This is a genomic window from Streptomyces sp. NPDC031111 (assembly GCF_055570675.1).
Map to the genome: position 1 here is coordinate 1 of NZ_JBVIGS010000015.1, position 111,782 is coordinate 111,782.

At 72.7% G+C, this 111,782-nt stretch carries 108 protein-coding genes (1 of these 108 running past the window's edge); 65 read left to right on the plus strand and 43 right to left on the minus strand.

Annotation, left to right across the window (positions count from 1 at the left end; translation table 11 throughout):
* Positions 1-171 precede the first annotated feature (171 nt).
* The 3 genes from ACZ470_RS27535 to ACZ470_RS27545 all read right to left on the minus strand — a co-directional run bounded on the left by ACZ470_RS27535 (position 172) and on the right by ACZ470_RS27545 (position 1,755).
* Positions 172-735 carry a hemerythrin domain-containing protein gene (locus tag ACZ470_RS27535; protein WP_468431457.1) on the minus strand — a complete coding sequence of 188 codons (564 nt, stop codon included), beginning with the start codon at positions 733-735 and terminating at the stop codon, positions 172-174.
* Positions 736-824: 89 nt separating this feature from the next.
* Positions 825-1,358, minus strand: a complete 534-nt coding sequence (locus ACZ470_RS27540; RefSeq protein WP_468431459.1) for a DoxX family protein — start codon at positions 1,356-1,358, stop codon at positions 825-827.
* 73 nt (positions 1,359-1,431) lie between these two features.
* On the minus strand, positions 1,432-1,755 hold the full coding sequence (locus ACZ470_RS27545; RefSeq protein ID WP_468431460.1) for a hypothetical protein: 324 nt from the start codon (positions 1,753-1,755) through the stop codon (positions 1,432-1,434).
* 165 nt (positions 1,756-1,920) lie between these two features.
* Here ACZ470_RS27545 and ACZ470_RS27550 point away from each other — a divergent pair, with 165 nt between their 5' ends.
* On the plus strand, positions 1,921-2,805 hold the full coding sequence (locus ACZ470_RS27550) for a fructosamine kinase family protein (protein ID WP_468431461.1): 885 nt from the start codon (positions 1,921-1,923) through the stop codon (positions 2,803-2,805).
* A 1-nt stretch (position 2,806) separates the two neighbouring features.
* On the opposite strand, the gene ACZ470_RS27555 is transcribed toward ACZ470_RS27550, so the two are convergent.
* The 3 genes from ACZ470_RS27555 to ACZ470_RS27565 all read right to left on the minus strand — a co-directional run bounded on the left by ACZ470_RS27555 (position 2,807) and on the right by ACZ470_RS27565 (position 6,681).
* The gene (locus ACZ470_RS27555; protein ID WP_468431462.1) at positions 2,807-4,465 is read right to left on the minus strand and encodes a catalase; all 1,659 of its coding nucleotides are present in this window, start codon (positions 4,463-4,465) and stop codon (positions 2,807-2,809) included.
* A gap of 219 nt (positions 4,466-4,684) precedes the next feature.
* Positions 4,685-4,921 (minus strand): hypothetical protein, encoded by a 237-nt coding sequence (locus ACZ470_RS27560; protein WP_468431463.1) that lies wholly within the window; start codon positions 4,919-4,921, stop codon positions 4,685-4,687.
* Positions 4,922-5,190: 269 nt separating this feature from the next.
* Entirely contained in the window at positions 5,191-6,681 is a 1,491-nt protein-coding gene (locus tag ACZ470_RS27565) for a helix-turn-helix domain-containing protein (RefSeq protein WP_468431465.1), read from the minus strand.
* Positions 6,682-6,778: 97 nt separating this feature from the next.
* On the opposite strand from ACZ470_RS27565, the gene ACZ470_RS27570 reads away from it, so the two are divergent.
* The 4 genes from ACZ470_RS27570 (at position 6,779) to ACZ470_RS27585 (ending at position 10,594) form a co-directional block, all read left to right on the plus strand.
* Positions 6,779-7,399, plus strand: a complete 621-nt coding sequence (locus tag ACZ470_RS27570) for an L-threonylcarbamoyladenylate synthase (protein WP_468431466.1) — start codon at positions 6,779-6,781, stop codon at positions 7,397-7,399.
* A 119-nt stretch (positions 7,400-7,518) separates the two neighbouring features.
* Complete coding sequence (locus ACZ470_RS27575) at positions 7,519-9,024, plus strand: metallophosphoesterase family protein (protein ID WP_468431468.1); 1,506 nt, start codon at positions 7,519-7,521, stop codon at positions 9,022-9,024.
* A gap of 80 nt (positions 9,025-9,104) precedes the next feature.
* On the plus strand, positions 9,105-9,935 hold the full coding sequence (locus tag ACZ470_RS27580; RefSeq protein WP_468431470.1) for an aldo/keto reductase: 831 nt from the start codon (positions 9,105-9,107) through the stop codon (positions 9,933-9,935).
* 53 nt (positions 9,936-9,988) lie between these two features.
* On the plus strand, positions 9,989-10,594 hold the full coding sequence (locus tag ACZ470_RS27585; protein WP_468431472.1) for a DNA polymerase ligase N-terminal domain-containing protein: 606 nt from the start codon (positions 9,989-9,991) through the stop codon (positions 10,592-10,594).
* Positions 10,595-10,609: 15 nt separating this feature from the next.
* Here ACZ470_RS27585 and ACZ470_RS27590 read toward each other — a convergent pair whose 3' ends face one another.
* The 3 genes from ACZ470_RS27590 to ACZ470_RS27600 are packed head-to-tail and all read right to left on the minus strand — an operon-like array spanning position 10,610 to position 13,832.
* The gene (locus tag ACZ470_RS27590; protein WP_468431474.1) at positions 10,610-12,928 is read right to left on the minus strand and encodes a SpoIIE family protein phosphatase; all 2,319 of its coding nucleotides are present in this window, start codon (positions 12,926-12,928) and stop codon (positions 10,610-10,612) included.
* Positions 12,929-12,987: 59 nt separating this feature from the next.
* Positions 12,988-13,455, minus strand: coding sequence for a peroxiredoxin (locus ACZ470_RS27595; RefSeq protein ID WP_468431476.1), 468 nt, complete (start codon positions 13,453-13,455; stop codon positions 12,988-12,990).
* Positions 13,452-13,832, minus strand: coding sequence for a DoxX family protein (locus ACZ470_RS27600; RefSeq protein ID WP_468431477.1), 381 nt, complete (start codon positions 13,830-13,832; stop codon positions 13,452-13,454). The genes ACZ470_RS27595 and ACZ470_RS27600 overlap by 4 nt, the downstream gene beginning before the upstream one ends.
* Before the next feature lie 286 nt (positions 13,833-14,118).
* On the opposite strand from ACZ470_RS27600, the gene ligD reads away from it, so the two are divergent.
* The 3 genes from ligD (at position 14,119) to hemC (ending at position 17,036) form a co-directional block, all read left to right on the plus strand.
* A complete protein-coding gene (gene ligD / locus ACZ470_RS27605) occupies positions 14,119-15,099 on the plus strand; it encodes a non-homologous end-joining DNA ligase (protein WP_468431784.1) in 981 nt (326 codons plus the stop codon).
* A gap of 144 nt (positions 15,100-15,243) precedes the next feature.
* Positions 15,244-16,020 carry an NPP1 family protein gene (locus ACZ470_RS27610; RefSeq protein ID WP_468431479.1) on the plus strand — a complete coding sequence of 259 codons (777 nt, stop codon included), beginning with the start codon at positions 15,244-15,246 and terminating at the stop codon, positions 16,018-16,020.
* Between the two features lie 80 nt (positions 16,021-16,100).
* Entirely contained in the window at positions 16,101-17,036 is a 936-nt protein-coding gene (gene hemC / locus ACZ470_RS27615; protein WP_468431480.1) for a hydroxymethylbilane synthase, read from the plus strand.
* 8 nt (positions 17,037-17,044) lie between these two features.
* Here hemC and ACZ470_RS27620 read toward each other — a convergent pair whose 3' ends face one another.
* Complete coding sequence (locus ACZ470_RS27620; protein ID WP_468431482.1) at positions 17,045-17,566, minus strand: hypothetical protein; 522 nt, start codon at positions 17,564-17,566, stop codon at positions 17,045-17,047.
* A gap of 500 nt (positions 17,567-18,066) precedes the next feature.
* Between ACZ470_RS27620 and ACZ470_RS27625 the strand changes: the two genes are divergently transcribed.
* Complete coding sequence (locus tag ACZ470_RS27625; RefSeq protein WP_468431484.1) at positions 18,067-18,858, plus strand: RNA polymerase sigma factor SigF; 792 nt, start codon at positions 18,067-18,069, stop codon at positions 18,856-18,858.
* Positions 18,859-19,041: 183 nt separating this feature from the next.
* On the opposite strand, the gene ACZ470_RS27630 is transcribed toward ACZ470_RS27625, so the two are convergent.
* A complete protein-coding gene (locus ACZ470_RS27630; protein ID WP_468431785.1) occupies positions 19,042-19,362 on the minus strand; it encodes an ANTAR domain-containing protein in 321 nt (106 codons plus the stop codon).
* Positions 19,363-19,611: 249 nt separating this feature from the next.
* On the opposite strand from ACZ470_RS27630, the gene ACZ470_RS27635 reads away from it, so the two are divergent.
* Positions 19,612-20,415, plus strand: coding sequence for a VOC family protein (locus tag ACZ470_RS27635; protein ID WP_468431486.1), 804 nt, complete (start codon positions 19,612-19,614; stop codon positions 20,413-20,415).
* A 23-nt stretch (positions 20,416-20,438) separates the two neighbouring features.
* Here the strand turns inward: ACZ470_RS27635 and glgX are convergent, their stop codons facing one another.
* Both glgX and ACZ470_RS27645 read right to left on the minus strand, forming a co-directional pair.
* A complete protein-coding gene (gene glgX / locus ACZ470_RS27640) occupies positions 20,439-22,583 on the minus strand; it encodes a glycogen debranching protein GlgX (RefSeq protein WP_468431488.1) in 2,145 nt (714 codons plus the stop codon).
* Positions 22,580-23,092: a pep a2 gene (locus ACZ470_RS27645; RefSeq protein ID WP_468431489.1), complete on the minus strand. Its 513-nt coding sequence runs from the start codon at positions 23,090-23,092 to the stop codon at positions 22,580-22,582. Before ACZ470_RS27645 ends, glgX begins: the two co-directional genes overlap by 4 nt.
* Before the next feature lie 352 nt (positions 23,093-23,444).
* Between ACZ470_RS27645 and ACZ470_RS27650 the strand changes: the two genes are divergently transcribed.
* From ACZ470_RS27650 to ACZ470_RS27675, 6 genes are all read left to right on the plus strand, one after another.
* The gene (locus tag ACZ470_RS27650; protein ID WP_468431491.1) at positions 23,445-23,747 is read left to right on the plus strand and encodes a DUF5133 domain-containing protein; all 303 of its coding nucleotides are present in this window, start codon (positions 23,445-23,447) and stop codon (positions 23,745-23,747) included.
* A gap of 73 nt (positions 23,748-23,820) precedes the next feature.
* Positions 23,821-25,821 (plus strand): alpha-1,4-glucan--maltose-1-phosphate maltosyltransferase, encoded by a 2,001-nt coding sequence (locus ACZ470_RS27655; RefSeq protein WP_468431492.1) that lies wholly within the window; start codon positions 23,821-23,823, stop codon positions 25,819-25,821.
* Positions 25,818-27,536, plus strand: coding sequence for a maltose alpha-D-glucosyltransferase (gene treS / locus ACZ470_RS27660; protein WP_468431494.1), 1,719 nt, complete (start codon positions 25,818-25,820; stop codon positions 27,534-27,536). The genes ACZ470_RS27655 and treS overlap by 4 nt, the downstream gene beginning before the upstream one ends.
* Positions 27,537-27,564: 28 nt before the next feature.
* Positions 27,565-28,923, plus strand: coding sequence for a maltokinase N-terminal cap-like domain-containing protein (locus tag ACZ470_RS27665; protein WP_468431496.1), 1,359 nt, complete (start codon positions 27,565-27,567; stop codon positions 28,921-28,923).
* A gap of 2 nt (positions 28,924-28,925) precedes the next feature.
* Positions 28,926-31,151: a 1,4-alpha-glucan branching enzyme gene (gene glgB, locus ACZ470_RS27670; protein WP_468431498.1), complete on the plus strand. Its 2,226-nt coding sequence runs from the start codon at positions 28,926-28,928 to the stop codon at positions 31,149-31,151.
* A gap of 105 nt (positions 31,152-31,256) precedes the next feature.
* The gene (locus tag ACZ470_RS27675; protein WP_468431500.1) at positions 31,257-32,345 is read left to right on the plus strand and encodes a glutamate--cysteine ligase 2; all 1,089 of its coding nucleotides are present in this window, start codon (positions 31,257-31,259) and stop codon (positions 32,343-32,345) included.
* Positions 32,346-32,376: 31 nt separating this feature from the next.
* On the opposite strand, the gene ACZ470_RS27680 is transcribed toward ACZ470_RS27675, so the two are convergent.
* Positions 32,377-32,610, minus strand: a complete 234-nt coding sequence (locus tag ACZ470_RS27680) for a DUF6480 family protein (protein WP_468431502.1) — start codon at positions 32,608-32,610, stop codon at positions 32,377-32,379.
* A 153-nt stretch (positions 32,611-32,763) separates the two neighbouring features.
* Between ACZ470_RS27680 and ACZ470_RS27685 the strand changes: the two genes are divergently transcribed.
* Both ACZ470_RS27685 and ACZ470_RS27690 read left to right on the plus strand, forming a co-directional pair.
* Positions 32,764-34,677 carry an AMP-dependent synthetase/ligase gene (locus ACZ470_RS27685; protein WP_468431503.1) on the plus strand — a complete coding sequence of 638 codons (1,914 nt, stop codon included), beginning with the start codon at positions 32,764-32,766 and terminating at the stop codon, positions 34,675-34,677.
* A gap of 154 nt (positions 34,678-34,831) precedes the next feature.
* Positions 34,832-35,266, plus strand: coding sequence for an ATP-binding protein (locus tag ACZ470_RS27690; protein WP_468431504.1), 435 nt, complete (start codon positions 34,832-34,834; stop codon positions 35,264-35,266).
* 355 nt (positions 35,267-35,621) lie between these two features.
* Here the strand turns inward: ACZ470_RS27690 and ACZ470_RS27695 are convergent, their stop codons facing one another.
* Entirely contained in the window at positions 35,622-35,993 is a 372-nt protein-coding gene (locus ACZ470_RS27695; protein WP_468431506.1) for a PRC-barrel domain containing protein, read from the minus strand.
* Positions 35,994-36,343: 350 nt separating this feature from the next.
* Here ACZ470_RS27695 and ACZ470_RS27700 point away from each other — a divergent pair, with 350 nt between their 5' ends.
* From ACZ470_RS27700 to ACZ470_RS27745, 10 genes are all read left to right on the plus strand, one after another.
* Positions 36,344-40,342, plus strand: coding sequence for a HAMP domain-containing protein (locus ACZ470_RS27700; protein WP_468431507.1), 3,999 nt, complete (start codon positions 36,344-36,346; stop codon positions 40,340-40,342).
* Positions 40,339-42,735, plus strand: a complete 2,397-nt coding sequence (locus ACZ470_RS27705) for a SpoIIE family protein phosphatase (protein WP_468431509.1) — start codon at positions 40,339-40,341, stop codon at positions 42,733-42,735. The genes ACZ470_RS27700 and ACZ470_RS27705 overlap by 4 nt, the downstream gene beginning before the upstream one ends.
* A gap of 102 nt (positions 42,736-42,837) precedes the next feature.
* Positions 42,838-43,230 carry an STAS domain-containing protein gene (locus ACZ470_RS27710; protein ID WP_468431510.1) on the plus strand — a complete coding sequence of 131 codons (393 nt, stop codon included), beginning with the start codon at positions 42,838-42,840 and terminating at the stop codon, positions 43,228-43,230.
* Positions 43,231-43,266: 36 nt separating this feature from the next.
* Positions 43,267-44,166 carry an STAS domain-containing protein gene (locus tag ACZ470_RS27715; RefSeq protein WP_468431512.1) on the plus strand — a complete coding sequence of 300 codons (900 nt, stop codon included), beginning with the start codon at positions 43,267-43,269 and terminating at the stop codon, positions 44,164-44,166.
* A complete protein-coding gene (locus ACZ470_RS27720; RefSeq protein WP_468431514.1) occupies positions 44,163-44,582 on the plus strand; it encodes an STAS domain-containing protein in 420 nt (139 codons plus the stop codon). The genes ACZ470_RS27715 and ACZ470_RS27720 overlap by 4 nt, the downstream gene beginning before the upstream one ends.
* Entirely contained in the window at positions 44,582-45,022 is a 441-nt protein-coding gene (locus tag ACZ470_RS27725; RefSeq protein ID WP_468431516.1) for an anti-sigma regulatory factor, read from the plus strand. Before ACZ470_RS27720 ends, ACZ470_RS27725 begins: the two co-directional genes overlap by 1 nt.
* A complete protein-coding gene (locus tag ACZ470_RS27730) occupies positions 45,022-46,086 on the plus strand; it encodes an anti-sigma regulatory factor (protein WP_468431518.1) in 1,065 nt (354 codons plus the stop codon). Before ACZ470_RS27725 ends, ACZ470_RS27730 begins: the two co-directional genes overlap by 1 nt.
* Positions 46,083-47,801, plus strand: coding sequence for a PP2C family protein-serine/threonine phosphatase (locus ACZ470_RS27735; protein ID WP_468431520.1), 1,719 nt, complete (start codon positions 46,083-46,085; stop codon positions 47,799-47,801). Before ACZ470_RS27730 ends, ACZ470_RS27735 begins: the two co-directional genes overlap by 4 nt.
* A gap of 104 nt (positions 47,802-47,905) precedes the next feature.
* On the plus strand, positions 47,906-49,279 hold the full coding sequence (locus tag ACZ470_RS27740) for an NAD(P)/FAD-dependent oxidoreductase (RefSeq protein ID WP_468431522.1): 1,374 nt from the start codon (positions 47,906-47,908) through the stop codon (positions 49,277-49,279).
* A gap of 71 nt (positions 49,280-49,350) precedes the next feature.
* Complete coding sequence (locus ACZ470_RS27745; protein WP_468431523.1) at positions 49,351-51,585, plus strand: FUSC family protein; 2,235 nt, start codon at positions 49,351-49,353, stop codon at positions 51,583-51,585.
* 78 nt (positions 51,586-51,663) lie between these two features.
* Here the strand turns inward: ACZ470_RS27745 and ACZ470_RS27750 are convergent, their stop codons facing one another.
* The 4 genes from ACZ470_RS27750 to ACZ470_RS27765 all read right to left on the minus strand — a co-directional run bounded on the left by ACZ470_RS27750 (position 51,664) and on the right by ACZ470_RS27765 (position 53,873).
* Positions 51,664-52,092 carry a hypothetical protein gene (locus ACZ470_RS27750; protein WP_468431525.1) on the minus strand — a complete coding sequence of 143 codons (429 nt, stop codon included), beginning with the start codon at positions 52,090-52,092 and terminating at the stop codon, positions 51,664-51,666.
* Positions 52,093-52,120: 28 nt separating this feature from the next.
* A complete protein-coding gene (locus tag ACZ470_RS27755) occupies positions 52,121-52,351 on the minus strand; it encodes a DUF5133 domain-containing protein (RefSeq protein WP_468431526.1) in 231 nt (76 codons plus the stop codon).
* 34 nt (positions 52,352-52,385) lie between these two features.
* Positions 52,386-53,249: a SigB/SigF/SigG family RNA polymerase sigma factor gene (locus ACZ470_RS27760; protein WP_468431528.1), complete on the minus strand. Its 864-nt coding sequence runs from the start codon at positions 53,247-53,249 to the stop codon at positions 52,386-52,388.
* Positions 53,250-53,432: 183 nt separating this feature from the next.
* Complete coding sequence (locus ACZ470_RS27765; protein ID WP_468431529.1) at positions 53,433-53,873, minus strand: ATP-binding protein; 441 nt, start codon at positions 53,871-53,873, stop codon at positions 53,433-53,435.
* A 145-nt stretch (positions 53,874-54,018) separates the two neighbouring features.
* Here ACZ470_RS27765 and ACZ470_RS27770 point away from each other — a divergent pair, with 145 nt between their 5' ends.
* The 3 genes from ACZ470_RS27770 to ACZ470_RS27780 all read left to right on the plus strand — a co-directional run bounded on the left by ACZ470_RS27770 (position 54,019) and on the right by ACZ470_RS27780 (position 56,532).
* Entirely contained in the window at positions 54,019-54,249 is a 231-nt protein-coding gene (locus tag ACZ470_RS27770) for a hypothetical protein (protein ID WP_468431530.1), read from the plus strand.
* A gap of 55 nt (positions 54,250-54,304) precedes the next feature.
* Entirely contained in the window at positions 54,305-55,783 is a 1,479-nt protein-coding gene (locus ACZ470_RS27775; RefSeq protein WP_468431531.1) for an aminotransferase class I/II-fold pyridoxal phosphate-dependent enzyme, read from the plus strand.
* Between the two features lie 293 nt (positions 55,784-56,076).
* Positions 56,077-56,532, plus strand: coding sequence for a cyclic nucleotide-binding domain-containing protein (locus tag ACZ470_RS27780; protein WP_468431533.1), 456 nt, complete (start codon positions 56,077-56,079; stop codon positions 56,530-56,532).
* Between the two features lie 18 nt (positions 56,533-56,550).
* On the opposite strand, the gene ACZ470_RS27785 is transcribed toward ACZ470_RS27780, so the two are convergent.
* A complete protein-coding gene (locus ACZ470_RS27785; RefSeq protein WP_468431534.1) occupies positions 56,551-57,168 on the minus strand; it encodes a LysE/ArgO family amino acid transporter in 618 nt (205 codons plus the stop codon).
* Positions 57,169-57,235: 67 nt separating this feature from the next.
* Here ACZ470_RS27785 and ACZ470_RS27790 point away from each other — a divergent pair, with 67 nt between their 5' ends.
* Positions 57,236-58,135, plus strand: a complete 900-nt coding sequence (locus ACZ470_RS27790; protein WP_468431536.1) for a LysR family transcriptional regulator ArgP — start codon at positions 57,236-57,238, stop codon at positions 58,133-58,135.
* 111 nt (positions 58,136-58,246) lie between these two features.
* Here the strand turns inward: ACZ470_RS27790 and ACZ470_RS27795 are convergent, their stop codons facing one another.
* Positions 58,247-58,957, minus strand: coding sequence for a TetR/AcrR family transcriptional regulator (locus tag ACZ470_RS27795; protein ID WP_468431538.1), 711 nt, complete (start codon positions 58,955-58,957; stop codon positions 58,247-58,249).
* A gap of 134 nt (positions 58,958-59,091) precedes the next feature.
* On the opposite strand from ACZ470_RS27795, the gene ACZ470_RS27800 reads away from it, so the two are divergent.
* The 3 genes from ACZ470_RS27800 (at position 59,092) to ACZ470_RS27810 (ending at position 61,098) form a co-directional block, all read left to right on the plus strand.
* A complete protein-coding gene (locus ACZ470_RS27800) occupies positions 59,092-60,312 on the plus strand; it encodes a saccharopine dehydrogenase family protein (RefSeq protein WP_468431539.1) in 1,221 nt (406 codons plus the stop codon).
* 96 nt (positions 60,313-60,408) lie between these two features.
* Positions 60,409-60,660 carry a WhiB family transcriptional regulator gene (locus ACZ470_RS27805; protein ID WP_468431541.1) on the plus strand — a complete coding sequence of 84 codons (252 nt, stop codon included), beginning with the start codon at positions 60,409-60,411 and terminating at the stop codon, positions 60,658-60,660.
* An 87-nt stretch (positions 60,661-60,747) separates the two neighbouring features.
* Positions 60,748-61,098, plus strand: a complete 351-nt coding sequence (locus tag ACZ470_RS27810; protein ID WP_468431542.1) for a DUF488 domain-containing protein — start codon at positions 60,748-60,750, stop codon at positions 61,096-61,098.
* A gap of 11 nt (positions 61,099-61,109) precedes the next feature.
* On the opposite strand, the gene ACZ470_RS27815 is transcribed toward ACZ470_RS27810, so the two are convergent.
* Both ACZ470_RS27815 and ACZ470_RS27820 read right to left on the minus strand, forming a co-directional pair.
* Positions 61,110-62,783 (minus strand): FAD-binding dehydrogenase, encoded by a 1,674-nt coding sequence (locus ACZ470_RS27815; RefSeq protein ID WP_468431544.1) that lies wholly within the window; start codon positions 62,781-62,783, stop codon positions 61,110-61,112.
* Positions 62,784-62,801: 18 nt separating this feature from the next.
* Entirely contained in the window at positions 62,802-63,410 is a 609-nt protein-coding gene (locus ACZ470_RS27820) for a TetR/AcrR family transcriptional regulator (RefSeq protein WP_468431545.1), read from the minus strand.
* A gap of 123 nt (positions 63,411-63,533) precedes the next feature.
* On the opposite strand from ACZ470_RS27820, the gene ACZ470_RS27825 reads away from it, so the two are divergent.
* From ACZ470_RS27825 to ACZ470_RS27840, 4 genes are all read left to right on the plus strand, one after another.
* A complete protein-coding gene (locus ACZ470_RS27825; RefSeq protein WP_468431546.1) occupies positions 63,534-64,172 on the plus strand; it encodes an alpha-ketoglutarate-dependent dioxygenase AlkB in 639 nt (212 codons plus the stop codon).
* A gap of 68 nt (positions 64,173-64,240) precedes the next feature.
* Positions 64,241-65,449 carry an acyltransferase family protein gene (locus ACZ470_RS27830; RefSeq protein ID WP_468431547.1) on the plus strand — a complete coding sequence of 403 codons (1,209 nt, stop codon included), beginning with the start codon at positions 64,241-64,243 and terminating at the stop codon, positions 65,447-65,449.
* A 49-nt stretch (positions 65,450-65,498) separates the two neighbouring features.
* Positions 65,499-66,251 (plus strand): MBL fold metallo-hydrolase, encoded by a 753-nt coding sequence (locus tag ACZ470_RS27835; RefSeq protein ID WP_468431549.1) that lies wholly within the window; start codon positions 65,499-65,501, stop codon positions 66,249-66,251.
* Positions 66,252-66,292: 41 nt separating this feature from the next.
* Entirely contained in the window at positions 66,293-67,525 is a 1,233-nt protein-coding gene (locus tag ACZ470_RS27840) for a DUF4032 domain-containing protein (RefSeq protein WP_468431551.1), read from the plus strand.
* 15 nt (positions 67,526-67,540) lie between these two features.
* Here ACZ470_RS27840 and ACZ470_RS27845 read toward each other — a convergent pair whose 3' ends face one another.
* Entirely contained in the window at positions 67,541-68,413 is an 873-nt protein-coding gene (locus ACZ470_RS27845) for a universal stress protein (RefSeq protein WP_468431553.1), read from the minus strand.
* 211 nt (positions 68,414-68,624) lie between these two features.
* Between ACZ470_RS27845 and ACZ470_RS27850 the strand changes: the two genes are divergently transcribed.
* The 7 genes from ACZ470_RS27850 (at position 68,625) to ACZ470_RS27880 (ending at position 77,187) form a co-directional block, all read left to right on the plus strand.
* Positions 68,625-70,301 (plus strand): NAD(P)/FAD-dependent oxidoreductase, encoded by a 1,677-nt coding sequence (locus tag ACZ470_RS27850; protein ID WP_468431554.1) that lies wholly within the window; start codon positions 68,625-68,627, stop codon positions 70,299-70,301.
* Positions 70,298-71,758, plus strand: a complete 1,461-nt coding sequence (locus tag ACZ470_RS27855; protein WP_468431555.1) for an ATP-binding protein — start codon at positions 70,298-70,300, stop codon at positions 71,756-71,758. Before ACZ470_RS27850 ends, ACZ470_RS27855 begins: the two co-directional genes overlap by 4 nt.
* A complete protein-coding gene (locus ACZ470_RS27860; RefSeq protein WP_468431557.1) occupies positions 71,755-72,108 on the plus strand; it encodes a UBP-type zinc finger domain-containing protein in 354 nt (117 codons plus the stop codon). Before ACZ470_RS27855 ends, ACZ470_RS27860 begins: the two co-directional genes overlap by 4 nt.
* Positions 72,109-72,373: 265 nt before the next feature.
* Positions 72,374-73,693 (plus strand): CAP domain-containing protein, encoded by a 1,320-nt coding sequence (locus ACZ470_RS27865; protein WP_468431559.1) that lies wholly within the window; start codon positions 72,374-72,376, stop codon positions 73,691-73,693.
* Positions 73,694-73,761: 68 nt separating this feature from the next.
* On the plus strand, positions 73,762-74,439 hold the full coding sequence (locus tag ACZ470_RS27870) for an AIM24 family protein (RefSeq protein ID WP_468431561.1): 678 nt from the start codon (positions 73,762-73,764) through the stop codon (positions 74,437-74,439).
* 81 nt (positions 74,440-74,520) lie between these two features.
* A complete protein-coding gene (locus tag ACZ470_RS27875; protein ID WP_468431563.1) occupies positions 74,521-75,480 on the plus strand; it encodes a threonine/serine dehydratase in 960 nt (319 codons plus the stop codon).
* A gap of 114 nt (positions 75,481-75,594) precedes the next feature.
* Positions 75,595-77,187: a serine/threonine-protein kinase gene (locus ACZ470_RS27880; protein ID WP_468431786.1), complete on the plus strand. Its 1,593-nt coding sequence runs from the start codon at positions 75,595-75,597 to the stop codon at positions 77,185-77,187.
* Here ACZ470_RS27880 and ACZ470_RS27885 read toward each other — a convergent pair.
* Positions 77,179-78,627 (minus strand): serine hydrolase domain-containing protein, encoded by a 1,449-nt coding sequence (locus tag ACZ470_RS27885; protein WP_468431564.1) that lies wholly within the window; start codon positions 78,625-78,627, stop codon positions 77,179-77,181. The two genes, ACZ470_RS27880 and ACZ470_RS27885, sit on opposite strands and share 9 nt — an antisense overlap.
* Before the next feature lie 74 nt (positions 78,628-78,701).
* Between ACZ470_RS27885 and ACZ470_RS27890 the strand changes: the two genes are divergently transcribed.
* Entirely contained in the window at positions 78,702-79,673 is a 972-nt protein-coding gene (locus ACZ470_RS27890) for an LLM class F420-dependent oxidoreductase (RefSeq protein WP_468431565.1), read from the plus strand.
* Between the two features lie 105 nt (positions 79,674-79,778).
* Positions 79,779-80,204, plus strand: coding sequence for an SsgA family sporulation/cell division regulator (locus ACZ470_RS27895; protein WP_468431566.1), 426 nt, complete (start codon positions 79,779-79,781; stop codon positions 80,202-80,204).
* An 11-nt stretch (positions 80,205-80,215) separates the two neighbouring features.
* Here ACZ470_RS27895 and ACZ470_RS27900 read toward each other — a convergent pair whose 3' ends face one another.
* Positions 80,216-80,737 carry a DUF6328 family protein gene (locus ACZ470_RS27900; RefSeq protein WP_468431568.1) on the minus strand — a complete coding sequence of 174 codons (522 nt, stop codon included), beginning with the start codon at positions 80,735-80,737 and terminating at the stop codon, positions 80,216-80,218.
* A 125-nt stretch (positions 80,738-80,862) separates the two neighbouring features.
* Between ACZ470_RS27900 and ACZ470_RS27905 the strand changes: the two genes are divergently transcribed.
* Positions 80,863-81,201, plus strand: coding sequence for a hypothetical protein (locus ACZ470_RS27905; RefSeq protein ID WP_468431570.1), 339 nt, complete (start codon positions 80,863-80,865; stop codon positions 81,199-81,201).
* Between the two features lie 12 nt (positions 81,202-81,213).
* Here ACZ470_RS27905 and ACZ470_RS27910 read toward each other — a convergent pair whose 3' ends face one another.
* The 4 genes from ACZ470_RS27910 to ACZ470_RS27925 form a co-directional block, all read right to left on the minus strand.
* On the minus strand, positions 81,214-82,197 hold the full coding sequence (locus ACZ470_RS27910; RefSeq protein WP_468431571.1) for an aldo/keto reductase: 984 nt from the start codon (positions 82,195-82,197) through the stop codon (positions 81,214-81,216).
* A 54-nt stretch (positions 82,198-82,251) separates the two neighbouring features.
* On the minus strand, positions 82,252-82,947 hold the full coding sequence (locus tag ACZ470_RS27915; protein WP_468431573.1) for a ribonuclease H family protein: 696 nt from the start codon (positions 82,945-82,947) through the stop codon (positions 82,252-82,254).
* A gap of 43 nt (positions 82,948-82,990) precedes the next feature.
* Positions 82,991-83,785: a VOC family protein gene (locus tag ACZ470_RS27920; RefSeq protein ID WP_468431575.1), complete on the minus strand. Its 795-nt coding sequence runs from the start codon at positions 83,783-83,785 to the stop codon at positions 82,991-82,993.
* A 101-nt stretch (positions 83,786-83,886) separates the two neighbouring features.
* Positions 83,887-84,369 (minus strand): VOC family protein, encoded by a 483-nt coding sequence (locus ACZ470_RS27925; RefSeq protein WP_468431577.1) that lies wholly within the window; start codon positions 84,367-84,369, stop codon positions 83,887-83,889.
* Positions 84,370-84,568: 199 nt separating this feature from the next.
* On the opposite strand from ACZ470_RS27925, the gene ACZ470_RS27930 reads away from it, so the two are divergent.
* Both ACZ470_RS27930 and ACZ470_RS27935 read left to right on the plus strand, forming a co-directional pair.
* Positions 84,569-85,225, plus strand: coding sequence for an ATP-dependent Clp protease proteolytic subunit (locus ACZ470_RS27930; RefSeq protein WP_468431579.1), 657 nt, complete (start codon positions 84,569-84,571; stop codon positions 85,223-85,225).
* Positions 85,225-85,827, plus strand: a complete 603-nt coding sequence (locus tag ACZ470_RS27935) for a ClpP family protease (protein ID WP_468431581.1) — start codon at positions 85,225-85,227, stop codon at positions 85,825-85,827. The genes ACZ470_RS27930 and ACZ470_RS27935 overlap by 1 nt, the downstream gene beginning before the upstream one ends.
* A gap of 23 nt (positions 85,828-85,850) precedes the next feature.
* Here the strand turns inward: ACZ470_RS27935 and ACZ470_RS27940 are convergent, their stop codons facing one another.
* Positions 85,851-86,237 (minus strand): helix-turn-helix domain-containing protein, encoded by a 387-nt coding sequence (locus ACZ470_RS27940; protein WP_468431582.1) that lies wholly within the window; start codon positions 86,235-86,237, stop codon positions 85,851-85,853.
* A gap of 245 nt (positions 86,238-86,482) precedes the next feature.
* Here ACZ470_RS27940 and ACZ470_RS27945 point away from each other — a divergent pair, with 245 nt between their 5' ends.
* Entirely contained in the window at positions 86,483-87,370 is an 888-nt protein-coding gene (locus tag ACZ470_RS27945) for an RNA polymerase sigma factor SigF (RefSeq protein ID WP_468431584.1), read from the plus strand.
* Between the two features lie 4 nt (positions 87,371-87,374).
* On the opposite strand, the gene ACZ470_RS27950 is transcribed toward ACZ470_RS27945, so the two are convergent.
* Positions 87,375-87,830 carry an ATP-binding protein gene (locus ACZ470_RS27950; RefSeq protein ID WP_468431586.1) on the minus strand — a complete coding sequence of 152 codons (456 nt, stop codon included), beginning with the start codon at positions 87,828-87,830 and terminating at the stop codon, positions 87,375-87,377.
* 150 nt (positions 87,831-87,980) lie between these two features.
* Between ACZ470_RS27950 and ACZ470_RS27955 the strand changes: the two genes are divergently transcribed.
* The 3 genes from ACZ470_RS27955 (at position 87,981) to ACZ470_RS27965 (ending at position 90,392) form a co-directional block, all read left to right on the plus strand.
* Complete coding sequence (locus ACZ470_RS27955; protein WP_468431588.1) at positions 87,981-88,556, plus strand: PRC-barrel domain-containing protein; 576 nt, start codon at positions 87,981-87,983, stop codon at positions 88,554-88,556.
* A complete protein-coding gene (locus ACZ470_RS27960; protein WP_468431788.1) occupies positions 88,556-89,023 on the plus strand; it encodes a PRC-barrel domain-containing protein in 468 nt (155 codons plus the stop codon). Before ACZ470_RS27955 ends, ACZ470_RS27960 begins: the two co-directional genes overlap by 1 nt.
* Before the next feature lie 94 nt (positions 89,024-89,117).
* A complete protein-coding gene (locus tag ACZ470_RS27965; protein ID WP_468431589.1) occupies positions 89,118-90,392 on the plus strand; it encodes a streptophobe family protein in 1,275 nt (424 codons plus the stop codon).
* A 13-nt stretch (positions 90,393-90,405) separates the two neighbouring features.
* Here ACZ470_RS27965 and ACZ470_RS27970 read toward each other — a convergent pair whose 3' ends face one another.
* Entirely contained in the window at positions 90,406-90,816 is a 411-nt protein-coding gene (locus ACZ470_RS27970) for a hypothetical protein (protein ID WP_468431590.1), read from the minus strand.
* Between the two features lie 276 nt (positions 90,817-91,092).
* The gene (mgrA, locus tag ACZ470_RS27975; protein WP_468431790.1) at positions 91,093-92,085 is read right to left on the minus strand and encodes an L-glyceraldehyde 3-phosphate reductase; all 993 of its coding nucleotides are present in this window, start codon (positions 92,083-92,085) and stop codon (positions 91,093-91,095) included.
* 127 nt (positions 92,086-92,212) lie between these two features.
* On the opposite strand from mgrA, the gene ACZ470_RS27980 reads away from it, so the two are divergent.
* Both ACZ470_RS27980 and ACZ470_RS27985 read left to right on the plus strand, forming a co-directional pair.
* Positions 92,213-93,097 carry a LysR family transcriptional regulator gene (locus ACZ470_RS27980; protein ID WP_468431591.1) on the plus strand — a complete coding sequence of 295 codons (885 nt, stop codon included), beginning with the start codon at positions 92,213-92,215 and terminating at the stop codon, positions 93,095-93,097.
* Positions 93,098-93,124: 27 nt separating this feature from the next.
* Positions 93,125-93,640: a mycothiol transferase gene (locus ACZ470_RS27985; protein WP_468431593.1), complete on the plus strand. Its 516-nt coding sequence runs from the start codon at positions 93,125-93,127 to the stop codon at positions 93,638-93,640.
* Here ACZ470_RS27985 and ACZ470_RS27990 read toward each other — a convergent pair.
* From ACZ470_RS27990 to ACZ470_RS28015, 6 genes are all read right to left on the minus strand, one after another.
* A complete protein-coding gene (locus ACZ470_RS27990) occupies positions 93,622-94,701 on the minus strand; it encodes an adenosine deaminase (protein ID WP_468431595.1) in 1,080 nt (359 codons plus the stop codon). The genes ACZ470_RS27985 and ACZ470_RS27990 overlap by 19 nt on opposite strands.
* A gap of 52 nt (positions 94,702-94,753) precedes the next feature.
* The gene (locus ACZ470_RS27995) at positions 94,754-95,146 is read right to left on the minus strand and encodes a VOC family protein (protein ID WP_468431596.1); all 393 of its coding nucleotides are present in this window, start codon (positions 95,144-95,146) and stop codon (positions 94,754-94,756) included.
* A 429-nt stretch (positions 95,147-95,575) separates the two neighbouring features.
* On the minus strand, positions 95,576-96,955 hold the full coding sequence (locus tag ACZ470_RS28000; protein WP_468431598.1) for a phospholipase: 1,380 nt from the start codon (positions 96,953-96,955) through the stop codon (positions 95,576-95,578).
* Between the two features lie 97 nt (positions 96,956-97,052).
* Entirely contained in the window at positions 97,053-97,943 is an 891-nt protein-coding gene (locus ACZ470_RS28005) for a glycoside hydrolase family 19 protein (protein ID WP_468431600.1), read from the minus strand.
* A gap of 190 nt (positions 97,944-98,133) precedes the next feature.
* A complete protein-coding gene (gene ssuE, locus ACZ470_RS28010) occupies positions 98,134-98,688 on the minus strand; it encodes an NADPH-dependent FMN reductase (protein ID WP_468431601.1) in 555 nt (184 codons plus the stop codon).
* 188 nt (positions 98,689-98,876) lie between these two features.
* The gene (locus tag ACZ470_RS28015) at positions 98,877-98,960 is read right to left on the minus strand and encodes a putative leader peptide (RefSeq protein ID WP_468431791.1); all 84 of its coding nucleotides are present in this window, start codon (positions 98,958-98,960) and stop codon (positions 98,877-98,879) included.
* Between the two features lie 189 nt (positions 98,961-99,149).
* On the opposite strand from ACZ470_RS28015, the gene ACZ470_RS28020 reads away from it, so the two are divergent.
* Positions 99,150-99,590, plus strand: a complete 441-nt coding sequence (locus tag ACZ470_RS28020) for an SPW repeat protein (protein ID WP_468431603.1) — start codon at positions 99,150-99,152, stop codon at positions 99,588-99,590.
* A 140-nt stretch (positions 99,591-99,730) separates the two neighbouring features.
* Positions 99,731-99,994: a GlsB/YeaQ/YmgE family stress response membrane protein gene (locus ACZ470_RS28025; RefSeq protein ID WP_468431604.1), complete on the plus strand. Its 264-nt coding sequence runs from the start codon at positions 99,731-99,733 to the stop codon at positions 99,992-99,994.
* Positions 99,995-100,013: 19 nt separating this feature from the next.
* On the opposite strand, the gene ACZ470_RS28030 is transcribed toward ACZ470_RS28025, so the two are convergent.
* Positions 100,014-100,958 (minus strand): SDR family oxidoreductase, encoded by a 945-nt coding sequence (locus ACZ470_RS28030; protein WP_468431606.1) that lies wholly within the window; start codon positions 100,956-100,958, stop codon positions 100,014-100,016.
* Positions 100,959-101,349: 391 nt separating this feature from the next.
* On the opposite strand from ACZ470_RS28030, the gene ACZ470_RS28035 reads away from it, so the two are divergent.
* Positions 101,350-101,835, plus strand: coding sequence for a nucleoside deaminase (locus ACZ470_RS28035; RefSeq protein WP_468431607.1), 486 nt, complete (start codon positions 101,350-101,352; stop codon positions 101,833-101,835).
* Here ACZ470_RS28035 and ACZ470_RS28040 read toward each other — a convergent pair.
* Positions 101,832-102,449, minus strand: coding sequence for a chaplin (locus tag ACZ470_RS28040; RefSeq protein WP_468431608.1), 618 nt, complete (start codon positions 102,447-102,449; stop codon positions 101,832-101,834). The genes ACZ470_RS28035 and ACZ470_RS28040 overlap by 4 nt on opposite strands.
* Positions 102,450-102,759: 310 nt before the next feature.
* Between ACZ470_RS28040 and ACZ470_RS28045 the strand changes: the two genes are divergently transcribed.
* From ACZ470_RS28045 to ACZ470_RS28055, 3 genes are all read left to right on the plus strand, one after another.
* A complete protein-coding gene (locus ACZ470_RS28045) occupies positions 102,760-104,361 on the plus strand; it encodes an alpha/beta fold hydrolase (protein WP_468431793.1) in 1,602 nt (533 codons plus the stop codon).
* Positions 104,362-104,440: 79 nt separating this feature from the next.
* The gene (locus ACZ470_RS28050) at positions 104,441-105,535 is read left to right on the plus strand and encodes a baeRF3 domain-containing protein (protein ID WP_468431610.1); all 1,095 of its coding nucleotides are present in this window, start codon (positions 104,441-104,443) and stop codon (positions 105,533-105,535) included.
* A gap of 293 nt (positions 105,536-105,828) precedes the next feature.
* Positions 105,829-107,244, plus strand: coding sequence for a PP2C family protein-serine/threonine phosphatase (locus tag ACZ470_RS28055; protein WP_468431612.1), 1,416 nt, complete (start codon positions 105,829-105,831; stop codon positions 107,242-107,244).
* Between the two features lie 27 nt (positions 107,245-107,271).
* Here the strand turns inward: ACZ470_RS28055 and ACZ470_RS28060 are convergent, their stop codons facing one another.
* Entirely contained in the window at positions 107,272-108,765 is a 1,494-nt protein-coding gene (locus ACZ470_RS28060) for a DNA-binding protein NsdB (protein WP_468431614.1), read from the minus strand.
* Between the two features lie 235 nt (positions 108,766-109,000).
* Here ACZ470_RS28060 and ACZ470_RS28065 point away from each other — a divergent pair, with 235 nt between their 5' ends.
* Both ACZ470_RS28065 and ACZ470_RS28070 read left to right on the plus strand, forming a co-directional pair.
* On the plus strand, positions 109,001-110,113 hold the full coding sequence (locus ACZ470_RS28065) for an aminoglycoside phosphotransferase family protein (RefSeq protein ID WP_468431615.1): 1,113 nt from the start codon (positions 109,001-109,003) through the stop codon (positions 110,111-110,113).
* A gap of 324 nt (positions 110,114-110,437) precedes the next feature.
* Positions 110,438-111,782 carry the 5' portion of an N-acetylmuramoyl-L-alanine amidase gene (locus ACZ470_RS28070; RefSeq protein ID WP_468431616.1) on the plus strand. The gene runs 581 nt beyond the window's last position, so only the first 1,345 of its 1,926 coding nucleotides appear in the window; its start codon is at positions 110,438-110,440; its stop codon lies off the right edge, out of view.

A 111,782-nucleotide genomic window follows, 5' to 3' on the forward strand; every position in this document is an offset into this window, starting at 1 on the left:
GGGGGGGGGGGGGGGGGGGGGGGGGGGGGGGGGGGGGGGGGGGGGGGGGGGGGGAAACCCCCCCCCCCCCCCCCCCCCCCCCCCCCCCACCCCCCCCCCCCCCCCACCACCCCCCCCCCCCCCCCCCCCCCCCCCCCCTCCCCGGACGCCTGCCCCTCGCGTGTCCCGGGGTCAGCCCAGCTTGCCGCGTCCGCTCAGCGCGTCGCGGACCCGGTCGACCATTCCGGCGCCGGGTGCCAGCAGCTTGTTCGCCGGGGGCTTGTCCGGGGCGGCGGGGTGCGGCCGGGTCGGGGCCGTCTTCTTCGCCTGCCGGACCTTGTCGCCGAGCTGGTCGAGCTTCTCCGGGGAGCAGGAGGCGCGCAGCAGCGGGAAGAGGTTCTGCTCCTCGTCGGCGATGTGCTCGCGGATCTCGCTCATCAGATTGCCGATGAGCCGGTCGAACTCGGCGTCGCCCGCGTCGCACCCCTCCAGGTCCTTCATGGTCCGCTCGGCCGTGGCGTGGTCCTCGAGCTCACGGTCGGCGAGGGCGTCCCCGTTCTCCACGTGCTCCCGTACGGCCGGGTAGAGGTACGCCTCCTCGGCCACCGAGTGCCGGACCAGCTCGATGGTGGCCTGGTCGGCGTACACCTTGCGGTCCTTGTGGCCGGGCGGCAGTTCCTCGATCTTGCCGAAGAGCTCCTCGACCTCCCGGTGATCGGTCACCAGTTCGTCGATGACATTGCCTCCGTGTCCCATGTCCTCCACCTCCGGTTCGCGGCGGCACCCGGCCGGGGCCGCCCGCCCTCGGGTCCCCCCGCCTCCGGTGGGCTAACGCGGTGGGTGCGTCAGCAGGAGAGCCTGGCCCGGATCCGCCCGGCCGCCGCGCCGGGGGCGGCTCCGGCCCGGACGGAGCGGCGGACGAGGTGGGCGTCGCGTCGCAGATCGTGGGCGGCGTGCCGGCTCCGCCACAGCAGCGAGGGCGCGGCGCCGGTGTCGTCGGCGGCGATCAGCAGGCCGCCGAGCATGGACAGGTTCTTGAGGAAGTGGATGCGCTGCTGGGCGCGCTGACCGGGGTCCTCCTCCTCCCAGAAGCGGTGCGCGGCCAGCGTCGTGGGCACCAGGGTGACGGCGATCGCGAGCGCGGCCGGGCGCGACATCCGCCCGGTGGCCAGCAGCAGCCCGCCCACGACCTGGACGGCGCCGCTGAGCCGTACGCAGTCCTCGGTGCTGTCCGGCAGCACCGGCACCCGGTCCGTGACGGCACGGACGACGGACTCGGCGATCGGGGCCACGTTCTCGGGGTGGCGGACGGAATCCAGCCCGCCCGTGACGAACATCGACGCCAGCATCGGACGGCCGAGGACGCGCAAGAGACTCATGTCCTACTCCTGGGGGTGTGGGTGGTGGGGATTCGGCGGGTTCCCCCGCGGGCGGGGGCCATTCGACGCGCCGTCACCAGAAACGGGTGGTGAGCGCGGGCTGGTGGACGGCCTGGACGGCGTCCCGCAGGCACAGGGCGACCGCGATGGTGGCGCGCAGCGCAGAGGGCCGTACGGTCTGGGCGGTCTCCGTGGCCAGCACCAGCAGGCAGCCCGCGGCCTGTTCCACCACGGACACCGGGAGGGTGTAGTCGCTGTCGGCGGCCGCGCGGAACGCCTTCAGCGGGATTCCGGCTCCGTCGACCGTCCGCCTCGCGGCCTGCTCCAGATGCTCCGCGGCCTGTTCGCACAGGGAGGCGGGGAGGGTGAGGGTGCGCTGGAACGATGAACTCGTCATGCTCCCAGTGGTCCCCCGGCACGGTTTCCTTCGATCGGCGGGCGCGGGTATTTCACCGTCCCGCGTGACCGGCCGACGGCGAACGCGGGCGCGGGCGGGGCTCGTACCCTGGGCACGACTTCGTACCCGCCCCCGACCCGCCCGCCTCCCCGAGGAGTCCCGCCGATGACCGAGGGTTCCGCCCCGACCGCACGGCCCGGTGACGGGGACGCCGCCGCCGTGGCGGCCCGGTTCACCGGGCGGGCGGTCACCGGCGTCCGCACCCTGTCCGGCTCGCTCGCCGAGGTCTCGCTCGACGACGGCCGGGTGGTGGTCGTCAAGAGCTCCGACGGCGCGGACGCCGCACGTGCCGAGGCGGCGGGGCTGCGCTGGCTGGCCGCGTCCGGGACGGTGCGGATCCCGGCGGTGCACGGTCACGACGCGCGCCGGCTGGTCGTCGACCGGGTGGCGCCGGGCCGGCCCGGACGGGAGGTGGCGGCCCGGTTCGGCCGGGAGCTGGCCGCGCTGCACGCCGCCGGCGCGCCCGCCTTCGGGGCGCCGCCGCCCGGGGGCCCGGTGGAGGCGTTCATCGGGTCCGCCCCGATGCGCAACGTGACCGGAGACGACTGGCCCTCCTGGTACGCCGCGCACCGCGTCCTGCCGTATCTGCGGCGGGCGGTCGACGACGGCACACTGCGTCCCGGTGAGGCGGCCGTTGTCGAGCGGGTCTGCGAGCGGCTGCCGGAACTCGCCGGTCCGGCCGAGCCGCCCGCACGGCTGCACGGCGACCTGTGGAACGGCAATGTGCTGTGGGGCGCCGACGGGCATGTCCGGCTGATCGACCCGGCCGCGCACGGCGGGCACCGGGAGACCGATCTGGCGATGCTCGCCCTGTTCGGCTGCCCCCACCGGGACGCGGTGCTGGACGGCTACCAGGAGGTGGCGCCGCTGGCCGGCGGGTGGGAGACACGCGTCGGCGTGCACCAGCTGTTCCCGCTGCTGGTGCACGCCGTACTGTTCGGCCGCGGCTACGCCGAGCAGGCGCTCGCGGTGGCGCGGGCGGCCGGGTGACTCACCGGGTCACCACGTGCCGCGTGTCGGGGACGCAGTGGGTCATGGTGAGCCCCGCCACGTCGCGCGGCGGGTTGTCGCCGAGGTTCGCCAGCCGCTTGCGGTCCTCGTCCGTGAGGTTCTGGTCGGGCAGGGGGTCGAGATGGGCGACGTCCTCCGGTGTGATGCCCAGGCCCTCGCCGACCCTGCGGCCGAGGTCGTTCTCCACCAGCAGGAAGTGCCACACCATGCGCTCCTGGACCGCCCGGTCGCACTGGGAGATCAGGTCGATGAAGTTCTTCACCAGGTCGTCGCGTTCCCAGTCCTCCAGCAGCAGATAGCGCTGGCCCGCCTGGAGGTAGTCGTTGGTGCGGGGGATGCGCTTGCGGGTGAGCCGCCCCCGGATCTCCGGGCCCTGTTCGTCGTGCGTCGGGTAGTGGGCCTCGCGCAGACCGCCGGTGATCGACGGCTCGTAGTTCACCAGCGGGTTCCCGCCGCCGCCGTCGATGTGGTACGTCATCTGGCCGTCGCGCTGGTTGGTGCGCACCTCGGCGTGCTTGGCCTGGTTGACGGGCAGCTGGAGGTAGTTGGGGCCGACCCGGTAGCGCTGGGTGTCGCTGTAGGAGAAGGTCCGTCCGACGAGCATCTTGTCGTCGGAGAAGTCCAGCCCGTCGACGAGGACGCCGGTGCCGAAGGAGATCTGCTCGTTCTCCGCGAAGAAGTTCTCCGGCATCCGGTCCAGCACCATGTGGCCCACCGGTTTCGGCGGGAAGTCCTGCTCGGGCCAGGTCTTGGTGTCGTCCAGCGGGTCGAAGTCCAGCTCCGGGTGTTCGTGGTCGTCCATCATCTGGACCAGCAGCTCCCACTCCGGGTACTCGCCACGCCGCACCGCGTCGTAGAGGTCCTTGGTGGCGTGGCCGAGCCCGTCGGCCTGGACGTTGGCCGCGTCCTCCTCGGTCATGCTGCGCACGCCCAGCTTGGGCATCCAGTGGTACTTGACGAGCTTCGTGTCGCCCTCGGCGTTGACCCACTTGTACGTGTTCACACCGAAGCCCTGCATATGGCGGTAGTCCGCCGGGATGCCGCGCGGGCTGAACAGGTTGACCAGCATGTGCATGGACTCGGGCGTCTGCGACATGAAGTCGAAGATGCGGCGCGGCTGCTGCTCGAAGGTGACCGGGTCGGGCTTGAGGGCGTGGATGACGTCCGGGAACTTGATGGCGTCCCGGATGAAGAAGACGCCCAGGTTGTTGCCGACGAGGTCCCAGTTGCCGTCCTCGGTGTAGAACTTCACCGCGAAGCCGCGCGGGTCGCGGGCGGCTTCGGAGGAGTCGCGTCCGCCGATGACGGTGGAGAAGCGGACGGCCAGGTCGGTGCGTTTGCCCTGCTCCTGGAAGAGCTTGGCCCGGGTGTAGCGGGAGATGGGCTCGTCGCCCCACTTCCCGTACGCCACGAAGAAGCCGTACGCGGTGACGCCGCGGGCGTGCACGACCCGCTCGGGGATGCGTTCCCGGTCGAAGTGGCTGATCTTCTCCAGGAACTGGTAGTTCTCCAGCGTGGCCGGGCCGCGAGCGCCGACGGTGCGCTGGTTCTGGTTGTCGTAGACCGGATGGCCCTGCCGGTTGGTGAGTACCTCGCGGTCGTCGCCGGTGGCGGGGGTCCGGCTGGGAACGTCCGTCATGTTCGTGGGCTCCTTGCGCTGCTCGACCCCCCGCGGTGGCGCGTACGAGGGCCATGCTGCCGCCCATGACCCGGCTCGGCGACCCGGAGCGTCCGGTCGGGCCGCGGGCCGGGTGAGTGACCGCCGTCGGTCACCGACCGATGGCGCGGCGGCCGGGAACGGCGGAGGCCCGGCCGCCGTGGTCGTGCACGGGAGCCGGGCCTCGCGGGGCGGCGCGTCTCAGCCGCCGTCGAGGCGTGCGCGCAGCAGCCCCTTGCCCAGTTCGGCACCCTTGCGGCTGTCCGCCTGGGCCTTGCGGAACAGATCGGCGACCTCGGTGTCCTTGGCGCGTTCGGCGTCCTGGATGTAGCCCTCCAGGCGCAGCGCGTTGCTCAGGCACGCCTCGACGTACCAGATCAGGTTGTAGTCCTTGTCCTGCGTGCCGGTGACGCCGCCGGTCTCCGTGTCGCTGGTCATCCGGGCCTCCTCCTCGCGGTGCTCGTTACGGGCCCGTCCGCCCCGGTACGCGATGCCGGGGCCGGGCCTCCACAGCGGCGGTCGGGTACCCGTCCGCGCGGGAGACACACAGCGACGCGAGAGCGGGGACGCGACCGGTCCCCCGTTCCGGTCGTGCCCCCGCCGCGGTCCGAAACTATGCGGCCCGGGGCGGACCTGTGTACCGCACCGATGCCCGCTGCGGCGGCCGGAGGGCTCATCCGTGCACAACTGAGTCCGAAAGGCCCGATTCACTCACCGGTGAGCACCGGCTGTTCCAGGTCACCCGCCGCGAGATGGGCCAGGACCACCTCGTACAGGTCGGTCCCGGTGGCCAGCAGCTGGCGTTCGAGGACCGGCTCGGCGCTGCGCACGTGCTCGCGCACGGTCTGGGCGTGCACGCCCAGGATCTGCGCGGTCCGTTCGGCGTTGCCGCCGGCGGCGATCCAGGTGCGCAGGGTGCGGCGCACGTTGCGGGTGTCCCGGTCGAGCCGGCCCAGCAGTTCCCGCGCCCAGGCGCCGAGGGCGGGTCCGGCGAGCAGGTCGGCGAGGCCCGGGGAGTGCGCGCCGGGGCCGGGGGCCGCCCGCCCGTCCAGCAGGTTGATCTGGGTGTGCAGCGCGAGATGGACCACGGCGCGGGCGGTGACGTCGTCGAAGTCGACGCCGAGCATGGTCTCGACGCGTTCCATGCGGGCCCGCACGGTGTTGCGGCTGACGCCGAGGATCTTGGCGGTGTTGACGGCGGTGAACTCCAGGCCGAGACGGGTGGTGGCGAGGAGTTCGGCGCGGGTGTGGTGCGGCAGCACGTCGAGCGGTCGCAGCACCCGGGCCGCCCAGCCGCGCAGCACGGCGGGGTCCATCAGCCGCTCGGGGTGGGTGCGTTCGGCGTACACGGCCGTCTTGTCGGCCCGGAAGCGGGCCACCGCCAGGGCGCTGACGGCCTGCCCGTAGGCGGTGGCCGTACGGGCGAGGCTCTGCCACACGCTGCCGCCGAGGAAGGTGTCCGGATGCCGTTCGACCAGCGACCGCAGTTCACCGGCGGTCGCCTCACGGGGGCTGACGACGATCACATGGCCGTCCATCGCCGGGCAGCGCACAACCAGTGCCTCCTCCCGCGTGGTGTCCAGGCACTCCGCGGCGAGCCGGTCACGCAGGGCGGGCGCGGACTCGACGACGTACACGCAGGCCGTGTCCGCGTCCAGCAGGCCCGGCCAGAGTCCCGCGGCCACCCGGCGGGCGGCGACGGTGTCCTCCACCATCAGCAGTTGCAGGATCGCCAGCCGCAGATCGGCGGTGGCCCGCCGGAGCCGGTGTCCTGCGGCGGTGGTCTCGCGGGCGGTCAGCAGGAGTTCCACCACCTGGGCGGTGTGCGTGACGACGTCGGAGGCGTCCCGGTCGAAGGGCGCCTCCCGGGAGACGGCCAGTACACAGGTCCGCGCGGGGTGCCCGATCTTCACCAGGCGCACATGGCGCCCCTCCCCCTCCCAGGCGGCGGAGGCGATCCGGCCGCCGGTGAGGTCGGCGACGAGGGACTCGTCCAGCGGCAGCCGGGTCCCGGCGAGCAGCGTGCCGACGGCGTCCCGGAGGGACACCTCGGCGTGCACGGTGGCGGCCAGCCAGTCGACGACCCTGCGGACGTCACGCCCCGCCGGACGCAGATGCTCCAGCAGCTCCTGCGCCCACGTCGGCTGCTCCCCGGCCGCCGCCGGCGTCCGCCGGATTCCGTCGTTACGGCCTGCCACCTCGGCCTTCCCCTCTTTCTGCGCGTCCCCGGCCCAGGTTCGGGACGTTACCCCACCCGTGCGCGCGGCTCATCCCGGCGCGGCATAAGCTCGGTGAATGGCGAAGTACTTCGACGTGCACCCCGACAACCCCCAGCCGCGCACCATCTCCCAGGTCGCCGAGAGCATCCGCTCCGACGCCCTGATCGCGTACCCGACGGACTCCTGCTACGCGCTCGGCTGCCGTCTGGGCAGCCGGGACGGCATCGACCGGATCCGCACCATCCGCAAGCTGGACGACCGGCACCACTTCACGCTGATGTGCCGGGACTTCGCGCAGCTCGGCCAGTTCGTACGGATCGACAACGACGTGTTCCGCGCGGTGAAGGCGTCGACTCCGGGCAGCTACACCTTCATCCTGCCCGCGACGAAGGAGGTGCCGCGCATGCTGATGCACCCCAAGAAGAAGACGGTCGGCGTGCGCATCCCGGACCACGTGGTCACCCAGGCCCTGCTGGAGGAGCTGGGCGAGCCCCTGCTGTCCAGCACTCTGCTGCTGCCCGGCGAGGACGAGCCGATGACCCAGGGCTGGGAGATCAAGGACCGGCTCGACCACCAGGTGGACGCGGTGCTGGATTCCGGGGACTGCGGCACCGAGCCGACCACGGTGATCGACTTCTCGGGCGGTGAGGCGGAGATCGTCCGCAGGGGCGCCGGCGACGTCACCCGCTTCGAATAGGGAACGCCCGCCCTCGGCGGCGTCCTCCCTCAACACCCGTCCGTACGACGGCGGTTCGCCGGAGAATTCACCGGCACCCGCCCATCGTCCGCCCATGGCACCGTTGTTACGGTGCACCGGTGTCCGACTCCTCACGCGATACCCCCGAGGGCGCCGGCTGGGGCACCGCTGAACGCGGTGCGTACCGGCGGCTGATGCCCCCCGAGGTCGAGAAGATCTCCTGGCTCGACCCGAGAATGCTGTGGGCCGCCCGCAACGGCGTGCTGGCCTCCTGGTTGGGCGATCCCACGGGACGGACCCGGTCCCGCTGGGTGGCTCAGCGGGCGGCGGCCGGCGCACCCGCCGACAAGGTCGTGCGCCGCGACGACCCGGACCGGTTCTCGTTCCTGGTGATCGGCGACACGGGCGAGGGCGGCGAGCCCCAGTACGCCGTGGTGCCGGGGCTGTTGAAGGAGGGCCGGGACACCGCCTTCGCGGTGCTCGCCAGCGATGTGATCTACCCGGTGGGCAGTGCCGACGACTACGGCGCCAAGTTCTTCCGCCCGTACCGGGACTACCAGGCCCCGATATACGCGATACCGGGCAACCACGACTGGTACGAGGACCTGGGCGCGTTCATGCGGGTCTTCTGCGACGACGCCCCGCCGCTGCCGCCCGGTCCCGCGCCCCGGCCCCTCGGCCGGGCCTGGCTGCGCTCCCTGCTGTGGCACCGGCCGCGGGCCGGGGACGGCAGCCGCCTCGACGAGGCACGGAAGCTGCGGTCCGCGCCCGCCCAGCAGGCGGTGCAGCCGGGGCCGTACTGGGCGATCGACGCCGGGCCGGTGCGGATCGTCGGCATCGACACGGGACTGCTGGGGACGGTCGACGCGGAACAGGGCGCGTGGCTGCGCGAGGTCTCCCGGGGACCGCGCCCGAAGATACTGGTCACGGGCTCGCCCCTGTACGTGGACGGAAAGCACCACCCGTGCGCCATCGAGGGCGGCGGCACCGTGGACGACATGGTCCGCGACCCCGAACACCACTACGTGGCCGCGATAGGCGGCGACATCCACAACTACCAGCGCTATCCGGTACGGCTGGACGACGGACGCACCCTTCAGTACGTGGTGGCGGGCGGCGGTGGGGCCTTCACGCACGCCACCCACACCATCCCGCGGGTGGACGTCGCCGGTGTCACCGAGCGGGACTTCCGCTGCTATCCGCTGCGCGGCGACTCCCTCGCCTTCTACAGCGGACTCTACGGGCGCCGGCTGCGGCTGCGCCGCTTCTTCACCCTCACCGAGGCCGAGGCGATGGCCGTGATCGCCGAACGCCTCGGCATCGGCCCCACCCGTGTCCCGGGCGCGCCGCCCCGGGTCACCTTCCGGATGCGGCTGGTCGCGGGGCTGCTCGGCACCGGGCGCCGGCCCGACCGGGCCAAGCGGTTCCGGCTGCCGGTGCGCAAGATCCACACGTCGGTGTTCTCACCGGGTTCGGCCACCTACAGCCCGCCGTTCTTCAAGTGCTTCCTGCGTCTCGACGTGACCCCGGAGTCGATCCGGCTGCGCTGCCACGCGGCGACCGGGCTGCGCGCGCAGGAGGAGGCCCCACCGGTCGAGGACGAGGTGACCATCCCCCTGAAGTGAGTGCGATCCGGTCCGGTTGATCATTGGCCCCCTCGTCCCCGACGCTGGGAGGACGACACCCTCAACGGGAAGGCACCCTGGTGAGCAGCATCCCGAGCCACACGCTCAACGACGGCACGACGATCCCCGCCCTGGGCCTGGGCACCTGGCCGATGGACGACGCCGAGGCGGAGCGCGCGGTGGCCACGGCCCTGGAGGCGGGCTACCGCCTCGTCGACACGGCGACCAACTACCGCAACGAGACCGGTGTCGGCCGAGCCGTGGCCCGCGCCGGCGTCCCCCGCGAGGAGATCGTCGTGACGACGAAGCTCCCCGGCCGGCACCACGGGTACGAGGAGACCCTCGCCTCCTTCGAGGAGTCCCGCGCCCGGCTCGGCCTGGAGTACGTCGACCTCTATCTGATCCACTGGCCGCTCCCCCGCGTCGACAAGTACGTCGACTCCTGGAAGGCCATGATCAAGCTGCGTGAGGACGGTCTGGTCCGGTCGATCGGCGTCTCCAACTTCACCCCCGCCCACATCGAGCGGCTGGAGAAGGAGACCGGGGTGCTGCCCTCGGTCAACCAGATCGAACTGCACCCCTTCTTCCCGCAGGAGGAGCTGCGCGCCTACCACGAGGACAAGGGCGTGCTCACCGAGAGCTGGAGCCCGCTGGGCCGCGGCTCGACGCTCCTGGACGACCTGGCCGTGGCCGCCGTCGCCGAGGCGCACGGGGTCACCCCGGCCCAGGCGGTGCTGCGCTGGCACATCCAGCTGGGCGCGCTCCCCGTCCCCAAGTCGTCCGACCCGGCGCGGCAGCGCGCCAACCTCGACGTCTTCGGCTTCGAACTGGACGACGCCCAGATGCGGACCGTCGCCGACCGCGCCCACCGGCGGATCGGCGGGGATCCGGAGGTGCACGAGGAGTTCTGACCGGGTACCCGGGCCCGCGCGTGCGGGGGTGACGTACGGGAAGGAGCGGCACGGTGGGCGAACGCGACCGGCTGCGGGACTACCACGGCAAGCGGGACTTCCAGCGGACCCGGGAGCCCTGGGGCAGCGGGGCGGAGGCGGGCCCGGAGCCCCGCTTCGTGGTGCAGATCCACGACGCGCGCAGGATGCACTTCGACTTCCGGCTCCAGGTCGGCGACGTGCTGAAGTCCTGGTCGGTCCCGAAGGGCCCGTCGGCCGATCCGCGGGACAAGCGGCTCGCCGTGCCCACGGAGGACCATCCGCTGGAGTACGAGGAGTTCGAGGGCGTGATCCCGCGCGGCGAGTACGGCGGCGGCACGGTGATCGTCTGGGACCGCGGCACCTACGAGCCGCTCAGCCACGACCGCCGGGGCCGTCCCGTCGGCTTCGAGGAGTCGCTGGAGCGCGGACACGCCACGTTCCGGCTGCACGGCTCGAAGCTGCGGGGCGAGTACGCCCTCACCCGCTTCCGCGACGGCGACGGCGAGGAGGCGTGGCTGCTGGTCCGGGCGGCCAAGGGAGGGGCCGGCGGCCGGGGCGCCCCCGATCCGCGGCGGGCCCGGTCGGCACGGTCCGGGCGCACCCTCGCCCAGGTCGCCGCGGAGGACGACGGCGGCTGAACGGCGGACGGCGGATCAGGTCCCCGGGAGCGGCTGTTCCGCCCAGATCGTCTTTCCGCCGTCCGTCTGGCGGCTGCCCCAGCGCTGGGTGAGCTGGGCCACCAGCAGCAGTCCCCGGCCGCCCTCGTCGTAGGCGTGGGCGCGGCGCAGATGCGGCGAGGTGGAGCTGGCGTCGGCGACCTCGCAGATCAGGGTGCGGTCGCGGATCAGCCGCAGCTGGACCGGGGGAACGCCGTACCGGATGGCGTTGGTGACCAGCTCGCTGACGACGAGTTCGGTGACGAAGGAGATCTCGTCCAGCCCCCACGCGGTCAGCCGCTCGCCGGCCCACTGCCGGGCGGCGGCCACCTCCTCGGGGTCCGCCGGCACCTCCTTGGTGACGACCTGGTCGGCGCCGAGGGCCCGGGTGCGGGCCAGCAGCAGGGCCACGTCGTCGCCGGGCTCCTGGGGCAGTACGTCCTTCAGCACACCGTCGCACAGGGACTCCAGCGACTCGGTGGGCACCGCCAGGGCACGGCACAGCTCGTCGGTGGCGCGGTCGATGTCGCGGTCGCGGTCCTCGAGCAGACCGTCGGTGTACAGGGCGACGACGGAGCCCTCGGGCAGTTGGAGCTCCGTCGCCTCGAACGGCAGCCCGCCGACTCCCAGGGGCGGGCCCGCGTTCACGGGGAGGAGCCGGCACGTCCCGTCGGGCAGGACGAGGGCGGGCGCGGGATGCCCGGCGGCGGCCACGGTGAGACGGCGGGAGACCGGGTCGTAGACGGCGTACAGGCAGGTCGCGCCGAGCTCGGCGACGTCGTCGCGGTCGCCGGCGGCGAGATGGGTGACCAGGTCGTCGAGGTGGGTGAGGAGTTCGTCGGGCGGGAGGTCCACGTCGGCGAGGGTGCGCACGGCCGTGCACAGCCGGCCCATGGTGGCCGTGGAGGGGATGCCGTGGCCGACCACGTCACCCACGACGAGGGCGACCCGGCTGCCGGCCAGCGGGATGACGTCGAACCAGTCGCCGCCGATGCCGGCCGCCGACCCGGAGGGCAGATAGCGGTGGGCGACCTCGACGGCGGCCTGGCCGGGCAGTCCCTTCGGCAGCAGGCTGTGCTGGAGCGTCAGCGCGGTGCTGCGTTCGCGGGCGAAGCGGCGGGCGTTGTCGACACAGACGGCGGCGCGGCTGGCGAGTTCCTCGGCGAGGGCGGCGTCGTCGTCGGCGTATCCCTCCGGGTGGACGTTGCGGACGGCGACCGCGACGCCGAGCGTGGTGCCGCGGGCGCGCAGCGGCACGGCCAGCAGGGAGTGGATGCGGGCGGCCGGGGTGGGTACGCCGCGTTCGGAGGTCCACCGGTCGAAGCCCGCCTCGCCGGCGCGGGCGAGTACCGCCCTGCCCTCCCGCAGCGCCCGGGCCGGCGGGGAGTAGGGCGGGTAGACGTCCGCCTGGCCGATGTGCACGGCCGCCTCGGGGGAGCCCTCGGCGGCGGAGCCGTGCGCCACCCGGCGCAGCACCACTCCGGTGCCGGGCCGGACCGGGGGTTCGTCGGAGCCGAGGACCCAGTCGAGCAGGTCGACGGCGGCGAAGTCGGCGACCGCCGGCACCAGCAGTTCGACGAGTTCCTCGGCGGTGCGTACGACGTCCAGGGTGGTGCCGATGGCGGCGGCGGCCTCGTTGAGCAGCGCCAGCCGCCGCCGGGCCCGGTGCTGCTCGGTGTTGTCGAACGCGGCGAGCGCGCCGCCGACGACCTCGCCGGAGGTGTCGCGGACGGGCCACATCTCGATGTTCCAGGCGTGTGCCCGGGTGTCGGAGGGCGCATGGGTGAAGCTCTGGTAGTGCACGGGCTCGCCCGCCTCGGTGACCCGGCGCAGATGCCGCTGGAAACCGCGCGTGTGCTCGGCCTTCTCCACACTGTCCAGGTAGCGCTCCCCGATCATGTCCCGCTCGGGCCTGCCCATCATCCGGCAGGCGACGTCGTTGAGCCGCAGGTAGCGCTGCTCGGTGTCGAAGACGGACATCGCCATGGACGCCTGCTGGAAGGCCCGCTCGGCCAGGGAGGTCTCCGCCGCGCCGGGCGGCTCGGCGGTGATCAGGCACCCGTCCGGCGTGCCCTTCGCCCCCTGGAGGGGCCGGACCGTCAGCCGGACCGGGACGGGGTGGCCGTCGCGGTGGCGCAGTGCGACCGGGCCCGACCGCAGGGGGGTGCGGGACGGCGCGTCCTCCGCGAGCAGCGCCCGTACGGACCGGCCCACGGCCTCCTCGGCCGGGTGTCCCGTCAGCCGCCGGGCGCCCTCGCTCCAACCTGTGACGATGCCGCGGGCATCGACGATCACCGCGGCGGAGGCGTCCTCCATTCGTCCAGCATCAACCCTTCACCGGCCTGTATCAAATGCGCTGGTACGTCCGGGCGTCCTCACGCTCGGTGACCGCGGAGCGCGGCCAGTGCCCGGTCGGCGTGCACGTTCATCCGCAGTTCGCTGCGCACGACCTCCAGGACGGTGCGGTCCCGGCCGATGACGAAGGTGGCCCGTTTCGTCGGTGCCAGGGCGATCCCCCGCTTCACGCCGAACCGCTCGCGGACCTCGCCGTGGGCGTCGGACAGCAGGGGCATGCCGAGGGAGTACCGGCCGGCGAACTCGGCCTGTCGTTCGACGTCGTCCGAGCTGATGCCCACCGGCCGCGCGCCGGCCTCGGCGAACTCGGCGGCGAGGTCGCGGAAGTGGCATGCCTGCGCGGTGCAGCCGGGGGTCAGCGCCGCGGGGTAGAAGAACAGCACCACCGGCCCGTCGGCGAGCAGCTCCGAGAGCCGGCGGACGGTGCCCGTCTCGTCGGGGAGCGCGAAGTCCTCGACCGTGTCGCCCTTCTCCACCCGTCCGCTCACGACCGGCCCTCCGCGCCCTTGGCGACGCCGCGCGCCCACAGCACCAGCGGAACTTGCAGCGGCAGCCGGCCGAGGGCCGCGGCCCGCTGCGGGGCGGGGCGGTGCCGCCAGTCGACGGCCATCTTCACGTTGGCGGGGAACACACCGACGAAGAAGGCCGCCGCGCCGAGCGCGGCGACCCTGCGGGTGCGGGGCAGGGCCACCCCGGCGGCCAGCGCGAGCTCGACGGCACCGCTCGCGTGGGTCCAGGTCCGGGGCGAGCCGGGCAGGGAGCGCGGAACGATGTGGTCGAACTGGCGCGGGGCGGCGAAGTGCGCGGTGCCGGCGACGGCCAGCAGACCGGCAAGCAACAGGGACGAGCGTTCGGACCGAAACACGGTTCCTCCTCTGACGACCTGCCGCGCGATATTACCGGACAGTAGCCCCCGCCCTCCGCCCTCCGCCCATCCGCGGGCAGTCGTGCCGCAGGGCGGCACGGGTGGGCGGTGGGGGTACCTCCCGCTCGAGCGAAGCCGAGAGTGGGGGAGGCACCCCGCAAGCGCCGGGCAGCGCGACACCCCCCACCCGGCCTCAAGCGGGCCGCGCGGCCGACTCCCCCGCCCGTTCGGGGGAAACGGCGACAACGGAAGCGTGCCGGTGCGCGACGGCGTCCACACCTCACCCGTGACCCTGCCGCTGATCCCTCCCATGCTCGCCACGTCCGGATCCCTGCCGCCCCCGGCGGCGGACGCCCGCTGGGCCTACGAGACCAAGCAGGACGGCCAGCGGGCGGTGGTCTACCTCCCCGGGGACGGCACGATCGTCCTGCGCGCCCGCTCCGGGCAGGAGATCACGGGCGCGTACCCCGAGCTCGGACCGCTGGCCACCGCCCTCGGCACCAGGCCCGCGGTCCTGGACGGCGAGGTGCTGGCCCTCGACGAACACGGCCGGGCGAGCTTCCAGTTGCTCCAGTCCCGCATGGGTCTGGCGCACGCCCCCGGCAGGGCGGCCCGGCGCGCCGCGGCGGTCCCCGTGCACCTGGTGCTGTTCGACGTGATGCACCTGGACGGCCGGTCGCTGGTCCGGCTGCCCTACACCGGGCGCCGCGAGGCGCTGCTCGGCCTCGCCCTCGACGGGCCGGCCTGGTCCACCCCGGCGGCGATCGTCGGCCACGGCCGCGAGGCGCTGCGGGCCACCCTGGAGCACGGCCTCGAGGGGCTGGTCTGCAAGCGGCTGGACTCGGTGTACGAACCGGGGGTGCGCTCCCGCTCCTGGATCAAGATCCGCAACATGCGCAGCGAGGACGTCCTGGTCGGCGGCTGGCTGCCCGGCAAGGGGCGGCTGTCCGGCCTGCCGGGAGCCGTACTGATGGGGCAGCGCGCGGCGGGGCGGCTGCGGTACGTCGGCGGCGTGGGCACCGGCTGGAGCGAGGCAGAACGGACGGAGCTGGCGGAGCTGCTGCGGACGGTGGCCACCGCCGTGTGCCCCTTCGACCCCGTACCGGCCGTGCCCGGCGCGCACTGGGTGGTGCCCCGGCTGGTCGGCGAGGTCCGCTACAGCACCCGCACCCGGGAGGGGATGCTGCGCCAGCCGTCCTGGCTGCGGCTGCGGCCGGACCTCGCGCCCGAGGACGCGGCGGCCGACATTCCGGACGACCTGGTGTGATCCGCGGCCCGGCGCCGTGAGTGTTGGGCCGCGCTTCACCGGCGGTACGCCTGCGTCCTCTTGGCATGTATACGTCCAGCCTGGATGCTGAACTCCCCAGCCCCCCACAGCCGTTGGGCTGCGCCCGGACTTGAGGAGGACGCAGTGTCGTCGAGCACGTTCCGCACGCACCGCAGGAGATGGCTGACCGGCCTGGCCGGCGCGGCCGCGCTGGTCATCGCCTTCCCGGCCACCGCCTTCGCCGCTCCCCCGCCCGCCCTGCCGGCCAACGCGGACGCCCTGGAGCGGACGTACCAGCCGGCCTACGACTACGACACCGACGGCTGCTACCCCACACCGGCCATCGGCCCGGACGGCGCGATCAACACCGGTCTCAACCCGACCGGCGCCCTCAACGGCAACTGCCGTGACGCCCCGGACCTGGACAGCACCAACGGCTACTCCCGCGCCAAGTGCAACAACGGCTGGTGCGCCATCATCTACGGCCTGTACTTCGAGAAGGACCAGGCCCTGCCGGGCACCAGCCTCGGGGGACACCGCCACGACTGGGAGCACGTCGTGGTGTGGGTGCAGAACGACACCGTCCAGTACGTCTCCACCTCCAACCACGGGTCGTTCTCGATCCACGCCCGCTCGGCGGTCCGTTTCGACGGCACGCACCCGAAGATCGTGTACCACAAGGACGGCATCAGCACCCACTGCTTCCGCCTCGCGGGGGCGGGCGACGAGCCGCCGGAGAACCACAAGGGCAGCTGGCAGTACCCGGCACTGGTCGGCTGGAACGGCTATCCGGCGGGACTGCGCGACAAGCTGAGTGCCTACGACTTCGGCAGCGCCCACTTCGGACTGAAGGACGGGAGCTTCGCCTCCCACCTCGCCGCCGCCAAGCCGTCCGGCATCCCGTTCGACCCGAACGCCTGACCGTCACCGGCGAGTTGACGCCGGGACGCCGTTCGGCGTCCCGGCCCGGCGGGGGCACCCCGAGGGTCTATCGTGTCGGCATGCCGGTCCCCGAACTGATCCGTATCGTCTCCCGCGACTCCCCCATGGCGCTCGCCCAGGTGGAGCGCGTCCGGGCCGAGTTGGCCGCCGTCCATCCGGGCACGCGCACCGAGGTCGTGCCCGTACGGACGACCGGTGACAAGTGGCTCGGCGACCTGTCGAAGGTGGAGGGCAAGGGGGCGTTCACCAAGGAGGTGGACGCCGCGCTGCTCACCGGCGCGGCGGACCTCGCCGTGCACTGCCTCAAGGACGTGCCCGCCGACCGGCCGCTCCCGGCGGGCACGGTGTTCGCCGCGTTCCTGCGCCGGGACGACGTCCGTGACGCCCTCGTCCACCCCGGCGGCCTCACCCTGGACGAACTCCCGCCCGGAACCCGGATCGGCACCTCCTCGGTGCGCCGGATCGCCCAACTGACCGCCACCCACCCGCATCTGACGTGCGTACCGTTCCGCGGGAACGCCAACCGGCGGCTGGAGAGGCTGGCGGCCGGGGAGGCTGACGCCCTGCTGCTCGCGGTCTCCGGCCTGGAGCGCATCGACCGCACCGACGTGATCAGCGAGGTGCTCTCCCCCGACGCCATGATGCCGCCCATCGGCGCGGGGATCCTCGCACTCCAGTGCCGCGAGGGCGACACCGACCTCATCGAGGCCGTCAGCCCCCTCGGCGACCCGGACACCCATCGCGAGGCCGACGCCGAACGCATGTTCCTGCACGTGCTCCAGGGGCACTGCAACAGCCCGATCGCCGGCACCGCGCAGGTGCACCGCACGGGTGATCTGTCGCTGCGGGCCTGTGTCTTCACCCCGGACGGCAAGACCCGGCTGAACGCGCACGAGTGGGCGGGGCGGCTCGATCCGGCCACGCTCGGCACATCGGTCGCCGTGGCCCTGCTGCGTCAGGGGGCCCGCGAGATCATCGACGGCATCCCGCACTGAGGCACCGCTCAGGCGGTGCCCTCCTCCGCCTGCTCCTGGAGGAAGACGCTCACCTGCTGCGCGAGGCTGTCCCGGCACGCGCCCGCGGGCGCCCCCGCGGGCCCCTCGTGCACGCCGACGCCGCCCGTCCACAGCCGGCGCCCGGCCCACTCCTCGTCGACGCGCAGCTGGACCTGGACGTCGACATGGCTCAGGGACGCCTCGGGACCGGCGGCGTAGAGCACGGCGGTGGCGCGGCGCAGCGGATAGACGTCGAAGCCCTCGACGAACTGCGAGTTGCGCCAGTCGATGAACGCGCTCTCGCCGTCGGGGCCGGTCCGTACGTCGATCTGGCCGTCCTCGAGATGAATACAGAAAGGCCGGCTGCCGCGATTCTCGACGGTCACGCGGACACTGAAGTACGTCAGCCCCTCGGCTGCGTCGTCCCGTCCGCGCGGCGGTTCGCCGGATTCCAGACGGTGGACGCGGACCCGCAGACCGGCATGCTCGTCGTACTCCTGCCAGTCCCCGACCACGTTCGGCTCGTACACAGTGCACCCTCTCGACTTCTGTCCGCTGCTTCCTATCTGTGGCCTCGGCGCACTGTCAAATGAGCAGAATGCGCTGTGGTCAGGCGGTTCGCCCGATCTGATCAGTGATCAAGCGCTGCGCTGGAGGAATCCCCCGGGCGGCCGTACGGCCCTCGGCGACGGCGTGCCGCACATCACGTCCGGGGCCGTGATCACCGGTGTGCCGCGGGAGGGGTCGGCGGTCCGGGGACGGCGCCGGCCCGGAGCGGCCCGCTCCGTCACACATTGATTTCACGCCATGAATTCCCTCGATTTCGGATCGTGCACGTTCCGGAAATGTACGCCCATTGAATTCCGGGAACCGGTTGAAATGCCGGACCACGGGGAATGGGATTCTCAGTGCTTCGGACAGGAGGCACGTCCGTGGGGGCCGGTTCGCCGGCCGCGGGCCTGTCGTGGTCCGAGCCGCCGCTTCCCACGGGGTCTGTCCATCCGGCACCCCGCTCAGGGAGGTGCGCGCGATGCGTACCGTCAGTCCCAGGAAGCAGCACCCCCACGACGACGCCCCCGACACGGCCGGGGACTTCGCGCGTCTGGCCCGGCTGCCCGAAGGTCCCGAACGCAGGGCGCTGCGCGACGAACTGGTCACGGCCTGGCTGCCCATGGCCGAGCGCATCGCCGTCCGGTTCCGGGGCCGCGGTGAGGCCCTCGAGGACCTGTACCAGGTGGCGGCCCTCGGCCTGGTCAAGGCCGTCGACCACTACGACCCGGCGCGCGGCAACGCCTTCGAGGCGTACGCCGTGCCGACCGTCACCGGTGAGATCAAGCGCCACTTCCGCGACCACCTGTGGACGCTGCACGTACCGCGCCGCGTCCAGGACCTGCGCAACCGCGTGCGGCACGCGGCGAAGGAGCTGGCGCAGACGACTCCGGGCCGGGCGCCCACGGTCGCCGAGATCGCCGCGCACGCCCAGCTGACCGAGGGCGAGGTGCGCACCGGGATGGAGGCGCTGGAGTGCTTCTCCGCGCTGTCGCTGGAGGCGGAGATGCCGGGTACCGACGGCTACGCCCTCGGGGACGCGATCGGCGGCCTTGACCCGGCGTACGACACCGTCGTGGACCGGGTGGCGGTGCGGCCCTGTCTGGAGGCGCTGCCGGAGCGGGAGCGGCTGATCCTCTATCTGCGGTTCTTCAAGGGGATGACGCAGAGCGCCATCGCCGAGCAGCTCGGCATCTCGCAGATGCACGTCTCCCGGCTGCTCGGCAGCTGCTTCGCCCAGCTGCGCAAGGAACTGCTGGCCGAGACCGGCTAGCGCCCGTCCGCCCGGCGGACGCGGATCAAGGGGTCCCTCCCGCGCGGGTCCCCCGCTCGAGCGAAACCGAGCGTGGGGAATCGACGAGTGACGAAGACGCGGCGGAGGGGCCTGCCGGACGCCGCGTCCGCGACATGATCTGCCGGACAGGACCTGAGCGGGTCGGCTCCGCGCGCGGGCGGATCAGTCCTCCGGGGGTGCGCCCGGGATCTGGGTGGGGCCGAGGCGGTCCAGGACCTCCTCCAGTACCGTCCGCACCTCCGCCGGCAGCAGCCCGGTGCGTCCCCAGACGAGGATCATGTCGGCCACGTTGCGGAGCTTGATGTTGGTGCGCTGGGAGACCTCCCTCAGCACCGTCCAGCCCTGGTCGGGCGAGACCCGCCCGAGTGCGACGATCATGCCGATCGCCTGGTCCACCACCGCGTGCGAGACGACCGCGTCCTTGAGCTGCTGCACCTCTTCCTCCAGCTGCAGGATGCGGTCGGCGCCCCCGTCCGTGGGCATGGTCACCTCCGGGTCCGGTGTGCCGCTCTCGTGGTGCCTTCGCATAGTGCTTGAGTGCCTTCACCCAGTGTCCGATCCATCCATCGTCGCCACTTCGGCCGCCCAGTGCCACCGGGGCGGCCCGGGGGCGGAAGGATCACCGTTTCGGTGTCGCCGCCGGGGTACTCGGCAGGCGCCCGGTGGGGTATCGGGCGGACACTGGTGCCATCCGGGTGGCTGCCGGGCCGACGAGATCAGGACGCGACTGCGATGAACCACGACATGCCCTCCCCCGCCGGTGCGACGGACGTCTTCTCGACGCACTCCGTGTTCGGGGCACCCTGCTGGGTGAGCCTGACGAGCCGGGACGTGAAGACGACCGAGGAGTTCTACGGGGCGGTACTGGGCTGGGAGTGGCGTCCGGTGCGCCTCGGCGACCGGTTCCGCATCGCCCTGGCCGAGGGCCGGCCGGTGGCCGGGATCGCCGCGGTCGCCGGCATGTGGCAGATGGCGGTGGCCTGGACGCCGTACTTCGCGGTGCGCAGCGCCGATGAGGCCGCGGCGCGGGTGCAGGAGCGCGGCGGCACCGCGGCGGTCGGTCCGATCTCCCTGCCGCCGGGGCGCGCGGCACTGCTGGCCGACCGGGACGGGGCGACGTTCGGGGTCTGGGAGGGCGAGCTGTTCACCGACTGGCCGACCTGGCGGCGGGCGCAGCTCGCGTTCATCCGGCTGCACACCCGGGACGCCTTCGACGCGGCGATCTTCTACGGCGGCGTCTTCGACTGGGCGTCCGACGAACCCGGCTGCTGCGAGGTGCACTACGAGGGCGAGGAAGTGGTGCTGCGCAGCGGCGGGGACGTGGTGGCGCGGATCGAGTCCGGGGCGGCGGAGTCGGCTCCCGACCCCACGGTCCGGCCGCACTGGCAGGTCCACTTCGCCGTGAAGGACGTGGCCGCCTGTGCCCGCGCCGCGGAGCGGCACGGCGGCAGTGTGCTGTCCCTGGGCGCCGACGAGGCGGTGCTCCGCGACAACGAGGGCGCCCAGTTCACGGTCACGTCACGCCGCGAGCGCTGACCTCTCGCGGGGACGACCGCCGGTCAGCCCCGCGTGCGGGACGGGCGCGACAGCAGGACCAGGCTGCGGGCCCCCACGGTGAGGGTGGTGCCGGCCTTGTGCTCCGCCTCGTCGGGCGTGCCCTCCGGGTCGGCGGTGTCGATCAGCGCCGTCCAGCGCTCGCCGTACGCGGCGGGCGGCAGCCGGAACACGGCGGGTTCCCAGTGGCTGTTCAGCAGCAGCAGGAAGGAGTCGTCGACCACGCGCCGGCCGCGCGGGTCGGGTTCGGCGATGGCGTCGCCGTTGAGGAACACCCCGACCGAGTGGGCGTCCGAGCGCCGCCAGTCGTCGTCGGTCATCTCCCGCGCGTCCGGCAGCAGCCACACCAGGTCGGGCAGCGGCTGGTCGGCGTGGCGTACGGTCTCGCCGCGGAAGTGGCGGCGGCGGCGCAGCACCGGGTGGGCGAGGCGGAGGGAGATGAGCGTGCGCGTGAAGTCCAGCAGGTCGCGCCGCTCGTCAGTGAGCCGCCAGTCGATCCAGCTGATCTCGTTGTCCTGGCAGTAGGCGTTGTTGTTGCCGCGCTGGGTGCGGCCGAGTTCGTCGCCGTGGGAGAGCATGGGGATGCCCTGCGACAGCAGCAGGGTGGCGAGGAAGTTGCGCTGCTGGCGGGCGCGCAGTTCCAGCACGGCCGGGTCGCGGGTGGCGCCCTCCGCGCCGCAGTTCCAGGACCGGTTGGCGCTCTCGCCGTCCCGGTTGCCCTCGCCGTTGGCCTCGTTGTGCTTGTCGTTGTACGAGACGAGGTCGCGCAGGGTGAAACCGTCGTGCGCGGTGACGAAGTTGACGCTGGCGCGGGGGCGGCGTCTGCTGTGGGCGTAGAGGTCGGCGGAGCCGGTGAGCCGGGAGGCGAACTCGCCGAGGGTGTGCTCCTCGCCGCGCCAGAAGTCCCGTACGGCGTCCCGGTACTTGCCGTTCCACTCCGACCACAGCGGCGGGAAGTTGCCCACCTGGTAGCCGCCCTCGCCGACGTCCCAGGGCTCGGCGATCAGTTTGACGCGGCTGATCACCGGGTCCTGCTGGATCAGGTCGAAGAACGCCGACAGCCGGTCCACCTCGTGGAACTGCCGGGCCAGGGTGGCCGCGAGGTCGAAGCGGAAGCCGTCGACGTGCATCTCGGTGACCCAGTATCTGAGCGAGTCCATGATCAGCTGGAGTACGTAGGGGTGGCGCATCAGCAGGCTGTTGCCGGTGCCGGTGGTGTCGTAGTAGTGCGACCAGTCGCCGTCCACCAGGCGGTAGTACGAGGAGTTGTCGATGCCCCGGAAGGAGAGCGTGGGGCCCTTCTCGTTGCCCTCGGCGGTGTGGTTGTAGACGACGTCGAGGATCACCTCGAGTCCGGCCGCGTGCAGGGTCCTCACCATCTCCTTGAACTCGGTGACCTGCCGGCCGCGGGTGCCGTGGGCGGCGTAGGCGTTGTGCGGGGCGAAGAAGCCGATGGTGTTGTAGCCCCAGTAGTTGGCCAGGCCGCGGCCCTGGAGCACGCCGTCGTGGACGAACTGGTGGACCGGCATCAGTTCCACCGCGGTGACGCCGAGCGAGGTCAGGTGCTCGACCACCGAGGGGTGCGCCAGCCCGGCGTAGGTGCCGCGGAGTTCGGCGGGGACGTCGGGGTGGGTGCGGGTGAGGCCCTTGACGTGGGCCTCGTAGATCACGGTGTCGGAGTAGGGGCGGCAGGGCGGGGTGTCGTCGCCCCAGTCGAAGGCCGGGTCGGTCACCACGCCGAGCATGGTGTGTCCGGCGCTGTCGGCGGGGTCGGGCCCGTGCGGGCTGCGCTCGTACAGCGAGGGGTGGTTGTCGATCTGCCCGTCGACGGCGGTCGCGTAGGGGTCGAGGAGCAGCTTCGCCGGGTTGCAGCGGTCGCCGGCCGCCGGGGCCCAGGGCCCGTGCACCCGGTAGCCGTAGCGCTGTCCGGGCCCGACGCCCGGGAGGTAGCCGTGCCAGACGAAGCCGTCGACCTCGGTGAGCCGTACGGTGCGGTGCCGGCCGTCGTCGTCGACCAGGACCAGGTCGACGCGTTCGGCGACCTCGCTGAAGAGCGCGAAGTTGGTGCCCTCGCCGTCGTGGGCCGCACCAAGCGGGTAGGGGCGCCCGCTCCACGCGGGCGCCCCTTTCCGGGTCTGTCGCCGGGTCACCGGACCTCCTCCAGGAGGCCGCCCGGCGTTCGCACCCGGCCGGTCAGCTGGGCGACACTCGGCTCGCGGGGCAGGTCCAGGCCCTCGCTCTCGCGCGGGTCGGGCGTGGTCGGCACGAGCGGGACGCGTTCGCCGGCGCGGGCGCGCTGCGAGAACCAGATGACCTTGCTGCCGTTCTCGGTGGCGCAGCAGCCCCAGCCGTCGCTGCTCGCCGCGATGTGCTCGAGGCAGCCGCGCAGTTCCTGGTCGGGACGGAGGGCGCGGTCGTTGTCCCCGATGGCCGTGATGAGGTGCTGGCCGTTCCACCACATCTCGATCGACGTGTTCTTGTCGGTGGCGTGCTCGTCGATGGCCCGCAGCAGCATCTCGGCGCCGCCGCAGACGGTCTCCATCAGATTCTCCAGGTCCCAGAACCGGAGGTGAGCGGCCAGTATGCGGCTGACCTGTCCCACCCTCTCGGGGCTGACTTCCACGTCGAGGTGGTAGTAGCAGGGCACTGCGGTCTTCATGGTCGTTGGCTCCTCACGCGAGACTCTCGTCCCTCCTCGCCCCTTCGGGGCAAGCCCCCGGACACGGAACGTGAGCGGATGTCGCTTCTGAGTCACCTTCAGGGTGAGGGGGTTGGTCCGTTCGTGCAACACGAGCGCACGACCGATGCGCATGGTGCGACAACCGAGCGGAATACGGCCGCCACACGGCGCACAAAATGGTTGAAACGCCAACAAGACGTTGGGTCACCACGCGTGCACCATGTGTGAAGACCTCGATCGCCGTTACGGGTCCGTGCACCTGCGCGCACGGATGCCGCCCGACCGTCGGGACAACGCGCTCCCATCGAGCCCCGGAAAGGTGAACGGCGCCATGCTGCTACCCGCCAAAGCCGAAGTTGCCCGCCAGTTGCGTCGGTACCGGGCCTGGGAACGCGTGATGCTGGCGGCTCCCACCGATCACACGGTGCGGGCCACCTTCGAGGACTCCGGTTACACCCTCTGCGTCCTGATGGGCAAGCGCTGCGCGCGGGAGGCGGCGGACGCCGCCGAACGGTATCTGCGCACCACTCTCGTCACCTATCTCCAGGAGCAGAACGACAGGCCCCGTCCGGCGGCCGCGGTCCGACGAGGTCCGCCGGCCGTCGAGCGGCGCTCCCCGGCGGGAAGGCAGTGACCTTCCCGCCGCTGTCTGGTCCCACGCCCGGGCGACCGCCCGGGCGTCGAGCACGGCGGAGGTGCACAGACCCATGAAGACGACCCGGACCATCGGTCGTATCCCGGTACGGGACGTCCGGCCGTCCGTCGACTGCGGCAGGCGGCCGGCGAAGGCCGTCGTGGGCGAGACGTTCGAGGTCACCGCCACCCTCTTCCGGGAGGGGCACGACGCGGTGGCCGCCAATGTGGTGCTGAAGGACCCCGAGGGACGCCCGGGTCCGTTCACGCCGATGCGGGAGCTGGCGCCCGGCAGCGACCGGTGGGGCGCGGAGGTCGTCGTGGCCGGCGGCCCGGGCCGGTGGAGCTACCGGGTCGAGGCCTGGGGCGACCCCGTGGCCACCTGGCGCAGGACCGCCGCCATCAAGGTCCCGGCCGGCATCGACACGGGACTGGTTCTGGAGGAGGGCGCCGACCTGCATGAGCGCGCGGCCGCCGGGGTTCCGCGGGGCGACGGACAGGACGTGGTCCTCGCCGCGGCCGAGACCCTGCGGGACGACTCCCTGCCCTGTGCCACCCGGTTGGCGGCGGCGTTGACGCCGGAGGTGGCCGCGGTGCTCGCCCGGCACCCGCTGCGGGAACTGGTCACCAGCAGCGACCCGCTGCCCCTGCTGGTGGAACGCGAGCGGGCCCTGTACGGCTCCTGGTACGAGTTCTTCCCCCGCTCCGAAGGCACCCCCACCCAGCCCCACGGCACCTTCGACACCGCCGCCCGACGCCTCCCCGCCATCGCCGCGATGGGCTTCGACGTCGTCTACCTCCCACCCATCCACCCCATCGGCACCACCTACCGCAAAGGCCCCAACAACACCCTCAACGCCGGCCCCGACGACGTCGGCGTCCCCTGGGCCATCGGCTCCCCCGAAGGCGGCCACGACGCCGTCCACCCCCGGCTCGGCACCCTGGACGACTTCACCCGCTTCGTGCGCCGCGCCGGCGACCTCGGCCTGGAGGTGGCCCTGGACTTCGCGCTCCAGTGCTCCCCCGACCACCCCTGGGTGCACAAGCACCCCGAATGGTTCCACCACCGCCCCGACGGCTCGATCGCCTACGCCGAGAACCCGCCGAAGAAGTACCAGGACATCTACCCCATCGCCTTCGACGCCGACCTCGACGGCCTCATCGCCGAAACCTGCCGCGTGCTGCGGCACTGGATGGACACCGGCGTACGGATCTTCCGCGTCGACAACCCCCACACCAAACCCGTCGTCTTCTGGGAACGGGTGATCGGCGAGATCAACCGCACCGACCCCGACGTCATCTTCCTCGCCGAGGCGTTCACCCGCCCCGCGATGATGCACACCCTCGCCCAGATCGGCTTCCAGCAGTCCTACACCTACTTCACCTGGCGCACCACCAAACAGGAACTGACCGAGTACCTCACCGAACTCTCGGGGGAGGCCGCCTCCTACATGCGGCCCAACTTCTTCGCCAACACCCCCGACATCCTGCACGCCTACCTCCAGCACGGCTCACGCCCCGCCTTCGAGGTCCGCGCCGTCCTGGCCGCCACCCTCTCCCCCACCTGGGGCATCTACAGCGGCTACGAACTCTGCGAGAACACCCCCCTGCGCGAGGGCTCCGAGGAATACCTCGACAGCGAGAAGTACCAGCTCAGGCACCGCGACTGGGACACCGCCGAACGCGAGGGCCGCACCATCACCCCCCTCATCACCCGGCTCAACACCATCCGACGCGCACACCCCGCGCTCCACCGGCTCAGGAACCTCCGCTTCCACCGGACCGACAACGACTCCGTCATCGCGTACAGCAAGCGCAGCGGCTCCGATGTCGTGCTCGTGGTCGCCAATCTCGACCCCCATCACACCCAGGAGGCCACGGTCTCGTTGGACATGCCGCAACTCGGCCTGGAATGGCACGAGTCGGTACCGGTGCGCGACGAGCTCACCGAGGAGACCTACCGCTGGGGCAGCACCAATTACGTGCGGCTGGAGCCGGGGCGGGCTCCCGCGCATGTCCTGCACGTCCAGCGACCGCCCGCCGTACAGCGACACGGAGGGCCAGGAGCGTCATGACCGTGAACGAGCCGGTGCCGGACACCTTCGAGGACACCCCCGTCAGGGACCGGGACCCGGAGTGGTTCAAACGAGCCGTCTTCTACGAGGTGCTCGTCCGCTCCTTCCAGGACAGCAACGGTGACGGCATCGGCGACCTGAAGGGTCTGACCGCCAAACTGGACTACCTGCAATGGCTGGGCGTCGACTGCCTCTGGCTGCCGCCCTTCTTCAAGTCGCCCCTGCGCGACGGCGGCTACGACGTCGCCGACTACACCGCCGTCCTGCCCGACTTCGGCGACCTCGCCGACTTCGTGGAGTTCGTCGACGCCGCACACCAGCGCGGCATGCGCGTGATCATCGACTTCGTCATGAACCACACCAGCGACGAACACCCGTGGTTCCAGGAGTCGAGGAAGGACCCCGACGGCCAGTACGGCGACTTCTACGTCTGGGCGGACGACGACAAGGGCTACCCGGACGCGCGGATCATCTTCGTGGACACCGAGGCGTCGAACTGGACGTACGACCCGGTGCGGGGGCAGTACTACTTCCACCGCTTCTTCTCCCACCAGCCGGACCTCAACTACGAGAACCCGCGCGTGCAGGAGGAGATCCTGGCGGCCCTGCGTTTCTGGCTGGACCTGGGCATCGACGGGTTCCGGCTGGACGCGGTGCCGTATCTGTACGCGGCCGAGGGCACCAACTGCGAGAACCTTCCCGCCTCGCACGCGTTCCTGAAGCGGGTGCGCAAGGAGATCGACAGCCAGTACCCCGACACGGTGCTGCTCGCGGAGGCGAACCAGTGGCCGGAGGACGTGGTCGACTACTTCGGCGACTACTCCGTCGGCGGCGACGAGTGCCACATGGCGTTCCACTTCCCCGTCATGCCCCGGATCTTCATGGCCGTGCGCCGCGAGTCCCGCTACCCCGTCTCCGAGATCCTCGCCAAGACCCCGGCCATCCCGTCCGGCTGCCAGTGGGGCATCTTCCTGCGCAACCACGACGAGCTGACCCTGGAGATGGTCACCGACGAGGAACGCGACTACATGTGGGCCGAGTACGCCAAGGACCCCCGCATGCGCGCCAACATCGGCATCCGCCGCCGCCTCGCCCCGCTGCTGGACAACGACCGCAACCAGATCGAGCTCTTCACCGCCCTCCTCCTCGCCCTCCCCGGCTCGCCGATCCTCTACTACGGCGACGAGATCGGCATGGGCGACAACATCTGGCTCGGCGACCGCGACGCCGTCCGCACCCCCATGCAGTGGACCCCGGACCGCAACGCCGGCTTCTCCTCCTCCGACCCCGGCCGGCTCTTCCTGCCGACGATCATGGACCCGGTCTACGGCTACCAGGTCACCAACGTCGAGGCATCGATGGCGTCCCCGTCCTCGCTGCTGCACTGGACCCGCCGGATGATCGAGATCCGCAAGCAGAACCCCGCCTTCGGCCTCGGCTCCTACACCGAACTGCCCTCCTCCAACCCCGCCGTCCTCGCCTTCCTGCGCGAATACGACGACGACCTGGTGCTCTGTGTGAACAACTTCTCCCGCTTCGCCCAGCCCACCGAGCTGGACCTGCGCGAGTTCGACGGACGCCACCCGGTGGAGCTGTTCGGCGGAGTGCGCTTCCCGGCCATCGGTGAGCTGCCGTATCTGCTGACCCTCGGGGGCCACGGCTTCTACTGGTTCCGGCTCACCCGAGCCGCATCCCGCATCGGCCGACGACTGTGAGCGTGTGCCGGCGAGAGGAGGCGTCACCATGACGAAGACCGCATTCCTGCGGCCGCGAAGCGCGCCCGCCGAGCCCATGGAGTCGCTCGCCGGGCTGCTCCGCGAGTGGCTGCCGCTGCAACGCTGGTTCGCCGGCAAGGACCGGCCCGTCACCGACCTCGGTGTGCTGTCGATGACCGAGCTGTTCCCGGGCTGTCTGCATGTGCTGGTGCACGCCGCGCACGGAGGCGTGCCCGCTCCCGGGGGCACCCTCCCGGCCGGTGACTGCTACCAGCTCCTGCTCGGTGTGCGGGAGCACCCCTCGCCGCGACTCGGCAAGGCGCTCATCGGCAGGGTGCTGGACGGGCGGCTGGCCGGGCTGACGGTCTACGACGCCCTGCACGACCCGCGCGCCGCCCAGCTGCTCCTGGAGCGGCTGCGCCGCCCCGGCACCGCGGGGCCGCTGCGCTTCGAGTGCGACGCCTCCCAGGAGGTGCCCGCCCGGCTGGTGCCGCGCCTGATGACCGCCGAGCAGTCCAACTCCTCGCTGGTGTACGGCGACGAGTACATCCTGAAGCTGTTCCGCCGCATCCAGCCCGGTGTCAACCCGGATCTGGAGGTGCCGGGGGCGCTGGCCCGGCAGGGCTGCCACCGGGTCCCCGCCCCGGTGGCCTGGTTCCGCACCACGCATCCGTTCAAGGCGACGCTGGGCGTGCTCCAGCCGTATCTGCGCAACGCCTCCGACGGCTGGACCCTGGCCCTGGACGCGCTCGCCGCCGGTGACGACTTCACCGCGCAGTCGCACGCCCTCGGCCGGGCCACGGCGGACGTCCATCTGGCGCTGTCCTCGGCGTTCCCCATCGGCGCGCCCGGGGAGAACGGGCGGACGGCGGCGGCGATGACCGAGCGGCTGACCGCCGCCGCGCACGCCGTCCCCGCGCTCCAGCCGTTCGTGCCGGGGCTGCGGACCGCCTTCGCCGCCCTGGCCACCTGCGACGCCGGGCCGCCCGCCCAGCGCATCCACGGCGACCTGCATCTGGGACAGGTGCTGCGGGCGGGGCGCGAGTGGTTCGTCATCGACTTCGAGGGCGAGCCGTCCCGGCCCCTCTCCGAACGGCGCAGCGCCCACTCCCCCGTGCGGGACATCGCCGGGATGCTGCGCTCCTTCGACTACGCCGCCCGCCAGCGCCGCCCCTGGCGGCCGGAGTGGGCGCGCCGCTGCCGTGAGGCCTACTGCGCGGGCTATGCCGCCCGCGCCGGCTGGGACCCGCGCAAGAAGCACGGACTGCTCCGCGCCTACGAGACGGACCGTGCCGTGTACGAGGTGCTGTACGAGGCCCGGCACCGACCCGACTGGCTGCCCGTACCCATGGCGGCGATCGAGCGCCTCGCCGTGAGAGGAGACTGAACGTGGCTTTGCGAGACACTGCGCTGCCCGAGTCGGCCGGGCCCGTTCCGTCCGCCCCCGCGGCGCACGGAACGGCACCCGCCCTCGACCCGACCGACCGGGGGCGCCTGCTGGCGGGCGCCCACCACGATCCGCACGCGCTGCTCGGCGCCCATCCGGTGCCCGGCGGTATCGCCTTCCGGGCGCTGCGCCCCTTCGCACGCGAGGTGAGCGTCGTCGTCGACGGCGAGCGCACCCCGCTCGTCTCGGAGGGCGACGGCCTCTTCTCCGGCGTGCTGCCGCTGGACGCGATCCCGGCGTACACGCTGGCGGTGGCGTACGGCGACGACGAGCCCGTCGAGACGCACGATCCGTACCGGTTCCTGCCCGCGCTCGGCGAGTTCGACCTGCATCTGATCGGCGAGGGCCGGCACGAGGAGCTGTGGACGGCGCTCGGCGCGCACCCGATGACCCACCAGGGCGTCACCGGCACCCGCTTCACGGTGTGGGCGCCGAACGCGCAGGGCGTGCGGATCGCCGCGGACTTCACGTACTGGGACGGCACGGCGTTCCCGATGCGCTCGCTCGGCTCGTCCGGGGTGTGGGAGCTGTTCCTGCCGGGCGTCGGCGAGGGCACCTGCTACAAGTTCGAGATCCACTCCCGCTACGGCCACCGGTTCCTGAAGGCCGACCCGATGGCCCGCCGCACGGAGGCGCCGCCGAACACGGCGTCCGTGGTGACGGCCTCGCACTACGAGTGGGGCGACGCCGAGTGGTTCGCGCGGCGGGCCGCCACGCCCGTGCACGAGGCGCCGTTCTCCGTGTACGAGGTGCATCTGCCGTCGTGGCGGCCGGGGCTGACGTACCGCGAACTCGCCGAGGTGCTGCCCGCGTACGTCCAGGACCTCGGCTTCACCCATGTGGAGCTGATGCCGGTCGCCGAACATCCCTTCGGCCCGTCCTGGGGCTACCAGGTCACCGGGTTCTACGCGCCGACCGCGCGGCTCGGCTCGCCGGACGACTTCAAGTACCTGATCGACGCGCTGCACCGGGCCGGCATCGGCGTGATCATGGACTGGGTCCCGGCGCACTTCCCGAAGGACGACTGGGCGCTGGCCCGGTTCGACGGGGACCCGCTGTACGAGCCCGGGGACTCCCGGCGCGCGGAGCACCCCGACTGGGGGACGTACACCTTCGACTTCGCCCGCACCGAGGTGCGCAACTTCCTGGTCGCGAACGCCGTGTACTGGTGCCAGGAGTTCCACATCGACGGCCTGCGCGTGGACGCCGTGGCCTCCATGCTCTACCTGGACTACTCGCGCGAGGACGGCGGGTGGGAGCCGAACGCGTACGGCGGACGCGAGGACCTGGCGGCCATGGCGTTCCTCCAGGAGATGAACGCGACCGTGTACCGGCGCTGCCCCGGGGTCGTGACCATCGCGGAGGAGTCCACGGCGTGGGGCGGGGTGACCCGGCCCACCGACGCCGGCGGCCTCGGGTTCGGCTTCAAGTGGAACATGGGCTGGATGCACGACTCGCTGGAGTACGTCTCCCACGAGCCGGTGCACCGCAAGTACCACCACCACGAGATGACGTTCGCGATGGTGTACGCCTACAGCGAGAACTACGTGCTGCCGATCTCCCACGACGAGGTGGTGCACGGCAAGCAGGCGCTGGTGTCGAAGATGCCCGGCGACTGGTGGCAGCGGCGCGCCAACGTCCGCGCGTACCTCGGCTTCATGTGGGCCCACCCCGGCAAGCAGCTGCTGTTCATGGGGCAGGAGTTCGCGCAGGGCGCCGAGTGGTCCGAGACGGCCGGTCCGGAGTGGTGGCTGCTCGACGACGGATACCACTCGGCGGGCGACCACCGCGGGGTGCGGGACCTGGTGCGCGACCTCAACGCCCGCTACCGGGCGACCCCGGCGCTGTGGCAGCGCGACACCGACCCGTCCGGCTTCCGGTGGGTGGCGGTCGACGCCGCCGACGACAACGTCTTCGCGTTCCTGCGGTACGACACCGAGGGCCGCCCGCTGCTCGCGGTGTCGAACTTCTCCCCCGTGGTCCGCCACGACTACGCGCTCGCGGTCGGCGACGACGTGATCGCCTGGCAGGAGATCCTCAACACCGACGCCGCGCACTACGGCGGCGGCGACGTCACCCACCCGGATCCGGTCAAACCGGAGGACGGCCACGTCCGGCTCACCCTGCCGCCGCTCGCGACGGTGTGGCTGACGCCGGTCGATCTGTGAGTTCCCGCGACGCCGTCAGGTGTCCCGTGCGCCCACCGGGGCATTCGGGGTCGTACGGCCGAGGGCTTCTCGGCGTCGCGGCAGGTCACAGAAGGGCGGCAGCAGGTGCGCACCGTCGGAGTGGAGGAGGAGCTCCTCCTGGTCGATCCGGAGTCCGGTGAACCGCGGGCGATGTCCGCGGCGGTCCTCGCCCGGGCCGCCCGGGACGGCGCGGAGCAGGACGTCTTCGAGAAGGAACTGCACGAGCAGATGCTGGAGTTCGCCACGCATCCGCAGTCCTCGATGGAGAGCCTGCACGCGGAGATCGTCCGCTGCCGCAAGGAGGCCGCCGGACACGCCGAGGAGATCGGCTGCACGGTCGCCGCGCTGGCCACCTCGCCGCTGCCGGTCAGCCCGTCCATCGGCATCAACCGGCGGTACCAGTGGATGGAGGAGCAGTACGGCATCGCCACCCGGGAGCAGCTCGTCATGGGCTGCCACGTCCATGTGTCCGTCGACTCCGACGAGGAGGGCGTCGGCGTCGTGGACCGGCTGCGGCCCTGGCTGTCGGTGCTGGCGGCGCTGAGCGCGAACTCGCCGTTCTGGCAGGGCGAGGAGACGGGGTACAGCAGCTACCGCAGCCGGGTCTGGCAGCGCTGGCCGTCGGCCGGTCCGACCGAGATGTTCGGTTCGGCCGAGCGCTATCACCGGCAGGTCGCCGACATGGTGGCCACCGGCGCCATCCTCGACGAGGCGATGGTCTACTTCGACGCGCGGCTGTCCCAGCGGTATCCGACGGTGGAGATCCGGGTCTCCGACGTCTGTCTGCACGCGGGGACGGCGGGGCTGATCGCCACCCTCGCGCGGGGGCTGGTGGAGACCGCGGCACGCGAGTGGCGGGACGGCCGGGAGCCGCTGGACCCCGGGGTCAGCCTGCTCCGGCTGGCCGCCTGGCAGGCGGCCCGGTCCGGGCTGACGGGCGAGCTGCTCCATCCGGAGACGATGCGCCGCATGCCGGCCGAGACGGTCGTACGGGCCCTCCTCGACCATGCGGCCGAGGCCCTGGAGGCCAACGGGGATCTCGAGCGCGCCCGCGAGGGCTGCGCACGGCTGCTGCGGGACGGCAACGGTGCACAGGTGCAGCGCGCCCTGCTGGAACGGACGGGGAGTCTGCGGGACGTCGTCACGGAGTGCGTGCGGCACACCCAGGCGTAGGGCGTACGGAGCCGCTCCTCGGGGTCGTGGGTCAGAAGATGAGGATCAAGGCGTAGACCAGGAAGAACGCCGCGATCAGCAGCACGAGGACGCTGATCACGGCCAGGGGTCCCTTGGCCCAGCCCTTGGTCGGGTTGTGCGTCTCCCGGGGGCCCGCCTCGGGCATGCTGCTCTCCGCGGGCGGGGTCTCGCCGGGGGGTACGCCGCCGCCCGGTTCGAGGCCGGTGCTGCGTTCCGGATCGGGATCTGGATTGACGTATGTCATGCCGTCCGGGTCCCCCGAAGCGGCGAGATCATCAGTGTGGACACACTTGTCGCGATCCCGGCGCGGGGGCGCTCCGGCTCGGCTACATTCAGGCACCGCCGGTGACGGTACTCATCGGCCGAGTCACACCCCGTACACGTCAGGAGCAGTTGCATGCGCGACCTCGCTCCCGCTCCCTCGCCCGCCTCGCCCCTGACCGGCGGCCTCGCGGACAGCCTCTTCGAGAGGGCGGCCGAGAGCCCCACCCTGCCGATGCTCGCCCACCGTACCGGGCCGGGCTCGGCGACCTGGGAGGAGATCACCGCCGTCGAGTTCCGTGACGAGGTGGTCGCCCTGGCCAAGGGCCTGGTCGCCTCCGGCATCGCGCCGGGCCACCGGGTGGCCGTGATGGCGCGCACCCGCTACGAGTGGACCCTGCTGGGCCACGCCCTGTGGACGGTCGGCGCCGAGATCGTGCCCATCTACCCGACCTCCTCGCGCGAGCAGGTGGAGTGGATCCTCCGGGACGCCGGCTGTGTGGCCGTGCTGGTGGAGGACGAGCAGGGCGTGATGACCGTCGGGTCGGTGTGCGCGGCGCTGCCGCGGCTGCGGCACGTGTGGCAGCTGGACGCGGGGGCGCTGGACCAGCTGGTGGCGCGCGGCGAGTTCCTCCCGCTGGCCACGGTCGACTCGATGCGCCGCATCGTCCTGCCGGACTCCACGGCCGTCGTGGCCTACACCTCCGGCACGTCCGGTCACGCCATGGGCTGTGCGCTGAGCCATCGCGGCCTGGCCTTCATGTGCGACACCCTGCTGGAGGGCTGGGGCCATATCGCGGCGCCGGCCGGTGAGCAGGCCGCCGTCCTCGCGTTCCTGCCGTTCTCGCACGTCTACGGCCTGATGATCCAGATTCTCTGTGTCCGCGGGGGCCTGCTGATGGGCCACGAGCCCGACATAGGCGGGGAGGCCCTGTCGTCGGCCCTGCGCACCTTCCGGCCCACCTATCTGTACGCCGTGCCGTCGCTGCTGGAGAAGATCTACAAGAACTTCCTGCACGCGGCACAGCAGTCGGGGCGCGGTGCCCTGTTCGAGCGGGCCGCGGGCACGGCACGGGACTTCGCCGCCGCGGTGGAACGCCAGCGGCTGGGCCGCGGCCCGGGGCCGGGCTTCGATCTGCGGTTGCAGCACGCCCTGTACGAGCGCACGGTCTACCGCAGGCTGCGGGGCGTGCTGGGCGGCCGGGTGCTGCGGGCCACCTCCGGGGGCTCGACGCTCAACCGCGAGCTCAGCCTGTTCTACGAGGGCATCGGCATCTACGTCCACGACGGCTACGGACTCACCGAGACCAGCGGCGCGGCGACGATGCAGCCGTTCGGCCGGGAGAAGTCCGGCACGGTGGGGCAGGCGCTGCCGGGCACCGAGATCCGGCTGGCCGACGACGGGGAGATCCTGGTGCGCGGGCCGGCGGTGTTCCAGGGGTACGTGGGCGACGAGGACGCCACCCGGGCCGCGCTGCGCGGCGGCTGGCTGGCCACGGGGGATCTCGGGCGGCTGGACTCCGAGGGCTACCTCACGATCACCGGCCGCAAGAAGGACATCATCATCACCAGCAGCGGCAAGAGCGTCGCGCCGGCCGCCCTGGAGCAGCGGCTGCGCATGCACCCGCTCGTCCACCAGGCCGTCGTCGTGGGCGACAACCGGCCGTGCGTGGGCGCCCTGATCACGCTGGACCCGGAGTTCCTGAGCGACTGGCGGGCCGCGCTGTCGCTGCCGGGCGACGCGCCGGCCCGGGAGGCGCGGGAGGAGAACGCGCTGCGGGAGGAGATCGCGCGGGCGGTCGCGGCGGCCAACAGCAGTGTGTCGCGGTCGGAGTCGATCCGGGTGTTCCGGGTGCTGCCCGAGCCGTTCGACGTGGCCAACGGGCTGCTGACACCGTCGATGAAGCTGCGCCGTGACGAGATCGTGCGGCGCCACGCCCTGGAGATCGACGCGATGTACCAGTCGCGCACCCGTCCGGGCCGGACGTCGGCCGCGCAGGAGTCGTCCGTCTGGGACGACGCGGACAACGTCTTCCGCGGCAGGCCGTAGGCGCGGGCATGCCCGTGCCCGGTGGGTGACGTGTTTGTCACCGACCGGGCACGGGCATGCGGGCGCGTAGGCTCCGCCCGCACGGGAACCCACAGTTCGAGGGGATGCAGAGAAACGATCTACTGCCCCGCGACGACGGGGCCTGGAAGGCGAGATGGCACGCGAGCCGCGTAGGGACAGGACACTGGCTGCCGAGGACATCACGAGCCGCATCGCCAGCTTCCCGGGGGAGCTGCACGATGTGACCGACGCACGTCTGGTCGCGGAGGAGTTCCTCTTCGACCTGGCCCGTGTGTCGGCGCCGTCGGCTCCCGAGCACTGGGACGACATACTCCTCGTGGTCACGGAACTGGCCGCCAACGCGGTGCAGTACGCGCCGGGGCCGTTCCAGCTGCGGCTGCGCAGGACGTTCGACGGAGTGCATGTGGTGATGCACGACACCAGCCCCACCGAGCCGGCCCCGCGCCCCTTCCATCCGAATCGCGGCGCCGGCGGGATCGGCTGGCATCTGATCCACACGCTGTGCGATCAGGTCAGCGTCGTCGGCGACGACCACGGCAAGGACATCCATGTCTTCCTTCCCTGGTGAGACCTGGGACGACGCGTCCCGCAGCGGGACCAGTACGCCGACCGTCCTGCCGCCTCCGGGGCGCCGGCGGATTTCGATGTCCCGCGCCGGCCTGACCACCAGGGGCCGGCCGTAGCCGCTGCCGAGGTGCGCGGCGGGCGGCGCCCCGGTCCCGCCCGCGGCCTCGGGCACGACGTCGCTGTGGTCGTGGACGGCGATGCGCACGCCCTCCCGCGTCGTCCGGGCCTGAACGCCGGCCAGTCCGGCGCCGTGCCGGATGGCGTTGGCCCGCGCACCGTGGCCTCGGCGTGCGCCCGTGCCCCGGCGGCACTGTCCACCTCGCCGCCGCCGGCCGGACGCGTCCGCGGTACGGTGCTCACCCCGTGGGGCTCTCGCGCGGCGGCAGCCGGTGGTAGTAGTCACCGACCGCGGTGAGATAGCCGGGGTCCATGGTCTCGCTGTCGGTCCGGAACCGGGGCGCCGCCTTCACCTCGGCCCTGGTGCAGGACACCGTGAGTCTGCGCTCCCCGGCGTCGACCGCCGCGACGACGCCGACCGGGACCAGGAGGCTGCGGCCGAACACCCACACCCCGGTGTCGACGACGAGGTGCCGCATGCCGTGGTGGTCGGCCTGCCGGTCCACGTGGCCGATGGTGCCGTCGCTCGCGGCGACGGTGTAGCCCGTGAGGTCCTCCCCCTGGATGTGGCCCAGGTCCGGCGCGTATGACCAGATGCTGTCGATGGGCACTGCTCGTTGCCTCCCCGGTGACGACGGTTCCCCGGAGCGGGCACGGTCGCGTCCTGGTCCGCCCGGCTCCACAGCAGCAAATACCCGGCGGACGCGGGTGCATTCGGCGGCGCGGGACCGAAACCGCGCGCTGGCGCTCCATCGCTCGCGCGCCCCGGGAAAATTCTGCCGAGTACCCTTCGACAACCAGGCCATGCGCCGTTCGGTGCCACTTTTCCGGTCCGGTTCCCCGGGTGGATCAGCGCTTTGTTCCGCGCCCGCGACCTGGGTTAGCCTTCGGCGTATTTTCTCATCGCGCAAATCCGTGAACTGCGGAAACGCACACTGACTCTGCCGGAACGAGGGTGCGCATGACCAGCAAGAGCACCGAGGGGACCGACGCGGCGCCGGGGGACCAGGAGCTGAGGCGGCTGCTCGCGGGGCTGACGGCCGTACGGGACGGGGACTTCGGCACCCGGCTGCCGGACGACGCGGACGGCCTCATGGGGGACATCGCCAAGGTCTTCAACGGGATGGTGGACCAGCTGTCGGTGTTCACCTCCGAGGTGACGCGCGTGGCCCGGGAGGTCGGCACCGAGGGGGCGCTGGGCGGCCAGGCGCAGGTGCCGGGGGTCTCGGGGACCTGGGCGGACCTGACGGACTCGGTGAACGCCATGGCGGGCAACCTCACCGCGCAGGTGCGCAATGTCGCCCAGGTGACGACGGCGGTGGCCAAGGGCGATCTGTCACAGAAGATCACCGTGGACGCCCGCGGCGAGATCCTGGAGCTGAAGAACACCATCAACACGATGGTCGACCAGCTCTCCGCCTTCGCCGACGAGGTCACCCGCGTCGCCCGCGAGGTCGGCACCGAGGGCCGCCTCGGCGGACAGGCCGATGTGCAGGGTGTCAAGGGCACCTGGCGCGACCTCACCCACTCGGTGAACTTCATGGCGGGCAATCTCACCGGCCAGGTGCGCAACATCGCGCTGGTGGCGACGGCGGTCGCCAAGGGCGACCTCTCACAGAAGATCACCGTGGACGCCCGCGGCGAGATCCTGGAGCTGAAGAACACCATCAACACGATGGTCGACCAGCTCTCCGCCTTCGCCGACGAGGTCACCCGCGTCGCCCGCGAGGTCGGCACCGAGGGCCGCCTCGGCGGACAGGCGCAGGTCCAAGGGGTTTCCGGCACCTGGAAGGACCTCACCGACAACGTCAACGTGATGGCGTCCAACCTGACCGGCCAGGTCCGCTCCATCGCCCAGGTCGCCTCCGCGGTGGGCCGGGGCGATCTGTCGCAGCGGATCAGGGTGGAGGCGGCCGGGGAGGTCGCCGCACTGGCCGAGGTGATCAACACCATGGTCGACACGCTGTCGGCCTTCGCCGACGAGGTGACCCGTGTCGCCCGCGAGGTCGGCACCGAGGGCCGCCTCGGCGGACAGGCGCACGTGCCGCATGTCGCGGGCACCTGGAAGGACCTCACCGACAACGTCAACTCCATGGCCAACAACCTCACCGGCCAGGTGCGCAACATCGCGCTGGTGACGACCGCCGTGGCCCGGGGCGACCTGTCCAAGAAGATCGACGTCGACGCGCGCGGCGAGATCCTGGAGCTGAAGACGACGATCAACACGATGGTCGACCAGCTCTCCGCCTTCGCCGACGAGGTCACCCGCGTCGCCCGCGAGGTCGGCACCGAGGGCCGCCTCGGCGGACAGGCGGAGGTCGAGGGCGTCTCCGGCACGTGGAAGCGGCTGACGGAGAACGTCAACGAGCTGGCCGGCAACCTCACCCGGCAGGTCCGCGCGATCGCCGAGGTCACCAGCGCGGTCGCCGAGGGCGACCTGACCCGCTCCGTGAACGTGGAGGCCTCCGGTGAGGTCGCCGAGCTCAAGGACAACATCAACTCGATGGTGGAGTCCCTGCGCGAGACCACCCGGGCCAACCAGGAACAGGACTGGCTCAAGACCAACCTCGCCCGGGTCTCCGGCCTGATGCAGGGCCACCGCGACCTGCCGGTGGTCGCCGAGCTGATCATGGACGAGCTGGTGCCGCTGGTGTCGGCCCAGTACGGCGCCTTCTATCTCGCGGAGGACGGCGACCGCGGCCCCGAGCTGCGGCTCGTCGGCTCCTACGGCTACCCCGACGACGAGGACCGGCTCACCCGGATCCCGTTCGGCCGCACCCTGGTCGGCCAGGCCGCCCGCAGCCGCCGCACCATCACGGTGGACGAGCTGCCGCCGGACTACGTGACCATCTCCTCCGGGCTCGGCCGGGTGGTGCCGACCGCGCTGGTGCTGCTGCCCATCGTGGTCGAGGGACAGGTGCTCGGCGTCATCGAGCTCGCGTCGGTGACCCCGTTCACCCAGATCCACCGGGACTTCCTGGCCCAGCTGATGGAGACCATCGGCGTCAACGTCAACACCATCGTGGCCAACGCCCGTACCGACGAGCTGCTGGTGGAGTCGCAGCGGCTCACCGCCGAACTCCAGGAACGGTCGGCGGAGTTGCAGACCCAGCAGGAGGAACTCCAGCACTCCAACGCCGAACTGGAGGACAAGGCCGCGCTGCTGGCGGCGCAGAACCGGGACATCGAGGCGAAGAACCTCCAGATCGAGCAGGCCCGGCAGGAGCTGGAGGCACGGGCCCAGCAGCTGTCGCTGGCCTCGAAGTACAAGTCCGAGTTCCTGGCGAACATGAGCCACGAACTGCGTACGCCGCTGAACAGCCTGCTGATCCTGGCCCAGTTGCTGGCCCAGAACCCCTCACGGAACCTCAGCCCGAAGCAGGTCGAGTACGCGCAGATCATCCACTCGGCCGGCTCGGACCTGCTCCAGCTGATCAACGACATCCTCGATCTGTCGAAGGTCGAGGCGGGGAAGATGGACGTCAGCCCCGAGCGGGTGGAGCTGCGCCGGCTCATCGAGTACGTCGAGGCCACGTTCCGGCCCATGACGATGCAGAAGAGCCTGGACTTCACCGTGACCACGGCGCCGGGCGCGCCGGCCGACCTGCTCACCGACGACTCCCGGCTGCGGCAGGTCCTGCGCAACCTGCTCTCCAACGCGGTCAAGTTCACCGAGCGGGGCGGCGTGGAGCTCCGGATCGAACCCGCGCCGGACGAGGAGGTGCCCAGCGGTGTGCTGCGCGGCGGGCCCGTGGTGGCCTTCCGGGTGCGGGACACCGGTGTGGGCATTCCGGAGCAGCACCTGGAGGCGATCTTCGGCGCCTTCCAGCAGGCGGACGGCACCACGAGCCGCAAGTACGGGGGCACGGGGCTGGGCCTGTCCATCACCCGGGAGATCGCCCACCTGCTGGGCGGCGCGGTGACGGTGGACAGCGTCGCGGGCCAGGGCAGCACGTTCACCCTGTTCCTGCCGGTTGCCCGGCCGGACTTCGAGGAGCTGCTGCGCCCGCTCGCGGTTCCCGACGGGGAGCGGGGCGAGGCCCTGCCGGAGGCGCCGGCCCGGCAGCCGGCGGCGATCGAGCCGGGGCCGTCGTCCGGCCGGCGTCCGCGGCGGCTGCTCGTCGTGGAGGAGCGGCCCCGGGGGCTGCTGACCCTGGTCGCGGAGAGCGTGGTCCAGGACGTCACACACGGCGACGGCACCTCCCGGCCGTCGGTCGACATCATCACCGCCGTCGGTGCCCAGGAGGCGGCCGGCGCGCTGGCCGCCGACCCCTGCCACTGCGTGGTGCTGGAGCTCGGCATGGCCGAGGAGGAGGTCACCCGGTTCCTGGAGGCGCTGCGGGGCGACTCCGCCCTGGCGAGCGTGCCGGTGCTGGTGCACAGCGGCCACCGGGCCGGGGCCGCGGTCGAGGAGGACCTGCGGTCCCGTGCCGAGGGCACGGCGCTGGAGTTCCTGTCCAGCCTCGACGAGCTGCGCGAGCGCATCGCCCTGCACCTGTCCGCGGAGGAGCCCGGCGACGTGCTGTCGCTGGTGCGGCCGGACGAGGTGCAGCGGCCGGCGCCGCAGACCGTCGTGGACGGCTCGTTCTCGGGCCGCACCGTCCTCGTGGTGGACGACGACGCCCGCAACCTCTTCGCGCTCAGCGGGATCCTGGAGCTGCACGGCTTCCGGGTGCTGCACGCGGAGAACGGCCGCAAGGGCATCGAGAGACTGGTGAACAACCCGGACGTGGCGCTCGTCCTGATGGACGTGATGATGCCCGAGCTCGACGGCTACGCCGCCACGGCCGAGATCCGCGCGATGCCGCGGTACGCCGAGCTGCCGATCATCGCCGTCACCGCGAAGGCGATGCCCGGGGACCGGGAGAAGAGCCTCGCCTCGGGGGCCAGCGACTACGTCACCAAGCCGGTCGACACTCAGGACCTGATCGCCTGTGTCCGCCGCTGGCTGCCGGCATGAGCGCGGACGAGCGGCCGGGCGGGTCCCGGCCCGAGCACGCGGCCGGTCCCGGCGGGGTGTCCGCCGACTCGCCCGTGGGCAGGCTCGCGGCCACCGTGGAGCGGCTCAGCCGGGAGGTACGCGCGGCACAGGCCGAGGCCGAGGGACGCGCCCTGATCGAACTGGCCAAGGGCATCCTGGTCGAACGCCTGGGGTGCGGTCCCTCGCAGGCCGCACGCCAGCTCACCGAGCTCACCGAGCAGGCGGGGACGACCCCGCTGGAGTTCGCCGTCGAGGTCATCAACCAGGCCGCCCGGGACCGGGTCTCCGAGGTGACGGACGCCTTCCTGGCCGCCACCCGGGCCGCCGAGAAGGCGCGGCCGGAGCCCGCCGCCGTACGGCTGCGCGCGGCCGAGAGCGGGGCGCTGGCGGCGGACGACACCCAGGCCGTGGCCGAGTCCCTCCTCGAGCAGGCGCTGCGTCCGCTGGGCGCGGTGGCCGTGGCGATCTGGGCGGCCGGCGCGGACGGGTCGCTCACCCTGGCGGGCAGCGCCGGGTTCTCCCCGGCCGAGGCGGCGCGCTGGCACTACGTACCGCCGGACGTGGCGACGGTCGCCCGGTGCGCCCTCGCGGAGCGCGACGGCCTGTGGATCGGGTCGTCGGCCGAGCGCGGCCTGCCCAGCATCGGCCGGCACCATCACCCGGACGGCGGCCGGGCGGCCCTGCCCGCCGGTACCGGGGGACGCGTGTACGGCGTGCTGGAGATCGTCTGGCCGACGCCGCTGCCCGCGCAGCCGCCGCAGATAGTCCGCCAGGTGGAGGCCCTCGCCGAGCTGTGCGCCCACACGCTGGAGACCTGTACGGCGCGGGGCGGCCCGGCCCGGCCGCGGCAGGTGGCCGCGGACGCCGCGGAGCTGATGGACCTGGCCGACGGGCTGTACGACCCTGCCCTCGTCCTGGTGCCGTACCTGGACCCGCACGGGAACCTGCTGGACTTCCGCATCCAGCACGTCAACGGCCGCTTCCTGGACCCGGCGGGCCGGCCGCGTGCCGTGGTCAGCGGCGCGCTGCTGCTGGAGGCGTATCCGATGGCCGCGGGGGACAGCGACCTGTTCCAGCGGATCGAGCGGGTGTACGCCACGGGTGAGCCGTTCCGGGCCCGGCGCATGAACCTGACCGCGCTCGTCGACCAGGTGCCGCTGGCGGCGGTCGCGGACATCAGCGTCAGCAGGCACGGCTCGGGAATCCTGTTCATCTGGCGCATCGAGGACGAGACGGCCCGTCTGGCGAGCCTGCTCCAGCACGCCCAGCGGCTCGGCCGGATCGGCGGTTTCGAGGAGAACCTGCTGACCGGCGAGATCACCTGGAACGGACAGTTGTTCGATCTGTACGGCCGCCCGCGGTCCAGTCCTCCGATCCCGCTGGAGGAGCTGCCCGCGCACGCCCACCCGGACGACGCGGTCACCATCGGCCGTTTCCTGCGCACGCTGCTGCACCACCGCCGGCCCGCCTCTGCGGCCTTCCGGCTCCAGCGGCCCGACGGGGTGACCCGGCACATCCGGGTCGTCGCCGAGCCGGTGCTCGACACCGACGGCCGGCTGCTCACCACCCGCGGCGCCTACCAGGACATCTCGGCCCAGCACTGGACCGAGGTGGCGCTGGCGGCCACCCGCGACCAGCTGGCGCACACCGAGCAGCACGCCAGCGAACGCGACCGGCTCGCGCTGCAACTCCAGCGCGCCATCATGCCGCCCACCCAGGCGCCGCTCCAGGTGCCGGGCCTCGACGTCGCCGTCCGCTACCGGCCCGCCGAGGCCGAGCAGCTGGTGGGCGGCGACTGGTACGACGCCGTGGTGCTGCCGTCCCGGCTGGTGCTGCTGTGCGTGGGCGACGTCGCCGGACACGGCATCGAGGCGGCGACCAGCATGGTCGTCCTGCGCAACGCCCTGCGCGGGCTCGCCGTCACCGGAGCCGGCCCCGGGCAGCTGCTGTCGTGGCTGAACATCGTGGCCCACCATCTGACGGGCGGTGTCACCGCCACCGCGGTCTGCGGCCTGTACGACCCCGCCTCGCGCACGCTGCGCTGGGCGCGGGCGGGCCATCTCCCGCCGGTGCTGGTGCGGGGCACCGACGCCGCGCCGCTGCCGCGGCTCCGCGGAATGCTGCTCGGCGCCGTTCCCGAGGCGGAGTACGAGGAGTCGGAGGTGCGGCTGGCCGCCGAGGACAATCTGCTGATGTACACGGACGGTCTGATCGAGCGCCGGGACCGCACGGTGGAGGAGTCCCTGGCCGGACTGCTCAGCACCGCGGCCGGCGTCCCGGGCACGCTCGACCAGCGTCTGGACCGGCTGCTCACGTACAGCAGGTCGGACACGGACGACGACACGTGCATCGTGGGCATCAGGGTCGGATGAGACCCGGACCGGTCCGGGTGGGCGGGCCCAGGCATGACGGGGCGATTCGGGGGTACGTGCGGCTGCGCGACGAAGAGCTTGATCACCTTGTTGGAGGTACTCGTGCCCATAGCCCAGGACCCGTTGTCCGTCGAGGTGACCCTGCCGCGTGAGGACGTGGCGCTGCTCACGGTGGAGGGATACTTGGACGTCGACACGGCGACCGAGTTCCAGCACCACCTGGCCAACCAGCTCCATCACGGCCGCCGGCACTTCCTGCTCGACCTGTCGGCGGTCCCCTTCATGGACTCGTCCGGCATGAACATCATCCTCCGGGTCTATCAGGAGGCCCGTGAGCTGCCGGGGAGCGTGCACATCATCTCCCCCGCCCCCGCGGTGCGCCGCATCCTCGACCTGACCGGCGTGAGCATCACCGTCCCGGTCTCGGAGAGCGTGGACGAGGCGCTGGAACGCGTGGACCGGACGCCCGAGAACCCGGACGAACCGCAGTCCTGAGTACTGTCGGCGCGACGAACACAAGGAGAAGAACAGGTGCCGGAGCACGAGGCGGACCGGACACTCGGAACACCGACGCACGAGATCAGTACCTTCCTGCGGCGGCGGCGCGAGCAGATCGCCCAGCGGTGGGCGGACGAGCCCCTGTTCCGTACGGTGTTCACGGTCTCGCGGGACGAGGCGGTGGAGGCGGGGAAGGCGGTCGTCGACGCGCTGGCCCTGGTCGCCGACTCGCAGCGGGTCGAGGACCCGGACGCCGCGGGCTTCACGGCGGTGCGTGAGCAGCTGGCGCGGATGGGGGCGGCCCGCTCCCGCGCCGGGCTGTCGGCCACCCAGGTGGCGAGCGAACTGGCGGCGCTGCGGCCCCCGGTGGAGAACCTCCTGGTCGCCGATCTGGAGCAGGCCTCCCCGGCGGAACTGCGTGAGTGCTCGACCACGCTGAACGTGCTCATGGGGACGCTGCGTCTGGTGGCCATGCAGACGGCGCTGAGCGAGGGGCAGGCCCTCATCGACCGGCAGCGGCTCCAGCTGCTGGAGGTGGCGACGCCCGTGATCAAGCTGTGGGACGGCATCGTGGCGGTCCCCCTGATCGGGACGCTGGACAGCGCCCGCAGCCAGGTGGTGATGGAGACCCTGCTGAACGCGGTCGTGGACCAGCAGGCCCGGTTCGCGATCCTCGACATCACCGGTGTGCCGACGGTCGACTCGCTGGTGGCGCAGCACCTGATGAAGACGGTCGCCGCGGCCCGGCTGATGGGCGCGGAGTGCGTGGTGTCCGGTATCCGTCCGGCGATCGCGCAGACCATCGTGCACCTGGGTCTGGACCTCGGCACGGTGAAGACCCGGGCGACCCTCGCCGACGCCCTGGGATACTGCCTGCACGAGCTGGGGGCGAACATCGTGAACGCGACGCCCGACAGTGCGGTCCGGCGGTGAGCGAGGGGTACTCCCGCCCGGTCGCGGGACATGTGCCGGTCCTCAGGCTCGGTGACCTGCTGCTGGTCACCCTTCAGGGAGACCTGTACGACAGCACGGCGCACCAGTTGCAGCAGGACCTGTCCGAGACGATCGCGCGCAGCCGGGTCACGGGGGTGGTCATCGACATCTCCGGAGTGGAGATCGTCGACTCCTTCCTCGGGCGTGTGCTGGCCGAGATCGCGGCGCAGACCGAGTTGCTGGCCGCGCGCACCGTGGTGGCCGGCATGCGCCCCGCGGTGGCCATCACCCTGGTGGAGCTGGGGCTGACGCTGCCCGGGATGCGGACCGCGCTCACCACCGAGGCGGCGATGGAACTGCTCGCGCAGCCCGTCGTGTCGCGGCGTTCCGGCGGCAGGCCCGAGGAGAGTCCGTGATGGACACCGCCGCGGGCGTGGAGGCCCGCCTGCCCATCCGGTCGGACATGGACCTGGTGTGGGTGCGCCAGCATGTGCGGCAGGCCGCCGAGCGGCTCGGCTTCGGTCTGGTGGACCAGACGAAACTGGTGACCGCCGCCAGTGAGCTGGCGCGCAACACCCTGGTGCACGGCGGGGGCGGCCTGATGGAGGCGTCGCACGTCACCGCGGGCGGGGCAGCCGGACTGCGGCTGACGTTCAGCGACTCGGGTCCGGGCATCCCCGACCTGGACCGCGCGCTCAGCGACGGCTACACCTCGGGCGACGGCCTGGGGATGGGGCTGGGCGGTGCCCGGCGTCTGGTGCACGACTTCTCCGTCGAGAGCACCCCGGAATCGGGGACCACGGTCCGGGTGACCTCCTGGGTGAGCCGGCCGCCGCGTCCGCGTGAGGACGTCTGATGCCCCGCGTGTGGAACGTGCCGGTGCAGGACTCGACCCGGGTGCGTGACGTCCGGGTCGCGGCGGAGGAGGCCGCCGCGGCGGCCGGGCTGGACGAGCAGCGCGCCGCCACCGCGGCGCTGGTGGCGACCGAGCTCGCCACCAACCTCCTCAAGCACGCGCGGGCGGGTGAGGTGATCGTCGACGTGGTGGACCCGCCCGTGCTGCGCGAGGGCCGGCCGGGACGGACCGTGCAGATCACCGCGCTCGACCACGGGCCGGGCATCGCCGATGTGGCCGGTGCGCTGCGGGACGGGTTCACCACGACCCGCTCGCTGGGTGCGGGCCTCGGCACCTGCCGGCGTCTCGCCGACGACTTCGGCCTGCACAGCGTGCCCGGCCGGGGCACCGTGGCGGTGGCCCGGGTCGGTCCCGCCACCGCCGCCGTCCCCGAGGACGGTCCCCTCGGGGTGCCCGGTGTGCGGGCCGGCGGGGTCAACGTCCCGTTCGCCCGCGCGGACTTCTCGGGGGACGCCTGGACCTGGGTGAGGTGCGGTGACCGGCTGACCCTGATGCTGGCCGACGGCTTGGGCCACGGGATCGAGGCGGCACGGGCCTCGTCCGCGGCAGCCGAGGAGCTGCGCCACTGGGCCCGGCTGCCGCCCGCCGAGTGCCTGCCGAAGCTGCACACGGCGCTGGCCGGCACCCGGGGCGCGGCCGTCGCGGTGGCCCAGCTCGACACCTGGGCGGGCCGGCTGCGCTTCGCGGGCATCGGCAATGTGACGGCCCGGCTGCGGGAGGGCGGCCGCTGGCGGTCCCTGCTGTCCCGGCCCGGCATCGTCGGTGTGCACCGGCCGCTCACCGTGCGCGAGGAGGACGTCCCCTGGAACGAGGAGAGCCTGCTGATCCTGCACACCGACGGACTGCCCGGCCGGTGGACGCCGTCCCCGGACACCGGAGTGCCCCCGGCCGACCCGGCCGTGACGGCCGCCGTGGCCGTCCGGGACGCCGGCAGCTCCGCCCGACCGGTGCGGGACGACACCGCCGTGGCCGTGCTGGCCCCCGCCCCGCCGGACCGCCCATGACGCACACCTGGCAGATCCACACCGTCACGGACGCGGCACGCGCCCGTATCGCCGTGACCCGGCTGGCCGCGGCGCACGGGGTGCCCGCCGTCGAACGCGCCCGGCTGGCCGCGGCGCTCAGCGGCCAGCTGCGGCAGTGCCTCACCAAGGGCGGCACCTGGGTGCTCACCCTGGACGTGCCCGGCCCGCCCACGGAGACGGGAACGCTGCACGCCTCCGTGACGCCCGCGCCCGGCACGGGCGCCGCCGGCCGCACCCCGTGGACGGTGACCGTCCCCTGTGCCGAAACCGCCCGGGTGACCGACGCGGGCCCGCCGGCCGGGGAACCGGACGATCTGTCCGAGGCGCTGCTGGGCGCCGACGAGGACACGGCCGCGGTGCTGGACAAGCTCGTCGAGCAGGAGGAACTGGTCGCCTTCCACCGGGAGGAGCTGCACCGGACCAACCAGGGCGTCCTGGCCCTGCACGCCGAGCTGGACGCGGCGGGCCGCGCTCAGCGGGAGGCGTTCGCCGCCGAGCGCCGGGCGCGCAACGAGGCGGAGCACGCGCGCCGCAGACTGACGTTCCTGGCGGACGCGAGCGCCGTGCTCAACGCCTCGCTGAACCACGACGAGATCGTGCGCCGGCTGCCCGAACTGCTGATGCCCCGGTACGCGCACCATGTCGACATCTGGCTGTTCGACCACGAGGACGACCGGTACCCGCCCACGTCGCACCCGCGCGCGGCCGTCCGCGCGGCCCGCACCGGGCGGCCGCAGTACGCCGCCGACCACCCCGGCGGACTGCCCGGCGTGGACGACCAGCCGCCGTCGGCCCTGGACCCCACCGTGCCGCTGCTCTGCATCCCGCTGCTGACCCGCCGGTCGTCGCTGGGTGTGCTGACCCTGGCACCGCCCGGTGGGCGCTGGGACCCGGACGACGCCGTGATGCTGATCGAGCTGGCCCGGCGGGCCGGGATCGCGATGGACAACGCCCGCCGGTTCGAGCACAACCGGGACATCGCCGAGACACTGCAACGCGCCCTGCTCACCGACCTGCCGGCCACCCCGGGCCTGAGCCTGGCCGCCCGCTATCTGCCGGCCACGCACGGGCTGAACATCGGCGGCGACTGGTACGACGCCTTCCGGCAGCCGGACGGCAGTCTGATCACCGTCATCGGCGACGTGACCGGGCACGGGCTGCACGCGGCGGTGATGATGAGCCAGCTGCGCACCGCGCTGCGCGCCTACGCCGTGGACGGCGGCAGCCCCGGCCGGCTGCTGACCCGGCTGCACGACTTCCTGCACCACCTCCAGCCCGATCTGTTCGCCACCGCCGTCATCGCGCGGTTCCAGCCGGACGAGCACACGCTGACGTGGGCCGCCGCGGGCCATCCGCCGCCGGTGCTGCGGCTGCCGGACGGGCGGGTGCGCACCCTGGACGCCAAACCGGGCGCCATGCTCGGCATCCCCATGAAGCAGGAGATCGCCGACCACACCGAGCGGCTGACGCCCGGTTCGACGCTCGCGCTCTACACGGACGGGCTGGTCGAGCGGCGCGCCCGGGGCATCGACCCGGGCATCGAACGGCTGGCGTCGGCCCTGGGCTCCTTCGGCTCGGCGGAGCTGGACACGGATCTGGAGGACACCGCGGACCGCATGCTCCGTCCGCTGCTGAGCGACTCCGAACGCGACGACGACGTCTGTCTGCTGCTGTGCCACGTGCACGGCCGGTGACCGCTTCCCGGTGCGTTCCGGCGGCGGTACGGGCATCGTGGTGCTGAACACGGGCACGCGTCAGACGTGATGCCCGGGGCAGACGCCCGGAGCCGCAGGAAGGGATGGACACCGTGACACGACCCAGGATCCTGGTGGTGGGCGCAGGTTTCGCCGGTGTGGAGTGCGTGCGCCGGCTGGAGCGCAGGCTCGCCCCGAACGAGGCCGAACTCACGTTGGTGACGCCGTTCTCCTACCAGCTGTATCTGCCGCTTCTCCCCCAGGTCGCCTCCGGGGTGCTCACTCCGCAGTCGGTGGCGCTGTCCCTGCGCCGCAGCGAGAAGTACCGCACGCGGATCATCCCGGGCGGGGCCATAGGCGTGGACCTGCGGGCCAAGGTCTGTGTCATCCGCACCATCAACGGCGAGACCGTCGACGAGCCCTACGACTACATCGTGCTGGCCCCCGGCAGCGTCACCCGCACCTTCGACATCCCGGGGCTGACCGACCACGCCTTCGGCCTGAAGTCGCTCGCCGAGGCCGCCTACCTCCGCGACCACGTCATCTCCCAGCTCGACCTCGCCGACGCCAGCCACGATCCGGCGGAACGGGCCTCGCGGCTCCAGTTCGTGGTGGTCGGCGGCGGCTACGCGGGCACCGAGACCGCGGCCTGCCTCCAGCGGCTCACGCACGCGGCCGTGAAGCGCTATCCGCGCCTGGACCCGGGCCTGATCAAGTGGCACCTCATCGACATCGCGCCCAAGCTGATGCCCGAGCTGGGAGAGAAGCTCGGGCGCAGCGCGCAGGAGATCCTGACCCGGCGCGGCATCGAGATCTCCCTGGGCGTCTCCATCGGCAAGGCGGGCGCCGAGGAGGTCACCTTCACCGACGGCCGGGTGGTGCCCACCCGCACCCTGATCTGGACCGCCGGAGTCGTCGCCAGTCCGCTCATCGCCACGCTCGGCGCGGAGACGGTCCGGGGGCGGCTCGCGGTCAACGCGGACATGTGTCTGCCGGGCCACGACGGGGTGTTCGCGCTCGGCGACTCGGCGGCGGTGCCGGACGTGGCCAAGGGGGACGGCGCGGTGTGCCCGCCGACCGCGCAGCACGCCCTGCGGCAGGGCCGGCACGTGGCGGAGAACGTCATCGCGACGCTGCGGGGCCGGCCGACGCGGCCGTACGTCCACAAGGACCTCGGTCTGGTGGTGGACCTCGGCGGCAAGGACGCGGTGTCCAGGCCGCTCGGCTTCGAACTGCACGGCCTGCCCGCCCAGGCGGTGGCCCGCGGCTACCACTGGTCGGCGCTGCGCACCAATGTCGCCAAGACCCGGGTGATGACCAACTGGCTGCTGAACGCGGTCGCCGGCGACGACTTCGTCCGTACCGGGTTCCAGGCGCACAAGCCGGGCAACCTGCGGGACTTCGAGTACCTGGACGCCTATCTGACGCCGGAGCAGGTACGGGCGCACGTCGCGGAGGCGGGCCGGGCGGCGCGGTGATCCACGGAACCGGCGGCGGCTCGCGCGGCCGGCGTTTTCGCGACAGGCCCTGAGGGAGAGAGTGCGGTGGCGTGAAGGCGGCGGGACGCTCGGTGCTCGGACGGCTGCGGGACCGCCTTGCGGCGTCCGACCCCGGCCTGCTGCGGCTGACGGCCGGGCTGCGGACGGTGGGCGCGATCGCGCTGACGCTGGCCGTGCTCGCCTCGGCGGGGTTCGATGTCACCCGTCTGGTGGCGGGCGCGATGGCGGCGATGGTCGCCACCTTCGCCATCCGGGAGAAGCAGCGCGGTGCGCAGGCGGTCACCCTGGCGTTCGGCCTGCCGGTGGCGCTGGTGTCGGTGTCGCTGGGCGCGGTGCTCAGCGAGCGGGTCGTCGTCGGGGACGTGTTCTTCGTCGTCCTCATCTTCTGCGCGGTGTACGGCCGCCGGTTCGGCGACCGCGGGACCGCGCTCGGGCTGATCGGCTTCCAGGTCTACTTCGTGTCCCTGTTCGTCGGTGCCTCCCCCTCGGACCTGCCGGGGCTGTGGGCCTCCCTGGCGGTCGCGTTCGCGTGCAGCGCCCTGGTCCGGTTCGCCGTCGTCCCGGTCGCGCCGACCGGTCTGCTCGCGCGGCTGCGGCAGGCGTTCCGGGCGCGGCTGGCCCAGCTCGTCTCCGCGCACCTGGTCCTGCTGGACGCCGGTCCGGACGAGATGGACAAGGCGCTGGAGGACGTCCGTACGGGCAACGCCCGGCTGCACGAGACGGCCCTGATGATCCAGGCCCGGCTGGAGGAGGGGACGCCGGACGAGTCGACGGCGCGGCTGGTGCAGCGCCGGATCGCGGACGCGGAGATCGCCGCCGAGCGGCTCGGCCTGCTGCTGCTGTCGGCCCGCAGCGCCGAACGGGCCGACACCCTCACCCTCCATCTGCCCGGGGCGCCCGCCCCGGAGGTCGGCCGGCTGCCCGGCCCGGAGGAGGCGACGGACCTGCTGCGCCGGGACCTGCGCGCGCTGCGGACGCTGGTGGTGCGCACCGGGACCGGCGGAACGGCCGTGGCCCAGGTGCGCAACCGGCTGCTCGGCTACCGGGACGAGGAGAACCTGCCGGTCGCCACCCCGGCCGTGCGGGACGTCTTCCGGGCGGTCGGCGAGACCGCCCGCGCCGTCATGGGGCTGCGCGTCGCCCTGGAGGGCCCGCAGGACGAGTCGGACGACAGCCCGGCGACGGCCCGCTCCCGGGAGGAGCTGGAGGCCGAGGACGCCGCCATCGACGCCGGTGAGGAGGCGGAGGCGGCCGATCGGCCGACGGGGCTGCGAAGGCCCACGACGCGCGCCGCCGTGCAGGTGTCCGTGGGCTCGACGCTGGCCATCGTCGGGGGCGAGCTGCTGTCCGCGCACCGCTGGTACTGGGCTGTGCTGACCTGCTGGATCGTCTTCATCAACACGTCCTCGACCGGCGAGATCCTGGTGAAGGGCTACCGGCGGCTGCTGGGCACGGTGTTCGGCGTCGTGGCCGGCATCCTGCTGGCCGCCGTGGTGGGCCGGCACACCTTGACGGCGTTCGTGCTGGTGCTGGTGCTGATCTTCGCGATGTTCTACACGGCACCGCTGTCCTACACGCTGATGTCGTTCTTCGTGACGGCGATGCTCGGGCTGCTCTACACCCTGCTGCACACCTACAGCTGGGAGGTGCTGGTGCTGCGGGTGGAGGAGACGGCGCTGGGGGCGGCCTGCGGGGTGGTCGCGGCGGCGCTGGTGCTGCCGGTGAACACCGACCGGCGCACCAACGAGCTGCTGGTCACCGTGCTGGAGCGGCTCGCCGAGGTCACCGAGGCCGCCGTCGGACAGCTCAGCGGCGGGCCCGTCGGCGATCTGCTGGACAAGGCACGGGAGCTGGACCAGGCGCTGGGCGACCTGCGCGCCGCCACCCAGCCGCTGACGCATCCGGTGACCCCGCTGCGGGCCCGGCGCACCACCGCGCGGTATGTGGTGGCGCTCCTCGAGACCTGCGCGTACCACGCGCGTTCGCTGGCGGCGACGGCGGAACTGCTGCCGACGCATCCGTCGATCGCCGCGGACCCCCGGCTGCGCGGGGCGGCGGGGCGGACGGTGCGCAACATCGCGACGATCGCGGACCGGGTGGCGGACGAGGACGTCACGGTGCCGGTCGAGACCGGGCCGAGCATCGCGTCCCTCCTGGGCGACGACGGCAGGGTCCGCTACGGCCGCATCACCGACCGGGTGCTGCGGCACCTGGAACGGCTGGACGAGGCCGTGGTGGGCCTCGCCCGGCCGCTGGGTGTCCCGGTGCGGTCACCGGAACGGTGAGATCACCGGGACCACGGCAGCGAACGGACCGGCCCCGCCCGGTGATCGGGCGGGGCCGGGGGCCGGGCGGGGCCCGGGTCAGAAGTCCGTCGGCAGGCCGCTGGCCTCGGCGATGCCGCGCAGTTCCTCGTTCTGGCGGTGGCGGTCCCTGATGTAGTCGGCGATCTCGCCCAGGCGGGACGGGTCGGCGGCGGTCGCCGCGTCGGTGACCACCCGGACCGGTCCGGTCTCGTCGACCTCCAGCTCGACCACCTCGTTGTCCAGGCGGCCGGTGACGGCCGTGGCGATGACCAGGGCGGCCTCGTCCCGCACCTCCTGGGGCAGCTCCTCCTCGCCGCCCTCCAGCGCGAGGTCCATGCCGGAGAGCCGGTGTTCCTCGATCGCCTGGAGCACCGGCTCCACCACACGGAGCAGAAGCCGGTAGTCCTCGGTGTCCATCCGCACCCGCAGGAGGTCGAGGTAGACGTCCACGGGCCGGCCTTCCGGGGGGATCTCGGATTCGCTCATCGGCTTCGGGTTCCCCGCACACGCCGGGTCATACGACGGCGGGCGCACCGGCCGCGGCCGGATCCGGGCCGGACGCCGACAGCCAGCGGCGCGCGGTGGCCAGCGCGTGGCGTACGTCCCGGGTGCCGGTCGTCACGCAGAGGGTGTACGCCAGGTCGCCGATCCGCGGGTCCGGGCCGGCCGGTCCGCCTCCGGCGGCCGTCAGGGCCTCGTACTCGTCGACGAGCCGGCGCAGCACGGTGGGGTGGGGCTTCAGCATGTGTCTCGCTTTCCTGGGTGCGGGCGGGCGTCTTTCACGCCGTCGCCGAGTGTCCGCCGGTGCCGTGGCAGCCGGTCCGCTGTCCCATCACGTCGGCGCGCACCCGGGCGCAGCTGCGGCTGATGAGACGGGAGACGTGCATCTGGGAGATGCCCAGCCGGTCGGCGATGCGGCTCTGGGTCATGTCCTCGAAGAAGCGCATGTAGAGGATGGCGCGCTCGCGCTCGGGCAGCCTGCGCAGGCCCTCCTTGGCGGACTCGCGGTCGACCACGACGTCGTAGGAGGTGTCCGCGGCGCCGAGGGTGTCGGCGAGGCTGTAGCCGTCGTCGTCGGACGACAGTTCGGCGTCCAGGGAGAGGGTGCTGAAGCTCTCCAGCGCCTCCATCCCGGCGCCGACCTCCTCCTCGGTCAGCCCGGTGTGGGCGGCGATGGCCGCCACCGACGGTTCGGGGCTGCCGGGGTGCTGGGTCAGCTCACGCCGCGCGACCCGCACCTTGTTGCGCAGTTCCTGCACCCGGCGGGGCACCCGCAGGGCCCACATCCGGTCGCGGAAGTGCCGCTTGACCTCGCCGGTGATGGTGGGGACGGCATAGCTCTCGAAGGCGCCGCGGCTGGGGTCGAAACGGTCGATGGCCTTCACCAGCCCCAGGGCGGCCACCTGGCGCAGGTCCTCGACGGCCTCCCCGCGGTCGCGGAAACGGCCGGCGATGCGGTGGGCCATGGGCAGCCAGGCGGTGACGAGCTCGTCCCGTACCGCGTCCCGCTCGGGGCCGTCGTCCAGGGCTGCCAGGCGGGTGAACAGGGCGGCGGTGTCGGGGGCGTCGTCGTGCCGCCTGCGGGGGGCGGCGGTCGTGGTGTCGGAGGGGCCGGAACGGTGGCCGGGTGTGTCAATGAGCATGCGGTTCGCTCCCGAACGGTGGTTTCAGGGATCTACCGCGGGACGGCCGGTCGCAGGGACGCCCGGAGGGTCCTCAGCAGCCGTACCGCTCCCGCTGGCGCGCCTCCGGTCCGAAGCACGAACCTCCGATTGCCCCTTCGCCGGTGGAACAAACTCCGCTTCGTCGCGCGAAGTGCCGGCGGTTCAGGACAGGGGCACCACGGCGGTGATGCACTTGCCGCCGGAGGGCAGGTCGGAGACCCGGATGTCGCGGGACAGCCGGCACACGATGGGCCAGCCGTGGCCGCCCGGACGGCGCCTTCCCTGCCGGTCGGTCGGCGGCACGAAGACGGGCAGGTCGTGGCTGCGGTCGCTCACCGACAGGCGTACTCCGGGGCCGCTGACGTCGACCTGGAAGTCGGTGACCCCGCCGCCGTGCAGCATCGCGTTGGTCGTGAGCTCGGAGGCGACGAGCAGGGCGTCCGCCAGGGCTTCGGTGTCACAGGGGGTGTGGGTGGCCCGGCAGCGTTCGGACACCGCCCGCGCGACGGCCTCGCGCACCTCGGCCGGACGGCACGGGCAGGGCGGTCCGGCCCGGCGTCCGCCGGGCCGCTCAAGGGGTTCGGTCGTGTGCTCCTCACTCATCCTGCGGCTCCTGATCGCTGACGAAGGTCGACGGGATTGTGCCTCGGACCTCCCTTTTCGGCTCACCTGTCCCGGTGGCGGCAAACCTCCCGGCCGTTTCCCGAATGCCTGCCATCCCAACGGCGGACGGGGGTACGCGAACGGTATGACCGATGTGGTGGACTCGGACGAACTGCTGCGGCGGATCCAGCGGGCGCGGGCCTGCGCGGCGCAGGAGGAGCGCACCTGGCGGGCCCGGCGGGAGGAGCTGAGGCGGGCGGATCCCGGCGATGCCGGCGCGGCGCGCGAGGCGGAGGTGCGCGGGGTGGCCTACGGGGTGGTGCTGCGGGTGCTGGACGAGATCCTGACGCCGGGCAGGCGGAAGGCGCAGGGCTGAACCGGAGGCCGGGGCGTGCGGATTGACGGGGCCGCTGCCGGGCACCCGGGGTCCCATGACGGTCGATCACAGCCGGGCGCCGGTTCTGGAAGCACTGGAGGAGTACCACCGTCACGGGCGGCTGGGGTTCACGCCACCGGGCCACAAGCAGGCCCGCGGGGCCGATCCGGCGGTGCGTGAGGTGCTCGGGGACGCGGTGTTCCTGGGCGATGTGCTGGCGTCGGGTGGTCTGGACGACCGGCTCGTCCGGGGCCGGGTGCTCCAGCGGGCCCAGGAGCTGATGGCCGACGCGGTCCACGCCGAGCACACGTTCTTCAGTACGTGCGGAAGCTCCCTGTCGGTCAAGGCGGCGATGCTGTCGGTCGCGGGGCCGCACGAGAAGCTGCTGATCGGGCGGGACGCCCACAAGTCGGTGGTGGCGGGGCTGATCCTCTCCGGGATCGAGCCGGTGTGGGTGGAGCCGCGGTGGGACGCCGAACGGCACCTCGCGCATCCGCCGTCGGCCGACGACTTCGACCGGGCCTTCGACGCCCACCCGGACGCGCGCGGGGCGCTGGTGACCAGCCCGACGCCGTACGGCGCCTGCGCGTCGCTCGGAGACATCGCGGAGGTGTGCCACCGGCGCACCCTCCCCCTGATCGTGGACGAGGCGTGGGGCGCGCATCTGCCGTTCCATCCCGATCTGCCGTCCTGGGCGATGGACGCGGGCGCCGACATCTGTGTGACCAGCATCCACAAGATGGGCAGCGGCCTGGAGCAGGGCTCGGTGTTCCATCTGCGGGGCGATCTGGTGCCGCCGGCGCTGCTTGGCATGCGCGCCGATCTGCTGGGGACCACCAGCCCGTCCGTGCTGATCCTCGCGGGGCTGGACGGCTGGCGGCGGCAGATGGCCCTGCACGGCAAGGAGCTGATGGGGTCGACGCTGGCGCTGGCGGCCGAGGTCCGGGCCGCCGTCGAGGAGATCGACGGGATGCACGTCAACGACCGGGACGACTTCTGCGGGCCGGAGCTGGCGGACGACTTCGACCCGCTGCCCGGCGTCATCGAGGTCGACGGCCTCGGCATCACCGGGTACCAGGCGGCGGACTGGCTGCGCGAGCACCGGGGCATCGACGCGCATCTGGTCGATCACCGCCGTATCGGGGCGCAGATCACCCACGGCGACGACCGGGAGACGACCGGCGAGCTGCTGTCGGCGCTGCGGGAGCTGGGGCGGGCGGCACGGAACCTGCCGCGGGCGCCGGGGGTGGAGGTTCCGCCGCCGGGCGAGCTGCGGATGGAACAGGCGCTGCTGCCACGCGACGCGTTCTTCGGACCGGCGGAGGACGTTCCCGTGTCGAGGGCCGCCGGACGGGTCGCGGCCGAGATGGTCACGCCGTATCCGCCCGGTATCCCGGCCGTGCTGCCGGGTGAACGGCTCACCGGGCCGGTGCTCCGCTATCTGCGGACGGGGCTGGCGGCGGGCATGCATCTGCCCGACCCGACCCATCCCGCTCTGGAGACGGTCCGGGTCGTCGACGAGGGCGCCGTCTGACGCCAAGGTGAAACGGGTCACGCGACCGGGTTCCGATTACCGGTACGTCAACCAAATGGTTTATCGTTCACTCATACGTGGTGACGGGGTCGACTACCCGTCCTCCGGACACCACCGCTTACGGCCCTGGCTGGCTTCCCCCGTCCAGCCAGGGCTTTCTCATGCCCGGGACGGGGCAGGGGACAGGTACCGGGAACCCTCCGCCCGCCGAGGTGCCCCGAACGGCGGCAGCGGCTGAAATGGGCGTAGGGAAAGCACCGGAACCGAACGCCCCCGGCGAGGAGCCCCGCGCCATGACCAAAGCGATCAAACTCCTGACGGCCCTGCCCCCTCCGCAGCGCGAGCGCCTGATGGCGCTGGCGCGGGAGGTGTCCTTCCCCGAGGACACCCGGATCTTCGAGGCGGGAGGCACCGCGGACCGCTTCTGGGTGATCCGCTCGGGCGCGGTCTCGCTGGACCAGCGGGTCAACGACCTCCACCGGGTCACGGTCGCGAGCCTCGGCGCGGGCGATCTGCTGGGCTGGTCCTGGCTGTTCCCGCCGCACGAGTGGGACTTCGGCGCCGTGGCCTTCAGCCCGGTGCGCGCCTACGAGTTCGACGCGGCGGCCGTGCTCGGGCTGTGCCAGGAGGATCCGCGGCTGGGGCTGACCCTGGTGCGCAGCGTCGCCGAGGTGCTGGCCCACCGGCTGGAGACGACCCGCGGCAAGCTGCTGGAGCAGTACACGATGCACCGCCGCGGGGCGTTGTAGACGGGGTGCGCACCGGTGTCAGGCTCCGGCGACGAGGGTGAGGCCGAGGGCGATCATGGTGGCGGCGACCAGCGCGTCCAGGACGCGCCAGGCGGTGGGGCGGGCCAGGAAGCGGCTCAGCAGCCGGGCGCCGAAGCCGAGCGCGGCGAACCAGCAGAGGCTGGCCAGTACCGCGCCGAGGCCGAAGGTCCAGCGCAGCGGGCCGTGGTCGGCGGCGACCGAACCGAGCAGGAACACCGTGTCCAGGTAGACGTGCGGGTTGAGCCAGGTCATCGCGAGACAGGTGAGCACCGCACGGCGGCGGGAAGTCGCCGCCTCCCCCTCCGCCTCCAGTCCCGCGGCGGCGGGCCGGAACACCCGGCGGGCGGCCAGGGCGCCGTAACCGAGCAGGAACGCGCCGCCGATCCAGCCGATCGCCGTCAGCGCGCCGGGCCACGCCACGACCACCGCGCCGACACCGCCCACGCCCAGGGCGATGAGGGCCGCGTCGGACAGGGCGCAGATGCCGACGACGGCGAGTACGGCGTCGCGGCGGATGCCCTGGCGCAGGACGAAGGCGTTCTGGGCGCCGATGGCGACGATGAGGGAGAGGCCGGTGCCGAATCCGGCGGCGGCGGTGGTCAGGGCGCTGGTCATGCCGAGGACGCTACGGGCGGGACACCCGTGCAGTACAGCTAAGGATTCTTACGTACCCTTAGCAGACATGATGACCGACCTGCCCTTGGACCAGGTACGGACCCTTCTCGCGGTGGTGGACGAGGGGACGTTCGACGCGGCGGCCGCCGCGCTCCATGTCACGCCGTCGGCGGTGAGCCAGCGGGTGAAGGCACTGGAGCAGCGCACCGGGCGGGTGCTGCTGCTGCGCACCAAGCCGGTGCGGCCGACCGAGTCGGGCGAGGTGCTGGTGCGGCTGGCCCGCCAGGTGGCCCGGCTGGAGCGCGACGCGTACGCCGAGCTGGGGCTGAGCGGGGCCGGGGAGCCGACCCGGGTGTCGGTGGCGGTGAACGCGGACTCGCTGGCGACCTGGTTCCTGGGGGCCCTCAGCCGGCTGCCGGCCGAGTCGCGGCTCTGCTTCGAACTGCGCCGGGAGGACGAGTCCCATACGGCGGCCCTGCTGCGGGAGGGCACGGTGATGGCCGCGGTGACCTCGTCGCCGGACCCGGTGCCGGGCTGCTCCGTGCGGCAGCTGGGCCGGATGCGCTATCTGCCCGTGGCGGCCCCGGAGTTCGCCGCACGGCATCTCGCCGGGCCGCTCCGGGAGACGCTGCCCGGGGCGCGGGTGGTGGTGTTCGACCGGCGGGACGACTTCCAGGACGGCTTCGTGCGCCGGCTCACCCGGGGACGCGCCGAGGCGAGCGCGTCGCGGCACTACGTGCCGACCTCGGAGGGCTTCGTGGAGGCGGTCGCCGCGGGCCTGGGCTGGGGCATGGTCCCCGAGGCCCAGGCGGCCCCCCTGCTCCGCACCGGCCGCCTCACCGTCTTCGCCCCGGACCGCGAGGTCGACGTGTCCCTCTACTGGCAGCAGTGGAAGCTGGACTCCCCCGCCCTGGCCGCGGTGGCCGACGCGGTCACGGATGCGGCACGGGAGGCCCTGCTCGGCTAGGGAGAGCAGGGCGGCGCCCGGTCGGCGTCAGCGGGGCATCGGGTTCGGGCACGAGGGCGTCCCGGCGGTCGGCCGGTGGATGCCGCGCTCCACACCGAACGCGGAAGGCCCTCACTCCTGGGAGGTGTCCGTCAGGGCGCCCTCGGCGCTGGTCAGGAGCATGTCCAGGGCCGTCGGGTAGGCGCTGGTGACCATGTGGGTGGCCAGCAGCGGGGCGGCCTCGGCGATGCGGGGGTGGGTGGTGGCGGGGAGGCGGGCGTAGGTCGAGCGCCACATGTCCTCGTCGGCGTGGCGCGCGGCGCCGGGCAGCGCCAGGGACGCGGCGTCGAGGGCGGCGAAGGCCAGCGTGGTGTCGATGAAGGCGTGGTAGACGCGCACCGTCTCCGGCAGGGAGAAGCCCGCGGTGCGCAGGACGTCCAGCACCGCCTCGTCGGCGGCGAGTTCGTTCGCGCGGCCGGAGACCCGGCTCGCCGTGAGGACCGCGGCCTGCGGATGCGCCAGATAGGCCGCGTGGATGCGCAGCCCGATGGCCCGCAGGTCGTCGCGCCACTGCCCGGTCGGGCGCCAGCCGCGCAGCGCCTGGCCGATCAGCGCGTCCCCGATGGCGAGGGTCAGCTCGTCCATGCCCCGGAAGTAGCGGTAGAGGGTGCTCGGATCGCAGTCCAGCGCGAGGCCGAGGCGGCGGGCGGTCAGGCCCGCGCTGCCGTGTTCGCGCAGCAGCCGCAGCGCGGTCTCGACGATCAGCGTCTCGGACAGCACCCGGCCGCTCTTAGTCGGCCTGCGGCGCCGCCGCCGCTCCTCGGGGACCACGCGTTTCGGCATCGCCGTCTCCTCCCGCCGGTCTTATGCCAACGCCATTGACCTTACGACGGCGCACGGCGTTGTATCCCCACCGGGGCCCCGCACCGACATCCGGGATCCATGGGATCCAAGAGCAAGAAAGGGAGTGCTCCGTCATGCGTGTACTGCTCGTGGGAGCGGGCGGGGTGGGCACCGCCATCACCCGGATCGCCGCCCGGCGGCCGTTCTTCGACGGCATGGTCGTGGCCGACCACGACCCGGCCCGGGCCGAGGCGGCGGTAGCCGCGCTCGGGGAGAACGGCGACCGGTTCCGTGCCGAGCGCGTGGACGCCGGCGACGAGGACCGAGTGACGGCGTTGCTGGAACGGCACGGCTGCGACGTCCTGCTCAACGCCACCGACCCCCGGTTCGTGATGCCGCTGTTCCGGGCCGCGCGCCGCGCCGGCGCCACCTATGTCGACATGGCGATGTCCCTGTCCCGGCCGCACGCCGAACGGCCGTACGAGGAGTGCGGGGTCAAGCTCGGCGACGAGCAGTTCGCGCAGGCCGACGCGTGGGAGAAGGCCGGTGCGCTCGCCCTGGTGGGCATGGGGGTGGAGCCGGGGCTGTCGGACGTCTTCGCCCGGTACGCCGCCGACGAGCTCTTCGACGAGATCGACGAGATCGGCGTCCGGGACGGCGCGAACCTCACGGTGGACGGCTACGACTTCGCGCCGTCCTTCAGCATCTGGACCACCATCGAGGAGTGCCTCAACCCGCCCGTGGTCTACGAGAGGGACCGCGGCTGGTTCACCACCGAGCCGTTCAGCGAGCCGGAGGTGTTCGACTTCCCCGAGGGCATCGGTCCGGTGGAGTGCGTGAACGTCGAACACGAGGAGGTGCTGCTCGTCCCGCGCCGGGTCGACGCGCGACGGGTCACCTTCAAGTACGGGCTGGGCCGCGAGTTCATCGACACCCTCAGGACGCTGCACCTGCTGGGCCTGGACCGCACCGAACCGGTGACCGTGCCCGGCCCGGACGGCCCGGTGCGGGTCTCGCCCCGGGACGTGGTCGCCGCCTGTCTGCCCGACCCGGCGACGCTCGGCGAGCGGATGCACGGCAAGACCTGCGCCGGCACCTGGGTGCGGGGCGTGAAGGACGGGGCGCCGCGCGAGGTGTACCTGTACCACGTGGTCGACAACCAGTGGTCCATGGCCGAGTACGGCTGTCAGGCCGTGGTGTGGCAGACCGCCGTCAACCCCGTCGTCGCCCTCGAACTGCTCGCCACCGGTGCCTGGTCGGGCACGGGCGTGCTCGGCCCGGAGGCGTTCCCCGCGGCACCGTTCCTGGAGCTGTTGACCGCGTACGGCTCGCCCTGGGGGCTGCGCGAGCAGTGACGGCCTGTTTCACCGCGTATCGACAGGTGACCCGAGGAGGAGTAAGCACCCGGGTGGGTGTTTGTCCCTATTCACACCGATCGCAGGTGACTCTCGATGGACAACTGGCGGAACCGTGCGGCCTGCGCGACCGAGGATCCCGACCTCTTCTTCCCGATCGGCACCTCGGGGCCGGCCCTGATGCAGACGGAACAGGCCAAGGCGGTGTGCCGACGCTGCCCCGTGCGGGAGCAGTGCCTGGAGTGGGCACTGGAGACGGGGCAGTCCATCGGGGTGTGGGGCGGCACGAGCGAGACGGAACGGCGGGCGCTGAAGCGTCGCATCGCGGCACGGCGCCCGTCCGGCTGACCGGACTCACGAGGCGGGCGGGCTCGCCGTGCCCGGCCCGGTCCTGAGCAGTACGCTCGCCGGACACCCGCCGGAAGGGACCCGACCATGAGCGTGCGCGTGCGCCGTGTGTATGAGCCGCCCGACCCGGACGACGGCGTCCGGGTCCTGGTCGACCGGTTGTGGCCGCGCGGGCTGGCGAAGGACGCGGCGCGGGTGGACGAGTGGCCCAAGGGGCTGACCCCGTCCACCGAGCTGCGCCGCTGGTACCACGCGGGCGACCGGCCGTACGAGGAGTTCCGCGAGCGCTACGAGTTGGAACTGGCCGCTCCGGAGGCCGCCGAACTCCTGGACCACGTGAGGGATCTGGCCGGGAAGGGCCCGGTGACCCTGCTGACCGCGTCCAGGAGCCCGGAGACCAGTCACGCGGAGGTGCTGGCCCGCCTCCTGGAGACCTGACCGGGCGTTTCCTAAGCGGTCTGCGCGGCCGCCGCCCGTCCCGCCGCGCGCCCCGAGAAGAGGCAGCCGCCGAGGAAGGTGCCCTCCAGGGCGTTGTAGCCGTGGACCCCGCCGCCGCCGAAGCCGGCCACCTCGCCCGCCGCGTACAGCCCCTCGACCGGCTGTCCGTCGGCCCCGAGCGCGCGGGAGTCGAGGTCGGTCTGGATGCCGCCGAGGGTCTTCCGGGTGAGGATGTTCAGCTTCACCCCGATCAGCGGGCCGGCCGCGGGGTCGAGGATGCGGTGCGGGGCGGCGACGCGTCCGAGGCGGTCGCCGATGTAGCGGCGGGCGTTGCGGATGCCCTGCACCTGGGCGTCCTTGCTGTAGGCGTTGGCCAGCTGGAGGTCGCGGGCCTCGATCTGGCGCCGTACGAGGGCCGCGTCGAGCAGGGGCTCGTCGGTGAGGGCGTTCATCTTCTCGACGAGCTGTTCGACGGTGGGGGCGGTCACGAAGTCCGCGCCCTTGCGCAGGAACGCGTCCACGGGGCCGGGGGCGCCCTTGCCCAGCACGCGTTCGCGCAGGAAGCCGGCCCGGTCCTTCGCGGTGATGTCCGGGTTCTGCTCGGAGCCCGACAGCGCGAACTCCTTCTCGATGATCCGCTGGGTGAGGACGAACCAGGAGTGGTCGTGTCCGGCGATGTCCTCGGTGGTGCGCAGGTGCTTCAGCGTGCCGAGGGTGTCGTAGCCGGGCAGGCAGGGGTCGGGCAGGCGGCGGCCGAGGGCGTCGAACCACATCGAGGACGGTCCGGGCAGGATGCGGATGCCGTGTCCGGGCCAGATCGGGTCCCAGTTCCGCAGTCCCTCGGTGTAGTGCCACATGCGGTCCCGGTTGACCAGCCGGACGCCCGCGCGGGCGCTGATGTCGAGCATCCGCCCGTCGACGTAGGCGGGGACTCCGGTGACCATCTCGCGCGGCGGGGTGCCCAGCCGCTCGGGCCAGTACCGGCGGACGATGTCGTGGTCGGCGCCGATGCCGCCGCTGGTGACGATCACGGCCTGGGCGGTGAGTTCGAACTCGCCGATCGTCTCGCGGCTGGAGGCGACCCCGCGCGGCGCGTCGTCCTCGGCCAGCACGGTGCCGCGCACGCCGCGCGCGGTGCCGTTCTCGACGACCAGTTCGTCGACCCGGTGGCGGTGGTGGAAGGTGAGCAGTCCGTCGCGCACGGCCTGCCGGGCGTACCGGACGAACGGCGCGACGACGCCGGTTCCGGTGCCCCAGGCGATGTGGAAGCGGGGCACGGTGTTGCCGTGGCCGTCCGCGCGGAGGTCGCCGCGCTCGGCCCAGCCGACGGTGGGCAGGAACGTGATGCCGTGGCCGTCCAGCCAGGCCCGCTTCTCCCCCGCCGCCCACTCGACGTAGGCCCTCGCCCAGCGCACCGCCCAGCTGTCCTCGTCGTCGAGCCGGTCGAAGCCCGCGCTGCCCTGCCAGTCGTTCCAGGCGAGGTCGAACGAGTCCTTGATGCCCAGGCGCCGCTGTTCGGGCGATCCGACGAGGAACAGCCCGCCGAAGGACCAGTAGGCCTGGCCGCCCAGGTTGGCGGCGTTCTCCTGGTCGACCAGGGCGACCCTGCGGCCCCTGCTGGTCAGCTCGTGGGCCGCGACGAGGCCCGCGAGTCCCGCTCCGACGACGATGACGTCGGCATCCATGGCGACCGTCCCTTCCTGTTATCCGGTGAGCAGCGCGGTCAGCAGTTGTTTCAGCCAGGTCCGGGCGCCCTCGACGTCCCGGTCCAGCAGCAGTTGGACGGTGACGCCGTCGTAGGCGGCGACCACGGCGTGCGCGGCGCCCGCGGTGTCACCGAGCACGGCGGGCAGTTCGGTGTGGCCGCGGGCCCGGGCGAGTCGGTCCTCGATGGCCCCACGCAGCCGCGCCCGGTGTTCGAGCAGGGCGCGGGCCACCTCCGGGTCACGGGCGGCGTGCACCAGGAAGTCGGTCTTCACCAGCAGCCAGTCGCGGTCGAGGAGCAGGACCTCGGTGACGCGGTCGACGGCGGCGGGCACGTCGAGGTCGGGTCCGTCCTGCGCGAGGGCCCCGGCGACCTGCTCGGCGATCAGCTCGGCGCGCTCGGCGTACAGGGCGAAGAACAGCTCGTCCAGGCCGGCGAAGTTGGAGTAGAAGGCGCCTCGGGTGTAGCCGGCGGCCTCGCAGACCTCCTCGATCGAGACATGTCCGAAGCCCTTGGCCGCGAACACGGTGAACGCGGCTTCCAGCAGGTTCGCGCGCGTGCGGAGGCGGCGCCTGGTGACACGCCCCGTCGTACCGCCCACCGCCATGGTCGTCCCTCCGTTCGATACATGAACGTATCCGATACACCGATGTATCGAACAGCCCCCGGAGCAGGGAACGTCACCCAGGTTGCTAGAACGTATTTTCGAATCAGGGTTTACGCTGGACCCATGAGCACGCACCACCCCCCGGCACTCCAGGGCTCCCTGTTCGACCAGGCCGACGAGCTGCGGCTCGGCCCGCTCGACGGTCTGCGCCGCACCGACCTGGGCCGGGGCGCCTGGATCGACGTCCTTCCGGGATGGCTCGGCGGGTCCGACGCGCTCTTCGAGCACCTGGCCGCCCATGTACCGTGGCGGGCCGAGCGGCGCCAGATGTACGACCAGGTGGTGGACGTGCCCCGGCTGCTGTCGTACTACCGCTCGGGCGACCCGCTGCCGCACCCGGTGCTGGCCGAGGCGCGCGAGGCGCTCAGCGCGCACTACGCCGACGAACTGGGCGAGCCGTTCGCCACGGCCGGGCTCTGCTACTACCGCGACGGCCGGGACAGCGTCGCCTGGCACGGCGACCGGATCGGCAGGGGCGCCCGCGAGGACACGATGGTCGCCATCCTCTCCGTGGGTGCCCCGCGCGATCTGCTGCTGCGGCCCGTGGGCGGCGGCGACACCGTGCGGCGGCCGCTCGGGCACGGCGACCTCATCGTCATGGGCGGCTCCTGCCAGCGCACCTGGGAGCACGCCGTCCCCAAGAGCACCCGGGCGGCCGGGCCGCGCATCAGCGTCCAGTTCCGCCCGCACGGCGTGAACTGACCCGCCGGAAGCCTGTCCTCCCCTCCCCCGCTCCCGCACACTGAACCGCACCCGGGCGGGGAGGGCCGATGAGCACGGAGACGGGGCGAGGGGCCGGGACCGGCCGACGCGGCGAACTCGACGTGCTGCGCGCCCTCGTCGTCCTCGGGCTGGTCTTCTTCCACACCGCCCTGGTGTTCTCCCCGGACGACGACTTCTACGTCAAGAACGCGGAGACGACGGACGCCGTGACCGTCGTCGCCGGATTCGGCGTGGTGTGGGCCATGCCGATGCTCTTCCTCGTCGCCGGCCTGGGCGCCCGGCACTCGATCCGCCGCCGGGGGCCCCGCGGGTTCGCCCGGGAGCGGCTGCTGCGCCTGGGCGTCCCGCTGGTCTTCGCGACGGTCGTGCTGTGCCCGCTCCCGCAGTGGCTGCGGCTGCGCGCCGCCGACCCCGGGTACGACGAGCCGTACCCGCGTTTCTGGGCGCGCTTCCTGAGTGTGCGCCCGGACCTCGCCGACTTCCCCTTCGTCCTGGAGGGCGAACACTTCGAGACCGGACACCTGTGGTTCGTCGTCCTGCTGCTCGCGTTCTGTCTGCTGCTCGCCCCGGTCGCCGCCCGGCTGTCGGCCGGGGCCGACCGCGCGGCCCCCGTGCTGCGGAGCCGGCCGGCGCTGCTCCTGCTGCCCGCGCTGCCGCTCGCCGCGGTGAACGCGCTGCTGGGCATGGAGGAGGACTTCGCGGGCTGGAACCGCTGGGCGTATCTGCTGTTCTTCGCCCACGGTTTCGCCCTCGCGGACGACGAACGGGTCCGGGAGGCGACGCGCCGCGCCGCGCTTCCCGTGGGCGTGCTGGGTGTGCTGCTGTTCGCCGGCACCGCGCCCGGTTTCGTCGCCGGGGACGACCCGTTCACCGCATGGACCCCGTTCGCGCTGGTCACCCGTGCGCTGTTCGGGGCGGCCGGCTGGTGCTGGGTGGTGGCGATCCTCGGCCTGCTGGACCGGCCGGGACGCGCGCGGCCGGGTCCCTCCCCGGGCGGCGGCACCGGCGTCCTGGCGTATCTGGCCGTCGCCGCCCTGCCGCTGTACGTGCTGCACCAGCCGGTCGTGGTCGCCTTCGCGTACGGAGTGGTCGGCTGGTCCGCGCCGATGGCCGTCGAGTACGCGGTGATCGTGGCCGCCTCCCTGGCGGTGATCGTGGTGCTGTACGAGTACGGGGTGCGCAGATGGGCGGTGCCCCGGTTCCTGTTCGGGATGCGCCCGGAGCCGCGCACCCCACCGCCCGCGCCCGCGCGGTGATCTGCTTTCCTACTCGCGTCGGACAGGAACCACTCGACTCGGGACGGTCATGCGAGCAACGGTGCGGCACGTCGCGGACGGCACCCATCTGGTGCACGGCACGAACACCAACTGGGTCATCCTGACGGAGGGCGACGCCGTCACGCTGATCGACACCGGCTACCCCGGCGACCGCGAGGGTCTGCTCGCCTCCCTGGCGGAGGTGGGGAGTTCACCGGAGGCGGTGACCGCCGTACTGATCACCCACGCCCACAGCGACCACCTGGGGTCCGCCGAGTACCTGAGCGCCACGTACGGCACTCCCGTGTACACCCACAAGGCCGAAGTCCCGCACGCCCGGCGGGACTTCCTGCACCAGGTGACCGTCGGGCAGGTGCTGCGCAACGGCTGGCGGCCGGGCGTGCTGCCCTGGGCCGCGCACGCCCTGCGCTCCGGCGGGACGGCGCACGTGGCGGTCACCGCGCCCGAGCCGTTCCCGGAGTCCGGTCCGGGTCCGCTCGATCTGCCCGGCCGGCCCGTGCCCGTGCACACGCCCGGCCACACCGCCGGGCACTGCGCGTTCCACTTCCCGGACACCGGGGTGGTGGTGTCGGGCGACGCCCTGGTGAGCGGCCACCCCACGTCGCGGGTCGAGGGACCCCAGATGCTGACGGACATGTTCCACCACGAGCGCGCCGCCGCCGTCGCCTCGCTGGAGGTCCTGGCCGGGCTGGACGGCGATCTGCTGCTGCCGGGGCACGGCCCGCTGCACGAGGGGTCCGTACGGGACGCCGCCCGGCTGGCGCGGGAGCGCGCCCAATAGGGTGAGACGACGACCGCCCACGAGACGAGGACATCCCCGCCATGGCACTGCAGATCAACGCCACCAACCCGGAGCATCCCGCGCTCCTGTTGGAACTGCCGTGGCACCTGCCGCTGGAGGAGTGGCCGGAGCGGTACCTGGTGCCGCTGCCGCGCGGCATCTCCCGGCACGTGGTGCGCTACGCGCGCGCCGGCGACGAGGTCATCGCGGTGAAGGAGCTCGCCCAGCGGCCGGCCCTGCGCGAGTACGAGCTGCTGCGCGACCTGGACCGGATCGGCATCCCGGCGGTGGACCCGCTGGCCGTGGTCACCGGCCGCACCGACCCGGCCGGCGAGCCGCTGGAGAGCGTCCTGATCACCCGGCACCTCGGCGGTTCCATGCCGTACCGGTCGATGTTCGAGACGACGCTGCGCCCGGCGACCATGCACCGCCTCATGGACGCGCTCGCCGTCCTGCTGGTGCGGCTGCACCTGGCCGGGTTCGCCTGGGGCGACTGCTCGCTGTCCAACACGCTGTTCCGACGGGACGCGGGCGCCTACGCCGCCTACCTGGTGGACGCCGAGACCGGGGACCTGCACCCGGAACTGAGCGTCGGGCAGCGCGAGTACGACCTCGATCTCGCGCGCGTCAACATCAGCGGCGAGCTGCTCGACCTGGAGGCCTCCGGGGCGCTGCACCCCTCCGTCGACCCGATCGAGTTCGGCACCGAGATCTGCGCCCGCTACCAGAGCCTGTGGCAGGAGCTGACCCGCACCTCCGTCTACCCGGCGGGCAAGTACCACTACATCGAGCGGCGCATCCGCCGGCTCAACGACCTCGGGTTCGACGTGGCCGAGATGCAGATCGAGCACGCCTCCAACGGCGACACGGTCACCTTCGTGCCCAAGGTCGTCGACGCCGGTCACCACCAGCGGCAGCTGCTGCGCCTGACCGGGCTGGACGCCGAGGAGAACCAGGCCAGGCGACTGCTGAACGACCTGGAGAGCTGGATGGCCACCCAGGACGACTACGCGCCGGGCGACCCCCTCGGCGCCCGCCCGGAGGTCCTCGCCCACCGCTGGGTGCGCGAGGTCTTCCGGCCCACGGTGCGGTCCGTGCCACCCGAGCTGCGCGGCCCGATGGACGCCGCGGAGATCTACCACGAGCTGCTGGAGCACCGCTGGTACCTGTCCGAGCGGGCACAGCACGACATCGGTCTCGACACGGCCGTCGAGGACTACATCAGGAACATCCTGCCGAAGGCGCGGGAGTCGCTCCAGCCGACGGCCGACTGACCCCGGCTCCCGTCGTCAGGCCGGCGGTACCACCGCCACCGGGCAGTCCGCGTGGTGCAGGACGCCGTAGGCCACCGAGCCGATCCGGGCGCCCACGGCCGTGCGGTGGGCGCGGCGGCCGACCACCATCAGCTGGGCGGTGCCCGCGACCGACAGCAGCACCTGCCCGGCGCTGCCCATCTCCACGTGCTCGATCACATGCACGTCCGGGTAGCGCTCCCGCCACGGCGCGAGGGCCGCCGCCAGCGCCTTCTGCTCGAAGGGCTCCAGACCGCCGGCCTCGTCGAGGAGCTGGAGCGAGGCCGGGCTGTAGGCGAACACCGGCGGCAGGGTCCAGGCCCGTACGGCACGCACCGTGGCCCCGCGCCGGGCCGCGGTCTCGAAGGCCAGGCCGAGCGCGGCGGCGCTGTCCTCCGGGTCGCCCTGCTGACCGACCACGATCTCGTGCCCGGCGACCTCGTTGGACGCCTGGTCCCCGGCCCGTACGAACACCACCGGCCGCTCGGCGTCGACGATCACCTGCTGGCCGACCGAGCCGACCAGGAAGCCCATGATGCGCCCGTGCCCGCGCGAGCCGAGCACCAGCAGCTCCGACTCCGCAGCGGCTGCGGTCAGCGTCCCGACGGCGTCCCCCTCCAGGACGTCCGTGGTCACGGCGAGACCGGGGTGCCGCTTACCGAGGGGGCGGACCGCCTCCTCGACCGACTCACGGACCCACCGCTCCTGGGTGGCCCTGTCCCCCGTGTCCACGGCGTCGTGCGCCTCGAACCGCCAGGCGTGCACCACCCTGAGCGGCAGTCCCCGGCGGACCGCCTCCCGAGCGGCCCAGCCCAGCGCGGCGAGGCTCTCCTCGGTTCCGTCGATCCCTGCCGTGATCGGGCGCGTCATGCGGTTCCTCCCGGTGGTCGTGTGCGCTTCGCGTACTCCAGTCTTCCCCACGCCGCCGTTCCGGCCGCATGCGGTCGCGTCGCGCGGGAGGCTCGCGCATACCTGAGCGCATCCGCGCCGTCGAACATACGATGGGCAGGTCCGGTGCGGTGGCCCCGGCCGGCCCAGGGACCACCGTGCCGTGGATCCGACCGCACGATGTGGGGGACGCATGGCACAGGCCGCCGAAGCGGCGCGAACCGTCATCATGACCGTGGACGACGACCCGGGCGTCTCCCGCGCCGTGGCCCGGGACCTCAGGCGGCGCTACGGCGCGTCGTACCGGATCGTGCGCGCGGAGTCCGGCGAGTCCGCGTTGGACGCGCTGCGCGAACTGAAGCTGCGCGGCGACCTGGTGGCGGTGATCCTCGCCGACTACCGGATGCCGCGGATGAACGGCATCGAGTTCCTGGAACAGGCCCTCGACATCCACCCGGGCGCGCGGCGGGTGCTGCTGACCGCGTACGCGGACACCGGTGCGGCGATCGACGCGATCAACGTCGTCGACCTCGACCACTACCTCCTCAAACCGTGGGATCCGCCGGAGGAGAAGCTCTACCCGGTCCTGGACGACCTCCTCGAGGCCTGGCGGTGCAGCGACTACCGACCGGTGCCCAGCACCAAGGTGGTCGGGCACCGCTGGTCGGCGCGTTCCTCGGACGTACGGGAGTTCCTGGCCCGCAACCAGGTGCCCTACCGCTGGTACTCCTCCGACGAGCCGGAGGGCCGGCGGCTGCTGTCCGCCGCGGGACAGGACGGGATGCGGCTGCCGGTGGTGATCACCCCCGACGGGACGCCCCTGGTGGAGCCGGAGGCCGTGGACCTCGCCGCCCGGGTGGGCCTGGCGACGACCCCGGAGGCCGACTTCTACGACCTGGTGGTGATCGGCGGCGGCCCCGCCGGGCTCGGCGCGGCGGTCTACGGTGCCTCGGAAGGGCTGCGGACCGTGCTGGTGGAGCGGTCGGCGACGGGCGGGCAGGCCGGCCAGTCCTCCCGGATCGAGAACTACCTGGGCTTCCCCGACGGGGTGTCGGGGGCGCAGCTCACCGACCGGGCGCGGCGGCAGGCGGGACGGTTCGGCGCCGAGATCCTCACCGCGCGCGAGGTGACGGGTCTCGAGGTCAACGGCGCCGCCCGGGTCGTACGGTTCTCCGACGGGTCCGCGGTCGCCGCGCACAGCGTGATCCTGGCGACGGGCGTGTCGTACCGGCAGCTGGCGGCGCCGGGCTGCGACGAACTCAACGGCCGCGGTGTCTTCTACGGGTCCGCGCTGACCGAGGCCGCCGCCTGCCAGGGCCACGACGTGTACATCGTCGGCGGCGCCAACTCGGCCGGACAGGCGGCGATGTATCTGGCCCGGGGCGCCAAGTCGGTGACGCTGCTGGTGCGCGGGCCGGATCTGTCCGCGTCGATGTCGTACTACCTGATCCAGCAGATCAACGAGGCGCCGAACATCTCGGTGCGGTGCGGCACGGTCGTCGAGAGCGTGGACGGCGACGGCCATCTGGAGCGGCTGACCCTGCGCGACGCGGAGAGCGGGCACACCGAGGCGGTCGACGCGCAGTGGCTGTTCGTGTTCATCGGCGCCGCCCCGCTGACCGACTGGCTGGACGGCACGGTGGAGCGGGACGAGCGCGGGTTCATCCTCGCCGGGCCCGACCTCACCGCCGACGGGCGGCCGCCGGCGGACTGGCCGCTGGACCGGCCGCCGTACCACCTGGAGACCAATGTGCCCGGGGTGTTCGTCGCGGGCGACGCCCGCGCGGAGTCCGCCAAGCGGGTCGCGTCCGCCGTCGGAGAGGGAGCCATGGCCGTGATGCTCGTCCACCGGTATCTGGAGCAGTCGTGAGCGGGCGGCCGATGCCGTGCGACCCGCAGGAGATCGGCGCCCTGTTCCTGTTCGAGAAGCTCACCGCCGAGCAGCTCGGGCGGCTCTGCGGCGAGGGGCGGGTGGAGCGGTTCGAGCCCGGTCCCGTCTACGCCGAGGGCGAGCCCGCCACCTGCTTCTACGTGATGCTCGACGGCACCGTGGTGCTGTCCCGCCGGGTCGGCGGCGACGACGTGGAGGTCAGTCGCACATCGCAGCGCGGGGTGTACGCGGGGGCCATGCAGGCGTATCTCGGGGACCGGGTGCGGCAGGTCTACAACAACTCGATGCGCGTCACCGAGCCGACGCGCTTCTTCGTGCTGCCCGCGGACACGTTCGCGAGCGTCATGCGGGAGTGGTTCCCGATGGCGGTCCATCTCCTGGAGGGACTGTTCTTCGGTTCGAAGAGCACCCAGCGGGCCATCGGCCAGCGGGAGCGGCTGCTGGCGCTCGGCTCGCTGTCGGCCGGGCTGACGCACGAGCTGAACAACCCCGCGGCGGCGGCCGTACGGGCGACCGCGACGCTGCGCGAACGCGTCGGCAAGATGCGGCACAAGCTGCGCGTCATCTCCGCGGGCACCTACGACCGGGAGACCCTGGCGAATCTGATCGACATCCAGGAGCGGACCGCCGAACGGGTCGCCAAGGCACCCGTGCTCAGTCCGCTGGAGGCGTCGGACCGCGAGGACGAGCTCTCCGACTGGCTGGACGACCACGGCATCCCCGACGGCTGGCGGATCGCCCCGACGTTCGTCCAGGCCGGGCTGGACGTGGACTGGCTGGACCAGGTCGCCGCCGCCGTGGACGAGGCGACGCTGCCGAGCGCGGTGGGCTGGCTGAGCTACACGGTCGAGACGGAACTGCTGATGGACGAGATCGAGGACTCCACCAGCCGTGTCTCGCACCTCGTCGACGCCGCCAAGCAGTACTCGCAGCTGGACCGCGCCCCCTTCCAGGTCGCCGACGTGCATGAACTCCTCGACAGCACGCTGCTGATGCTGTCGGGGAAGATCGGGCAGCGGATCAAGGTCGTCAAGGACTACGACCGGGCGCTGCCGCGGATCCCGGCCTATCCGGCGGAGCTCAACCAGGTGTGGACCAACCTGATCGACAACGCGGTCTCCGCCATGAACGGCACGGACGGCGAGGGCACGCTGACCGTGCGCACCGCGCGGGAGAACGACCGGCTGCTGGTCGAGTTCGGCGACACCGGGACCGGGATCCCGGCGGAGATCCGCGACCGGGTCTTCGACCCGTTCTTCACCACCAAGCCGGTGGGCGAGGGCACCGGGCTGGGCCTGGACATCTCCTGGCGGATCGTGGTCAACAAGCACCACGGCAGCCTCCGGTTCGAGTCCGAGCCGGGCGACACCCGCTTCCAGGTGCTGCTCCCGCTCACCGCCGCACCGACCGACGACACCCCCGAGGAGCCCGTATGACCAGCGAGCACGCCATCGACCCCAGCGTCCCGCCGACCGGCGCGGGCTGCGTCGACTGCGACGCCGTGGGCGGCTGGTGGTTCCATCTGCGGCGCTGCGCGCAGTGCGGCCACGTCGGCTGCTGCGACAGCTCCCCCGGACAGCACGCCACGGCGCACTTCAAGGCCAGCGGGCACCCGGTGGTCCGCAGCTACGAACCGGGCGAGGACTGGTTCTGGAACTACGCCACGAACGAGCTGTACGAGTCCGGCCCCGACCTGGCCCCGCCCGCGAGCCACCCGGCCGACCAGCCGTCACCGGGACCGGCGGGCCGGGTCCCGCCGAACTGGGCGGAGACGCTGCGCCGCTAGGGGGTGTCCGCAAAGTCGCGACGTCCGCCCGAAGGGCGGGCCTCGCGGCGTCCGGTGCGTGCTCCGGTGCGGCGGTGGGGGCGCCTCCCGCTCATGGGGGTCCTCCCGTTCGAGCGCAGCCGAGAGTGAGGGAGCGTGCCAGGCGTCGCGGGGCAGGCGCGACTTCGCGGACACCCCCTGGACCGCGGCCGGGAACCCGGGGCCGTCGCTCGTCGTTGTCCGGACACCCCCACCGGTCCGTGGTCGACGACAACAGGGCGGCGTGATGCAGGAGTTGGTTCCCGGCGGCAATCTGGCCCTGCCGGGCGGTGCGGTGACCGTGCGGGTGTCCGGCCCCTTCGACGTGTCCGCGCTGATCACGGACGACGGCGGAAAGGTGCGGGACGACGGCGACTTCGTCTTCTACAACCAGCCGTCCGCACCCGGGGCCCGGCTCGGCGGGGACACGCTCACCGTCGATCCGGCGGCGCTGCGCGCCGGCGCCACCCGGGTCACGGTGGCCGTCAGCCCCACCGACCCCGGCACCCCGATGAGCGGCCTGCCCGCCCCCGTGCTCCAGGTCGCCGGCGCGGGCGGACGGCCGCTCGCCCGGTTCTCCCCACCCGGGGCCCGGCAGGAGGCCGTCCTGCTCCTCGCGGAGATCTACCGGCGCGGCCAGGGCTGGAAGCTGCGCGCCCTGGGCCAGGGGTACGCCGACGGACTGGCCGGTCTCGCCCGGGACTTCGGTGTGGAAGTGGAGGACGAGGAGGCGGTCTCCGGGCGGGCGGCACCCACCGCTCCCCCGAGGACGGCGCCCGCCGTGCCGGCCGCCGGGGACGGCTTTCTCGGTCTGGTGAACTCCGCCCGCGCCGCGGCGGGTTCGCCTCCGGTCGCCCACGACGCGCGGCTGGCCGACGCGGCCCTGGAGCACGCCGGACTGATGGCGCGCGCCGGACGGCTGGGCGTGGAGGGCGTGGACGGCGTCTCCGTCCACCAGCGGGTCGTCGCCGCCGGATACCCCTATCTCACCGTCGGCGAGCATCTGGTCTCCGGCCCCCTCACCACCGCCGGTTTCGTGGAGTACTGCCTGCGCCACGACGCGGGGCGCCGCACCGTCTGCGACCCGGTGTTCACCCACGCCGCCGTGGGCTCCGCCGACGGCGGCGGGTCCGGCGACGTCTACTGGACGGCGCTGTGGGCCAGTCCGCTCACCCCGGCCGGCCTGGACCGCACGGCGGGCGAGGTCATCGACCTCACCAACCGGGAACGCGCCCGCGCCGGGCTGCCACCGCTCTCCCGCGATCCCGCGCTGACCACGGCCGCCCAGGCGCACAGCGCCGACATGGTGGCCCGCGACTTCTACTCCCACACCGCGCCCGACGGCGGCAAACCCTGGGACCGGGCCGCCGCGGCGGGCTCGGCACGGCGCACGATCGGGGAGAACATCGCCTGCGGCCAGCGCTCGGCCGCCGAGGTCGTGGAGGGGTGGATGAACAGCCCGGGTCACCGCGCCAACATCCTCAAGGCCGACTTCACCCACATCGGCGTCGGCTTCGCCGGCGGGGGCCGGGCGGGTACGTACTGGACCCAGCTCTTCGGCGCCTGAGGGCACTCGAACGGTGTCGTCCCCGAGGGGTCCTGGCGGAGGGAGAGCGTCCGGGCGAGGATGCCTCCATGAAGGGTGACCTGTTTTCCAGTCAGCACTTGGTGCAGCCGGCCACGGCTCCGGGCATGACCGTCGAGAACGCCAAATGCATCCGCTACACGGTCGACGGCGAGATGCACGCCCGGCAGGGCGCCATGGTCGCCTACCGCGGCAGCCTCCAGTTCGAGCGCAAGGGCCAGGGCGTGGGCGGCATGCTCAAGCGCGCGGTCACCGGGGAGGGGCTGCCGCTGATGGCGGTGCGCGGGCAGGGCGAGGCCTGGTTCGCGCACGAGGCGCAGAACTGCTTCGTCGTCGACATCGACCCCGGCGACGAGTTCACCGTCAACGGCCGCAACGTCCTGTGCTTCGACGCCTCGCTGTCGTACCGCATCGCGACCGTGAAGGGCGCCGGCATCACCGGCGGCGGCCTGTTCAACAGCGTCTTCAGCGGGCAGGGCCGGCTGGGGCTGGTCTGCGACGGAAACCCCCTGGTGATCCCGGTGTCGCCGCAGTACCCGGTCCATGTCGACACGGACGCGATCGTCGGCTGGACGGCGGGCCTCGCCACCTCGCTGCACCGGTCGCAGTCGCTCGGTTCGATGCTGCGCGGCGGCTCCGGGGAGGCGGTGCAGCTGGTGCTGCAAGGGGAGGGCCATGTCGTGGTCCGGCCGAGCGAGGCGACACCCCACAAGGCCCAGCAGCACTGAACGATGTTGACCTTGGCCGCCGCGCGGGTCAGGGTGGGTCACGGCGCGGATCACGCCCCCGCGCCGGAGAGGGTGACAGTCGTGATCGGGATCGCCGACATCGAGACCGCGGCCGAGCGCATCGCCGGACACGTGGTGCGGACCCCGACCGTGCCGAGCCCCGGGCTGTCGGCACTGCTCGGGGTCCCGGTCACCACCAAGCTGGAGCTGCTCCAGCGCACCGGGTCGTTCAAGGTGCGCGGGGCGGCGGCGAAGCTGCTGTCGCTGAGCGAGGCCGAGCGGGCCGCCGGGGCCGTGGCGGTGAGCGGCGGCAACCACGGGATCGCCCTCGCGGTCATGGCGGCGGCCCTGGATGTGAAGGCCACGGTGGTGATGCCGCGTTCGGCGCCCGTTCGGGCCGTGGAGATCGCGGAGTCCGCGGGCGCCTCGGTGCGGCTGACCGACGACATGGACGGCGCGTTCGCGCTGATGACCCGGTTGCAGCAGGAGGGGCTGACCCTGGTCCACCCCTTCGACGACCCGGTGGTGATCGCCGGACAGGGCACCGTGGGGCTGGAGTTCGCCACGGACGCCGGTGACCTCACCGACGTCCTGGTGAGCATCGGGGGCGGCGGACTGATCGCCGGTGTCGCGGCGGCGCTGCGCGCGCTCAGGCCCGGGGTGCGGATCTGGGGCGTGGAGACCGAGGGCGCGCAGGCGATGTCCGAGGCGCTGGCGGCGGGCGGCCCGGTGCCGGTGGAGCTGACGTCGATCGTGTCCACGCTCAGCGCCCCGGCCGTGTCCCACCTGACGTACGAGCATGTGTCGGAGCTGGTCACGGAGGTGCTGGTGGTGCCGGACCGGGAGGCGGTGCGCGGCTCGCTGGACCTCGCGGACCACGCCAAGGTGTGGGCCGAGCCGGCCGCCGGCTGTCTGCTGCCCGCCGCGCGGCGGGTGCTGGAACGGGTCGGTGAGGGAGCGCGGCTCGGGCTGGTGGTGTGCGGGGGGAACGCCACCACCGGGGACATGATCGCCTGGACCGAGCACTTCGAACTGCGCTGAGCGCCCGGCCCGCGCGAACGGCCGGGAATCACCGGCCGTCCCGTTGAACGGACCCCACCCCCTCCCCCGTACCTCTGGGCACAGCGGGTACCAGGGGTTCGACGAGGGATGACCATGGGCAGGGCGCACGTCTCCACAGACCGGCCGGTCGCCGGGCGGTACCGGCTGGTGGAGGTCACGCATCGCGAGACCAACCGCGTCCGCTGGTACGCCGACGATCTGCGGACGGGCCGCCCCTGCCTGGTCAGCCGGATCCGCCTCCCCCAGGACGCCGACGCCGCCCGTCGTGCCCCGTCCCGGGTCCTGCGGGCGACCGAGAACATGGACAGGCTGTGCCCGGGCCGGATCGCCACCGTCGTCGACGCCCTCGACGAGTCCGGGTACCTGTGGACCGTGACGGCCTGGATCGACGGCACCCCGCTCGACGAAGTCCTCGCCCAGCAGGGGACGTTCAACTACGTGCGGGCCGCGCGGATCGCGCTGGAGCTGCTCGACGTGCTGGACGCGGCCCACGCGGAGGGCATCACGCACGGCGAGCTGAGTCCGGGCCAGGTGTACCTGCGCGAGGGCGGCCCTGCCGTCGTCACCGGGTACGGGCTGGCGGGCACCACGCCGGCACCCCGGCTCACGGCACCGTCGTACGCCTCCCCGGAGCAGGCCCGCGACGAGCGGATCGGTCCCGCCGCGGATCTGTGGGCGCTGGGCGCGATCCTCTACACCATGCTGGAGGGACGTGCTCCGTTCCGGGACCGCGGCAGACCCGAGGCCACGCTGAGGGGCGTGGACCGGCTGCCGGTGCGCACACCGGTGCGGGCGGGGCCGCTCGCCCGGGTCGTGCAGGGGCTGCTGCGCAAGGACCCGCGGGAGCGGCTGACCCGCCAGGTGGTCCGCGAGGCGCTCACCCGTGTGCTCCGCGAGGACCCGGGTGCCGCCCCGGCGGTGGTGCCGCGTCCGCGGCTGCGCGACGCCTACAGCGGCACGGTGCGGTACGCGGGCCGGGAGTGGAGCGGACGGACGACCCTCCTCGGCAGCGCGCTGGCCTTCGTCACGGTGGCGGTCGCCGTGCTCGCCGCGACACGGGGACTGCCGGGCGTCGGCGGCGACTCCGCCGCCGACGCGCCGCCGGCCTCGGCGTCCGTACCGGCCGGCGCACCGGCCGAGCCCGACGGCCGGGACCCGGTCCCGCCGTCCGCCGCGGCGACGCCCACTCCCTCGCCGTCCCCGTCGGGCACGCCGGGGCTCCCGCCCGGCTACCGCACCCTGCGCGCTCCCGAGGGGTTCTCCGTCGCGCTGCCCGAGGGCTGGGAGCGGCTGGACACCTCGCGCGTCTCCGGCCTGGCCTACCGCGTCACCTTCGGCGCCGAGGGGGATCCGCGCACGCTCGCCGTCACCTACAGCGAGCGGGTCGGGCCGGACGCCGTGGCCGTGTGGCGGGACGACGTGGAGCCGGGACTGGAGCGGTCCGGCGGCTACGAGCGGATCGGCGGGATCCGCGCGACCACGTACCGGGGCCGCGAGGCCGCCGACATGGAGTGGTACGCCGCGGCCGACGGCACCCGGGTGCGCACCTTCGGCCGCGGCTTCCTGCTGGGCGGCGGGCGGGGCTTCTCGCTGCGCTGGACCACGCCCGCCGCCGACTGGGAGGAACCCGCGAGCCGGGAGGCGCTGCGGACCTTCCTGCGGACGTTCCGGCCGGGCTCAGACTGAGCCGCGCGGGGCGCACATCCCGCCGAGGGGCCGCGCGTTCAGCGGGCGGGTGTCCCAGCGGGCCGTGAAGGTGCCGTCGGCGAGGGAGCAGGTGACCCGCAGCCGGTGGGGTGTCTCCAGGAACACCACGTCCACGGCGAGGGTGTCCCCGTCGGTCCAGCCACCGCTCACGGCGGTCGGAAGGGGCTGCTCCGCGACGGTCCACCCCTTCGCGCCGAGCCCGAGGTCGAGCCGCCGTCCGGCGTCCGTGAGGCTCAGCGTCCAGCCGCCGTCGGCGTCCGCGGTGACCTCGGCGGCGGTCAGCCTCGGCTGGTCGTCGCAGATCCCGCCGGACGGGGTGAACGCGGCGCCGGACCAGTCCCGCGCCCGCTCCGGCGGTACGGGGCCGCCCTCGGCCGCCGGCAGGGCGAGCCGTTCGAGGCGGTCCCCGAGGGCGGCGTCCGCGGCCTCCCGGCCGGTCAGCGGCCCGGGGTGGAAGGCGGGCAGGAGGTGCTTCCAGACCAGGTCCAGGTACTCCTGCATCCGCTCGGTGGCCCCCGTCGCGGCGATCACCGCGTCGTGCTCCGGCAGCACGAGGCAGTACTGCCCGTACGCCCCGTCGCCCCTGAACCCGTGCCGGGACGTCCAGAACTGGTAGCCGTAGCCGCGGTCCCAGTCCTGCCGGTCCCGCTCCCCCATCGCCCCGGCGGTCGGTATGCGCGGGTGCGAGGCGCGGGCGGCCCATCCCTCGGGCAGCAGCCGCTCGCCCTGCCACACCCCGTCGTTCAGGTACAGCAGGCCGAGCCGGGCGACGGCGTCGGTGGCGGCGTGCAGTCCGCTGAAGCCGAGCTCGCGGCCGGCGCGGTCCCGGTGCCACAGCGTCTCGCCGATGCCGAGCGGGTCGAACAGCCGGGGCCGCAGCCAGTCGACGAGCGACTGCCCGGTGACCCGCTGCACGATCGCGCCGAGGGTGTACGTGCACGGCTGGTTGTACGCGAAGACGGTGCCCGGGTCGCGCTGCGGCGGCTGGAGCAGGAAGCCGCGCACGGGTTCGGCGGGGTCGGTGCCGTACGCCGCGTCGACCGTCTCGCTCTCGTGGCCGCTGGCCATGGACGCCACGTGGCGGACCAGCATCGCCCGGCTGCGCGGATCGGTGATGTCGGCCTCGAACTCGGGGAAGTACGACAGCACCGGGGCGTCGAAGTCGATCAGCCCCTCGGCCTCGGCGAGGGCGGCGGCGGTCGCCGTGAAGCTCTTGCTGAGCGAGTACAGAAGGTGCGGGCGCTCGGCGGTGTACGGCGCCCACCAGCCGGAGGCCACGAGACGGCCGTGGCGCAGGATCATCAGGCTGTGCGGCTCGATGTCCGGGGCGGCTTCGAGGGCGTCGAGGAAGGCGTCGACTCCGGAGGCGTCGACGCCCTGGGCGGCGGGGGTGGCGGTGGGCAACGGCTGTGGGGTCATGGGGGCCATCCTGCCCGGGCCACCGGCGGGTGATCCATCGTTTTCCCGGCCCCCGGCGGGGGGACCCGGGCGTCATGGTGCGAATCGGATACACGATGATGACCGAGCAGGCCGGGCCCCGTGAGCTGGTCGACCATGTGGTGCGGGCCGAGGAGGCGGGCTTCGACTTCTCGGTGACCTCCGACCACTACTTCCCCTGGCTGGAGTCGCAGGGGCACTCGCCGTACGCGTGGAGCGTGCTCGGTGCCGCCGCGCAGGCCACGTCGCGCATTCCGCTGATGACGTACGTGACGTGCCCGACGTTCCGTTACCACCCGGCGGTGGTGGCGCAGAAGGCGGCGACGGTGCAGTTGCTGTCCGAGGGCCGGTTCCGGCTGGGGCTCGGCTCCGGCGAGAACCTCAACGAGCACGTGGTGGGCGGCGGCTGGCCGTCGGTGGACGTGCGGCACGAGATGCTGGAGGAGGCGGTGGAGGTCATCCGCGCGCTGTTCGGGGGCGGCCATGTGAACCACCGGGGCACCCACTTCGACGTGGAGTCGGCCCGGCTGTGGGACGTGCCGGACGAGCCGCCGCCGATCGGTGTCGCGGTCTCCGGGCCGCGGTCCTGCGCCCTCGCGGGCCGGCTCGCCGACCTGGTGATCGCCACGGAGCCGAAGCCGGAGCTGCTCGACGCCTTCGACCGGCACGGCGGGCAGGGCAAGCCCCGGGTGGGGCAGCTGCCCGTGTGCTACGACCCCGACCGGGACGCGGCCGTCGAGCGCGCCCACTCCCAGTTCCGCTGGTTCGGCAACGGCTGGAAGGTCAACTCGGAGCTGCCGCACCCGGATTCCTTCGCGTCGGCGACCCAGTTCGTGCGGCCCGACGACGTCGCCGGTTCGATTCCGTGCGGCAGCGATCCGGCGGACTTCGTCGAGGCCGTCCGCCCCTACGCGGAGGCGGGCTTCACCGAGATCGCCCTGGTGCAGGTCGGCGGGGAGTCGCAGCCGCCGTTCCTGGACTGGTCGGAGAAGACGCTGCTGCCGGCGCTGCGGGACGCCTTCGGCTGACGCCGGCACCGCCGCGTGGGCCGGTGATTCACCCGTAGGGCTGAGCATCTCGCGGGGATGCGGGGTACTAGAGGGCTCTACGTCGGTACGTCCCGGAGGCTCCTGGTGAACTCGTTCGTGCACAAGACTCTGGTGGTGGAGCTCCAGGCGGGCGTCACGGATCGCTTTCCCGTGCTCGCCCACCTGAGCTACGACCCGTCCGACCCGTTCGCCGTCACCGTCGTCTTCAGCCACGACGGCCGGGTCCTCGCCCGCTGGCAGCTGGACCGGGAGATGGTCACCGAGGGCCTCACCCGCCCGGTGGGCATCGGGGACGTGCGGCTGCGGCCCGAGTCCCGGGGTGTGGGGCGGGAGCTGCGGATGGAGTTCCTCGGTGAGGCGCACGCCGACGGCGGCCGGCACCACGCGGTGGTGTTCGCCTGGGCCGAGACGGTCGGCGAGTTCCTGCGGGAGACCCGGCGGGCCGTCCCGCCGGGTCGCGAGGACGTCCGCGTGGACGACTTCCTCGCGGACGTCCTCGCCGGGAACTGAACCCGTCACCCCTACCGCGAGGTGTGACGGTGCCGGGTCCACAGCGGCAGCCCGAACCAGCACAGCAGGTACCAGAACACCACGCCGGCCACCAGGTAGGGGACGAAGCCGTCGTGGGTGGCCACGCGCAGGATGAGCAGCAGCGAGGCACTGGTGGTGGCGAGCAGCAGCAGGAGCCCGAGCAGGGTGAGCCGGGAGGCCCACTGCACGGCCTGCGGTTTGATGCGCCGTCCGGAGACGAGCCGGTGCAGGGACACCGGGCCGATGAGCGCGCCGGTCGCGCAGGCGCCCAGCACCACCGTCACGATGTAGATCGTCTGGTCGGTGTCGGAGAGTGTGGCGTACGTCGGGGTGAACACGACCGTCAGCAGGAAGCCGAAGAGGATCTGCACCCCCATCTGGGCGACACGGACCTCCTGGATGAGCTCCGTCCACATCCGGTCCGCTCTCTCCTCCTCGGTCTCGTTCCGCCCCCTGCGCCTGCTCGCGCCCTGCTCCGTGTCGGGCACCGTGCCTCCTCGGGTGTGCGACATCGTTCCGTCTCCTCACCCGGGTGCCCCGTTCGGCGCCGTCCTCTCCGGCCCGTCGCCGGTTTGCGGGGACGGGGCACGGTTACACGGACGGCGACGCAGGCAAGGCCGAGGAGGTCGTGGGACGCATGTCCGATACGGAACTCACCGTGACGATCGGCGGCGGGGGCGTCGACGACGCCCGCGCGGTCGTACGGGTCCTGGAGGGCACGTTCGGGGCGCCCGACCGCCATCCGTCCGACGCGGACGCGACGGTCCGGACGGCGACGTTCACCGGGGAGGGGCGGGATGCGGCGGGGCGGACGGACGCCGGGCCGCTGTCGGCGCCGGTGACCGTCACCGTGCAGGGCACCCCGCGGGCGGTGCGGCGGGCGAGCGACACGCTGACGCGGTCGTTCACGGCGCGCGACGAGGGCGCCGCCTCCGGCGACCAGGAGCAGGAACGGCAGCTGCTCCTGGAGCCGTGACGTCCGTCTCCGCTACCAGCGGGCTTCCACCTGGTCCTTGATCCGCCGGTCGTAGAGGTCCCGGATCGCCGTGAGCGTGTCGTCGGACAGCTCCGGGAGCCGGGCGGCGGCCGCGTTGGCGCGAGCCTGCTCGGGCGAGCGGGCGCCGGGGATGACGGTGGTGACGCCGGGCTGCTGGACGATCCAGCGCAGGGCCAGCTGGGCCGGCGTGTATCCCTCGGGGGCGAGCGCCGCGAACTCCGCGGCGGCCTCGACACCGGTGGTGTAGTCGACACCGGAGAAGGTCTCGCCCTGGTCGAAGGCCTCGCCGTGCCGGTTGAAGGTGCGGTGGTCGTTCTCGGCGAAGACGGTGTCCTTCGTGTACTTCCCCGACAGCAGTCCGGAGGCGAGCGGGACGCGGGCGATGATGCCGACGCCCGCCTCGCGGGCGGCCGGGAGCACCTCGAGCAGCGGCTTCATGCGGAACGGGTTGAGGATGATCTGCACGCTCGCCACGTTCGGCCGGGCGATCGCGGTGAGCGCCTCGGCGCACGTCTCCACGCTGACGCCGTAGGCGGCCACGCGCTCCTCCGCCACCAGGGTGTCGAGGGCGTCGAACACCTCGTCGGTGGAGTAGACGGGGGTGGGCGGGCAGTGCAGCTGCACCAGGTCGACGCGGTCGACGCCCAGGTTGCGCCGGGAGCGGTCGTTCCAGGCGCGGAAGTTGTCCAGCACGTAGTTCTCGGGGATCTGGTCGACGCGGCGGCCCATCTTGGTGGCGACCAGTACGTGCAGATCGGGCCGCCCGGCGAGGAAGGACGCGATGGTCTGCTCGCTGCGTCCGTCGCCGTAGACGTCGGCGGTGTCGAAGAAGGTGACGCCCGACTCGGCGGCGGCCTCCAGGACCGCCAGGGCGTCCTTGTCGTCGACGTCGCCCCAGTCCGCCCCGAGTTGCCATGTGCCCAGACCGATGACGGAGGCGTGCTGCTGCGACCTGTCGAATGTGCGCTCGTCCATGGAGGTCAGTGTGTCATCCGCCCGGGCCGGGCGGCGTCCGGGACGGACGTCGGGTCAGGCGCTCCGGGCGGTCCGGCATTCGGGGTGGCCCCAGCCCTTGTCGTTCTTCGCGATGGACTCGCCGGCCGCGTAGGGGCGTCCGCAGGGGCAGCGGCCGGGGAACTTCGCCTTGATGGTGCGAGTGGAGGAGCCGTCGCGCTGCCGGGGCGTCCGGGTTCCGCCGGTCCCGCGCTTCGCCGGGCGGGCCGCGGGGCGGTCCGGGGCGGGCGGCGGCTCGGGCGAGCCCAGTGCGCTGCCGGCGTTCTCCTGGACGGTGGCCGCCTGGCTCGCCGCCCGGTCGGCGAAGTCGTTGAGCCGGTCGCCGTCGACCTGGTGGGCGGGGACGTAGCGGAACTCCACCGAGCGGTCCCGCAGGAGTTCGTCGATACGGACGACGAGTTCCTGGTTGGCGACCGGCTTGCCGGCCGCGGTGCGCCAGCCGTTGCGTTTCCAGCCGGGGAGCCAGGTGGTGACCGCCTTCATGGCGTACTGCGAGTCCATCCGGACCTCGAGCGGCACGGCGGGGTCGGTCGCCGCCAGCAGCCGCTCCAGCGCGGTGAGTTCGGCGACGTTGTTGGTGGCCGTGCCGAGCGCCCCCGCCTCCCAGCGGACCGGCGTCTCGGACTCGTCGGCGACCACCCAGGCCCAGCCGGCGGGCCCCGGGTTTCCCTTCGAAGCCCCGTCGCACGCGGCCACAACACGTTCACGCATGCGCCCGATCATGCCATGACCGGTCCGGTGGGCCCGCCCCCGCTCAGTCGACGTCGGTCGTCCTCGGCATCTCGCCCGAGGTGCTGGTGATGTCGATCACCGAGAAGTTCGCGCCCTGCGGGTCGCTGATCGCCGCGAACCGGCCGAAGGGCGTGTCCATCGGCCCGAACCGCAGGACCCCGCCCCGATCGGTGGCACGGGTCACCGCCTCGTCGCAGTCCGCGACGGTAAAGTACACGTTGATGTACGGGGGCATCTCGGGCGGGAAGTCGTCCGTCATCCGCATCCGGCCGAGGACGCTGCGCTCCCCCAGGTCGTAGATGCGGAAGTCCATCTCGTCCTCGAGCTGCTTGGAGCGGTAGGAGAAGACGGCGGGGAAGAACGCGTCGGACTTCTCCGGCTCGCGGGTGAAGACCTCCGCCCAGCAGTAGGCGCCGGGCTCCGCCATCGCCCCGAAGCCCTCGTGGGTGCCGGCCTGCCACAGGCCGAAGACGACGCCGCCGGGGTCGCGCGCCAGGCACATCGTGCCGAAGTCGCCGACCCGCATGGGCTCCATCAGCAGCTCGCCGCCGTTGTCCCGGATCCGGGCGGCGGTCGCCGCGGCGTCGGTGGCCGCGAAGTACAGGCACCACTGCGAGGTGCCCTCCTGGCCCGGCATCGGCGGTACGACGGCCGCGACGGCCTTGCCGTCGACGTAGGCCTCGGTGTAGTCGCCGAACTCGGTCGACGCCTCGGCGAAGGTCCAGCCGAGGACGTCCCCGTAGAAGCTCTTGGCTCCCTCGACGTCGGCGAACATGGCGTCGGCCCAGCAAGGGGCCCCTTCGGGCTGTACGGCCATGACTGCGACCTCTCCGGGCGGGTGGTCGTTCCGGTCCTCACGCTAGCCACCACCGCTCCGGTCCGCGCGCCGAGCGGCCGTACGCCCCGAAGCGCGACGCCTCACTCCCCCGCGTACGCCTTCTCCAGCGCGGCGATGTCGAGCTTGCTCATCGACAGCATGGCCTTCATGGCGCGGTCGGCCTTCTGCTGGTCCGGGTCGCTGATCAGTTCGGTCAGCCGCACCGGAGTGACCTGCCAGGAGACGCCGAAGCGGTCCTTGAGCCAGCCGCAGGGGCCGTGTTCGCCGCCGCCCTCGACGAGCTTCCCCCAGTAGTGGTCGACCTCGTCCTGGTCGGCGCAGTCGACCTGGAAGGAGATCGCCTCGCTGAACTTGAACTCGGGCCCGCCGTTCAGCGCGACGAACTTCTGGCCGTTGGCCGTGAACTCGACGGTGAGGACGGAGCCCGTGGTGCCGTACGCGGACTCGGTGTTGCGGAGGATCCGGCCGATGCCGGAGTCCTTGAAGAGGGAGACGTAGAAGTTCGCGGCCTCCTCGGCCTGGCCGTCGAACCAGAGACACGTGGTGAATCCGTCGGTGGTCATGAGTACCTCCCGGGCGTGGATCGTGGTCTCAGTGTGGACCGGTCCCTGCCGGAAAACTCATCGGCGGACCGGCGGGGCGCTCTGCCCGTGGCAGATCTGCCACGGGCAGAGATCTCCCCGCCCGCCCCGCCGGCCGGTCGATGGTGGAGGGACGCGGTCACTCCGGCCGCGTTCCGACGAGCGACCACCAGGAGCGCCGATGTCTCCACTCACCGCCGGCCCGCGGCCGGACCTGTCGCCCCGGGCCGAGGAGGGCGACACCCCGCCGAACCGGTTCGACGACCATCTCGCGGCCCAGTTGCTCGCGCAGCGGATCGTGCTGCTCGGCACACAGGTCGACGAGGTGTCCGCGAACCGGGTGTGCGCGCAGCTGCTGATCCTCTCCGCCGAGGACCCGCGCACCGACATCAGCCTGTACATCAACAGCCCCGGCGGCTCGGTCCACGCCGGACTGGCCATCTACGACACGATGCGGCTGATCCCCAACGACGTCTCCACGCTGGCCATGGGCTTCGCGGCCAGCATGGGCCAGTTCCTGCTCTGCGTCGGCACACCGGGCAAGCGCTACGCCCTGCCGAACGCGCGCGTGATGATGCACCAGCCGTCGGGCGGCATCGGGGGCACCACCGCCGACATCGAGATCCAGGCGGAGAACCTGGAGTTCACCAAGCGGACCATCGAGCGGATCACCGCCGAGCACACCGGGCAGAGCCCGGAGACCATCTCCCGGGACGGCGACCGGGACCGCTGGTTCACGGCCGAGCAGGCCAGGGAGTACGGAATGGTCGACCGGGTGGTGGAGTCGCTGGACGACGTCCGCCCGGCCGCGACCCGGCGCAGGATGGGGCTTCAGTGATGGGGACGTACACGATTCCGAACGTCGTCGAGCGCACCCCGCAGGGCGAGCGGTCCTACGACGTGTTCAGCCGGCTGCTGTCCGAACGGATCATCTTCCTCGGAACGGAGATCGACGACGGGGTCGCCAACGTGGTCATCGCGCAGCTCCTCCATCTGGAGTCGGCGGCCCCGGAGAACGAGATCGCGATCTACATCAACTCGCCCGGCGGCTCGTTCACCTCGCTCATGGCGATCTACGACACCATGACGTTCGTCCAGGCGCCGATCTCGACCTTCTGCGTCGGTCAGGCGGCGTCCACGGCGGCCGTGCTGCTGGCGGGCGGGGATCCGGGGCGGCGGTTCGTGCTGGAGCACGCGCGGGTGCTGCTGGGGCAGCCGGCCTCGGGCGGGGCGCGCGGTACCGCGTCGGACCTGTCGCTCCAGGCCAAGGAGATGGTGCGGATCCGCTCCCAGGTGGAGGAGGTGCTGTCCCGGCACACGCACCACGACCCGGCGACGCTGCGGGCCGACATGGACCGCGACAAGGTGTTCACCGCCGAGGAGGCCGTGTCGTACGGGCTGGCCGACGAGGTGCTGGCCCGGCGCCTGGTGGGGGTGTGAGGCGCCGGGGCACATGAGGGGCGTCAGGCGGCCAGGCACAGCCCGTTGTGGGCGGAGCCGGACATTCCGTGGCCGGCTCCGGCCCGTCGGGCCGTGACGCGGACCAGCTCTCCGTGGGCCCGGGTCAGCAGGTCGCCGAGACCGAGACCGAGCGCCTGGGCGGCGGCCGCGAGGACCTCCGAGGAGGCCTCCTTGCGGCCCCGCTCCACCTCCGAGAGATACGGCATGGAGATCCTGGCCGCGTCGGCGACGTCCTTCAGGGTCCGTTCCTGGGCGAGCCGTTCCCTGCGCAGCACGTCGCCGACGAGGTCGCGCCACAGGGGTTCTCTGGGCTCGGGTTCCGGGGCGGCGGGGGACCGGCCGGGTCGCAGGGGAATCACGCGGGCTCGGTTCGGCGCTTCACTGGTCACCTCCCCAGCCTAGGAATTCCGTTCCCGGGGGGAAGGGAGCGGCGTTCCGCCCTGAGTGAAGGCGCTCCGGGCCTCGGCCCGGCTGCCGCCCGGCCGCTTCCCCGTAGAATCGGACGTACGGGCGACAACCGGTGCACACCGTTTTCCCGGGTCCCGCGGAATTCGGTGGCATGGGTTGGCCGCGACTGGGTACTCGCAGGGCTCGGGCACATGTCCGGAAGCCGTGACGTTCGTGGGGAGAGGTAATGAGGACCGCCGTGATCCGGTCGGGGGCCCAGGTGGCCGAGCAGCACACCGAGGCCGGGACGGGTGACGGAAGCCCGCGGGAAGTGGCGGATCCGCGCGCCGTCGCGCCGCGCGACGCCAGGGAGCTGTCCCGGCAGTTCTTCCGTCGCATGGCGGAGCTGGAGGAGGGCACGCACGAGTACCAATACGCGCGCAACACCCTCATCGAGATGAACATGTCCCTAGTACGGTTCGCGGCGGGGCGCTTCCGCGGTCGCGGCGACGACATGGACGACGTCGTGCAGACCGGCATGATCGGTCTGATCAAGGCCATCGACCGGTTCGAGCTGTCCCGCGAGGTCGAGTTCACCTCCTTCGCGCTGCCGTACATCGTCGGTGAGATCAAGCGTTTCTTCCGGGACACCACGTGGGCCGTGCATGTGCCGCGCCGGCTCCAGGAGCTGCGTGTCGAGCTGGCCAAGGCCCGCGAGGAGCTCGCCAGCCGGCTGGACCGGGAGCCCACGGTCGCCGAGCTGGCCACGCTGATGAACATCACCGAACAGCAGGTCGTCGAGGGGCAGATCGCCGCGAACGGGTACAACTCGTCGTCGCTGGACGCCGCCCTCACCGGTGACGGGCCGGAGAACGGGGAGTCCGTCCTCGCCGACTTCATCGGCGTCGAGGAGGAGGGGCTGCGGCTCGTCGAGGACTTCCACTCCCTGGCCCCGCTCATGGCGGAGCTCAGCGAACGCGACCGGGAGATCATCCACATGCGGTTCGTGGAGGAGGCCACCCAGGCGGAGATCGGCGAACGCCTCGGCTGCTCGCAGATGCATGTGTCCCGGCTGATCAAGCGGATCATCACGCGTCTGCGCGAGGGGATGCTGGGCGAGCTCGGCTGCGCCTGACCGGTCAGGCGGCGTCGAGGGGGAGCACCACGCGTACGCGCTTGCCGACCGGCACGCGCTCCACGACGACGTCCCCCGCCAGCGCGCGGACGATCTCCAGACCGTGCCGGCCGATCCGCTCGGGGTCGCGGGGGAAGACGCGGGGCATGGTGGCGCTGCCGTCGCAGACCGCCACCGTGAGCGAGGAGTCGGTGCCCTCCAGCTCCAGGACGTACGGCCCGCCGCTGTGCCGGTCCGCGTTGGTGACCAGCTCGCTCACCACCAGCAGCACCGCGCCGTCGGCGCGCTCGTCGATGGCGGCGCACCACTCGGTCCTCAACTGCTGGAGGAAGTGCGCCGCGAAATCCCGCGCCTCGGCGATGCATCCCGGTTCGCCGGTGAAGTGTGCCGCCCGCCGCAGCGGTTCCACGGGCACGTCGAAACCAGTCGGTATCACTGCCCCGTCCAGGTGGTAGGTCATGCGTTTTCTCTCTGCGAAGCCGGGCCTGCCGGACGAATCCGCACCAGTCCTGGTACCCCGACTCCGGCGGTGCAGTCCACCTGATCCGTGTGCGACCTCGTGGGGCGGGGAACCCGGGTCCGGCGGGGTCCCGGCGGGAAGGGGCGTGCCATGAACGAGCTGACGGCGGTGCGCAGCCTGACGACGCTGCCCGTGGTGACGCTGGGCGGCGATGCCGTGGCGCATGTCAAGGACACGGTCTTCGACTCCGGGGCCGGGCGGATCGCGAGCTTCACCCTGACCGGCCGGACCCTGCTGTCGGGCCCGCTGCCGCAGGATCTGCCCTGGCCGGCGGTGCACTGCCTGGGCCGTCACGCGGTGATGGTCCGCGACGAGGGGGCGCTGTTCGACGTGCCGCTGTCGGTGGCCCGGCGTGACGCGCTGCGCGGGCGGCTGCTCGGGGCGCAGGTGCTGACCGACGACGGGGACGTAGTGGGCACCGTGCTCGACGTGATCGTGGAGGGCGGCACCAGCGGCCGGCTCGTCGCCTTCCGGCTCGCCGCGCAGCGGGAGCTGGTGCACGGCTCGCGGCACCGCAGGCACCGGGTGTACGTGCCGCGGGGCGAGGCCCTGAGCGTGTCCGGCCGGACGCTGGTGATCCCGGCGCACGCGACGGCGTACGTCACCGACGACCTGCCGGCCTTCGTCGCCCGCGTCGGCGTCCACCACAGGAGCGTGGCCCGGTGATGCTGTTCTCAAGGGTGCGGGGGCTGCCCGTACTGACTCCGGGCGACGCGAACCGGGTCGGGGTGGTGCGGGCCCTGACGGTCGACGCGGCGTCCGGGGAGGTCACGCATGTCCGGATACGGCGCGGGCGGCTGCGCAGGGAGGCGGTGGTGCCCTGGGCCGCGCTGGGCGCGGCCGGCCCGGACATGCTGATCGTACGGCCGTCGGGCGAGCCCGAGGAGGTGCCGCCGCACCGCGATCTGGTGGGGAGCAGGGTGCTGACCGAGTGCGGCGAGGAGAGGGGCACCGTGCTCGACGCGGCGTTCGATCCGGTCACCGCGCGCATCGAGGCGGTGCTGACGACGCGCGGCGAACTGCCGGCCGACCGCCTGCTGGGCCTCGGCGACCACGCCCTGGTGATCCGGACGGGCCACGGGCATCCCGGTTGGGGGGTCTCGTTCGGATCTTGCCGGGGTCGCGCCGGCTGACGAGGCGCCGCCACCCGGAGCCGGCCTGATCCAAACGACACCCCCTGGGCTCTCCCGGCGGGCGGGGGCGGGCGGGGCTGCTTAGCGTGCAGAGGTGAGTTCACGCATCCCTTCCGGCCGTCCGGTCGCCCGTCACGGCTGGGCGCAGGCCCTCGCCACGGTTCTCGGCGCGCTGATCGTCATGGGCGCGGTGGCCGCGCTCGGGCTGTGGGCGGCCGGGGCCGGGGACCTCCCGGGCGGTTCCTTCGGCCCGGTGCTCGCGGCGACCGTGGTCACCGCGGTCGGCGGCACGGTGGAGCTCGCGGGGGACGCCGGCGGCCTGGCGGGTACGGAGGGCGGCCTGACGGTCATCCCGCTGTCCGTCACCCTCGTCGGGGCGCTGGTCATCGGCTGGGGATTCCTGCGTCCGCTGCGTCACCGCGCGGTCGCGGGAGCGCCGGAGCTGGCCGGGTGGGCCGCGCGGATCGCCGCCCTGTGGCTGCTCGCGGTGCTCGGACTGGCGCTCGGCGCGCGGCACACCTTCGAGATCTCCCTCGGGGACGGCCCGCTCGGCGACCTGGGTGACCTGTTCGGCTTCACGCCGGTGGTGGGTTTCTCCACGGACGTGGCGCCGACCGTCCTCATCGGCCTGCTGTGGCTGGCGGGCGTGCTGGTGGTGACGCTGGCGGTGTCCCGCGGCGCTCCGCTGCCGGCCGGGCTGCTGCGCTTCCAGTCGTCGGTGCGTCCCGCGGCGCACGCGATGGTGCACCTGCTGCTCGCCGCCGTCGTCATCGCCCTCGTCATCGCGCTGGTCGTCGCCGCCACCCGGGGTCACCCGGCCGAGACGTTCGCCGTGATCCTGCTGGGGCTGCCCAATGTGGCCTGGCCGGCGCTGACGGTCGGGCTCGGTGCCACGTGGGACGGCAGGGTGGAGGGGCCCTTCGGGCTGCCGATGCCCCCGGTGCTGGACGAGGTGCTGCGCACCCCGGACGTCTCCGCGCTGAACCTGGGCACGCTCGTCGAGCACGACGGCGCGAAGTGGTGGTGGCTGCTGGTGGTGGCCGCGGTGCTGCTGCTCGCCACCGCGTGCGTGATGGCGGCGAGGTCCCCGGCCGGGGTCCGGGCCTGGCAGCACGCCGTGCACATGGCGGTGGCGCTGGCGCTGACCGTGCTGATGATCTGCCTCATGGCGCGGATCTCCGCGCGGCTCGGTCTGTCCGTGCTCGGCATCGGCGACCTGGGCGAGGGCTTCTCCGGACAGGTGCTGCTGAAGCCGCGTCTGTGGGCCGCCCTGGGTCTGGCGCTGCTGTGGGGGCTGGTCACCGGCTTCGCGGGGGCGCTGTCGGCCCGCGCGGTACGCCGGCGGGGCGCGGGGCGGGAGGACCGCTGATCCGGGGGCGCTGTCAGGCGACCGGGACGCCGAGGACGCGGGCGGCGCGCTGCATGCGCAGGGCGTCCACCGACTCGGCCAGCAGTTCGTACTCGGTGGTCTCGTCGCCGGTGGCGACGCGCACCATCCGTCCGGCGGCGAGCGCCTCGGCCACCTCCTCCTGCCGGGCGACGTCGCCGCACCAGGTGCGCAGCACGGCGGGCACGTCGGGCACGCCGTCGGGAACGGGGACGAGCGCACCCGTCGGTAAGTGCTCGGCGTCGGGCTGCGGGTCGAGGCGCTCGGCGATCCAGAGGGCGCGGTCGCGCAGCCACCACAGGGCGAGGGCGAGCGTGGGCGCCCGGTAGGTGCCCAGGGGTACGCCGATGCGCCGGCCGTCGCAGACCCCGTACGCGGTGACATGGCACAGGAATTCGTCGTGCACGTTCCCTCCCCCGCTGCGTTGCTCGCCCGCCGGGCCGGGCCGGCTGCCCGCCTCGTGGCTCGCATGCTGTGCGTGAGGGCGCCGTCGCGCGGTGTGAAGCGCTCTCGCTGTTGAGTATGTTCACCGCTGAAACACTGTCACCATGTGTTTCCGGCCAGTCTCCTGGCATATTCACGGCCGCAGCTGGCCGAAACGGTACGTGTGGGGCCGGTGGGGCGCATATGACCTCGCGGGATTCCGGCCGCCGACCGGGGCGGGCGGCGGCCGGACGTCGGGCTACTGCTTCACGACCGCGTCGATGCGGGCCAGCTCGTCCTCGGTGAAGTCGAGGTTCCGCGTCGCGGCGACGCTGTCCTCCAGCTGCCGCGGGCTGCTCGCGCCGACCAGCGCGGAGGTCAGGCGGCCGCCGCGCAGCACCCAGGACAGGGCCAGCTGCGCCAGGCTCTGGCCGCGGGACGCGGCGATCTCGTTGAGCGTCCGCAGCCGGCCCACCAGCTCCTCGGTGAGGGCGTCGGTGTTCAGGAAGGGGCTGTCGCTCGCCGCCCGGGAGTCCTCGGGGATGCCGTCCAGATAGCGGGCGGTCAGCAGCCCCTGCTCCAGCGGGGAGTAGGCGATGGAGCCGATCTGGAGCTCGTCCAGGGCGTCCATCAGCCCCTCGTCCTCCGGGCGGCGGTCGAGCATCGAGTAGCGCGGCTGGTTGATCAGCAGCGGGGTGCCCAGCTCGCCGAGGATGCGGGCGGCCTCGCGGGTCTGCTCGGCGGAGTAGTTGGAGACGCCGACGTACAGCGCCTTGCCCTGCTGGACCGCCGAGTGCAGGGCGCCCATCGTCTCCTCCAGGGGAGTCTCCGGGTCGAAGCGGTGCGAGTAGAAGATGTCGACGTGGTCCAGGCCCATGCGGTCGAGGCTCCGGTCCAGTGAGGACAGCAGGTACTTGCGCGAGCCCCATTCGCCGTACGGGCCCGGCCACATCAGATAGCCCGCCTTGGTGGAGATCACCAGCTCGTCGCGGTACCGCGCGAAGTCCGACTTCAGCGCCTCGCCGAGGGCGGACTCGGCCGCACCGGGCGGGGGACCGTAGTTGTTGGCGAGGTCGAAGTGGGTGACGCCCAGATCGAAGGCGCGGCGCAGGATGGCGCGCTGGGTCTCGGCCGGACGGTCGGGACCGAAGTTGTGCCACAGGCCGAGCGAGAGCGCGGGGAGCTTCAGGCCGCTGCGTCCGGTGCGCCGGTAGGGCATGTCCGCGTAACGGTCGGGGTGTGCGGTGTACAACACGACTCCAGAGGGGTTGGCACACGACTCGGCGGTTCCGTCGAACCGCCCGTCCACTCTGGCGTGACCTGCGGGGAGTGGTCCAACAGAAGAATCCGATGGAATTCAGCGGATACGCTTCTCAATCATGGAACTGCGTCACCTCCAGCATTTCGTCGCCGTGGCCGAGGACCAGCATTTCACCCGCGCGGCGGAACGGCTGATGGTCTCCCAGTCGGGCCTGTCGGCGTCCATCCGTGCCCTGGAGCGCGAGCTCCAGACGCCGCTGTTCGTGCGGACGACCCGCAGGGTGACGCTCACCGAGGCCGGGCGGGCGCTGCTGGCGGAGGCCGAGCGGATCCTCGCCCAGGTCCGCGCGGCGCACGAGGCGGTGGCGGCGGTGCAGGGCGTGCTGCGCGGCACCCTCGCGCTGGGCACCGAGCAGTGCATAGCCGGAGTGAACGTGGCGGAGCTGCTCGCCGCGTTCCGGCGGCGGCACCCGGACGTGGAGATCCGGTTGCGGCAGTGGGGCTCGGCGGCGCTGGCGGAGGAGGTCGCGGCGGGGCGGCTGGACCTGGCCTTCGCCTACCGGACGGAGGCCGACGCGGAGCACCTGCGCTCCGTGCCGCTGACCGCCGAGCCGATGACGGTGCTGTGCCATCCGGAGCACCGGCTCGCGCGGGCCGGGGTGCCGCTGACCCCGCGCGACCTGGCCGAGGAGGTGTTCGTCGACTTCCACCCGGACTGGGGTCCGCGCCGCGCCACCGACGCCGCCTTCGCCGCCGCGGGCGTACGGCGCACGGTGGCACTGGAGGTGAACGACGTGCACAGCCTGCTCGACCTGGTCGACGAGAACCTGGGCGTCGCCGTCGTACCGCGGCACTTCCGGCACAAACGGGAGGCCCTCACCGCACTCCCGCTCAAGGACACCGGCGAGGCGGCGTACGAGACGGTCGCCCTGCTGCCGTCGCCGCAGGCGACGAGTCCGGCGGCGCGGGCGCTGATGGCCCTGCTGGACCACGGGGGCGCGTGAGGCGCGCGGATGCGCGAAGGTGGACCCATGCATGCCAAGGACATCCTCATCGACGGCTACGGCCGCATCCGGGAAGAGGTCCACGCCGCCGTCGAGGGCCTCGGCCCCGACGGCCTCAACGCCCGGCCGGGCCCCGACGCCAACTCCGTCGCCTGGCTGGTCTGGCATCTCACCCGGGTCCAGGACGACCACATCGCGGACGCCTTCGGACTCGACCAGGTGTGGCTCGCCCAGGACTGGGAGAAACGCCTCGGGCTCGGCCTGCCCCGGCACGACACCGGCTTCGGCCACTCCTCGGCGAAGGTCGCCGCTGTGCGGGTCGACGACGGTGAGCTGCTGACCGGCTACCACGACGCGGTGCACGAGCAGACCCTCGGCGCGCTGCGCGCGCTGACCGCCAAGGACCTGGAGCGGGTCGTCGACGAGGGCTGGGATCCCCCGGTGACCCTGGGCGTACGACTGGTCAGCGTCCTGTCCGACGATCTCCAGCACGTCGGACAGGCCGCCTATGTGCGGGGGCTGGTTCAGAGCACGGACGCGTAGCCCGGCAGAACGACGTCCCGGAGGAGGGCGCCTCGCTCGTCGAAGGGGAGGAACGCGCTCTTCACGGCGTTGACGGTGACCGTGCGCAGGTCCTCGACCGTCCAGCCCGCCTCCTCGACCAGCAGGGACATCTCCCGGGTCATCGTGGTGCCCGAGACCAGACGGTTGTCGGTGTTGAGGGTGACCCGGAAGCCGAGGTCCTTCAGCGCGGTGATCGGGTGCTCGGCGATCGAGGTCGCGGCGCCGGTCTGGAGGTTGGAGGTGGGGCACATCTCCAGCGCGATCCGGCGGTCGCGGACCCAGCCGGCGAGCCGGCCGAGCTTGCCGCCCGCGAGGTCGGGGATGTCCTCGGTGATGCGCACGCCGTGGCCGATGCGCTGGGCCCCGCACACCTGGAGCGCCTGGTGGATGCTGGGCAGACCGTGGGCCTCACCGGCGTGGATGGTGAAGGGCACGTTCTCGGCGCGCAGGTGCCGGAAGGCGTCCAGATGGTCGGCGGGCGGGAAGCCGTCCTCGGCGCCGGCGATGTCGAAGCCGACGACCCCGGCGTCCCGGAAGGCGACGGCCAGGTCGGCGGCCTCGCGGACGCGGTCGAACATCCGCATCCCGCAGAGCAGGGTGCCGACCCGGACGGGCGTCCCGGCGGCGGCCGCCTTGGCCATGCCGGCGGCGAGCCCCTCCTGGACGGTCTCGACGACCTCGCCCATGGTCAGCCCGCCCCTGGTGTTCAGCTCGGGGGCGTAGCGCACCTCGCCGTAGACGACGCCGTCGGCGGCGAGGTCGAGCACGTACTCCTCGGCGGTGCGCAGCAGGCCCTCGCGGGTCTGCATCACGGCGAGGGTGTGCTCGAAGGTGGCTATGTAGCGGACCAGATCACCGGAGTTCGCGGCCTCGACGTACCAGGCGGCGAGCTCGTCGGGGTCGGTGGTGGGCAGGGTGTGGCCGACCGCCTCCGCGAGCTCCACCACGGTGGCGGGGCGCAGCCCGCCGTCGAGATGGTCGTGCAGGACGGCCTTGGGGAGTCGGCGGATCAGTTCGGCGTCTACGCGCGTAGCGGTCATGGCGGGGTCTTCCTCGGGCCGGCGGTACGAATCGGTGGAACGGTGGAGCGGGTCAGGCGGCGGGCTGGAGCAGGTCCCAGCGGTTGCCGTAGAGGTCCTGGAAGACGGCGACCGAACCGTACGGCTCGTGCCGCGGCTCCTCCAGGAAGGTGACCCCGGCGGCGGTCATGCGCGCGTGATCGCGGGCGAAGTCGTCGGTGTACAGGAAGAACCCCACACGCCCGCCGGTCTGGTCACCCACCCGGGCACGCTGGACCTCCCCCTTGGCGCGGGCGAGCAGCAGTCCCGTCCCGGTGTGCCCGGCGTCCGGTTCGACGACGACCCAGCGACCGCCGTCCGGCCGGGGCGCGTCCTCGGCGAGCCGGAAACCGAGCGCCTCGGTGTAGAAGCGGATCGCCTCGTCGTAGTCGTCGACGACGAGGGTGACCAGGGGAATGCGTCTCATCCTGACCTCTCGCAGATGGGATTGACCGGAGAGGTTATACGTAAAACCGGCAGGTGCGCCACTCCGCTCCGGGGAGCCGCCCGGAGCGGGGGTGGGAACGGCGAGGGCGCCAGGGCGCCTTGTCGATCAGGCGGGATCAGCGAGCGGCGTCCGGTACGGCGGGGGGGCGCCGACGCGGCTGGGCGCGGTGCCGGGCGCCGGTGGGTGCGGCGAGACACCCCTGGGGGTGTCCGCAACCTCACTCTCGACTCCTCCCCCATGAGCGGGAGGGGCCCTCACCGCCGCACCGGGCGAACACCCGAGTACGACCAGTACGCGGGCGTCCGCCCGGCACTCCCCCAGCCTTCGGCCGGGGGGGACCCCCGGAGCACGCACCGGACGCCGCGAGGCCCGCCCTTCGGGCGGACGACGCGACGTTGCGGACTCCCCCTAGGGATACGTGTAGGTGTTGAGGGCGGTGACGGCGGCGGCCGGGTCGCCGAGGTCGTAGCGGTCCACGGCGAGGTAGTTGGGCTTCTTGCGGGCGGCCGGCAGGCAGAAGCGGCGGGCGCGGTCGGCGAGCTTGGCGTTGTCGGTGCCGGCCGTGGAGGTGATCGTGGTGTCCCGGAAGTGGTTCATGACGAACAGGGGGCGGAAGCCGGGCTCGGTCCGGGTCAGCGGGATGTTGGTGCCCGCGTCGTACCAGCGGCTGTAACAGGACCAGTCGGAGGCGCCGACGCCCGGCCCCATGGACCAGTGGTTCTCGACGGTCCACTCGCGCTGGTACATCACGCCGAAGGTGTCCCTGGTCAGTCCGGCGGCCCGGTCGGCGGCGCGGCTGTGGTCGCTGAGGATCAGCAGCCGGTGTCCGGCGGCGGCCAGCTCCCCCATGGTCGGCCAGCCGTTCTCCCGGACGCCGGTGCGGTCGGGCCGGTAGAGCACGTCCGACAGCCCTTGGACGCGGGCGAGTTCGGCGCGCAGGACGCCCGGGTCGACGTAGTCCTCCAGGAAGACGGTGACGAACTGGTCGGGGTGGGCCCGCAGGAAGTCGACGATCCGCTGGAGGTCGACCCACAGCGCGACGGGCCTGCTGACCAGGGTGCAGCTGTTGTGGCAGAGGATCGCGCCGTCCGGGGTCTGATGGAGGTCCAGCATGAATCCGCGGACGCCGTCGGCGAGTTGGCGTTCGATGCCCCGGCTCTGGTTGGGGAAGAGGTCGATGAAGGGCGGGGCGAAGCCGCCGTCGACCCCGTTGGCGTAGGCGTTGTGGGCGGTGAGGAAGGTGACCTGGTCCAGGGTGCGTTGATCCTGGGGCGGCATGGGGCGGGTGACCGGGGCGACCGGGGTCAGGTACCAGGCGGCGAGGTCACCCGTGCCGGTGCCGACGGCGAGCGGGGCGGGGTGGTTGGCGCCGGAGGGTTTGGGGGCGACGGTGAGGCGTCGGTCGGTGCCGGGGGCGGCGAGCGTGAACCGGTCGTCCCCGGCGGGGGTGATCTCCCAGCGCGCCTCGGGACTCGCGCAGGCGACGGTCCGCGCCCGGCCGGCGTCGCGGCCGAGGCAGCTGCCGGGGCTGTCGGTGTTCTCCAGCAGGTGGGAGGCGCCGTCGGCCCGCAGGTTCCACTGCTGACGGTCCTCGTCGCCGCGCGGTCTGTGCTGCTCGACCGTCCCGGCGCTGTCGGCGGCGTTGAGCCCGGTCGTCGCGCTCTGGACGTAGTACGCGCCGGGCGGCGGAACCGTGTCGGCCGCCGCGGCGGGTGCGGGTGCCACGACCGTCGCGGCCAGCGCGGCGGCCGTGACGGTCGTGGTGAGCAGGGCGTGGGGGGTGCGCATGGTGGATGCCCTTCGTCCGGGTACGGCCGGACGCGCGGGAGGGCGCGCCGGCCGTGCGGATGGTCAGGGGCATGACACCATGGAGCACGGAACCGCGTCAGCAGTACAGGTTGCCGCCGGGTGACGTTCCGAGGATCTGGGTGAACTGCTGGTACTTGGTCACCCTGCTCTGCACCTGCGCCGGGTTCTTGCCGTCGCACTCCACCCAGCCGTTGATCGCGCGGATCGTGTGGCCGAATCCGGCCTGGTTGACCATGGCGTTGTGCGCGGTCATCGACCCGGGACCGGTCTGGGTGTTCCAGTACCACAGGGCCGTCTTCCAGGCGACGGCGGAGTCGTTCTGCACCAGCCAGGGGTTGTTGAGCAGATTGATGCCGAGCGCGTCGCCCGCCGCCTTGTAGTTGTAGTTCCAGCTCAGCTGGATCGGGCCGCGCCCGTAGTACGCGGACTGCCCGGCCGGGCAGCCGAACGGCTGTCCGTAGTCGCAGTAGTGCGGGTAGTTGGCGGTGTTCTGCTCCACGATGTGCACCAGACCGCCGGTCTCGTGGTGGACGTTGGCCAGGAAGGCGGCTGCCTCCTGCTTCTTCACCGCGTCGCTGCCGGTGTTGGCGAAGCCGGGGTAGGCGCTCAGCGCGGCCTTGAGCCCGCTGTAGCTGTAGAAGGAGTTCCGGTTCGGGAACATCTGGTTGAACTGCGCCTCGGTGACGACGAAGGTCCCGACGGGCGTGCCGGGGCCGTTGTCACAGGCGTACGGCTCCCAGTACCAGGTGCTGATGATCGGGTCGTAGCCCGGGTTGGCGTGCTCGGCGATGTACGCCCTGCCGTCGGTGTAGCGCACGATGTCACCGGCGTTGTACGACCTCCCCGCCACCCAGTTCGGATAGCTGGAGCACGAGGCGGCGGAGGCGGTCGCGGCGGGAAGCAGCACCGGCGCGCCGCCGGCGAGGACGAGGGCGGCGGTCACGGCGGCGATGCGTCTTCTCGACAAGGGATCAACTCCTCTGCGGAACACGGCCGCTCCCGGGCGAGGCATACAGGGGCGGGGCCTCGCCCGCCCGCGCCGGCGGGCCGGTCGCGGCAGTGGGGCGGCCGTGGTGGGGGGTGTGGAGGCACACTCAACCGCTTTGGTCTGTACCAGTCAAGGGTTTAGACCAGTCATCGTGGCGCGGACCCGTCGGTCAGCTCGTGACGGCCAGCGCGGAAACCGGGTTCAGGGCCGCCGAGAACTGGTCGACCACCTGGGCGAGGGCCTCGTCGGCGGCCGGGGCGACGGTCAGCGCGCCGTCCTCGTGCACGGTGATGTCCTTGTCGAGGGTGAACCAGCCCTGCACGATGTGGGCCGCGCCCATGGAGTTCAGCACCGGGCGGAGCGCGTAGTCGATGGCGAGGACATGTGCGGTGCTGCCGCCGGTGGCCAGCGGCAGCACGGTCTTGCCGGTCAGCGCGTACTGCGGCAGCAGATCGAGCAGCGCCTTGAGGACACCGGAGTACGACGCCTTGTAGACAGGGGTGCCGACGACGACGCCGTCGGCGCGGGCGAACAGCTCGACGGCGCCGGCGACGGCCGGGTGCCCGAAGTCGGCGCCGAGCAGGGCGTCGGCGGGGAGGGTGCGCACATCGAGCGGGATCACCTCGTGCCCCTGGGCGATCAGCCGCCGGTCGAGGTGGCGGAGCAGCCGGTTGGTGCGGGAGGTGGCGGAGGGACTACCGGAGACGGACAGCACGGTGGCCATGGGGTCCTCTTTTCGGAGGCAGGTGAAAGGGCGTCAGAACAGCGGAACGGAAAGGGATTTGGCGGGATGTGGCGCACACCGAAGGCAGGGCGCGGCAGAGCGCGCGGAACGCGGCCGCGTGAGGAGGAGAGGGAGAGTGACGGGCGCTCGAGCCGGTGCGGCGAGGGGCGGGCGGCGGTCCGGGAGGATCAGGCCGCGGGGCGACAGCCGGCGCTGGAGACACGCGCGAGGTCGACATGGCGTCGCCGCGTGAGGTCCAGTCGCATCGTCATGGCGACGATCGTGGCAGCCGCCGATCAGCACCGTCAAGGAAACGCCGACGGATCTCGCATCGCGGGCAGGGGACGCCCCCTCCCCCACCTCTACACATAAAGGAGAAATAAGAGCAGAATGAACTTACGCGGCGCTTACCGCATACCGCACCAGACGCGGTCAGGCCTGCTAGTCAAAGGAGACGACTCATGGCCAACGTCTCGCACCCGCGCGGTGACATCACGAGCCACCCCGATGCTCCCGAAATGCGGGCACGGTACGACCGTGTGCTCGGCGGTCGTGATGTGGCCCTTGTGGACGGACCGGTGTTCCTGCTCGGTCTCTACTGTGCGGTGTCCCCGTGGATACTCCACTACACGACGAGCCAGCCCGCGCTCGTGACCCACAACCTGATCGTGGGGATCGCCATCGGTCTGCTCGCCCTGGGGTTCACCGCGGCCCCCGCGCGCATGTACGGCCTCAGCTGGGCCATGTGCGCCCTGGGCGTTTGGATGATCATCTCGCCGTGGATCGTCGGTGACGGCCCCGACGCAGGCGTGATCTGGAACAACATCGTCATCGGCGCCCTCGCCGTGGTCCTCGGGGCGGCGTGCGCGGCCGCGGCCGCCAGGAGCACCCGCCGGTCGTAGTCGGGCCGCGTGAGGAGCCGAGGGCCGGTCCGCGGCGACCGCGGACCGGCCCCTTCATGTCCGGTTCAGGTCCGGGCGGGACTGTACCGGCGGCCCGGGGGCACACGCAGTGCAGCGGAGGTCATGAAAAGAGGGGTGAGATGGAGATCGACGGCATCATCAGTGCCCTCGTCATCGGCATTGTCATCGGCGTCCTGGGACGGCTCGTGGTCCCTGGTCGTCAGCGCATCGGGATCCTGTGGACGATCCTCGTCGGCATCGTCGCCGCACTGATCGGTTCGGCGGTCGCCTCGGCCTTCGGGGTGGCCGACACCAAGGGTGTCGACTGGGTGGAGTGGCTGATCCAGATCGGCCTCGCCGCACTGGGAGTGGCCGCGCTGGACCGCGCGAAGACCGGCCGCTGACGGCGTCGGCCGGTCCGCGTCAGTGGCGGGCCAGCAACTGTTCGTACCAGGCCAGCGTGGCGTCGATCGTCTCGTCCAGCGGCGTCGGCGCCACGCCGAAGGCGCGCTCGAAGGCCGAGGAGTCCATGATCTGCGGCTCGGTGTTCTGGTAGAACATCTCGGCGTACTCGGCCATCATCCGCTCGTCGAACGGGCCGAAGGCGCGCGGTTCCGGCAGGATCACGAGGTTCAGTGGGCGGCCGGTCCGCTTCTCGATCATGGCGTATATCTCGCGCGTACTGACGGCGGGAGCGGTGGGCAGGTGCCAGACCCGCCCGTCACCCTCGGGCCGCTCGCCGAGGGTGGCCAGGCCGGCGGCCACGTCCTCGATGTTGGTGTAGCTGTGCGGCAGGTCCACGTCGCCCAGCCCCAGTACCTCGCCGCCGGTGAGCGCGCCGGGGAACACGGCGCCGCCGAGGGTGGAGTTGAGCACGCCAGGACCGACGAAGTCGGCCGAGCGGCCGAGGACCACCCGGGCGCGGCCCTCCCGGTGCGCGGCGAGGTACCGCTCGTCCAGCTCGGCGCGCATCCGGCCCTTGCGGCTGGTCGCCCGCCACGGGGTCTCCTCGGTCATCACCGCTCCCCCGGTCTCGCCGTACGGGTAGAGCGTGTCGAGGACGACCAGCCGGGCGCCGGACGCCTCGACGGCCTCCAGCACGGCCTCCTGGATGCGGGGCATCACCTCGACCTGGAGGTGGTAGCCGACGTTGACGCAGTGGTAGACCACGGCCGCTCCCTCGACGGCCTCGCGGGCACCGTCGGCGGTGCCGACGTCGGCGGCGCGGCGCGTGACCCCGGCGGGCGTGGGTCCCTCCCCCTTGCGGTCGACGAGACGTACGGCGTGGCCCCGGCGGGCGAGCTCCCGCGCGAGGGCGGTTCCGGCGGGGCCGGCGCCCAGGACGGTGTGCAGGGCGGCAGCGGACATGACGGTCTCCTCGGCAAACGACGCGACGGGTCGCTTATCAACCCTCGCAATAGTTAGAGACTATAACTCCCCCAATCCCCCCTAGCAAACACGCCTGTCCGCCGCTAGCCGCGGGCAGTCGTGCCGCAGGGCGGCACGGGTGGGCGCGACGGCACCCCGTAAGCGCCGGGCTGCGCAACCTCCCCCCGCCCAGGCACCAGCACCCGTTGCGCTGCCCGGGCGTGGGTTGCTCTGCCGGCGTTTGCCGGGTGCCGCTGCGCCCACCCGTGCCGCCCCAGCGGCACGACTGCCCGCAGCTACGCGGTGTCATGGCGCCTCCGTGCAGGCCCGCAGCGGGGTGGGTCGCGGATTAGGGTTGTTGTTGATCAGGACGTCGTGAGGAGGCCGGACCGTGGGCGTGAAGGACGAGGAACTCCGCTACTTGCGGCGCTGTGTGGAGCTGGCGACCGACGCCCTGGAGTCCGGCGACGAGCCGTTCGGTTCCGTCCTCGTGGCCGGCGACGGCACCGTACTCGCCGAGGACCACAACCGCGTGGCCTCCGGGGACCGCACCCGGCACCCGGAGTTCGAGCTGGCGCGCTGGTCGGCGGCCCATATGACGCCCGCCGAACGGGCCGCGGCCACGGTGTACACCTCGGGCGAACACTGCCCGATGTGCGCCGCCGCCCACGCCTGGGTGGGCCTGGGACGCATCGTGTACGTCGCGTCCTCCGAGCAGCTGGTGTCCTGGCTCGCCGAGCTGGGCGTGCCCGAGTCACCGGTGCGGCCGCTGCCCGTCGCCGAGGTCGCCCCGGGCGTGACCGTGGCCGGGCCCGTCCCGGAACTGGCCGAGGAGGTCAGGGAGTTGCACCGGCGCTTCCACCGCGGACAGCGCTAGACCGCGCGCAGTCGGGCGCGGCGGTAGAGGGCGACTCCGCCGAGGAAGAGCGCGGCACCGGTGCCGAGGACCGGAAGCGTGCTGTCGGCGCCGGTCTCGGCGAGAGCGGCGGTCTCCGGCGCGGGGTCGGGGAGCGTGCGCGGCGGAGCGGCGGGCTCGGGCTCGGGTTCCGCCGGACGGTCGGGCCGCTCACCGGAGGTGTTCGTGGAGCTGTTGCCGGTGGCCGCGTTCCCGGCGCCGGCCACGTTCACACTGTTCCCGCTGACGTTGACCGGAAGGTCCACCGGCAGCTGCACCCCGTTGCCGGACACCACGCCCGGCGAGTCGGACGTCCCGCTCACCGCCGCGGCGCCGGCGGCGCCGCCGTCGGAGGCCGGACGTACGCCCCGCTCGGCCGAGTCGTCGTTGACGCAGGTGTTGCCGGCGGCGGGATTGAGGAGGCCCGCCACGTTCACGGTGTTCCCGCACACGTTCACCGGGACGTGCACCGGGAGCTGGATGGTGTTCCCGGACCCCACGCCGGGCGAACCCGCCGCGGCGCCCTCCGCCCCGGCGCCGGCGTACGCCGGCATCGCCACGGCCATCGCGCCCGACGCCGCCGCGACGGCGATCACTCCGTTTCGGGTAACCCGTCTCATCGGTTGCCTGCCTTCCAGAGATGGTCGCGAGCACTCGCCCGCACGGGTTAGAACGCGGCTGCGGCATCCGGGTTATGGCTCATCCGTATGCCACGGCCGGTTCACCCCATCGGGCGCCTCGTCGCTCGAACCCCCGGCAAAGGCGTCGAACTCGTGGCGGCCGAACACACGGACCGGGGCGCGTCGCGGGGCGGCGCCGGCCGACGGGCGGGGGCCGCGGGGCCCGCCTATGGTGAGCGGGGACGCCGGGTTCCCGGTCCGCTGCGGGGCGTCCCTGGAGGCATCGATGCTGGCCAAGCTGTCCAAGCGATCCTCGGTCCGGCGCCGCGAGGTGCGGCCCTCGGTCCGGCGCTGCGCGGCCACGGGGGCGGTCGGGCTGGCCCTGCTGGGTACGGGGCTGACGGCCACCGGCCGCGCGGATTCCGACCTCGACCGGTTCTACGACCAGAGGATCAAGTGGACCGCCTGCGTGATCGAGCAGCTGCCGAAGGACATGCAGTGCGGGAAGATCACCGTGCCGCTCGACTACGCCAAGCCCGGCGGGCGCACGCTCGAGCTGGCCCTCGTCCGCTACCGGGGCTCCGGCGACCCGCGGGGCTCGGTGCTGCTGAACTTCGGCGGACCGGGCGGTTCGGGGATCCTGGGGCTCGCCCACGGCCGCAAGGACTTCCTGGGTCTCACCGAGGACTACGACGTGGTCTCCTTCGACCCCCGTGGCGTCGGCCTCTCGTCCCCGGTCAGCTGCGGCACCGACGCCACCACCGAGGCGCTGGAGGCGACCGACGGCGAGGAGATGGCCGACCCGCGGAAGACGCTCGCGCAGTTGCGCGAGGTGGCCGCCGAGTGCGCCACGCACTCGGGCCCCGTCCTGGAGCACATCGGCACCGTGAACGTCGCACGCGACCTGGACGTGATGCGTCAGGCCCTCGGCGACAAGAAGCTCAACTACCTGGGGTTCTCGTACGGGACCCGGCTCGGGGCGGTGTACGCCGCGCGGTTCCCGGACAAGGTGGGCCGCATGGCGCTGGACGGCGTGGACACGCTGACCGAGCCGCTGGCCGAGCAGGGACTGGCCAGTGCCCGGGGCCAGCAGCTGGCACTGGAGAACTTCCTCACCTGGTGCACCGAGGAGCTCGCCTGTCCGTTCGGGCAGGACCCGCGCGCCGCCCGTCAGCAGGTCGTGGACCTGGTGCACTCGCTCGACGAGAACCCGCTGCCGACCGACTTCGGCTACGAGTTCACCGGTCAGGATCTGGCCGGCGCCATCGGGCAGGGCCTGTACAGCCAGGACATGTGGCCGGTGCTGCAACAGGCGCTGGCCCAGCTGGTGGAGGACGGGGACACGCGCGGGGTCGAGGCCCTCGCCTCCGGGGGGATGGCGCCGCCCGCGGCGCGGCGGGCCGACGACCCCGTCGTCGACCCGGAGGAGGTGCCCCTGGACAATCTGCCGGCGGCACTGATGGCGGTGAACTGCGCCGACGATCCGGACCGGCCCGCCGCCGGGGAGCTGACCCGGGACCTGGCGCGGCTGCGCGCCGCCTACGAGGAGGCCTCGCCGGTGTTCGGCCGGTACCGGCTCGCCCAAGTGGTGCTCTGCTACGGCCGCCCCCCGGGGACCGACTACATCCGCGAGAAGGTCAAGGACCTCGACACACCGGAGATGCTGCTCGTCGGCACCCGGGGCGACCCGGCCACGCCGTACCGCTGGACGGTGGAGACGGCCGAGCGGCTGGGATCCCCGGCCGTGGTGCTGGACAACCGGGACGAGGGCCACACCGGCTACGGGACGTCCGAGTGCGTGCACCGCAAGATCGACGACTTCCTGCTGTACGGCTCCCTGCCGCCGAGCGGCAGTTCCTGTGGATCCGAGGACGAGGACCGGCTCTGACGGGCCGTGGTACCCCGGAGACGCCCAGGGGGACTTCGTCCCAAATGCCCTGTCGGGGAATCCGCCCTATGGTGCTGTCATGGAGCACGATCTGAGTCCCACGACCCTTGCCGAGCTTCGTCGCCCGCGCCCCTACCCCGCGGTGTCCGTGCTGACGCCGACGCACCGGCGCGAGCCCCTCAACACCCAGGACGCGGTCCGGCTGCGCAACGCGGTGGCCGAGGCCAAGAAGAAGCTGGAGTCCGATCCCGCGGTCACCCGGGACCGGCGCGCCGACGTGGCCCGGCAGCTCGACCGGGCCCTGACCGAGGTCGACCTGTCGCACTCCGAGGACGGCCTCGTCATCTTCGCCGCCCCGGGCGAGCACCAGGTGTGGTCGCTCGCGCGCACCGTGCCCGAGCGCGTCGTCCTCTCCGACACCTTCCTGACCCGCAACCTGGTCTCCGCCCACACCGCGGAACGGCCGTTCTGGGTGCTGTCCGTCTCCGCCGACCGGGTCACCCTGTGGAGCGGCGGCGCGGACCGGGTCGTCGAGGAACGCGTCGGGGGATTCCCGCTGAACCGTCCGGAGCCGAACTTCGACCCCGAGCGGCAGGAGCGGGTCGGGGACCAGCCGAGCAACTTCCGGGACGAGGACACCCGCCGGTTCCTGCGCGAGGCCGACACCGCGATGGGCCGGCTGCTGCGCGTCCACCCGCGGCCGGTGTACGTCACCGGTGAGCCCGCCGCCCTGTCGTTGATGTGCGACGCCGGAAGCGTGGCCAAGGACGCCGTGCAGGTGCCGCACGGCGGGCTCGCGCACGGCACACCCGAGGCGGTGTGGCAGGCCGTGCGGCCGGTGCTCGAGGCGGAGGCACGCAAGAGGACCGAGGACGTGGCCCGGGCCCTGGAGTCGGCGCGGGGGCGCAAGGAGTTCGCGGCCGGGGTCGACGAGCTGTGGCAGAGCGCCCGGGAGGGCCGGGTCCGGCTGCTGGCCGTGGAGGAGAACTACCGGATCACGGTCCGTGACACCGGTGACCACCTGGTCGTCGCCGAGGACGGCGACCTGGACGCCCGCGAGGACATCGTGGACGAGATCGTCGAGCAGTGCCTGGAGACCGGCGCCGAGGTCCGCTTCGTCCCGGACGGCGCGCTCGGGGACGCGGACGGGATGGCGGGGGTGCTGCGCTACTGAGGACGGGCCGACCCACCGGTCGGCCCAGCCGCAAACACTTGTGCGTCGAACGTGCGAGTGAGCGATACCGATGGCCGACGGCCCGTCAGATCACTTGCGTAGCATGGGCGTTGAGACACCACTGGCGTCTCTGACGTATTCCCGGGAGTAACCCCGTGAAGACGGTGGCATATGCCATGGGCACCGCCTTATCGTGTGTTGCCGAATCCCTTACAGGCCGTCGCGGGCTGTGCCACAGTCGTAACGGTCCCCCTCCGCCTGAAGGCCGTACCGTTCCCGCATCGGAGTGCGTCATGCCGTCCCACCTCTCCGCGGACCGCCCAGCCGCCCAGCCGCCAGGACGCGGCCCGGTCGACGCGCTCATCTCGCAGACCCGGCGGCTCAAGGGCGAGGTGGACGCCGTACGCCGCGACACGCCGAACGACGGAACGGACCCGAGGGAGCGCTGGCGACGCGCGCTGTACGACCTGGCGCTGCACCAACTCGACGATCTCGGCCGGCACTTGGCGCAGTTGCGCGAGGAACCGGCGGCCGGGCCCGGTCCGTCCGACCCGCTCTCCGCCGCGCCGCGGCAGGACTCCCTGCTCAGCCGGGTCGGCAGCGCGGAGTGGAACCTGCTCACGGACGAGGTGAGCTGGTCCGGGGAGCTCTACCGCATCCTGGGCCACGACCCGGCCGCCGCTCCGCTCACCCTCGACGAGCTGCCCTCGCTGGTGCTCGACGAGGACCGGCCCAAGCTGACGGCGATGGTCACGGACTGTCTGGTCGACGCCCGGTCCATCGACGGGGAGTTCCGCGTCGTACGCCGGGACGACGGCGTACGGACCGTGCACATGATGGGCGAACCGGTGCTCGGTGCCGACGGCAGTACCGCCTCGATGTGGGCGGTACTGCGCGACGTCAGCGAACTGCGCCGCTGCCGACGGGAGGTGAGCGAGACCCGTGACTCGCTGCGCCACCAGCGGCACGCCGCCGCGCGGACCGAGCACCGGCTCGCGGTCGAGTTGCAGGAGGCCGTGCTGCCCGCGTGGCGCGGCTCCCTGCGGCTCCCGCACTCGGGTCCGCGTGCCCTGGAACTCGCCGCCGCCCACCTGCCGCCGTCCACGCACACCGCGATCGGCGGCGACTGGTACGACGCCCTGGAGCTGCCCGACGGCGCCACGCTGCTCGGCGTCGGCGAGCTGACCGGGCACGGTGTCGGCGCGGCCTCGGGCATGGCGATGCTGCTCGGCGCCGTGCGCGGCATGGCGATGACCGGGACCGCCCCGGGACCGCTGCTGGCCTGCCTGAACCGATTACTGGACGCCACCGTCCAGCCGGTCCTGGGCAGCGCCGTCTGTCTGCGCTACCGGCCCGAGACCCGCTCCCTGCTGTGGGCACAGGCCGGACACCCCGCCCCGCTGCTGTTCCGCGGCGGGACGGGGCGGGCGCTGGACGCGCCGGACGGCGTGCTGCTCGGCGCCACCTCGGGCGCCTCCTACGGACAGGCCGAGGAGACGCTGGAGGCCGGCGATCTGCTCCTGCTGCACACCGACGGACTGGTGCCCGGGCACGCCGGGACCACGGCCGTCCACCGTCTCCTCCAACTGGCCCCCCGGTTCGCCGGTGCCCGCACCGCACAGGACTGCGTCCGCACGGTCGTACGGGAGTTCGGCGAGCGGGAGCGCGACGACGACGCCTGTGTCCTCGTCGCCCGGGTCACCCCGTAGCGGCGGACCCCGCGGGTCGCGGGGCCCTCACGCCTGGGCGCTGGTCCCTCCCTTGCCCCTGGGCTTGGGCAGCGCCAGCTTGATCTCCTCCCTGAGCTCCTGGATCCTCGGGTACGAGGCGTACTCGGCGGTGAGCCGGTACATCTCGCGCAACCGGTCCCAGGTGCGCCGGGAGGAGTTGGAGCCCATGGACATCAGGGCGAGGCGCGCGTAGCGGTCGGCCTGTTCGGGGTCGTCCGCGATGAAGCAGGCGGAGGCCATGGACAGATGGTCGAAGATCTTCGACCTCTCCCGCCCGTCGACACGCAGGGACAGCGCCTTCTCCGCGTAGTGCTGGGCGTGCGCGGCCGCGCCGGGCTCGAACTCGGCCAGCGTGCGGTAGGCCAGGGCCGTCATGCCGTACAGATCCTCGTCCTTGAAGGTCTGCATCCAGTCCGGCGGTTCCAGATCGGACTTCTCCGAGACGAACAGGTCCTCGGCGCGGCCCAGGGTGCGGCGCATCGCCTGGCCCCTGCCCATGGAGGCCTGCGCCCAGGCCTCGATGGTGTGGAACATCGCACGGGTGCGCGGCAGCACCTCCTCGCCCGAGCCGGACTGGGCGAGCTTCATCAGGTCCAGCGCCTCGTCGGGCCGGCCCAGGTGCACCATCTGACGGGCCGCCCGGGACAGCGCCTCACCGGCGCGCGGCCGGTCGCCGCCCTCCCGCGCCGCGTGCGCGGCGATCACGAAGTACTTCTGGGCGGTGGGTTCCATGCCGACGTCGTGGGACATCCAGCCCGCGAGGACGGCGAGGTTGGCGGCGACGCCCCACAGGCGCCGCTGGAGATGGGGTGGGTGGTGGTAGGCGAGGATCCCTCCGACCTCGTTGAGCTGGCCCACCACCGCCTTGCGCTGGAGGCCTCCGCCCCGGGCGGCGTCCCAGGCACGGAACACCTCCACGGAGCGCTCCAGCTCCTCGATCTCCTGAGACCCGATGGGGGCGGCCTCGTAGCGGTCGAACCCGGCGGGGTCGGCGTGCAGGGGGTCGTCGAGACGGGGAGCGTCTGCGGTCAGGGCCGGATCGGTGTGCAGCCAGTCGTGCATGGCGCTGCTGAGTGCGGAGCCCGCGGTGAGCGCGGCGCCCGCGCCCACCAAGCCGCGTCGGTTGAGCATGAGGTCCATTCCCGTGAATTCGGTGAGGACCTCGGCTGTCCGCTCGGGCGCCCACGGCACTCCGTCGGGATGTTCCGCGCTCCCGCCGCGTGGCCGTTTCCCCGTACGCCCGTGCCTGACCAGACCGAGGTCCTCGATGGTCACGACACGGCCGAGACGCTCGGTGAACAGAGCCGCCAGCACCCGCGGCACGGGATCGCGCGGGATCTCTCCCATGTCGATCCACCGCCGCACCCGGGAGGTGTCGGTCGCCAGCTGGGGGTGGCCCATGGCCGCCGCCTGCCGGTTGACCAGCCTCGCGAGTTCGCCCTTGGACCAGCCGGCCAGGCCGAACAGGTCCGAGAGCCGGGTGTTGGGTTGTCCGCTCACGTCAAGCCCCCAGGTTCTCGGCTGAGTTGACAGTAGCCGGGTGCGGGTTGCCGGGCGACTATTCGCCAGGGTTCGCCAGGGTGCGCCAGATGGTGTGCCAGGGGACATCGGGTGTCGAGTAGGAACGCGCCACCACGACCCCGTCGCCACAGGGGCATTCCCCCAGGGTGCGCCCGGGCGGCCGGGCCGGGTGGTGCGCTGACGTCGCAGGCACACGAAGGGATCTGTATCACCCATGTACGCAGCATCGTCCTCCGTGTCCGCCCCGCCCCGGCCGCTCCGCCCCCGTCCGTCGGACAGCGGCCCCTATCTCGCCCCCGCGCGCCCGGCGAACCCCGTGCTCGGCGCGGGGAACGTACGGCGTACCGCGGGACCGGGCACCCAGCCGCTCAGCGGAAGGCTGGACCTGTCCGGCCCGCAGGGCGCCCAACTGCGCACGGCCATCGCGTCGGTGCACCGCATCTGCCCGGAGTTCGCCCCGGTCCAGGTGCTGCGCCGCACGGGCCGGTCCGTCCTCCTGGTCGGAGCCACCGGCCGGAACACCGCCGTCGCCAAGTGCTTACTGGACCACTCCCCCGCCTGGAGCGAGCGGATCCGCCACGAAATAGCGGCATACCGCTCGTTCGTCCGGCACCGCCCGCCCGTGCGGGCTCCCCGGCTGATCGCGGCGGACCCGGACAACGGCACACTGGTGATCGAGCGGCTCCCCGGCAGGGTCGCGGCGCTCCAGCGGCACCCGGCGGAGCCGCCGCCGCGGGCGGACATCAGGGCGGCACTCGGCGCGATCTGCCGGCTGAACTCCTGGCGGCCGCCGGCCGGGACGTTCGACGCGCCGCTGGACTACGCGGCCCGTATCTCCCGGTACCACGAGCTGGGTCTGCTCACCGACCGGGACCTGGGCGACCTCCAGAAGCTGCTGCACGGCATCGCGCTGGCGACCGGGCGGCAGGGCATGGGCCAGTTCTGCCACGGCGACGCCCTGCTCTCCAACATCCTGATCTCACCGGCCGGTCCGGTGCTGGTGGACTGGGAGCACGCGGGCTGGTACCTGCCGGGCTACGACCTGGCGACGCTCTGGTCGGTGCTCGGGGACGCGCCGGCGGCCCGGCGTCAGATCAGCCAGATCGCCCAGTCGGCGGGGCCCGCCTCGCGTGACGCCTTCCTGGTGAATCTGATGCTGGTGCTGACCCGGGAGATCCGCACCTACGAGACGGCCGTCCAGCGCTCGATGCGGGACACGGCCCCGACACCGCCGTCCGGCGAGGAACACCGCCTGATCCTCCGCCGCCTCCACGACGACTGCCAACTGGCCCGCCGAGCAGTCCGAGCAGCAGTAGGCACCCGCTGACGCCCCGCCGCTGCGGGCAGTCGTGCCGCTGGGGCGATGGGGGTACCTCCCGCTCGAGCGAAGCCGAGAGTGGGGGAGGGTGGGCGCAGCGGCACCTCGCAGCGCCGAGCTGCGCGAACCAACCCCCGGCCCACGCCCATTGGCCTACACCACTGAAGCACCGCAGGCCCCAGGCCCACCGCCACGAAACCGACCCACACCCCGATTGACAAGGGAATTCGCGCCCTCCTGGGCATGATTGACGGATTATCGGCTGACCGGTACCACTGACGCACCGCTCAGCTCCGTACGGCACCCCGTGCCCCACCGTCCCAGGAGGCCGCATTGAGACCCCCCACCCGCGCCGCCACCGTCCGCACCCTCACCGCGGCCGCCCTCACCCTCCCCCTGCTCGGCGCGGCCCCCTCCCCCGCCCCACCCGCCACCGCCCGTCTCCAGCAGGCCTTCGCCACCGCCGCCGCCGAGTACGACGTACCGCAGAGCGTGCTGCTCGGCGTCTCCTACCTCCAGTCCCGCTGGGACGCACACGGCGGCGCCCCGAGCGTGACCGGTGGTTACGGACCGATGCACCTCACGGACGCCCGCACCGCGCTCGCCGCCTCCGATCACCACGCCTCCGGCACGGAGGACCCACGCGGCGACGAGGCCCGCCCGCCCCTGCGCCCCGAGGCGTCGGCGCCGCGCACCGCCGAACTGCCGGACCGGCTCACCACCCTGCCGAAGGCGGCCCGCCTGACCGGCCTCAGCCCCGAACGCCTGCGCGAGGACCCGGCCGCGAACGTGGCGGGCGGCGCCGCCCTGCTCGCCGAGGCGCAGCGCCGGCTGGGGGAACGCCCGAGCGACGACCCCGCGGACTGGTACGCGGCGGTCGCCCTCTTCTCCGGTGCCGACGACACCGCTTCGGCGGTGGCGTACGCGAACGACGTCTACGCGGTGATCCGCGCCGGCGAGGAACGCGTCACCGACGCCGGACAGCACGTCGCCCTGACCTCCCGTCCCGGCCTCGCGCCCGACACCTCGGCACTGGACCGCGCCGGACTGCGCACCACCTCCACCGCCGGCACCGAGTGCCCGAAGACCGTGTCGTGCGAGTGGATCCCGGCACCGTACGAGGAGTTCGGCGACGGCGACTACGGCAACCACGACCTGGGGAACCGGCCCGCCTCGCAGCCGATCCGGTACATCGTCGTCCACGACACGGAGGGCGCCTGGGAGGGCGTACTCGACATGGTGCAGGACCCCACCTATGTGTCCTGGCAATACAGCCTGCGCTCCACGGACGGTCACATCGCCCAGCACGTGAAGGCGAAGGACGTGGCCTGGCACGCGGGCAACTGGTACGTCAACGCGGGGTCGATCGGCCTGGAGCACGAGGGATTCCTCGCGGATCCCGACGCCTGGTACACCGAGGCGATGTACCGGTCCTCGGCCCGGCTGGTGACGTACCTCGCCCAGAAGTACGACATCCCGCTGGACCGGCAGCACATCCTCGGCCACGACACGGTGCCCGGGACGACCACGGCCACCATCCCGGGCATGCACACGGACCCCGGACCGTACTGGGACTGGCGGCACTACTTCGAGCTGCTGGGCCGCCCCCTGAAGGCGACGGCCGGCAAGAACGCCGGCGTGGTCACCATCAGGCCCGACTACTCCGCCAACCGGCCCG

Bases quoted from the DNA above. Each gene is read 5' to 3' on its own strand.
- ACZ470_RS27535 (WP_468431457.1), bottom strand. From the start codon at position 735: ATGGGACACGGAGGCAATGTCATCGACGAACTGGTGACCGATCACCGG.
- ACZ470_RS27540 (WP_468431459.1), bottom strand. From the start codon at position 1,358: ATGAGTCTCTTGCGCGTCCTCGGCCGTCCGATGCTGGCGTCGATGTTC.
- ACZ470_RS27545 (WP_468431460.1), bottom strand. From the start codon at position 1,755: ATGACGAGTTCATCGTTCCAGCGCACCCTCACCCTCCCCGCCTCCCTG.
- ACZ470_RS27550 (WP_468431461.1), top strand. From the start codon at position 1,921: ATGACCGAGGGTTCCGCCCCGACCGCACGGCCCGGTGACGGGGACGCC.
- ACZ470_RS27555 (WP_468431462.1), bottom strand. From the start codon at position 4,465: ATGACGGACGTTCCCAGCCGGACCCCCGCCACCGGCGACGACCGCGAG.
- ACZ470_RS27560 (WP_468431463.1), bottom strand. From the start codon at position 4,921: ATGACCAGCGACACGGAGACCGGCGGCGTCACCGGCACGCAGGACAAG.
- ACZ470_RS27570 (WP_468431466.1), top strand. From the start codon at position 6,779: ATGGCGAAGTACTTCGACGTGCACCCCGACAACCCCCAGCCGCGCACC.
- ACZ470_RS27590 (WP_468431474.1), bottom strand. From the start codon at position 12,928: ATGGAGGACGCCTCCGCCGCGGTGATCGTCGATGCCCGCGGCATCGTC.
- hemC (WP_468431480.1), top strand. From the start codon at position 16,101: ATGCCGGTCCCCGAACTGATCCGTATCGTCTCCCGCGACTCCCCCATG.
- ACZ470_RS27625 (WP_468431484.1), top strand. From the start codon at position 18,067: ATGCGTACCGTCAGTCCCAGGAAGCAGCACCCCCACGACGACGCCCCC.
- ACZ470_RS27630 (WP_468431785.1), bottom strand. From the start codon at position 19,362: ATGCCCACGGACGGGGGCGCCGACCGCATCCTGCAGCTGGAGGAAGAG.
- ACZ470_RS27635 (WP_468431486.1), top strand. From the start codon at position 19,612: ATGAACCACGACATGCCCTCCCCCGCCGGTGCGACGGACGTCTTCTCG.
- ACZ470_RS27645 (WP_468431489.1), bottom strand. From the start codon at position 23,092: ATGAAGACCGCAGTGCCCTGCTACTACCACCTCGACGTGGAAGTCAGC.
- ACZ470_RS27650 (WP_468431491.1), top strand. From the start codon at position 23,445: ATGCTGCTACCCGCCAAAGCCGAAGTTGCCCGCCAGTTGCGTCGGTAC.
- ACZ470_RS27655 (WP_468431492.1), top strand. From the start codon at position 23,821: ATGAAGACGACCCGGACCATCGGTCGTATCCCGGTACGGGACGTCCGG.
- treS (WP_468431494.1), top strand. From the start codon at position 25,818: ATGACCGTGAACGAGCCGGTGCCGGACACCTTCGAGGACACCCCCGTC.
- ACZ470_RS27665 (WP_468431496.1), top strand. From the start codon at position 27,565: ATGACGAAGACCGCATTCCTGCGGCCGCGAAGCGCGCCCGCCGAGCCC.
- ACZ470_RS27680 (WP_468431502.1), bottom strand. From the start codon at position 32,610: ATGACATACGTCAATCCAGATCCCGATCCGGAACGCAGCACCGGCCTC.
- ACZ470_RS27685 (WP_468431503.1), top strand. From the start codon at position 32,764: ATGCGCGACCTCGCTCCCGCTCCCTCGCCCGCCTCGCCCCTGACCGGC.
- ACZ470_RS27690 (WP_468431504.1), top strand. From the start codon at position 34,832: ATGGCACGCGAGCCGCGTAGGGACAGGACACTGGCTGCCGAGGACATC.
- ACZ470_RS27700 (WP_468431507.1), top strand. From the start codon at position 36,344: ATGACCAGCAAGAGCACCGAGGGGACCGACGCGGCGCCGGGGGACCAG.
- ACZ470_RS27705 (WP_468431509.1), top strand. From the start codon at position 40,339: ATGAGCGCGGACGAGCGGCCGGGCGGGTCCCGGCCCGAGCACGCGGCC.
- ACZ470_RS27725 (WP_468431516.1), top strand. From the start codon at position 44,582: ATGGACACCGCCGCGGGCGTGGAGGCCCGCCTGCCCATCCGGTCGGAC.
- ACZ470_RS27730 (WP_468431518.1), top strand. From the start codon at position 45,022: ATGCCCCGCGTGTGGAACGTGCCGGTGCAGGACTCGACCCGGGTGCGT.
- ACZ470_RS27735 (WP_468431520.1), top strand. From the start codon at position 46,083: ATGACGCACACCTGGCAGATCCACACCGTCACGGACGCGGCACGCGCC.
- ACZ470_RS27740 (WP_468431522.1), top strand. From the start codon at position 47,906: ATGGACACCGTGACACGACCCAGGATCCTGGTGGTGGGCGCAGGTTTC.
- ACZ470_RS27750 (WP_468431525.1), bottom strand. From the start codon at position 52,092: ATGAGCGAATCCGAGATCCCCCCGGAAGGCCGGCCCGTGGACGTCTAC.
- ACZ470_RS27755 (WP_468431526.1), bottom strand. From the start codon at position 52,351: ATGCTGAAGCCCCACCCCACCGTGCTGCGCCGGCTCGTCGACGAGTAC.
- ACZ470_RS27760 (WP_468431528.1), bottom strand. From the start codon at position 53,249: ATGCTCATTGACACACCCGGCCACCGTTCCGGCCCCTCCGACACCACG.
- ACZ470_RS27765 (WP_468431529.1), bottom strand. From the start codon at position 53,873: ATGAGTGAGGAGCACACGACCGAACCCCTTGAGCGGCCCGGCGGACGC.
- ACZ470_RS27770 (WP_468431530.1), top strand. From the start codon at position 54,019: ATGACCGATGTGGTGGACTCGGACGAACTGCTGCGGCGGATCCAGCGG.
- ACZ470_RS27775 (WP_468431531.1), top strand. From the start codon at position 54,305: ATGACGGTCGATCACAGCCGGGCGCCGGTTCTGGAAGCACTGGAGGAG.
- ACZ470_RS27780 (WP_468431533.1), top strand. From the start codon at position 56,077: ATGACCAAAGCGATCAAACTCCTGACGGCCCTGCCCCCTCCGCAGCGC.
- ACZ470_RS27785 (WP_468431534.1), bottom strand. From the start codon at position 57,168: ATGACCAGCGCCCTGACCACCGCCGCCGCCGGATTCGGCACCGGCCTC.
- ACZ470_RS27790 (WP_468431536.1), top strand. From the start codon at position 57,236: ATGATGACCGACCTGCCCTTGGACCAGGTACGGACCCTTCTCGCGGTG.
- ACZ470_RS27795 (WP_468431538.1), bottom strand. From the start codon at position 58,957: ATGCCGAAACGCGTGGTCCCCGAGGAGCGGCGGCGGCGCCGCAGGCCG.
- ACZ470_RS27800 (WP_468431539.1), top strand. From the start codon at position 59,092: ATGCGTGTACTGCTCGTGGGAGCGGGCGGGGTGGGCACCGCCATCACC.
- ACZ470_RS27805 (WP_468431541.1), top strand. From the start codon at position 60,409: ATGGACAACTGGCGGAACCGTGCGGCCTGCGCGACCGAGGATCCCGAC.
- ACZ470_RS27810 (WP_468431542.1), top strand. From the start codon at position 60,748: ATGAGCGTGCGCGTGCGCCGTGTGTATGAGCCGCCCGACCCGGACGAC.
- ACZ470_RS27815 (WP_468431544.1), bottom strand. From the start codon at position 62,783: ATGGATGCCGACGTCATCGTCGTCGGAGCGGGACTCGCGGGCCTCGTC.
- ACZ470_RS27820 (WP_468431545.1), bottom strand. From the start codon at position 63,410: ATGGCGGTGGGCGGTACGACGGGGCGTGTCACCAGGCGCCGCCTCCGC.
- ACZ470_RS27825 (WP_468431546.1), top strand. From the start codon at position 63,534: ATGAGCACGCACCACCCCCCGGCACTCCAGGGCTCCCTGTTCGACCAG.
- ACZ470_RS27830 (WP_468431547.1), top strand. From the start codon at position 64,241: ATGAGCACGGAGACGGGGCGAGGGGCCGGGACCGGCCGACGCGGCGAA.
- ACZ470_RS27835 (WP_468431549.1), top strand. From the start codon at position 65,499: ATGCGAGCAACGGTGCGGCACGTCGCGGACGGCACCCATCTGGTGCAC.
- ACZ470_RS27840 (WP_468431551.1), top strand. From the start codon at position 66,293: ATGGCACTGCAGATCAACGCCACCAACCCGGAGCATCCCGCGCTCCTG.
- ACZ470_RS27845 (WP_468431553.1), bottom strand. From the start codon at position 68,413: ATGACGCGCCCGATCACGGCAGGGATCGACGGAACCGAGGAGAGCCTC.
- ACZ470_RS27850 (WP_468431554.1), top strand. From the start codon at position 68,625: ATGGCACAGGCCGCCGAAGCGGCGCGAACCGTCATCATGACCGTGGAC.
- ACZ470_RS27860 (WP_468431557.1), top strand. From the start codon at position 71,755: ATGACCAGCGAGCACGCCATCGACCCCAGCGTCCCGCCGACCGGCGCG.
- ACZ470_RS27865 (WP_468431559.1), top strand. From the start codon at position 72,374: ATGCAGGAGTTGGTTCCCGGCGGCAATCTGGCCCTGCCGGGCGGTGCG.
- ACZ470_RS27870 (WP_468431561.1), top strand. From the start codon at position 73,762: ATGAAGGGTGACCTGTTTTCCAGTCAGCACTTGGTGCAGCCGGCCACG.
- ACZ470_RS27880 (WP_468431786.1), top strand. From the start codon at position 75,595: ATGGGCAGGGCGCACGTCTCCACAGACCGGCCGGTCGCCGGGCGGTAC.
- ACZ470_RS27885 (WP_468431564.1), bottom strand. From the start codon at position 78,627: ATGACCCCACAGCCGTTGCCCACCGCCACCCCCGCCGCCCAGGGCGTC.
- ACZ470_RS27890 (WP_468431565.1), top strand. From the start codon at position 78,702: ATGGTGCGAATCGGATACACGATGATGACCGAGCAGGCCGGGCCCCGT.
- ACZ470_RS27900 (WP_468431568.1), bottom strand. From the start codon at position 80,737: ATGTCGCACACCCGAGGAGGCACGGTGCCCGACACGGAGCAGGGCGCG.
- ACZ470_RS27905 (WP_468431570.1), top strand. From the start codon at position 80,863: ATGTCCGATACGGAACTCACCGTGACGATCGGCGGCGGGGGCGTCGAC.
- ACZ470_RS27910 (WP_468431571.1), bottom strand. From the start codon at position 82,197: ATGGACGAGCGCACATTCGACAGGTCGCAGCAGCACGCCTCCGTCATC.
- ACZ470_RS27915 (WP_468431573.1), bottom strand. From the start codon at position 82,947: ATGCGTGAACGTGTTGTGGCCGCGTGCGACGGGGCTTCGAAGGGAAAC.
- ACZ470_RS27920 (WP_468431575.1), bottom strand. From the start codon at position 83,785: ATGGCCGTACAGCCCGAAGGGGCCCCTTGCTGGGCCGACGCCATGTTC.
- ACZ470_RS27925 (WP_468431577.1), bottom strand. From the start codon at position 84,369: ATGACCACCGACGGATTCACCACGTGTCTCTGGTTCGACGGCCAGGCC.
- ACZ470_RS27930 (WP_468431579.1), top strand. From the start codon at position 84,569: ATGTCTCCACTCACCGCCGGCCCGCGGCCGGACCTGTCGCCCCGGGCC.
- ACZ470_RS27935 (WP_468431581.1), top strand. From the start codon at position 85,225: ATGGGGACGTACACGATTCCGAACGTCGTCGAGCGCACCCCGCAGGGC.
- ACZ470_RS27945 (WP_468431584.1), top strand. From the start codon at position 86,483: ATGAGGACCGCCGTGATCCGGTCGGGGGCCCAGGTGGCCGAGCAGCAC.
- ACZ470_RS27950 (WP_468431586.1), bottom strand. From the start codon at position 87,830: ATGACCTACCACCTGGACGGGGCAGTGATACCGACTGGTTTCGACGTG.
- ACZ470_RS27955 (WP_468431588.1), top strand. From the start codon at position 87,981: ATGAACGAGCTGACGGCGGTGCGCAGCCTGACGACGCTGCCCGTGGTG.
- ACZ470_RS27960 (WP_468431788.1), top strand. From the start codon at position 88,556: ATGCTGTTCTCAAGGGTGCGGGGGCTGCCCGTACTGACTCCGGGCGAC.
- ACZ470_RS27980 (WP_468431591.1), top strand. From the start codon at position 92,213: ATGGAACTGCGTCACCTCCAGCATTTCGTCGCCGTGGCCGAGGACCAG.
- ACZ470_RS27985 (WP_468431593.1), top strand. From the start codon at position 93,125: ATGCATGCCAAGGACATCCTCATCGACGGCTACGGCCGCATCCGGGAA.
- ACZ470_RS27990 (WP_468431595.1), bottom strand. From the start codon at position 94,701: ATGACCGCTACGCGCGTAGACGCCGAACTGATCCGCCGACTCCCCAAG.
- ACZ470_RS27995 (WP_468431596.1), bottom strand. From the start codon at position 95,146: ATGAGACGCATTCCCCTGGTCACCCTCGTCGTCGACGACTACGACGAG.
- ACZ470_RS28000 (WP_468431598.1), bottom strand. From the start codon at position 96,955: ATGCGCACCCCCCACGCCCTGCTCACCACGACCGTCACGGCCGCCGCG.
- ssuE (WP_468431601.1), bottom strand. From the start codon at position 98,688: ATGGCCACCGTGCTGTCCGTCTCCGGTAGTCCCTCCGCCACCTCCCGC.
- ACZ470_RS28015 (WP_468431791.1), bottom strand. From the start codon at position 98,960: ATGACGATGCGACTGGACCTCACGCGGCGACGCCATGTCGACCTCGCG.
- ACZ470_RS28020 (WP_468431603.1), top strand. From the start codon at position 99,150: ATGGCCAACGTCTCGCACCCGCGCGGTGACATCACGAGCCACCCCGAT.
- ACZ470_RS28025 (WP_468431604.1), top strand. From the start codon at position 99,731: ATGGAGATCGACGGCATCATCAGTGCCCTCGTCATCGGCATTGTCATC.
- ACZ470_RS28030 (WP_468431606.1), bottom strand. From the start codon at position 100,958: ATGTCCGCTGCCGCCCTGCACACCGTCCTGGGCGCCGGCCCCGCCGGA.
- ACZ470_RS28045 (WP_468431793.1), top strand. From the start codon at position 102,760: ATGCTGGCCAAGCTGTCCAAGCGATCCTCGGTCCGGCGCCGCGAGGTG.
- ACZ470_RS28050 (WP_468431610.1), top strand. From the start codon at position 104,441: ATGGAGCACGATCTGAGTCCCACGACCCTTGCCGAGCTTCGTCGCCCG.
- ACZ470_RS28055 (WP_468431612.1), top strand. From the start codon at position 105,829: ATGCCGTCCCACCTCTCCGCGGACCGCCCAGCCGCCCAGCCGCCAGGA.
- ACZ470_RS28065 (WP_468431615.1), top strand. From the start codon at position 109,001: ATGTACGCAGCATCGTCCTCCGTGTCCGCCCCGCCCCGGCCGCTCCGC.